The sequence below is a fragment of the Rubripirellula obstinata genome, assembly GCF_001642955.1.
Classification (GTDB): Bacteria; Planctomycetota; Planctomycetia; order Pirellulales; family Pirellulaceae; genus Rubripirellula; species Rubripirellula obstinata.
Genome location: NZ_LWSK01000002.1, coordinates 115,344 through 207,133, shown reverse-complemented (window position 1 = coordinate 207,133; position 91,790 = coordinate 115,344). Strand labels below are relative to the sequence as shown.

The window sequence follows — 91,790 nt, the reverse complement described above, 5'->3', positions numbered from 1 at the left end:
TCCGAACGCGCGGGGCGATGCCCAACGCGGCTAAACGAACTAACACGTTTTTTACGGGATCAAAACTCTTCACGGCGTTGGGCGATGCCCACGCGGCTAAACGATTTCCGGGACCACAACTCTTCAGGGCATTGCGTATGCCTCGGAGAGATCGCACACGTTTGTTGTGGAACCAGATTCTAAACGATGGCTACTCGGCCATCAGGCAATCGAGTTGTTCCAACGAGGATGCCCGAACAACCACAGTCATGTATCAGGCTGGATTCTTGCTTGGACCGGATGCCACTGCACATCCATTTCCAATCGTTGTATCGCTCGCTCCACCTTTGGAAAATCTGCTGCATTTCAGCATCACCTTGGATACTGGTACAGGGATTCCAGAGCAAGAAGCCTGAACGGATTCCTGCTTGATGCGCTAGGTTCAGCCATTCATCACACCAAGGACGACAGGAATGTTTGGTATGGTTGTCGTTGTCAGCGGCGTCGAATTCTGAACTGATCTTGGAATTGGCTAGGTCAATAAGATTCATGCCCATGGTGAAGCGTGATGGGTCAACGAAATCACCAATAGCTGAAAACACCGATCGTTGATGCAGTGAAGGATCTTCTAAAACAAGACTCAACGACGGATGGATTTTCTCTGAGTAGAGAATCCGTTGTACGAGATCGTTTGGAGATGATAGTCGGCGTGGTTGGAGCTCTGTGGCCTTCACCCGGCAGTCAAGCCAAAGGCATTCGTTTGGTTCTAGTTGATTGCAAAGTTTATCGATCAACTTGTTCTGACGAGGTTGCCTTAATCGTGCATCCAAATCCGTCACATAGAATCGCGTGATGCCTCGGTCACGATACCACTTGAACAGCGTTAATGGATTGCCGGGATCTTCGTTGCTCAACCTCACCAAGTCGTTTCGAGTTCCCTTTCCATCGCTGACGTGTACTGAAAGCCCGCCCAATAGATCAAGTCTTCCGATCAAGTGTTCCGAGTTGAACGAACTTGAATCGCATGGGCTGAACTTCTTCAAATTGACCAACCTTATTGAAATTAAGAGGAGTAGGGTCAGTAATGCACATCGCTAGCATTAGGTCATTCACGTCAGCGCGAGGTCCGAAACGCGTTCATTCGGATCCAGTTCGATTGATCCGAGAGTAGATGCCAAGACCTCGTGCAAATGCTAAACGCGTCTTGCCGTTAACGATCCCGCACCCAAGAAATAATTTTCCTTCGATTAATCTCAACGAGCGATCTTTCGATCCCCAAAACCCAGGAGAAACCAGAATCAAACTTCTGGGATGCGGCTCAGAAGATCGGATCAAATGGCCGTTGTTCAGCAGCCGAGCAAACTGTCCAGAAACAAGTTCCGTCTTTGGCGAAATCTTTTGTAGCTGGGCCCGCCAGGGTTCAGTCGGCTACATCTGCTAGTGGACTGAACCCTGGTGGACTGAACCCTGGCGGGCCCAGCTACGGGAAAACCGGGAAGTTATTTCGGGACAGTTCCTTAACGTTTGCCCCAGTCTCGTACGTTGGGCAGACTTCGGTAAAGCACGCAGTTATACAAACGCCTTGGTAACGTGTTTCGCATCGCTGAAAACAGGAACGCGTCGATGCTTCCGTAAACTCTCAAGGGCGGATCGTTTTGGCGGATCACTCGAACGATCTTTTTCGCGACTGAATCGGGTGTCGCGACGGCTCGTTTCATGGCCTTGGCGATGAAGCGTTCCATGTGATGGTAATGTTCGTGATAGGGATCGTCAGAATCGGCGGAAGACTTGGCGCTTAGGATCGTGTAGGGCACCTTCTCGAAAGCGTCGGATCGCATGAATCCAGGTTGGATCAAAGTGACTGCGACGTTCCAAGGCTTCAGCTCGTAGTAGAGTGATTCACTGGCTCCTTCCAATGCAAACTTGGATGCGGAGTAGACGGACATCGTCGGCATCGCCATCATCCCGCCCACCGAAGAGACATTGATGATCTTGCCGCGACGCTTCGCTCGCATTCCCGGCAAGACGCGACGTGCCAACTCGATCGGCGATCGAAAGTTGATGTTCATCTGGTGCAAACGTTCGGGTTCGGTCACGTGTTCCACGCAAGACCGATAAGCGACGCCGGCGTTGTTGACCAGAATATCCACGCCACCAAGTTCTGATTCGATTTCATCGACGATCGCATGACGCTGATCTGGGTTGGTGATATCGAGCGAACGAATCCAGGTGTTGTCGCTATCGTGAATCCCTTGGTCTCGAAATCGATCTATCGACGCTTCTCGAGCGGTGAGAACAAGATGCAGCGGGCGCTTCTGTTGTTCCAGGATTAGCCGACGTGCCAGCGCAAGACCTAAGCCGACCGAGGCGCCCGTCACCAACACGACTTGACGCTGATTCATAAACTAGCTCAAGAATACTCAAGCGGTTTTCGATTCCCGTTTTCGTGACGCGATCGATGTTTGGGTGACCGTGCATTGGCGGTCTCGGCACGATCATGCCGAAATTCAATATCGCGACAACTAATTCCACCCTGAAGACCAAGGATATATTCGTTTGTTTTTTCGCAATGCTCAAGCGTAAACCGCATACCTCCGCACGGTAGGTTTTTGGTTTGTGCTGCTGTTAAGAACAGTTTCCAGATGCCTTCGGGTGCGAAAGCACATTCATCACTATTCGTCGTTTCAAAAGCGATATGATTGTCGATCAATTGACTGTAGATTCGAAACCGGGGTCGATGGCCGACCCAGTTCACTGGTGTGTTGCTTTGGTTATCTATAATTCTGAACGTCTGTTCGCACTGGAGGCCTCGTTCAATTCTTAGCCAAGACGGTGGGCAGCCAGGACTTTCGACCAACGCTCGTGATTGAATTGTCATCTTGGACGTCGTTTTAAAATGGTTGGAAGATTAAGCATTGAATTAACGCCAAATGGTCGAGCGTACGTGGGTCGCCTTAGTAAACATCACGCACATAACGTTGATCGGCGGCGAGTTGTTTAACGAAAGCCTTAGCCTGTTCGCTCGTCATGCCTCCTTCGGTTTCCACGATGTCGGTCAGGGCACGGTCAACGTCGGCGGCCATTCGTGATGCATCACCGCAGACGTAAAAGTGGGCACCTTCTTGCAGGTACTTCCAAAGCTCCGCTGCATTCTCTCGCATGCGATCTTGGACGTAGACCTTTTGGTCACCATCGCGGCTAAATGCGGTATCCATTCGAGTCAGCAGTCCGTCGCTGACGTAACCACGCAGTTCGTCTTCATACAGAAAATCAAACGCTTCATGCTGGTCACCGAAGAACAACCAATTCTTACCAGGTGATTTCTTCGCTGATCGTTCCTGCAAGAATGCCATAAACGGCGCGATGCCGGTTCCCGGCCCAACCATGATCATCGGCTTGGTTTCGTCGGCGGGTACGGTAAACCCGCCATGATTGGGTTGCGTGAAGACTCGGATCTTTGCATTGGAATCCAAGCGGTCGGCCAACATGGTGCTGGCAACGCCTTTTCGAGTTCTTCCTTCGCGTTCAAAGACGACTTTCCCGACCGTCAAATGAACTTGTTCACCGACATGCTTCATGCTGGATGCGATCGAGTACAAACGCGGGTTTAGCGGTTCCAGTGTTTCCAAGAATTCGGTGCAGGTCAGCGATTTGCATTCGGCAACTTCTAGTACGTCCAACACATCAAAACCATCAGGCGTTCCTTCATCGAGCATCGTGCTTAGCATTGCTGACGCGGAATCATCTTCGACACGTGCGACCGCCAGTTCGATCAATTCGTCCGACGGATCTTTCAGGCAATAGTCTTCGCACAACGCATCGCGGAGTGTCTTTTGTTGTCCGGCGGGTGTTGTGACGGGTACGTTCGCATCGGCCCCGATTTGGTCGATGATTTGCGAGACAAGCTCGCCGCAGTTGGTCGGATAGATTCCAAGGGCGTCACCGACTTCGTACTTGATTCCTGAACCGGCCAAGTCGATTGCCACGTGGCGAGTGTCTTTGGCCGATCCTTCTTTGTTGAGCGGTCGTGATTCGATCAGCGGGGCAGGGTAGGGCGTTGATCGAGAGTATCCGGTTGCGACGGAACCATTGGTTGCAGACCCATTCGCTACTGCCTTCCCGTTGGTTGCTGGTTCGCCTTCCTCCTTCAACAGACGCTTAATCATCTGTTTGGTTTCTTTGCCACCGGGGCTGCACAGCGTCAAGTTACTTTCATCGCCCGACGCGATTGCTTCGGCGTAGGTTTGGCAAAGATAGCCGCACGAACCGCAGTCCAATTGAGCCATGGCCGCCATCAGTTTGCGCTCGGTGGGTTTGCCTTCCGCCAATTCCATGCGATCGACAATCGGCAGCGCCGAATCGTGCCAAGGGAAGTCTTCCTCTTCCTCAACTTCGACCGTTTCGGATGCAAATCCAGCCGCGGCCAAGGCGGCACCTGTTCCAGTGCTGGACTGGATGCCCGTCATGCCCGCAAAGAAGCCATTGAGCCAAGCGCGTTGCTCTTCATTAAACGGTGCTGATTCAGGTAGAAAGCTGCTCATAATTTTGGTCTGTTTAAAACGTGTTGAGGATTCAGGGCTTGACGCATTCGATGGCAATTAGGACACCGACATGACTGCCAGTGTTTTCAATTCCTCGTCGGAGCATCTTTTGGTGAATTCGATAAAGGTTTCATTATCGTTTCGTTGTTCCAAGTAGGAACCAACGATTGCCGCGACGGTCGTTGGTGCATTCACCGCCGTGACAAATTCGCAGGCCAGTCTTCCGATGCCTTGATTGCCACCCCATCCACCGCCAAGATGAATGTGGTAGCCGTCAACCATGTCGTCATCTTGTTCCACTTTGCAGCCGATCAATCCAATGTCGCCGATGTAGTGCTGAGCGCAACTGTGATGGCATCCGGTAACATGAATGTTGATCGGGCTATCGAGCGTGAACTGAGATTCCAGGTGCTTCGCAATTCGCATCGCGTCCGCCTTGGTGTCGCTGGCGGCGAATTTGCATCCCGCGCTGCCGGTACACGCGACCAATCCAGCACGGAAAGAACTGGCGTCGCATCCCAAGCCCATCGCTTCGATTCGCCTGCGAACCTCGTCAACATCTTCGTCGCGGATGTTGGGAATGATTAGGTTTTGCCAGACGGTGAAGCGGATTTCGCCGTTGCCAAGTTCATCGGCAATGTCCGAAAGTTGCCGAGCCTGATCGCTGGTGATGCGACCGACCGGCAAGACGACACCACAATACTGTTTACCTGCTTGTGCTTGGGTGTGGAAACCGACGTGAGCTAGCCGGTCTTCGTTATCGACTGAAACAATGCGATCTTCGCTGACTCGGCGAAGCGGTTTGCCAATTTCCTCTTCGACGGCGGCAATGAATTTGTCGAATCCCCAATCGTCCAGCACGTACTTCAGACGAGCTTTTTTGCGATCGGTTCGGTCACCCGATTTGACGAACACGCGAACGATCCCGCCTGCGACTTCGTAACAATCTTTGCCGTCAAGCAAGACGCCGGTGGGGCGAGCGAAATCCTTGTGGCCGGTGATCCCGCCAAGGGTCAATTGGAAGTACACGCCCGCCGGTAAATCATCGCTGGCGTGTTTGGGTGGCACCGTTACGGCGCGGAACCCGATGTCATTGGTGTCATCAAGCGAGGCGATGGATCCACCGCCATCAAAGGCGATGTTGAACTTCCTTGGCAAGCCATACATTTCACGATGATTCAAAATGTAGTGGTGCATTCGCTTTGCCATGGGAATCGTTTCAACCAATTCGGTTGTGTCGATTCCTGACAAGGCGCTGGCGGTGCAGTTGCGAATGTTGTCACCACCGCTGCCCAGGCTGACGACGTCCAGCTCGCGAATGCCGTAGAGGATATTCGCTGCTTGGTCAGCCGGGATTTCGCGGTACTGCAAGTTGGCTCGCGTGGTGACATCGATATATCCACCCGCAGAGACATCGGAAAGATCAGCCAAACCACGGAATTGCCAACCGTACAGAAGCCCGCCCGGGATCCGCATTCGGCACATGAACGAATCCTGCGCCGGTGCGACGTAGAACAGTCCGTGGAACTTGGTCAGGAAGACATCGGTTCCTTTGGGGAATTCACCCGCATCGGATCTGGCGGCGATTTCGTCCCACATATCCAACGGGTTTTTTTCTCGTTTGGCTTTCTCTTCGTTGCAAAGTTTTCCACCAGCCGATTCGGTGTCCGCCTGCGCCTGCAACGCAATGTTTTCAGGTCGAGTTGGAAACGCGGTTCCGTCAATCGTCGCTGGTCCATCGCCGATTTTTAGCGAGGTTCCATTTCCTGAATTGCCGCCCGAACCACTGATGATGGGCAGGTTGCTGACCGCGCGAGCGACATCGGTTCCGAACGCAAAGCCTGACAGATACTGTTTTTGTTCCTCGGTGAATGATTTTTCAGACATGGTGTTTTCCTTAGACCGCCTCGATTCGCACGGCAGAGTTTTTGTAGCTGGGTTGGCGGCTGTGCGGATCAAAGTGCGACAGCGTCAGTTGATTGGTCGCCTCATAGTGCATCGGCATGAACGCTTGTTTTGGCTTCACCGTTGGCACGACCATCGCGTTGGCAATCAGACTTCCGCGACGAGAGGTGACGCGAACTTGTTCACCGTTTTGGACGCCGATGCTGCGTGCGTCGTCAGGATGAATTTCAATGTAGGGTTCGTTGGGATACAGTTTGCGGAGGACCGGCGACTTTGAAGTTCGCGTTTGCGTATGCCATTGGCTAACAGCCCCGCGTCCGGTCAACAACATCGTCGGGTAGTCATCGCAAGTTGGTTCGGGCATCGGCGTGATGTCATCGATGATCAGTTTGGCTTTGCCGTCGTCGTGATGGAAAACACTGTCGCTGAACAGACGTCGTTGCTGATAGGGCTTGGCCCATTGCTTGGCGTCGGCCGACGTCCAGGGCCACTGGATTCCACCGCAATCGTCTAAATGCTCGTACCCATCAATGCCCGTGATGTCGGAAGGCTTGTCCTCGCTCAAACGTTGCATGATCCGAAATGCCGCTTCGGGATCAGTCCACTGCGAAAACATTTCTGCCACGCCCCAGTAATGTGCGACGGCGCGAAAGATGTTGAAATCTGATAGAGCTTCGCCGGGTGCCTTGGCAACTTTCTTTAGCAGGCTGTAGCGACGTTCGCTGTTGATGAACGTGCCTTCTTTTTCACCCCACGCGGCGGCCGGTAAAACCAAATCGGCATGGCGGGCTGTTTCGGTGCTGCTGTACATATCTTGCACGACCAAGAAATCAAGCTTGTCCAAAATCTCGCGTGCGTTGCTTTGATGAATCCAAGAATGAGCCGGGTTGGTGGCGATGACCCACAATCCCTTGATCTCGTCATTCTGAATCCCTTCCATGATCCGATCGTAGGACCAACCTGTTTCGGTCGGGATACTTTCAATATCGATGTCCAATTCGCATGCAACCTTTGCACGATCATCGGCATCTTCAAACCGGTGGTGTCCGATCAGGTTGGTGGTGTTGCTCCACAACCGCGAACCCATCGCGTTGCATTGACCGGTGATGCTGTTGGCACCGGTCCCCGGGCGTCCGATGTTGCCGGTGATCAACGCAATGTTGATAATTGCCTGGGCCGTGCGGGTTCCTTCATAGCTCTGATTGACGCCCATCGTCCACCAAAGCGATACGGCGTTTCCGGTTCCGATCGCTTCGGCTGCCTTGATGATCTGTTCTTCACTCACGCCCGAAATTTTGGCAACGCTTTCGGTATCGAACTTGGCGACATGTTCGCAAAGCTGTTCAAATCCGGTGGTACTGGCTTGCACAAACGAATCATCCACATAGCCGCGTCGGATGATCTCGCCGGTGATGGCATACAGCAAAGCCAGATCGCTCTTGGGACTTAGTTGTAAGTGCTGTGACGCGGCCATCGCTGTTTCGGTGCGACGAGGGTCTAGCACGATGATTTCAGGATTGTTTTTGTTTCGCAGCACTCGTTCCCACAGGATCGGATGTCCGATGCAGGGATTCGCGCCGACAAACACCATGCAGTCGCTCTGTTCAAAGTCGTCGTAGGTATAAGGAGGCGCATCAAAGCCGAATGATTCTTTGTAGGCTGTTACCGCAGTCGCCATGCACTGGCGAGTGTTTCCGTCACCGTGCACCATGCCCATCCCGAACTTCGCAAGCGCACCCAAGAACGCCATTTCTTCCGATGGAATTTGACCGGTGCTCAAGAAAGCCACTGATTGCTTGCCGTGTTCGGCTTGGATTGATTTGAATCGGTCCGTGAACAATCGCAGTGCATCGTCCCAGGTCGCCTTTGAAAATCCACCGTTGGGATTCTTGATCAGCGGATGCGTCGCGCGATCATCCGAATCGAGCACCCGCAACGCTTCCCAGCCCTTGGGACAGGCCATGCCAAGATTGACTGGATAATTTGTTTCAGGTGTCAGGCCAATCGCTTCGTCTTCGCGAAGATGAATCCGCAGACCACAACCGGTGCTGCAATAACCACAAACCGCAGTGGTGGTTGCATCAGGCGTCAATCCAGAATGAGTCATTCCCAGACCGTGCGATCCCGGTTGCAGAAGTAGTTCGCGGGTCATCTTTCCCGTGCGAGCTTGGATCAACTGCGGCAAGACTTTTCGATCCTCGATAGCTGCTGATTGCGTCAGAGAACCAGGCTTGGCTGATGTGGTTTCAATACTCATTTGAAAGTCCCCGGCATTCGGTCATAGACGACGCTGCTGAAGTACAGCCATCGTTCAGCAAGTTCGCTGGCCAGGAATACTGCGGCAGCAAAGATCGCGGCGACACCGGAGAGCGACGGTGACGCGGGCGCGATCGTTGCTGCCAACAGCAAGACGAAAATCCCAACTGCTCCGCTGATCGTGCGGATTTTTGCGAGTTCGGAAAGTTGGCTCTTCACTAGTCGATGACTACGCCGATCAAAGTCATCGGTGGACGATGAAACGCCAGAACCCAAATGGATTCGGTATTCCCACACCAGCTTGGCCACGGCAAAGGCCACCGAAATCAAACCCATGATCGCCGCTGATTTTCCATACCCAACGACTGCTGCAATTCCTGCAACGCCTGCGAGTCCAACGATGACACTGGTGCCTAGAAAGCGGACGAATGTGCGGCTGTGTCGCCACAGTTTCCGCCGAGTAACGATATAGATCATCGCACTGCTATACAGGCCAGCGATTCCGATCGGGATCGACAAGCCGAGTGCCGCTTTCGCCGCCCAGTCGGGCGTCCACGCTTGAATGATGTCCGGGACATATTCGGAAAACGTCGGCATCCACAACAGTACAACTGCCGCGGTCAGAACGCCCATGTATTTGCCCAGAATGATTGCTTCGCGACTGAGCCAACTGGTTTTGAGGCCAAGGAAAACACGCCAAGCACGCAGCGGTTGTCCCAAGTGAAGCGGCGCGATGTTTAATCCAATGCCGCCGACTAACAACGCGGCAGTGGCACTGATACGAGTGGCCATGATTGATGTTTCAACGCCAGCTAAAACTAACGCCGCCGACCAAAATCGTTCTGCGATAATGATTCCCACCGACGCCTGTGTTGCAACCAGCATCACGGCCAACGGCCAGTGGCTTTCAGCGACGTGATCGACTTTGGCGTCTTGCGGAACCGCCGATGCGATCTTTTCGCTTACACTGGAAACGTACTGAGTCGTCGGTTTGCTGATCGAAGAGAGCGGAGCGCCCGATGCAATTCGTTCGTCACTGGCGAATGTCATCCCTTGATCAACGATTGTGATCGCGATCGCTTCGTTGGGACACGCTTGCACGCACGCGGGAGCTTCACCCGCCGATAATCTCTGGTGACACATATCGCATTTGCGAACGATGCCCAGACGATCGCTGTACTTCGGTACTTCGTAGGGGCACATCATCGTGCAGTACTTGCAACCGATGCATTGGTCATCCAAATGGCGGACGATCCCGGTCACAGGATCCTTGTCATACGCTTTGACCGGACACCCATTCAGGCAACCTGGATCTTCGCAGTGGTGGCAGGCGGTGGTGACGTGTTGGATCGTTGGAAGCGAGTCGGTTTCGGCTTCCCCGATCGTAATCGTGCCGACTTTTCGCCATGACTCGTCTTCTTCTAATCCATTAAGTGTGTGACAAGCGACGACGCAGGCTTTGCATCCGCTGCACTTATCCAGATCGACTTGGAAAGCGAATTGTTGGCCAGGAGAGGGCGGTGATGCAGGTAACAGGTCGCGATAGTAGCGAGCTTGCGCCGGTTCGTTTTCGATGTTGCCCGCTTCATGCAGCACGCTGAATCGCTCCACCGCGGACAGCGATTGTTGCTCTCGCAGCAAGTCGCCGACCAAGTCGGGTGAGGGATCAGTGATGGGAAGCGTGGAAGACATGAAGTGATTGGGTTGAGTGAAAAGCTGAATAGGTCGATTTGGATTTTGATCAGAACAAGAAGGTCATCACGCTGGTCAACTTGTTGTCACGGTAGGCCGGTATCGCTAATCCGGCTGTGGGACCGGCACTTCCCATGTCGGATGAAAGGTTCTGCTGATTTCGACCAGCCAACAAAATTGCATCATTTTCGGTCGTCGTTGCGCCAGCGTGGACAGCGGCCAAACCGGGCAGACCGGTATCGGTTTCTAGCTTTGCATCGCGGCTGAGTTGGAAAGCGGGATCCAACCCTTGATAGGCTGCTCCTTCCAAAGTGAATCCATCATCGACCGCATTCCAAACTTCGTAGCCCTTGGCAATCGGCGTCGCTTCCGACGAAATTACGACTGCTACCGATTTCAATTTGTCGCCGCTGATGATCGGTAACCCGACCGCGGTTTGCAGCAGCCCGGCCGACGCGCCGGCTGCTCTCAGGAAACCGACGTGACTTGGCAAGTCATCGTGAATGACTGCTTGCTTGGATTCCCAAACTTGTCCTGGCAAACCATTGCCACGCTCGAATCGCACAAACGAACTCACGTTTGCGAACCGTTCCAAGTGAGCGAAGTAACCGCTTCGCAGTTTGACTTCTTCGTACGGATCAACTGGTTCCCAAATCTCGAACACGCCCGCGCCCACTGTCTTCGGCTTAATCGACATCACAACGATGCTGGCGATTCGTCCGGCTCGGTAAACAGGAATCGCAAGTGCCGATCCGATCTCGCCACTGCCGGTATCGCTAGGCGGCGTTAGCAATTCTGCCGTTCCGGTGGCCAAGGATTTAGCAGCGAGGTTGCTGAGTGAATCATGCTGGTCAACATCGATTCCGGCATCGCCAATGTCGTAAGTTCGCAATTCAGCAAGCAGTGAATCGTCGTTTAAGGTGGATGAGAGAGTTTCCATGATTGGTTAGGACGCTACCGCTTCCTCCTGTTTGGCTTCTTCTCGTTTTTGTGCATCTTCTTTCAGTTTTTTGTGATCTTGGTCCTCCAAAAACTGGATCATCTTGGCTCGTTCTTCGTAGTACTGCGGATGTTCCAGAACGTCTGCACGCAGTCGAGGTCTTTCAAACGGCACATCCAAAACCATGCCGACTTTTGCACTCGGTCCGTTGGTCATGATCACGACACGGTCGCTCATGAAGAGTGCTTCATCGACGTCATGAGTGATCATTAACGTCGTGACTTTGTCTCGCATCAGGATCTCAAGCAAAATTTCTTGCAACTCCATCCGAGTCAGCGAATCGAGCATTCCAAACGGTTCGTCAAGCAACAACATCTTGGGTTTCAATGCGAACGCTCGGGCGATACCGACGCGTTGCTGCATGCCTTGGCTCAAATCCTTCGCTCGCGTGTCCAACTTGGTACCCAAACCAACCAGCGTCAGGTAATAAGCTGCAATGTCACGTCGTTGTGCCTTGGTTCCATGCGGGTAAACCTGATTGACGCCCAGCATCACGTTTTCCATTGCCGTCATCCACGGCATCAAGCAAGGCGACTGGAAAACCACGCCGCGATCGGGGCCGGGGCCATCGATTTCGTGATTGGCGACGACGATGCCACCAGCGGTGATTGGATTCAGGCCGGCGACCATCGAAAGCACGGTAGACTTGCCGCATCCCGAGTGACCGAGCAAACAAACATATTCGCCTTTCTTCATGTTCAGGTTGAAGTCTTCGACAATCACGGCAGGCCCAGCGGGCGTGTCGTAGGTTTTGCCAAGACGGAACATTTCAACGTAACCGGCCATAGAAGAAGGTATTGGGTTTTAGGTGTTAGGGTTTAGGAAGTGGTGTAGGCCGTGTGGAGTGCAGCGACACACGGCAATTTCGCTACGTCGTTGAATTCAAAATCGCTTTTCTTGGCAGCGTCAAGCTTCTCGGCTGCAGGTCGGGTAGTTCGATTTGTGGTGATTGCGAAACCGCTGCTTCGTCATCGCGACTCTTTTGCCGCACCGCGACCAAGTAGTTGGTCACCGCGTTTCGAAGTCCCTTGAACTTGTCGTTGTGATTTAGCTCAGCAGCGATTCGCGGTCGATCAAGTTCGACGGTGAACGCGGGCCCCATCGAAGCCTTCGGTCCAGGGTTCAGCGGGACGATGCGATCGGCCACCAAGATCGCTTCGTCAACGTCGTTGGTGATCATCACGCAGGTCTGACGTTCCTCTTCCCAGATCTTCAAGATTTCATCCTGCAAAACGCTGCGAGTCATCGCATCAAGTGCTGACAGTGGCTCATCAAGCAGTAGGATTTTCGGTTTCATCGCCAACGTTCGAGCCAAGGAAACACGTTGCCGCATGCCGCCGGATAATTCGTGTGGACGACGATGGGCCGCGTGTGCGAGTCCAACCATTTCGATGAACTTTTCCACGTGGTCGCGTCGTTCTCCTTTGCCCCAAGTCTTAAAAACGCTGTTGACCGACAATGCGATATTGCCGCGAACGGTCAACCAAGGCAAAAGCGAGTAGTTCTGGAACACCAGGCCACGCTGAGGTCGGGGCCGATGATCGGTTGTCCGTTCATCAACAGGTCACCCGAGTCTGGTTTTTCCAAACCCGCCAACAACTTCATAAACGTCGATTTGCCGCTGCCAGAAAACCCGACCACGGCCAAGAACTCGCCCTCACGAACGTTCAAGTTGATATTCGTTAGCACTTCGTTACGAGTCACACCGCTACCGAAACCTTTGCAAACGCCCTGCATTGAAAGCACAGTATTTGGGCGAGCAACAGGAACCGGTGTTTCGATCTTTGGATCAGCTAGGACAGCGACACTCATAAAAAAACTCTAGCCAAACAGTGAACGATAAAAAGAAAAATGCCTTCCGTGGCCAAGCTCTTGCGAACTGATGCATCCAAGCGGTAAACGCCTCAAACTGATCCCCGCCCTACGCCGGTGCTGGGTTACCAAAGCTGACCAAATTGCGAAAGAAAATCATGATTCGATCGAGCACGAGACCGATCAAGCCGATGATGATCACGCTGAAAGCAATGCGTGCGAAGGAAATCTCGTTGTTGTTTTGGTATTCATCCCAGACAAACTTTCCTAAGCCTGGGTTTTGAGCCAGCATGTCTGCGGCGATCAAAACCATCCAACCGACGCCAAGGCTGATTCGCATTCCTGCAAACATCAACGGCAAGCTGGCCGGCAAGATGATCTTGCAAAGTTGTTGCATCGACGAAAGCTTCAGCACCTTCGCGACGTTCAAATAGTCTTTATCAACGCTAGCGACACCCAAGGTTGTATTGACCAAGGTTGGCCAAAGCGAACAGAGGCAGACTGTCAGCGCCGATGTCAAGAATGCGATCGGAAACCAGGGTTCGCCTTCGCTAGAAAACGAAAGGATCACCAACATCGCCAGCGGCAGCCACGCCAGCGGGCTGACGGGTTTGAAAATCTGGATCAGCGGCGTGATCGCTGCGTTGAACCATGGGCTCATACCACACAGGATGCCAACAGGGACAGCGATCACTGTGGCGATGATGAAACCAAACATCACCGTTTGTAGGCTGTTGAAAATTTGATCGACAAATGTTGGTGGGCTCGACGGTCGATAGTTAGCCGCCGACACGGCGCGTTTGCGGAGCTTCGTCGCATTGGCTAGCAGGATTTGCTTTTGCGAATCGCTTGCTTTTGCAGCCTGTTGCTCAGCCCGATTCGCATCGCGGACCAGCAGGATCGCTTCGGTTCGCTTTTCCTTGACTTTCAACGCGTCGGCTCGCTTCTGTTCAAAGTGTTCAGCGAACAGTTGCTTGCCTTCCCTGAATGTCTGCGACGGCCCGGGCAATGCGACACTGTTGGCGACCACGTACCGAGACGAGAACGACCAGAACGCAAGGAAAAGAGCGATGGCTGCCGCCGGTACAAGGATGTATTTCGCGATTCCCTTCAACTGTTCCTTAGGGTCTTCACCAGCCATCAAGCGAATGAAGGGTTCCAAGATTGGTAAGCCAGTTACCGTGCTGAAATGCAATGCGATGCGACGCCACTTCATAGTTCAATTCGTCCAAATTTGAGTTGTTTCAATTCATTCTTCGAGCGATCCACGACCGGATCGGGCATTGGATACCGGATCACAATACCCGACCCTTTACGGTCGCTTCGCAGTCACGTTTGACTGAGGCGGTCAGCCAAACGTAAAAGTCAAATTCCGTCATTCCATGCCCGGCAATCCATCGGATCGAAAGGCACCTTGTTGGTTCGTTGCTTTGTTAAATCATTGCTTGGCGAGTGACTCTGCATCCTTGTTGCCGATGTCGAAGCTGTTGATGTAACCGATGGGGTCTTTCGCGTCGTAGGTGTTGCCATCGATGAACGCTGACGAAGCTTCGCGGTAGCCGTCGTAGCTTGGCGACGGAATTTCATTCGGATCAAGCTTGCCTTCGGAGATCAGCATGTCGGCAGCTTGGCGATAGATTTCCGGCTTATAAATTTGCTTCGCCTTTTCGGCGTACCAGCTCGCCGGTTTGCTTTCGCTGATTTGTCCCCAACGTCGCATCTGGGTGAGAAACCAAACACAGTCGCTGTAGTGTGGATAGCTGGCGTAACCGTCAAAGAAAACGTTGAACTCGGGCATCTTGCGAACGTCTGTTTTCTGAAAAACAAAGGTGCCCGTCATGCTGTTGGCGATAACGTCTTCGTCCGCACCAACGTATGCAGAACTACTTAGGATTTTTGCTGCCTCGCGGCGGTTAAGGAATTCACCTTTCTCATCCTTCGCATCGAGCCATTGCCCGGCTCGTATCAGCGCCTTGACCACGGCTAAGTGGGTGTCAGGATTGGCTTCGGCCCAGTCTTCAGAAACCCCGAAAACCTTTTCGGGATTGTTGTTCCAGATGTCGTAGTTGGTCGTTACCGGAACGCCAATTCCAGTGGCGACGGCGACTTGGTTCCAAGGTTCCCCAACGCAGTAACCATAGATCGTTCCGCCTTCTAGCGTTTTTGGCATTTGTGGCGGTGGCGTGACACTGAGTTCGACATCCGCATCAATCACGCCCTTGGCATCTTCTTCACCGTCGTACATCCCAGGGTGAATTCCTGATGACGCCAACCAATATCGGATTTCGTAGTTGTGTGTGCTGACCGGAAACACCATGCCCATCGGGAACGGCTTACCAGTGGATTGCTTGTAGTCGCTGACAACGGGCTTCAAGCTGGTTGCCGGAATTGGATGCTTGGGCGTGGGGGATTTAAGGCTCTCGTCGTTCTCCTGCATCTTTGCCCACACATCGTTGCTGACCGTGATTCCATTTCCGTTGTAATCAAGACTGTATGCAGTCACGATCGGCGCACTTGCGCCGACGCCGATCGAAGCACCGATCGGCTGCCCCGCCAACATATGAGCTCCATCCAACTCTCCGCTGATCACCCTCGCTAAAAGGTCTCGCCAGTTCGATTGCGATTGCACCTCGACGTTTAGCCCCTCGTCCTCGAAGTATCCTTTCTCCTTTGCGATCGCTAGCGGTGCGCAGTCGGTTAGCTTGATAAAACCAAACTTCAAGTCTGGTTTTTCAATCTCCAGCATTGCCACTGCCACCGATTCACCTGCGGCAAGATCGTCACTGGAAGACTCCACATCATCCTCGGCCTCCAATTGCAATGCTGCGTTTTCTAGGTCTTCCAAAGTGATCTCATTGCTGCTGCATCCGACTTCCAAAGAGATGACCAGAAGAATCAAAATTGCGGGACTGAATCGCAGAAAGTGAAGTGCCGGAAAGCGCAGTGCCAGAAAACGAGAGGCCATTGGCATGGTGCGTTACCAAGAAAAGAGAAATGCGGCGTTAAGTACCGCGGGATGAGAAGCTGAATCTCCGACGGGTTGCTTGCGGGAAAGCCTGTTCGCTTGTTTCCGATGCACACTTCACGTCGTCGAATCGTCAAAGCACTCAATGTGCCAAACCCGTTGCATGAATCGGTGTTGAGAAATAGCGGCCCCAATGCGTACGGACACGCCCCCTGATGGAGCCGATTGTGACTTTATTGCGGAAGGAAGCGTCGCTTTTTGCTACCCAACGTCTTCATGCTTCGGAACCAATCTGCGGAAATCAGTAGCAGATGCCTGTTTTTGAGGCGGGCGACGGCTCGTTCAAACGCTTTCCGCAGATTCGCGACTGGCTTTTAGAGTCACAGTCGAAATGGTGGGTGCTGCGATGCGTGAAATTGAGCTCGTGGGCTTCTTGCCGTTTAGGAAGCATTCATCGCAATGGTGTACGGAAGATCCAGGCAGTGGAATGTTAGCTTTTACCGGTCATTCCGTTTTACTGGCCGCTTCGAGGATTCTGTAGTCAGAAGAGCAATGCACCGATAACCCCCTTTGGATGTCACCCGCTTTACCGGAATTGGGGGAGGTTCCAATGTTTGAAGAGATTGGTGCGGACGAAAGCTGAAGAGAAGGGCTGAAGAGCTTCGGCAGAAATCGATCAGAACCGCATCGCGTTTCATTTTAATCAAACTTTCGCCACTCCGATGAGGAAGGATCCTCTAAGTATGACCATCACCAAACACTCGCGGCGAAGAGTCCTTGCTCTGACGCTATTGACCGGTTTTTTTACCGGCGGAAACGCTTTTGCTGATACTCCTTTGGCTGACATCCAAGTCGTCGATCTACGGCCGGATGAAACGATTCAGCAAGCCAGCAACTACGCTCCCCTTCAAGACAGCTACCTAACGCCGGCTGAGAATGTGGTTGCAGCCGAAACCGTAACCGTAGAAGCCCCGGCTGCGATGCCGGAACCTGTCGTAGCATACGCGCCCGCTGAAATGCCCGCCGCGATGCAGCCTGAAATGCAGGCCGCAGTGCCATGTAGTCGCTGTAACAGCACCGATTCCAACAAAGAGAAAAAGGAAGCTGCAACCGCAAAGATGAAGGGCGCTTACAAGGGGCTCTTCTTTCTGAACGACTTCAGTTACTTGAATGACAACTTCTACGACGGGCCAGCCCAGCCCGGCGAATCATTCAAGGGATTGTACGGAGGAAAATTGGACATTGGTGGTGAAGCTCGGGTTCGCTATCACAGCGAGAACAACATGCGTGGGCTCGGCCTGACTGGAATCGATGACGAATTCTTTCTGACTCGATACCGCCTGTTCAGCAATCTTCGCATCAACGATTACTTCCGCGTTTACGGCGAATACTTGTACGCTGATTCCAGCTCTGGATCGAATGACGCGTTTCTGTTCCGTCCTATCGAAGTCAACCGTGGTGAAATCCAGAACTTGTTTCTGGAAACTCAATTGACCGAAAATCTTGCGGTTCGTGTCGGTCGCCAAGAACTGCTGTTCGGTGCACAACGATTGGTTTCGCCATTGGACTGGGCGAATACGCGTCGCACATTCCAAGGTGTCACCGGAACCTACCAGGGTGACCAATGGGCAGTCGATGGATTCTTTACCAATCCTGTGACACGATCCAATGCAACCCGCAGTAAAGTTGATGATGCCAACGAAGACATTGACTTCTTTGGCGTCTACGGAACCAACTCTCAAACAAGTCTCGGAAGTCTTGAGGCGTACTACATTGGTTTTGTCAACGACGTCGCCGACTTCGACTTCCACACCGTCGGTGCCAGGATTTCGGGTAAGTCGGACGGTGGAGTTCTTTACGACATTGAATCTGCATCCCAGTTTGGAACCAACAGCGATGGGACCGATCATGGTGCCGGGTTCATTGCAGCAGGTGTTGGTCGTCAACTGAATTTGGGCGATTGGAAGCCGACCGTTTGGGGTTGGTACGACTACGCTTCAGGAGCGGAAAATCCTCCGTTCGCTGCTGGCGATGATGGATTCAATCACTTGTTCCCATTGGCACACAAGTACAACGGATTGATGGACTTGTTTGGTCGTCGCAACTTGCACGACATCAATGTCCAATTCATCACTCCGTTCATCAGCCCCAAGGTCAAGCTGATCGTTTGGGCTCACCACTTCATGCTGGACGAAGCCACAACGCCGTACGGTGTCACCATGAATCCCTTCAACGCCGCCAATGCCGCAGGCGACCGGGAACTTGGTCAAGAAGTTGACGTTCTGTTCAACATCAATCTTGATGCACGCAACAGCATGCTGGTCGGTTACTCGCACTTCAACGCAGGCGAATACTACGAAACGACCGCCGGTGTCCCAACCGACGCCGACGCCGACTTCTTCTACATGCAGTACCAAACGCGATTTTAATCCAACCGTTTGTCAAGTCTGTTGAAACTCGAACGCCGCGATCAGTAATGGTCGCGGCGTTTTGCAATGGTCCATCGGTCTTTTCGGATAAGAGTCAAACCCAAAAACTTAAACTAAAACTTAAACTTAAACTTAAACTTAAACGTCTCATTCTGATCAACAATCAAGCTGGGGCAGCGGTTTAAGTTTAAGTTTGAGTTTAAGTTTGAGTTTAAGTTTGAGTTTGAGTTTAAGTTTGAGTTTAAGTTTGAGTTTAAGTTTGAGTTTAAGTTTGAGTTTAAGTTTGAGTTTAAGTTTGAGTTTAGGTTTTGTAGTCGTTGGGTTCTTCTCGGGTTCGTTGTCCGGCGACGCTTTTCGCGAGTGAGGTTAGCATTGCGACAATCTGGATGAGAAAGGATTTTCCGGGTTGTATTTCTTGACTTGAAAGCAGATTCATCGCCACCATGACATCTAAACACGCACCGCATTCTAGTGCAGATCCACGGGCAATGTCATAGAAACGGCCTTGGTCGTTTCCGCTCTGCTTGCCCGATCCTTCTGCTATGTTCAGAGGGATGGAAATAAACGCCCGTTTGAATTGGCTTTGAATCTCACCGACAATGCGGTCGTTCGATTCGCATAACGCCGCCGACCAAGCGACAAACTCAATCGAACGCTGGTAAACAGTCAGAGATTCGTGTGTGAGTTTTTTCATGTCATCAAACCCAAATTAAACTTAAACTTAAACTCGAACTTAAACTTAAACGTTTCTTAATTCGATCAACAATCAAGCCGAATCAGCGGTTTAAGTTTAAGTTCGAGTTTAAGTTCGAGTTTAAGTTTAAGTTGATTTTTCCATTGCTAGAAAGCTGATCTCCACATCTTGTCGATATAACGATTCATGCAATCAAGAAAACCGAGAGAGATACTACACTCGAAGCGTGGGAACTTGCAGTATCTCGAACATTGCCGTGTCCTGGTTAAGGAAGGGCGCGTCTTGTTCCTGAGGGCTGAGAAAGGGCAGAAAGAGAACGCCTATTGGAATATTCCCGTTGCTAACACCACCGCCGTGTTGCTGGGGACTGGGACATCGATCACGCAGGCAGCGGTGCGCATGATGGCCGAGGCTGGTGTCATGATCGGGTTCTGCGGTGGTGGAGGAACTCCGTTGATTTCATCCACCGAAGTCGAGTGGTTCTCGCCTCAATCCGAGTACCGACCAACCGAGTATGTTCAGGCATGGCTGAAGTTCTGGTTCGACGATCGTAAGCGTTTGCAGATTGCACGGTTCTTTCAATCAAAACGCATCGAGTTTTTAAAGGCCATTTGGGGCAAAGATTCGCGATTCAAAGAGTATGGGTTCGATGTCGAGGACATGAGGCTCGACCGCGCTTTCGCGGCCCACCAGCAGCACGCCAAGAACGCCGAGAATGTTACTCAGTTGTTGACAGCGGAAGGTCGATTGGCGAAGGAATTGTATAAGCACGCTGCCAACGCGACGGGCCAGCAAGGATTTGTTCGAGATCCCGATAAGACGGATCTTGCCAACCAGTTTCTTAGCCATGGGAACTACTTGGCCTATGGATCAGCGGCCACATGTTTGTGGTGCCTTGGTATCCCGCATGGTTTTGCTGTGATGCACGGCAAGACCCGCCGAGGCGCATTGGTGTTTGACGTCGCAGACTTGGTCAAGGATGCAATAATTCTGCCGCTGGCGTTCATCGCTTCCGCCGAAGGTTTGTTGGAACGTGAGTTTCGTGAAGAATGCTTAGAAGCGATGACGCGGCACCAATCGCTCGATTTCATGTTCGATGTCGTCAAGGCGGCTGCGCAGCGTGGTGATGCGATGCCGGGTGGCGAGGCGATGCCGTGATTGTGACGTTCGTTTCGGAATGCCAAAAGAAATCGTTGAAATTGACTCGGCAAGTGTTGGACGCTTACGCGCATCGAATTGGTCAGCGAACATGGCAAGCCGTAATGACCGAACAAGGTCTGCAGGCGGTTCGATCGCGGTTGTCCAAGACTGCCCGTAAAACGACGGCAGTCGCCTGTCACCGCATTCGCGGCACGCGGCGAACCGAACTGCTTTGGATCGTCGGTAATCGGGACCGGTTTGACACTCAGGGGAATGTGCCAGTCAATCGAACTGGGCGAGATCTATTGCGAGAACATGACGAGGACGATTGGCAGTACCTTTCGATGCTAAAGTCAATCGTTGCGATCGCTGGACTATTTCATGATTTTGGCAAAGCATGGGATCCTTTCCAAGCAATGCTAAAGAATCCACCTAAGCCCGGATCCGACAAGCGAGATCCGGTTCGTCACGAGTGGGTTTCGATGTTGTTGTTCTTGGCTTTCGTGGAAGGAAAAGATGACGCCCAATGGTTGATGGATTTGGCTCGATTGCGGGAAACGTCCGCAAAAGATCGAAAGAAGCAATCTCGCGTGATCCAGGACACGGCTAAGAACATTGCGCAGTCAAATACCTACCCATTTGACCTTGCACACTCAACGCTGACCAATTGGATTGCTTGGTTGATTCTCTCGCACCATCGTTTGCCACGATTAAATTTGGATGGGTTCGGCGAGTCGTGTGTCCGCGACGAGAGCAATCTGTTGGAGCAAATTGATGTGACGACTGGTTTCGAGAAAACACCAGAGTTCCCGTTGGACATTGCGAAGCACTGGAAGTTCAAGCACGAACTCCCTTGGATTTCTTCGGCCTGGTGTAAAGAGGCGTCGCGATGGGGGAGAAAACTGGGCGATGAGATACAGCATTTTGGGCGGACGAGGATCGACTCATTGGCTGAGTGTCAGCGATTGTTGTTAACGCTTTCACGAATGACGTTGATGCTCGGGGATCATCAGTATTCTTCTAAGCCCGAAAGCAAATCTTGGCCTGGTGATTGGCCACCCTTCGCAAACACGTACAGCCGAGATGCGAATGAATCACGTACTGGTCGTGTCATTTCAAAAAAGGGGGCGATGCGACAGCGGCTTGATGAGCACTTGGTTTATGTCACCGAAGCAGCAGTCAATGCCAGCCATTTACTGCCGAAGTTTGAAACGGAATTGCCAACCGCGCAAAATATTCGGCCGCTCCGCAAGCCATCTCCGGCTCCCTATCAATGGCAAAACAAAGCGGTCGATTCGCTACGTCGGTGGCAGCAAGATTACTCCATTGACGAAATGGGATTCTTTGCCGTCAACATGGCCAGCACCGGCAAAGGCAAGACGTTCGCCAATGCCAAGATCATGGACGCGATTAGTCCCCAGGGGCTGCGGTACTCTTTAGCCTTGGGGCTGCGGACGCTGACGCTACAGACTGGCGACGAGTATCGAGAGAAGTTGAGACTCGATCAAAACGAGCTCGCCATTTTGGTCGGATCAGCCGCCGTTCGTGCGTTGCATGCTCAGAGAGGTGAAGCCAATGTGGAGAACAACGGCAATGATGTCGCCAACGAAACTACCGGTTCCGAATCACACATCGACTTGAGTGCGGGATTCGAATTCGCCTACGACGATCTTATCCCCGACGATGCCATCAGCACAAAGCTGCCCGATGCCAAGAGTCGTCAATTGCTGAAAAGCCCGGTGCTGGTTTGCACGATCGACCACTTGATGCCAGCGGTGGAAAATACGCGGGGCGGCAGGCAGATTTTACCGATGCTGCGATTGTTGGCAGCGGACTTGGTGATCGACGAAGTGGACGATTTTGACCACTCCGACATGCCGGCGATCGCACGGTTGGTTCATTTGGCTGGGATGCTTGGCCGAAAAGTCATGATCTCCTCAGCCACGATTCCTCCCGCGATCTCGGAGGGATTATTTCACGCTTACGCGTCGGGCTGGGCACTGTTCGCCAAGTTTCGCAATCGGCAGGCAACGGTTGCTGGTTTCTGGGTAGACGAATATGTCGCGAAAACGGCACGTGTCGCCAATGACGATGAGTTCGCGGAACAGCATCGTGAGTTTGTTCAAAAGCGAGTGAAGAATCTGAATAAGGAAACCAAAATCGCTTGTCGAGCGGAGGTGCGACAGATCGCTGACCCGGTGCCGACCGAAGACCACACACTGCAACAGAACTGGTTTCGTCAAATGACTGCTGCAGCGATCGACTTGCATCGGCGGCATGCGTTGATCGACGGACAGACCGGCAAGCACGTTTCGGTCGGCGTGCTTCGATTGGCCAATGTGGAGCCGTGCATTGACTTAGCCAAACACCTGTTGACGTGCGAGCTACCCGATGACATTGAATTGCGGGCGATGACGTATCATGCCCGACAAGTATTGTTGTTGAGGTCGGAGCAGGAAAAACACCTTGATGCTGTCCTAAATCGAAAACAGGGTCGTTCACCGTTTGATCACCCGGTGATTCGATCGCATATCGACCGCAGCGATAAGCCGCATGTGATATTCGCGGTGGTCGCAAGTCCAGTCGCCGAAGTTGGTCGTGATCACGATTACGATTGGGCTGTGATTGAGCCATCATCGATGCGTTCGATCATCCAAATGGCTGGGCGTGTGAGACGACATAGGCTAACCAATGCAGAGAATCCGTCACCCAACATCATATTGCCGCAATTGAACTTTAAAGCGTTCACGACGACTGCTGAAATTGTTTTCCACCGACCTGGTTTTGAGGGTGGGCAATCCAATCGAGGCGGCGGATATCAATTGCTTACCAAACGCGTTGATGACCTTGTTGACACGACGAAGTTGGCAGAAAGGCTCGACGCGTCTAGCCGAATCGAATGCCCTGATGAATTGTTGCCGGAATCAAATTTGGTTCATTTGGAACATCGAGTCTTGCGGAACATTCTTACGCAGCCCGACTATCGGCCCGCATTTGTGCAAGGCTGGACACAGTGCGCGTACTACTTGACTGATCTTGCGCAGCCGGCATCTCGGTTTCGTCAATCAGAACAAGATTCCGCGTACAAATTGCACCTTGGCGAGACCGAGGATTTGGTTTTTCGGCATGTCGATCCTGACACTGGCAAATCAGACGGTCCGCTGGGAAAAACGGTCAGCAATCTAAGAATCGATGAACTGCCAGATTCTTGCCGTGACCGTTTGTGGCTGTCGCTCGACTACGCGCAGTTGATCGAGATCCAGCAGGAGAAATTGGACAAGGGCAGGCGGCAAACCTGCGAGTTTCTCGGAGAAATTCGTCTTCGAGACGACGAAGGAAATCGCGGATTCGTTTGGACGGGTGTGTCGGGGGCGAGAAGAGAGTAGCCGTTTCAGGTCGCAGGCTCGCAAATGAGAGCACGCAAGGGACCAATAAGCATCGCATAAAAACAAGTGCGACATTTTGGTAGTGGACGAGGTTACGTCAATTGTTGTTCACGCGATGCTACGAGGCTGGTTATTAGTGTGCGATTAGGGAAGATGAGTGTTCCAGATTCGGTAGTCATTGAACTGCGATGCTCGACCGCTTAGAAATGTTTTGTACGTAACAAAAACTGATCTACCGAACAGGCAGCTAACACTAATCACAGGGGGCTGAGATCAATGACTAATGAAATTGTTGCTTTTCTTGATGAACGCAAGCAGACGAAGCTGAAGAAGCCGGGCGGCAAGTCGGTTGAAGAAATTGAAAGCGATTTCCAAATTGCAAATTGGGTTGCCAGTGCTGCACGTCGCGCCGGACAACTCAGCATGGTTTCGCATCCGGGGAAATTCAGTCACCCCGACGCTAAGATCACGCCAGTCCTGTACGTCGGGCAAAGAGTACCGGACGGGTATGTCCGCAGTGGTAATGTTGCGGCACCCCATGATGTATTGGGCAATGCTGCCGCGCTTGATGTTTACGCATTTCTTTCTATCGTGCTTTCAGATGAGCGCAGCGTCCTGGATCATCTGGAATCAAACTCGGCAGTGCTGCGGGGCATGCTGGGCGTCGAACAAGATGTGTTCGATCAGTGGCGGCAAGGATTGCTGGAAATCAAGTCCAGCGACATCGTGCAGAAGACCGATGGCGGCGTCAAGCAAGTCTATTTTCCTGTGGGCGATGACTATCACCTGCTATCGGTTCTGACGCCTTCAGGATTGGTCACCGAGAATCGAAACCGCATTCGGGACATGAAGTTTTCTGAGGAAGCCAAAGCCGCGCGAGAGGCTCGTAAGAAAGGCGAAGCGTCAGAGACGGGATTGGATGATCTATTCGGATTGCTGACCGTCCGGTACGGAGGCACCCAGCCGCAGAACATCAGCAAACTTAATAGCAACAATGCCGGTGAAGCGTGGTTGCTCCCATCGCTGCCACCGACGCTAGCCCGAGATCATGTGCGTATTCCCAAACGTGATTTTTTTGAAACGCTTCGTTGGGACGACCAATTAAAGTTCATCTACACGGCGCTGCACCGAATCTTTCGCAGCGACTACACCAACATCAATATTCGCAAGGCTCGCCAGCAATGGTTCGAATCGATATTTGAATGGGTGTTTTGCCGCGCGGTCGTGTTGCAACAACTCGATCCAGGATGGAGCGACCATGAATCCGTTCGATTGCCAATCGCACAGAAATTGTGGCTTGATTCGGGCCGATTGGACCAAAGAGAGGACCATGATGATTGGCAGCAAGAGATTGCCGAGTCATTTTCCAAATGGACGGTGGTGACGTATCGCAAGCTACGCAAGAATCTCGGTGACGCGGCGGTGCTTGGTCAAACGGAAGAAACGGCGTTTGCGGAAGAACTGAAAGCATACGCCCGTCAAATGCCGGAGGACATACTATGAGTCAGTATCTAGTCATTCGCCGATTGCAGGTTCGTGGTGCCAATGCACTGTCGAGTCCACTGACATTCGGTTTTCCGGCCGTGACTGCGTTCTTGGGTTTCGGACACGCTCTGCAGCGTCATTTTAACGGCGGTGGACCCAGCGGCGATTTTCAAATCGACGGTGTCGGAATTGTCAGTCACCAATTCGAGATGCTCGATCATCAAGCCGGCTATTCCCGTACCCTGCAACTGACCGCCAATCCGCTCAATGAAAAAGGCCAGCGATCGTCCTTCATCGAAGAAGGACGCTGTCACATGACGGTTTCGTTGGTGCTGGAGGTCCGCGGGCTGACCCGAGGCCAACGCGATGCAGATCGTTTGGGCGATATTTTGTTTGCCAGAATGAAGCTGGCGGGCGGAGATCTATTGGTCAAGCCGAAACTGGAGTTCATCAGCGATGACCGAAGGTCGATTCGCTCGCTGATGCCCGGGTATGCATTGATGGATCGCCGCGATTGGATGATCGAGGCAGTGCAGGGCGGTGATGACGCGATGATGGCGCTGCATCGTCATTTACGGGTGCAACATCGTTCGACGATCGCGGAAGACGGTAAGGTTAGTTGGTCATCCCAGCGTCATCGACTGGGATGGGTCGTGCCGATCGCGACCGGTTTTCATGCGATCAATCCAGTCGGTCCTGCAGCCCAGGCACGCGACGCATCCACGCCTCATCGTTTTGCTGAAAGCATCGTCACGCTGGGCGAGTTCGTGATGGCGACTCGTATCCAACGCCTTTCCGAATTGATCTGGCGCTATCACCACGACGGCGACATCTATGCGTGTGTTCAAAATTCAAGTTCTCCCTCAGTCCCGGTAATCAACTAACCTTAAGGAAATCTAACATGGCTAAAAAAACGGTCTCGACGATTCCGTCAGTACTCGCCTTCGAGAAGAAACTTGTCCCATCGGATGGGCGCTTTTCGGGCATCGATTGGAATCAGCGACACGAGCAAGACGGAAAACCACTCACGCTGCAAGAAAAATCTGTTCGTGGCACGATTTCCAATCGTCTTTCAACGAAATTGGAAAGCGATCCCGCCAAGCTGGATGCGGAAGTTGAAAAGCCAAATTTGCAAACGGTCGATATTTGTTCGTTGCCCGCCGATTGCGACACGCTGAAGCTTCAGTTCACGCTAAAGGTGCTCAGCGGCGTCGAAGAACCTTCGGCATGCAATTTAGCGAGTTTCCAAACGACTTACCGTGATGCTGCGGCTGACTACATTCAAACCACTGGGTTTACGGAACTGGCACAGCGTTACGCAACTAACCTAGCCAATGGTCGCTTCTTGTGGAGAAATCGAGTCGGTGCCGAATCGATTGAAATCGTTGTCACGAAGATTGATGGTGATGATCGAAAGTCATCGACGTTCGACGCCAAAGAGATTGGCCTGGTCGGTTTCGATTCAACAGCGACATCCGAGTTGGCATCGATCATTGCTGCCAGTTTATGCGGCGAGCAAGAGTTTGCATTGTTCGATGTCGTTGCGTATTCAAGGCTTGGAAAGGGGCAAGAAGTCTACCCCAGCGAAGAATTGGTGACAGAGAAGGGCGACAAGAGCAAGGTGCTGTATTCGACCGATGGAGTGGCAGGGATGCACTCGCAGAAAATCGGCAACGCGATCCGCACGATTGACACATGGTATCAAGACGAACCGCTGCGCCCGATCGCGGTCGAAGCGTATGGCGCGGTGACCAACCTAGGCACCGCCTATCGCAAGCCGACCGAGAAGAATGACTTCTATACATTGTTCGATCAATTTGGCCAGGGTGGAAAGCTGGAACCTGACCAAGCTCACTATGTGATGGCGATGTTGGTTCGCGGTGGCGTGTTTGGCAAATCATCCAAGTAGAAAGATCGGTTCAATGAATCCAACCTATTACTATCAGGAAGTCACTTGCCTACCCGATCATGAAATCAGCATTGGCTTTGTATTGGGAAAAGTGATGGACGAAATCCATTTGGCATTGGTCGAGTCGGCTGCTGGAACGCAGGATTGTCGGATCGGATTGAGTTTTCCAGAGTACCGAGAAGCATCGCAAGAAGACGTGATGACCGACGCGTCCCAGAAAACCACCCATGATGAATTGCAAGGGCCTCCGATTGGCAGCAAGATTCGGGTGTTCGCGCGGAGTGACGATGATTTGTTGCAATTGAACTTGTCGAACCGTCTTTCGCGGCTGCTGGACTATGTTCATTTGACTTCGGTGCGAAAGCTGGAGCGAAAGATCAATCGCTATGCCGTTTACAAACGTTGCCAAACCAAGAGTTCGCGAGACCGATTGATTCGGCGTCAAATGAAGCGAAAAGGGCTTGATCAGGCCACGGCACAGGCCGAGTACGCAACGTTCAAACCACGGTATTCGCAATTGCCTTACGTCAACATGCGAAGTCACAGTACAGCCCAGCGATTTCGACTATACATCGAGCGCAGCATGGCCGAAGCTGGAGAGGATTGGTGCTTCAGTACCTACGGTTTAAGTGGAACGACGGCCGTTCCAGAGTTTTAACCCTTTTTCCTAAGAGTCGAGAAAACATCGTAAAAACATGCCTTCTTCGATCATTACCAAAAAAGGGTCGCACCACCCAAGTCGTGATCCACACCGCCTTTCACGTTGTTTCTACCCAGAGAAGGCGAGTTCGCTGCCGAGCAGGCAGCTTAGAAAGTTAACGCAATTACCGCGAAACAATCGAATGCGTTCGCTGCCGAGCAGGCAGCTTAGAAAGCAAAGCGCACAACGTGCTCCGGCAGCCATCGGTTCGCTGCCGAGCAGGCAGCTTAGAAATGTTCAGCCACCGCTATCTACGGCAATTGAGCGTTCGCTGCCGAGCAGGCAGCTTAGAAAACATCGCGATCGTTCGGTTCGCTGGTGTTGTTGTTCGCTGCCGAGCAGGCAGCTTAGAAACGATTCAGGCAGCGAATCAAGCTTCGCCAGTTGTTCGCTGCCGAGCAGGCAGCTTAGAAACCGTTCCAGTACGAAAGCAATAACACTGGCATGTTCGCTGCCGAGCAGGCAGCTTAGAAAAATCAGGCCGGACGCCACCTCCGGTACAACATTGTTCGCTGCCGAGCAGGCAGCTTAGAAAACCGACGGGAAATCTACGACAAGATTCAGCAAGTTCGCTGCCGAGCAGGCAGCTTAGAAAAGTTACCGGCGAGCAAGGATGGTTCTCGGTTGGTTCGCTGCCGAGCAGGCAGCTTAGAAAGATTTTTGCGTGCTTTCGCGCGACCCTCCGAGGTTCGCTGCCGAGCAGGCAGCTTAGAAATTGATAAAACCAACACGTCATTCCCTTTCGTTGTTCGCTGCCGAGCAGGCAGCTTAGAAAGTCGATGATGTCGCCGCTCAATTGGCGGAATACGTTCGCTGCCGAGCAGGCAGCTTAGAAAGCTGTTTGGTACTGCTAACAATGCAGGATCAATGTTCGCTGCCGAGCAGGCAGCTTAGAAATCACGGTCCGCAAAGTACTCCCAAGGCCCGTTGTTCGCTGCCGAGCAGGCAGCTTAGAAATCACGGTCCGCAAAGTACTCCCAAGGCCCGTTGTTCGCTGCCGAGCAGGCAGCTTAGAAATCGCGGTAGGTAAACGTGGCATTCGTCAAACGGTTCGCTGCCGAGCAGGCAGCTTAGAAAGCTGACAAAGGTACGCGTTCTAATGCGTGTCGTGTTCGCTGCCGAGCAGGCAGCTTAGAAACCCCATCATCACAAACATAGGATCCGCATGCGGTTCGCTGCCGAGCAGGCAGCTTAGAAAACCATCGTAGAGGCTACGTGAATGCGGAACTTGTTCGCTGCCGAGCAGGCAGCTTAGAAAGCTCGCTTGGTGTCCCGCCGGCGAATTTGACTGTTCGCTGCCGAGCAGGCAGCTTAGAAATGTATCGGCGGCTCGAAAAACTAGGTGTGCCTTGTTCGCTGCCGAGCAGGCAGCTTAGAAAATTGCTAAGGCAGCAAGTTGGGAAATCATGTCGTTCGCTGCCGAGCAGGCAGCTTAGAAAAAAGGACTGCGTCTGAATGTGGAGTTGCCATTGTTCGCTGCCGAGCAGGCAGCTTAGAAATACCTGAAGCTGCTCAAGGAAACCGAAGGCAAGTTCGCTGCCGAGCAGGCAGCTTAGAAAATGAATTGAAATCGGCAAGCGTGGCTAAGGCTGTTCGCTGCCGAGCAGGCAGCTTAGAAATTCTTTGGAGTGCGCGACAGACGAAAGTGCCGGTTCGCTGCCGAGCAGGCAGCTTAGAAAAACCCGCGCCATCGATCATCCGCGACACTGCACGTTCGCTGCCGAGCAGGCAGCTTAGAAATACAGCGGCGCACCGAACAGGGCTAGGCAAATGTTCGCTGCCGAGCAGGCAGCTTAGAAACGCCAGCCGATGCAAGGCTGACGGGCTCTATCGTTCGCTGCCGAGCAGGCAGCTTAGAAATACAACAATTCGCCGATGGCGGCACCCGCCAACGTTCGCTGCCGACCAGGCATAAACACGGCGGAGGGCCGCCATGCTACGTTCGCTGCCGAGCAAGCACGTCGGTCTTGCCACCTATAGTCTTGCCAAGTTTTGAGCATGTATCCCCCCGGCACCTTTTTTCCGACGCGTCGGAAGCCTGCGGCTCAGGGAACAACTAGATGGTTGATGATCTGACTCAACAATTTTCGGCGCATGCGTTGCGCAGTAAAAGTGAAAACGATGTTGCGCTGAATACCAGACTGAATGACGGCCGCGAATCATCGTTTTGCCCCTTCATCGTTTTGCCCAGAAAATCAGCGGACTAAGTAGCCCGCGAAAGGTCTTTGCTTCGGTCTGGCATGGGTAGCTGACAAGCATTAAAACCACTGCTTCGTTGGTGTCGTTTGCCGAGGGAGTAGGGAAATGTTGGGGAGTAGAGAAATGTCAGATTCTAAACCAAGAAAAGTGTTTTTTAGCCGGCAACTGCCTGGGGTGGCACTTGATCGATTGGCGGCGGAGGCCGATGTGACGATTTGGCCGAAGGCTGATGCGCCGACGCCGGATGAATTGTCCGACGTGGTTCGAGGTTGTGATGCGATCTTGACTCTGTTGAGCGATGCCGTGGACGGCCGCGTGATGGATGCTGCTGGTCCGCAGTTAAAGGTGATCAGCAACTATGCGGTGGGTTACAACAATATCGATTTGGCGGCCGCAAAGCAGAGAGGCATTCAGGTTGGCAACACACCCGATGTGTTGACCGATGCAACAGCCGACTTGGCCGCGACCTTAATGTTGGCCGCGTCTCGACGAGTTGCCGAAGCAGCCGATGACGTGACAAGTGGACGATGGCAGAATTGGGAACCGGCAGGGCTGCTCGGCGTCGAACCCAGTGGCAAGACGCTGGGGATTATCGGAATGGGCCGCATCGGAAAAGCATTGGCGAACCGTATGGTGGGCGGATGGAAAATGAATCTGATCTACACTTCCCGGCGCGATCAGACGGACGTCAACGAGTCGCTTTCTGGTCGTCGTGTCGAACTGGATGAACTGCTTCGCGAAAGTGACTTCATCTCAATCCACGTCGCCCTTTGCGAGGCAACCCGAAAACTAATTGACGCCGAAGCATTCGCGAAAATGAAATCTAATGTCGTGTTAGTCAACACGGCGCGCGGCGAGATCATTGACCAGGACGCATTGTTGGATGCATTGGACACATGCAAGATTTTCACGGCTGGCTTGGACGTCACAACGCCGGAACCATTACCCGCGTCGCATCCGCTGGTTCAGCATCAACGCTGTCTGATTCTGCCACACATCGGCAGCGCAACCACAACAGCACGCAGCGCAATGACAGAGATCGCGGTCGATAACATCATCGCCGGCATCCAAGGCAAATCGCTCAGATGCCCAGTAACGCTGTAAGCCGATACGAAATAGAAAGTTGGGCAAAACGATGGAGGGGCAAAACGATATTGTGATGAATACCCGGCCGCGAATCACGGCCGCGCACCATCGTTTTTCCCCTCCATCGTTTTGCCCGAAAAAATCAGCGTACAAAACAGCCGGGCGCTACTTTTTGATTGGCAACGTCGGTGTGATGTTATCCAAATCCGTCCATAGCGTTCCTTCGCCTGCATAGAACAGTTTCAAATCCAGATCCTTGGGCAACTGTTCCGCGAATTCCCATTTGTTGAACGCCGATGGTGACCCGAAGGCCTCGACCGCAAGACGGAACTTGTCCGCGGTGGCTTCTTGGCCGAGTTGATTGGCTTCCGCTTCGGCGCGTCCTAGCATGACCGTCTTTTTAGCATTCAAGTCAGCGGATTCACGATCGATCTTGGCGACCAATTGCTCGGTGGCGGCAGCGATTTCTCGTGCCTTCTTTTCGCCTTCGGCCATCACGCCGGCACGCAAACGGTCGGTATCGACGCGAACGCGTTCGGCTTCCAATTCGACTTTTGATTCAGCTTCACGCAAGTCCGCTTCGATACGTGCGGTCTTGGTTTCCTCATCACGCGTCAGCTTCATTTCGTCTGAAACGTATCCGGTTTGAATTGGCAAACGAACGGCTTGCGGGATGTAGATGTGCCGAACCAGTCCATACATCAGTGTGATATGCTTCGTGGCGAGGACTTCCTTGAACTCATCGCTGACGTCGGTTTGAAACGCTTCACGCGATTCGCCGATCAGCAATTCCACGGCCCCCATTTTCGATCCGTTGTTTCGACAGATCGATTCACTTTGCGGTTCGATTACTTTTTCTTCGACCGCGGGAATGTTTCCAAACGTGCGGACAATTTCTGAAGCGTCTTTGGGCATCACGCCCCAGATTGCACTGAAGTCCAACTGGATATCGAAACCATCGTTGCTGGGGAAGTTGATTCCCGTTTCGGCGACGGCCAGCGGTTCGCCCTGTTCATCGTGCCGTGGTTTTCCGTTGGCATCGATTTGTTCAGCGACCTGAATGCTGGTTTCGTTGAAGCCGATGTTGACGACGTCAACTTGTTGTTCTTTTGGATTGATCGGATACAAACCGGGCTGCAAGACTTTGTCTTGAATGCCTGGAAACAGGTTTAGCTTGGGGTTGTCGGTTTGCATGGTGACGACGCCGACGTAACCGGTCGGAATTTCGACCCAGCCGCCAACCTTTTCTTGCCGTCCAACTTTGACAGCTTCGCGACCGACAATGTTGAATTCAAACGCATACGGATTGGCTCGGTAACGGCCCGGGCCAAACACTTTGCGAAGGATCCCTTTGTGGACCGCGCGATCGGCACCATCCAGATCACCATCGACCAGGAATTTTCCTTGCGGCAGTGGTGAACCGACTTTGCTGGTGACGACGGCGATTTGTCCGGGCATGACTAGGAAGTCGGGCACGATCGTGCGTTCCCAGTAGATCGGATTATAGAAATGACGACCGGGGCCACGCATCTCTTCTTGAACGCCAACTTGACCATCTTTGGCCATCGATCCCGGCGGCGGACTCTCGCCACCCAGGACGATCCCGCCTTTGTAACGCAGTTGCAGCGAATGGCCGTCTGGCACATAGATGCGGCAAAAGAACCACTGGAAAACCATGAACGCCATCAGGCAGATCCAGAGCAAACTGAACACCAACCCGGCCATCGATTTATTACGTGAGATGCTCATTCGTTTTCTCCGGTTTCGGTCTTGCTGTTGGTTGTTTCAGTCGATGCTGTGGTGCTGTCCGCTGCTGTCTTGGGGTCAACATTGAATTCAGTAAAGATGTCCATCAGCGGACTGTCGGCGGTGTTGACCATCATTTGGCGGAACGCAGGTGCCATCTTCTTTAGCATCACCCAGCGAGCGTATTGATCGCCGTCGCCGTCGTAGGCTTCGACTGATTTTCGCCAGCCGGCGGCTTCGGCATCGTTTTGAAACTTGATGACTTCCGCGGCCGCTTCGCCGCGTGCGGTGATCGCACCGGCTTGATCTTCGGCCGCCATCAATTCAACCTCGGCAACCTTGCGACGTTGCTGAGCTTCGATGACGGCGACTTCTTGAGCCCGTTGTGCTTCGGTGGTCAGCTTGACGACCTCTTGATCAACAGCGACCAGCACTTGTTTTCGTTTCACCATTTCCTGTTCGATTTTTAACTGCTGTTCGCTGAGTTGTTGTTCGATTTGCTTGACGAATTGCTGAGCTTCCTGGGCGGCGATTTGACGTTGTCGAACCGGCGACGCGATTTGTTGTGGAGGTGAAATTCGAGTGATCAGTGCTTGAATGATTTCGATTCCTTGCCTTTGACAGGTCGCTTCGAGCGTGCGTTGGAAGTCGAGTTGGAATTCCAGTCGTTTTTCACCCAAGATGAAATCGCGTCCAGAATTGTCGCTGCCTCGAAGCCGGCAAAACGATCGAGCGTTGGGAAGGATGATCTTCGAGATGATCTCTTCTTCGACCACCGCATTGTTGGTTTCGTCATTGTCGGAATCGTTGTACGTCACAAACACTTCCGCGGCACGTTCTGGATCGACTCGGAATTCGATCCGCCCATCAAGTTTGACCCAGAAACCATCGCGGCTTGGGAAACCCATCCCGCCGCCTGTGGAAAGGTCGAACCGCTGGCTTCGGCAATCGACCAGTGAAATGCGTTTGACGTAGGGGTTGATGTAATAGACACCGGGATCGAGTGTTTGTTTCTGAACGCCTCTGCTGCCGTCTTCGACAATCAGTTGGTTGGGGTCATCCGCCATCGGTGCAGAGAGCATCGTGACGACGCCTTTGAAACCAGCGGGGATGACAATGGGTTTGTGCAGTTCAACCAGTTCGATGTAGTTGGTTCGATCGGGATCTGGAACCGTGCCGGCTTCGTAGGTGATCGCGTTGAGCGGGTAACGTCCGGGGCGAAGCACTTCGGCGAAGATTCCTTTTTGAGTCGTATCGTCGGCGATCAGGTTTCCGTAGCCAAGATTTTCGCCATACAGTCGGATGCGAACGCCAAGTCGGTTCTCAGGAACCTCGACTTGATCGACGATGTCCCAATCCCATTTCCACGGGTTATAGAAATATCGACCTTCGGCCAGCACCTTTTCTTGGATGCCTTTGTAGTTGCCGAATTCGGCTTCGGAGACGATTTCAATCTCGTTGGTCAGCTCGGCACCGGTCTTTTTGGTCAGCACGGCGATCTTGCGAGACGGAACTTCGATGCGACAAAACATGAACGCCCATATCGCTAATCCGATCACCACCGCTAAACCAACGAAGACGGCCGCGGCGATGCCACCCATTTTAGAGAGATATTTGCGGTAATCGCTGTCGGGTGGAAAAACAGTATTGTCAGGCATGGTGTCGCTTTACAAAGGAAAATCGTCGGTTCAGGTGACTGCCACCCAATAGACGAGGCCCCGAAGGTTAGCTCGCAGAGGCGCGCCGATCGGGGCAAAATGCAAAAGGATCTTAGAATTCTTGCAATAGGCTTGCCGGTCTTGGCCTTAGCAACTGTCCTGACACAAGTTCCGTGTTTGGCGAAGTCTTTCGTAGCTGGGAAGTTGTTTCGGGACCGTTGCTTACTTTGGACTCGGACAGGACGACAGCACTCTGTCTCTGTAGTCGAGCGTCGGGCCAATCGCCGGTCGTATTGTGGGGAGGATCTAGACAAAAAAATTGGCGTCAAAAAAATTGGGGGCTCGGTTTCTTGGTCGTTTGTTGTGCCTGTGAAGGGGTGAAAGCCGTTGTGTAATCTGGCCCCGTCGCTTTTGTAGGCCGGAACAAGCCGCTTCGGCGCAGTTCCGGCAATTGCATGGGACAACGTTGGATTGCCGAAACTTTCGTAGCTGATCCCGCCAGGGTTCAGTCGAATTCAAGCTGATGCAGAACTGAACCCTGGCGGGATCAGCTACGGGAAAACCGGGGAGTTGTTTTGGGACCGTTGCTTACTTTAGCCCCGGACGGGATGACAGCACTTTGTCTCTGTAGTCGGGCGTGGGGCCAGACGCCGGTCGTATTGTGGGGAGGATTTAGACAAAAAAATTGGCGACAAAAAAATTGGGTGCTCGGTTTCTTGGGCGTTTGTTGTGCCTGTGAAGGAGTGACGGCTGTTGTGCAATCTGGCCCCGTCGCTTTTGTAGGCCGGAACAAGCCGCTTCGGCGCAGTTCCGGCAATTGCATGGGACAGCGTTGGATTGCCGGAACTGCGCCGAAGCGGCTTGTTCCGGCCTACAGAAACTAGTGGTGACTGAACGCTGGCGCGATCAGCTACATTTCCCGGTCGAATTGCTCTATCCTGCACGCATGAATATCAATCAAGAATTAGCCGATCGCATCATGCGGTTGGTTGTCTCGCCCGAATACCGGCCCTGCAAACCAAAACAAATCGCAACCGATTTGAAGCTGAACGACGACGGCTACCGCGAGGTCCGTCGAGTTGTGAAGCAGTTGGTCAACGAAGGCCGGTTGGTGTACGGATCCAATCACTTGGTGTTTAGCGTCGGCAGTGTCGGCGGACCAAGCGATTCGATTCGTGGTACTTTTCGCCGAGCACTTGGCGGCAGCTTCGGATTTGTTCGCCCCAATCACGCCGAAGACGGTGGCGACATTCCCACCGATTACTTCGTACCGCCCGGCAAGACGATGGGGGCGCTGGAAGGCGATTTGGTCGAGATCAAAATCCAAGCCGGCCGGCGAGGCGACGATGAAGCCGTTGTCACCCAGGTCGTCCAGCGGGCACGTCGGCAGTTCACCGGCACTTTCAAAATGTCAGGCAAGAGTCCGGTCGTCTTTCTTGACGGCGTGCCTTACAAAAAACCAGTCTCGGTCGGCGACGTCCGCGGAATGCCACTGGAAAACGACGATAAGGTCTTTGTCGAACTGGTCGAGTATCCCGACGACGATGGAAACGGTGGCGAAGCCGTGATCCTGGAACGATTGGGCAGCAGCAAGAATCCAGCAATCGATACGCTGACCATCATGCGTCAGTACGCGCTGCCCGATGAATTCCCCGAAGCAGTCCTGAATGCATCGCGTGAACAATCCGATCAGTTCAGTGACGACGAAGTCCCGGCGGATCGCAAAGATTTGACCAAGTTGTTGACGATCACGATCGACCCGTTTGACGCGCGCGACTTTGACGACGCGATTTCGCTGGAACGCGAAAAAGGTCGATGGCGGTTGTGGGTTCACATCGCCGACGTCAGCCACTTTGTTCCGATCGGTGGAGCCATCGACGAGGAGGCGCGAGCACGAGCGACCAGCGTTTATCTGCCAGATCGAGTTGTCCCGATGATCCCCGAAATCATCAGCAACCACTTGGCGTCACTTCAGCCTGACAAAATGCGTTTGGTGAAAACGGTCGAGATCGAAATGCTTGACGACTTAACGGTCACGCATACCGAGGTTCACAACGCCGCGATCCACAGCGATTTGCGTTTGAATTACGAACAGGTCGATCAGTACTTGGCCAGCCCTGAAAAATATGTCGAAAAGTGGGGCAGTGAAGTATGCGATTTGCTTGGCCGGATGCATCAATTAGCGATGCAGATTCGCAAGTCACGATTCAAGGGTGGTTCGTTGTCGATGGACATGCCCGACATCAAGCTGGATCTTGATCGAGCGGGCAAGGTCAAAGGTGCTCGTCGTGTGGAACACACCGAAAGCCATCAGATCATCGAAGAGTTCATGCTGGCAGCCAACCAAGCGGTCGCGGCTTGGCTGGATGATATGAAGCTGAATTTTCTGCATCGCATCCATCCGCCACCTGAACGACGAAAGCTTCGTCAGTTGACGAACTTCGTCAAAGACATTGGCATCAAAATCGATTCGGTTGAAAGCAGATTCGAGATTCAGAAAGTGCTCGATACGGTTGCCGGAACACCTCTGGAAGACGCCGTGAACTTTGCCGTGCTGAAAAGCATGAACAAGGCCGTTTACGGTCCGCAGCCCGACGGGCACTACGCGTTGGACATGGAACATTACTGTCATTTCACTAGTCCGATTCGGCGCTATCCCGATTTAACGGTCCACCGCTTGGTTCAGAAACTGTTGGACGGCGAAAAGACGCCTGATGATTCGTTCGGCATGCTGCTGAAACTTGGTCATCATTGCAGCGATATGGAACGCAACGCGCAGAAGGCTGAGCGCGAGTTGATTGAGTTGAAGTTGTTGCATTTCTTGAGCAAGCATATTGGCGATACGATGGAGGCGGTTGTCAGCCGCGCGTTCGCCGACGGGTTGAACGCCCGCTGTGTTAAGCTGCCAGTGGATGGCTTTATCCCGGTCACCAGTTTGCCCGACGACAAGTATAAGTTTGAACGACGCGGAAACATGTTGGTCGGCTTCAAAGAGGGCAACCGCTATCGCCTAGGTGACCAATTGACGGTTAAAATTGCCAAGGTCGATTTGCAAGATCGGCAGTTGTATCTTGACGTGATCAAAAATCACACAGCGTCCAACGAGGTGTCCGGTTCGGGCAAGAAAGCGAAGCCAAAACCGAACTATAAGTCGAAGCGAAAGACCGAACGCCGCGAGAAAAAGAAGAAACGCAAACGTTAGGCGTCGCCCGAGCAGATTGGTTGGTGAGCCGCGATCGCGTGAGCGGCCGGGCATATCGCATTGCCCGGCCGCTTACGCGATCGCGGCTCACAAAGAGATTGCCATCTTCGATGCAAGTAGCGTGTTTTCTATTCTTAGATTTCCATTCCTCAAAAGGTGAACTCAATTGTCTGTTGTTGTTGGAATTGATGTTGGCGGGACCACCTGCACCATCGCGATCGGCGAGGCCGGGCGAAAGGTTCTTTGCATTTCAGATCAGTTTCCCACCCGTTCAGCCGAAGGCCCCGATGCGGCGATTGATGACATCGTTGCGCAGATCGTTGCGGAATTAGATTTGCTCGGTAAATCGCCTGCTGATGTCAGCGCGATCTCCCTTGCGACTCCAGGCCCAGCAACGATGGATGGTGTTTTGCTGAAGACGCCAAACCTGAATCCGCTGCTTTGGGATCAATGTCCGATTCGGTTGAAGCTGGAACAAGCGTTTGCCAAGATCGCTCAGCCAACACCAGTGGTTTACATTGGTGACGGACAGGCGGCAGCGGTTGGTGAGTATGCGATACGCACCGGGCATTTGAACTGGGCTGATTCACCAGTAGCCGACAAAACAGAGCAATTCGATACCTTGTTTATGATTGCCGTCGGAACGGGCCTTGGTGGAGGTGAAGTTCGGAAAGGGCATCCGGTTCAAGGAGGCAAGGGCAGGGCAGGGCACGCGGGACACATCTTGTTGCCAGTCGATGCGTTCCGATACTCGCATGATCGTGAACTAAAGGTTGGCAACACGTTCTGCGCCGCCGAGTCTGCGATTTCGTTGACGGCGCTGACGCACCAGTTGTCCTATCGCTTGACGCTTGATCAATGGAAAGATCATTCGCTTAACGCAATCGAAGGAACCGCGAAGGACAAGGCGAAGCAGTTGCGAGAGCTAGCCGGTGCGGGCGATGATTTGGCGTTAGAACTGATGGACGATCAGGCGAAAGCACTCGGGATTGTTTTGCTGAACGTTCAGTACATTGGTGACCACGATCGATTGGTCATTGGTGGCGGTGTGACTGAGATGGCAACTCAGGTTCGCGATCGATATTTGGCCAACGTGAAAGAGTCGTATCATGCTCATGCGTTGGACGGCTTTCGCGACTTCGATGCAATTTCGTTCTCAGTCTGCCGTGATGATGCGTCGGTGTTGGGCTCGCTCGCCTATGCCTACGGTGGCACGCTCTAAGAATTAACGTAGGCCGTAGCAAGCCATAGCGAGTTACGGCAATGTGCGCACCGCCGTAACTCGCTATGGCTCGCTACGGCCTACTTTCTGGTTCCCAGGCAACGCCCTGCGTGCCATCGGTGCGAACGCCTACCGCCTGGCAACTTTGATTCCGGTGACGATCAATCCGATGATGATTGCAACTAGGACTGCGATCACGGCGGGCAGCGGGACGAGAGGCAGAATCAGAATGGGCAAACCGATCGTAATCATGCCTCCGCCAATGAATGGCGACGACAACGGCGCGGCCAAGGCGTAGTCTTCCGCTGCGCCGGATTGCAATTCGGGATCAACCAGTTTCAGCAGCACAAAACCGGTTGCCGTGGTGCCGGTAGACATCCCATAGTTGATCAGTCCCAGCTCGAACCAGTGTTCGGTCGGCAAAATTCGTGGTGACAGCCAAGCCAAACAAAACGCAGTCCATAGGATCGCGGCCAAAACCAAGACCACTAAACCACTGAGTTGGCCGGAGACGACAGTGACGTTTAGCGATGCGATCGCTGCAACGATCAAGACGTCCATCGCCGATGATGTGATGCGATTGACTGTCATCGAATCAATCAGGTTTCCGGATCCGATTTTGGTTAAGCCAAGACGAACGGCCCAACCGCCAAAGAGCGTGTAGATGAATAGCGGAAAGCTGCCAACGATCGCCGACGCACTGGTTCGATCGGTCAAGTTTGAATCAGGTGAGCCCGACAAAAAGAAGTGTTCGATCAGTCCCGCCAAGGATCCGACCGACCATTGCAAACACCATCCCACCGCCATCGCCAGTGTCAGCCAGATCACCTGCAAAAGAAGCGGGTCGATGAGGTCCGGTTTAACAACGGCGGTTCCGATCGATGACTTCTCAATCGGCTCAGTGGACTGCGTTTTTGACGAAGCGGTGGAGCCCGAAGCCTCTTTCCTCGTCCAACCGCGACGGATGCCGACATTGACCCAGAACACTCCCGAGACAATTCCGTAGACCAGGCCCACGGTCGCCATCAAAACGCCCAGGTCCAAACCAGCATCCAGTTCGACTTGTTCGCTTGCGAAGACTTCGCCCATCGCCGCTGCGGTTCCGTGACCGCCGGCAAACCCGGTTTCAATTAGCATTCCGAATGCACTTGGAACGCCGAACATCGGTTGGATGATCAACCAAGTGGCCAGCAAACCAATCGCTGTCTGTCCCAGCACGATAATCCAAACCATCAATCCTTGACGTCCCGCACGGATGATCGAATCGGAGGCGGATGAAGATGGCCGGCCCAGCAACATGCCGGCGAACACGACAGCGATCAGCATTCCCGGCCAGGATTTCCACTCGGACGAGAGTTCAATCATCTGGTCAGATTCAAACGCAAACGTAGCAATCTGAATCGCAGCGAATCCAACGATGCCTGCGATGACCGAGGCGGGAATGAACAGCACCCCGAGCAACGGAATCAGCCGTCGGATCCCAACTGCGATCGCCAGCAAGATCGCGGTCAGGATGAATGCGAAAGTCATGTTGGTTTTAGTATGCGTGAGGGCACGCGGCTACATCACATAAAAAAACGCACCGCGTGGATTCACAAACGATGCGTCTGAAAAGTATTTAACAACCAACCACAAAGAGAATGCTAACGCGACCTGGATGTAGCTGGGCCCGCCAGGGTTCAGTCGAATTCAAGTTTATGCAAAACTGAACCCTGGCGGGATCAGCTACGGGAAAACCGGGGAGTTATTTTGGGACCGTTGCTTAGTTTAGACCCGGACGGGACGACAGCACTCTGTCTCTGTAGTCGAGCGTCGGGCCAAGCGCCGGTCGTGTTGTGGGGAGGATTTAGACAAAAAAATTGGCGTCAAAAAAATTGGGTGCTCGGTTTCTTGGTCGTTTGTTGTGCCTGTGATGGTTTGATGACGGCTGTGTAATCTGGCCCACGTCGCTTTTGTAGGCCGGAACAAGCCGCTTCGGCGCAGTTCCGGCAATTGCATGGGACAAAGTTGGATTGCCCAAACTTTCGTAGCTGATCCCGCCAGGGTTCAGTCGAATTCAAGTTTATGCAGAACTGAACCCTGGCGGGATCAGCTACATTGAACAACCTTGCTTTGCTTAATAGCAGAGCTTAACTGGGCAGGCGTTTTGAAACCGTCAAAGCTTACAGTTCTGACAGTGCTCGGTCGACGGCTGCTTGGTAGCGTGCGAGGTCAACGGATCCGAGTGCACCATCGACTTCATTAAAGTCGAAGTCATCGACGCCGCCGAAAAATTGAATCGATCGGCTACCGGCAGCCTGAATAAAGAACTCGCTGTCCAGGGTTGCCGCTTCGGGTGCCGAGGCTCCTTCGCGAACAATCACCATGACCGCTGTATCACCAAAGCTACTCAAAATCACTTCGCCAAAGACGACATCTTCAAAGCCTTCGCCGGCGATGAACATTTCCTGGTTGCCATTGGCGTCGAAGCTAACCGAACCACCTTCAAGACCGCCATTGGACATGCCAGCGACGGAACCATTTCGGCGAAGGTAATTGGATGACAACAGGTTGATCGTTTCCAAGCCTGTGTTTTGAGTTCCAGCGACGCTCAGACCTGGAATGGTCGGTGCCGTGCTTGAACTTGGATCGACGACAACGCTTGAGGTTGTGCTGCCCAGCGTACGGATGGTGTCGGGCAGGTCGTAGACGACGGTGTAGTTGCCTGGCGAGACGTCAGTAAACGCGTAGTCGCCGCTAAGCGAAGTCAGTGTGGAGGCAACCGTGGTTCCGGTGCTGGAAACAAGTCGCACTTGGATTCCGCCGATTCCAGCGTCAGGGCCGTTCTTGATACCGTCGCGAACCGGGTTGGACGTGCTCTCGACGTTATCGATAAACAGAGACCCGCTCAGTGTGACTGGAACGAAATCGGTCACGGTAACTGTCACAACGGCTGAATCCGTAGCACCATCGGAATCTTCGATGGTGTAATTGATCGTCGCTTCACCCGCAAAGCTGCCCGTGGAAGTAAAGGTCAGGGTGCCATCGGAGTTGATGTCAACCGTACCTTGCTCAGATGCCGCAGCGATCACGGTGAGCGATTGATCTTCGCCAGCCGGTCCGGCATTGTCATTGCCAAGCACATCGATCGTCGTTGCAACACCGCGAACCGCAGTTGCTGAATCGTTGTTTGCCACGGGAGCGTCATTGATTCCCGTGATTGTGATCGTTGCGGTTTGTGTAACGCTGCCACCATTGCCGTCGGTGATGTCGTAGGTCAGCGTGATGACTTCATTTTGATCGTCGGTCAGGCCGCTGTAGGCCGAAGGTGTCACGGTCAGGGTCGATCCGCTGACCGAAATGCCGCTTTGATCACCGGTGATGCTTGGTGTGCTGATTGAAAGCGGGTCGCCGTCCGGGTCGTTTGCTCCGGACAACAGATTCACTGTCGTGGCTGAATCATTTTCGGAAAACGTTTGAGCGATCGGAGCGGAAACGACTGGATCCTGATTCACAATGTCGGTGATACCGGTGATCGTGATCGTTGCCGTTTGAGCGGCGCTGCCACCGTTTCCGTCCAACACGTTGTAGTTGACCGTGATGGTCTGAGTTTCACCGTCGTTGAGTGAACCGTAAGCAGACGGTGTCAAAGTCAAAGTGGTACCACTGACCGAGACGCCGGATTGTGGATCGCCCGTGACGGTCGGTGCGCTGATTGACAGCGTGTCACCGTCGGGATCGCTGGCATTTTCTAGCAGGTCAATCGTCGATGGTGCTTGATCCTCATTGACCATTCGAGTGATCGCAGCACTGACAACCGGATCTTGGTTCGGGTCAACGTCGGTGACTCCGGTGATCGTAATGGTTGCCGTTTGAGCGACGCTGCCACCGTTTCCGTCCAGCACGTTGTAGCTGACGGTAACAACTTGGCTTTCGCCGTCATTCAAATCGCCGTACACCGATGGTGTCACGGTCAACGTTGTGCCGCTGATCGAGACTGCGGATTGAGGGTCATCGGTAACGACAGGTGTGCTGATCGAAAGCGTGTCGCCGTCGGGATCGCTTGCACCGGTCAACAAGTCAATCGTTGACGCTGCGTCATCTTCGCTGACCGTTTGAGTGATGGTCGCACTGACCACAGGATCTTGGTTTGGATCAACGTCGGTGATACCGGTGATCGTGATGGTTGCTGTTTGAGCGACGCTTCCGCCGTTCCCGTCCAGCACGTTGTACGCGACGGAAATGACTTGGCTTTCGCCATCATTCAACGCGCCGTACACAGAAGGCGTCACGTTCAACGTTGTGCCGCTAACTGAGACGCCGGATTGAGGGTCGCCCGTGATGGTCGGTGTGCTGATTGAAAGCGTGTCACTGTCGGGATCGCTTGCACCCATCAGAAGATCAACCGTGGTAGCGGCCTGGTCTTCGTTGAACGTTTGAGTGATCGGTGCGGCAACGACTGGATCTTGGTTTGGATCAACATCGGTGATTCCGGTGATCGTGATCGTTGCGGTTTGCGCGACCATTCCGCCTTCGCCGTCCAGCACGTTGTACGTCAGTGTGATGACTTCACTTTCACCATCGTTTAGAGCACCATAAGCACTCGGGTCCACATTCAGCGTGTTGCCGACGACTGAAACGCCAGCTTGATTGCCAGAAATCGCCGGTGTGCTGATTGAAAGCGTGTCGCCGTCGGGGTCGCTGGCACCGGTCAGCAGATCGACCATCATGACGGCTTGATCTTCATTGAACGTTTCCGTGATTGCAGCAGCAACAATCGGATCGCCATTCCCGCCGTTGGGATCAACGACATTCAGGGTAAAGGAACTAAGGACCGGATCGAATTCGATCTGATTGTCGGTCAGGATGGCTTCGTCGCCTTCTTCACCGTAGAGCAAAAAGTCATCGCCGCCGCCGGCCAGTCCTAACGAGAACGTCAGATTTTGAACGGCGCTGTTGATTCGAAGCGGGATGCTGAACGTATCAAAGGGTTCTTCAAAACCAGGAACGGCTCCCTCGATGCCTGCACCCGAAAGAGGTCCAACGGCCAAGAAGTTATCAAACAGACTTCCGCCGTTGCCATCGTCGGCAATGTAGGTACCCAAAGTGAGCGAGTTGTAAATCTCGCGACCAAACGGACTGGCTGCCGGAGCGGTTCGGCTGCGGGTGTCCAAGTTCAAACCAACGGCACTGCCGCGGATGTTGCCATTCTCATCCAATGGCGAAGTCGAAATCACTTCGGAGCGAACGGTGACGTCCATGTCGAACGAGACTTGCAGATCAGGAAGATCCTGGTTCGCTAGATCAAAGTCGTTGTAACGAATTCGGAACTGGAAGTTGGAATCGTTGGTGGGCGTTGGGGTGACTTGTCCGGGGAACCGACCTAGCGGTTCACCTTGCAACGGCGTGACAACAATGGTGTCCGGATCGTAATCGCCCAGCGTGACCACGGCGTTCTTGATCGCTTGGTCGAGATCAGACAATTCGTCCAATGTTAGGGTGACCTCTTCGGTTGAACCTTCAAGCGAGAATGTTGCCGTGCCCGACGTTGCACTTCGCAGGCTGCTTTCGATATTGATTTCGTCGGTGTCGGTAACGATCGGCGTCAGCACGTCAGCCTGGTCGACCAAAATGTCGGTCACGACTTGGAACGCACCAATGTCAGCACCGAAGGTTCGCTCATCGCTGTAGCTGACTTCAAGATAAAAGACGTCATCGGTGTTGATCGTGGCCGTGCGATCGGTCTCCGTCGTCAGGGCTGCGTCGTTGACGTCGCGAAGGTTCAAGAACAGTTGCACGCCCGCGCTAGCGGCTTCCCCACGTGACACTGCGTTGATCACCGAAAGCGCGTCACTGGCGGTAACCCAACCATCAGCATTGACGTCCATGTAACCGTCAACCTGTCCGGCTTCGGTGACCTCGATCCCGCCACTGTTGCTTCGTGAAATGGCATTGATCACTCGCAGCGCGTCGCTGGCGGTGATTTGCATGTTGTCATCAACGTCGGCTGGGTTCAGGTAATTGTGGGCCAGCAAAATGTCGCCAGCCAGCAATTCGCGCTTCTCCAAAGACTCACTGACCAAAGCCCGGCGATTCTTCGTTGGCGATGGACGTTGACCGCGTCGAAGCCGCTCTCGGGATGACGTGGTTCCGAAGCGACTAAGCAGTTGACGCAAGTTTCTCATCTTTTATCTCTGGAAGATGGTGTGATAGTGGGGGAAGTCGCACGCGATATTCGTATGCAGCGGGCAAAGTGGTCGTTCAGAGTTCTGTACTAAGGGCCGGGTAGATCGCCCATGCTACTTGCTTTGCCCTGTTTATCAACCGCTGGCTCAAATTCCCTAATCAGTCTCAGTTGAAAATGTTTGGATTCCCAAACCGTCGAAAGGTTCCTCAATTTGTCGGGAAACTCGATTATTGGAGGATTCCGACTCAGCCTCGATCTCGTTGTTTCTATCATCGGCCTGGGCAGCATCGATACTTTCGGCAGGGGCCAAGCCATCCCGATAAGCTCGATTACCGTCAAAGTTCAACATTGGCGGTTCGCCGTTGTCGTTTTGATCCAACTGAGCGTTTTGGTTTAACAGGGCGTTTTGATCCAACTGGATTTCCGGGGGCAGAAAGTTCGCCATTTGGCGCCCGGTCGTGGTCGCCACAGCCTCGGCTTCCGCGGATGGACCGGGACCAACGCCAAACGCAGGAGACATCTGTCCATCAGATTGCTGTCCAGCGATCCGATTGATGACCAGCAAGGCGTCCAGGGCCGAGACCATTCCGTCGTTACTGACATCGATGTCATCGCCACCGACTTCTGTGGGTGACAAAATACGGGTGTCATTCCTGCTGATGTCATTGATCACCAGCAACGCGTCGAGTGCATCGACGACACCGTCACGATTCGTGTCAGCCGGAAGATTCTCGTTGTGCCGCGGACTGTCGACTCGGGCTGCGGCTGAAACAATCATGTCACTCGATCCATTGCTCACTTCGATCAGCATCGAAGACTCTGGAAATTGGTGGATGACCAATTCGGGAACCACCTCGACTCGATACGAACCCTGCGGAAGATCCGTGACTCGCCACACTCCGCTGGCATCCGTAGCCACCGATCCGGCGTGACCAAATCGCAGACCGCTGATCGCGATCCCGGTCCCAGCGTGTCCGGTGACGCGAATCTCTGAAATGCGTCCCGAGGAATCGGTGATCTGGACCTCAATGCTTTCCTGCATTGCGATCGCTTCGCTGGTGGTTCGAGCAACCAAGTTTCCGATCGAATCAAAGGCTTCCAATCGAGCGAACGACGACGCATCCAAACCGATCGCATCGACGGAAACTTGTCCAACCGGTTGATCCAACGCTACTGCGAAAGAGACTTCCGCCGCGCCACCGCTGGTCCATCGCTCGGTATATCGTTGCTGCTGCAGATTGAAGGATTGAAAGACAGTCACGTTACCCGCGTCGGCTGATTCCAGTGACGCAATCTTGTTGTCAAAGACGGTGCCGACGGCTGACAGTGTTGCGTCTGTTTGAAATTCCGATAGATCACTCGGAAGATCGCCCGCGGGAAAATCCGCTGCCAATGAAGCACCTGCAAACAGAGGTGAACCGTCCGGGTTGCTGATGATCACGGTGCTTGCACCGAGGCTGGATTCATCCAGATCGCGCAAGCTGTCGGAATTCTGGTCAACAAACGCGATGCCCGAGACGCTGGTATTGCTGATTGCCGGCGAGGTTGTCGTGCCAGTGATCGTTGGGCTGACGACACCGACGGACTGATCGACGGCTCGCCAGTGGATTGTCGAAAAGTCTGACTCGGCAATTTCAATGGTCAGGTCAAAGTCAACCGTCGGCTGATCCGGCGACGCTGCTACCAACCACGGACCGTCATCGAGTCGGTATTGCAGTTCGCTGATCCGATTCAGCGTGATATCGCTTTGCGTTCCCCAAGAGTTTTGGTTGACCAGGGCGACTGCCGACGCGGTGCCTTTCAATCGATAGACCGATTCGATGGGATCAAAATAGCCAACGGCATCGAGTTCTAGCGGAACGTCGGCGACGTCAAAAATGCCATCGCCGTCGCTGTCTTGCCAGCCCACCATCGCCAGCGTCGTCGCGGGGCTGCGGTTCTGCTCAAACGCTTGTTGCAAACTGAATCCGCCCAGCATGATGCTGGGCTCGGGGACAAAGTTTGGATCTGGATTGTTCTGTAAACTGTTCAGGTTTTGAGTGTTGTAATAACCGCGGTGGGAATCCCAGGAAGCTCCACCGCTGTACTCATCACGGGCCCAAAAAATGTGTCCCATTTCGTGGGTGTACGTTGACGTCGGCCGCGTCGAAGGCGTGATGTAAAACAATCCGCCCGGATAGGCAAACGCGCCCGTGAATTCGCTGCCGCGTGGGAAGACTCCATCCAGGTCGTTCGACGAATCGAGCACGAAGATCGTGAACGCCCAATCGGTTTGATGCTTCAAACGTTGGTCGTGGTTGAACCGTTTGACACCATCTTCAATCGATGTGGCATCGCCGTAACCCTGTTCAGTCAAGAAATCACCGACGTAGCGATTGAATTGGCTGCTTGGACGGCTGATGGGTTCGTAAGGCGTTTCTACCGGATTCCGAGCGTAGAGATCATCGACGACGAAATCGAGCGTGTGAACGGTGCCGAGTTCATCAAGCGTATCGCTCCACCAATCGACGCTTTCATGCACCTTGTCCAAAATCTGATCGATTTCGTTCGCGTCCCAGTCTTCGGTGCTGGGATCGAGCGTCCCGTCGCTTTCAAAGAAAACGGGGGTAACCGCGACCGTCCCCAGCAAGAATTCGCCAGTGTCTTCGGGCGTGACGCCAATCGAATCCGCTGCCAGCAACCGCCGTGACTCCAGCGATTGCACGCTGAGTTTGCGTTTGGGTTTGCGCCCGGATTTCACGTTACGATTAGGCTTTCGCCGCATGCTGTCGAATTTGTTTTAGGAAATAAGTAAGCGAGAAACTCTCACCAACAGTTTGACCATCGGAACGATGTGTCTGTCCGCTCTGTCATCCCTGACAACTTCGCCAATCACGATCCAGTTGTTAAACGCCGCAAATCCGGAAATGTCACCGCAGTTTAGCCGGCCTCGCAAGATAGTCAGCCGAAAAAGCCGCGGAGCGGTGACAGCCCTTTGCCGGGTGCGTCAGCACCCGGCACCGTGCTTTCGTCCCTCCAGGACTGACGTTGTTGATCAAACGAACGCTGTCCCATTCTCAAAACGCTCTTAAAACGAAGCAAACACCTGATCGCGAACATCGGAACCTTCCAGCTCCGACGATCTTGCCGACGATGTGTCCTGGGCAAGTGAATCAACGATCGAGTCTAGCTTCACGGATTCGGCCGAATCAAACACGCTGGTCTTTTCAGCGACCGCTGGTTCGATCGAACTTGTTGTGGTTGTTTCCTGAGTTTCGGCGATCAACAAATCACCGATCCGAGTCGAACCGGACGCCATCACACCGCTGGCGACTGGTGCATATCCAATCGCGTCGGCATCCGAAACGGTTTGCGAAACGATCTGAACTTGTTCGCCCTCGGCTTGGGTTGCAAACACTTGTTCGCCATTGGCGTTGGACAATGTCCTGGCCAGGTAGTTGATAACGTTCAAGGCATCCAATGTGGTCACCACACCATCGCCATTGACATCGGGGAACGGTGGCAACCCGGTGGGCAGCACAGCGCTGTCCAATCGGATACTACTGCCACCATTTCGCGACAACGCATTGACCACGTTCAACGCATCCAACGGCGTCACCGAACCACTATCGTTGACATCATTTCGCAGATCCTGAGCCGGAACGTTGACATTATCCGTCTTGGTATTTTGGAAAGGGTTATTTGCGATCACGAATTGCACATCTTCGACTTCGCCAATTTGAAGCTGACCGCTTAGATCAACCGCGTCGCCGGTGGCAGTGACAGTTCCCACATTCTGTGCAGGTGTTAGTCGGAATCGAGCGTAAGTTTCGCCGGCCACCGCAGTCGCAGGTGCCGCAAGCAAGATGTTGTTGACGCCTGTTGCCAAGACCGCACGCCCCAAACCAGCGGACCCAAATCGTTGAACTTCGCTGGCTTCAAAAACGCCGTTTCGATTCCAATCGAACCAAGCATCCAGGAAGAACGGAGTGTTCTGGTCGTTGGTGATTTGGACCGTCAGGTTGGACGAGAAGCCAGACCTTACGTTGCCAATCGTGACGCCGTCATCATCGTCGCCGTTAGGCAATTTGGCATCAGAATCCGGGCTGACGTTTACTCCGATTGCGAAACCAGGATCGACCGCGTGACGTGGTCCGCCATCGACTGCCGACGAAAGGTACGGTGCTGGTGCATCGCCGTAATCGAATCCGCCACCGACAAAGATGGTTAGTTCGGTTCGGCCGCCGGCTTGATTGCTTTGCAACTGGTTACCGACTTCATCGGAAACCGTGACCGTGTCAACCGCACCGACTCCGTTTACGCCACCGGTTCCTTCCAAGAAAATGCGTCTGTCGGCAACCGAGGTTGCGACGCCGGGGATACCGGCACCGGTGATGGCATCAGAGATCACTTCAGCGATTTGCAGATCGGTCTGATCAATTCCAACCACAATCGGAACCGTGGCTGATTGGCCAGCAAAGCCAATTTGAGTCAACGTGCTATCGACCAGTTCAATCGAGTAGGTCGAATCGCCACCCAAAACAACGCGGCCGAAACCAGCATTTTCAGGAGCCAAACCAAGACCGGAACCACCGATCGCGTTGACCATTTGCAACGCCAATTGGTCCAGCGTGATTCCCACTGGCAATGCAATCGGCGTAGCACCCACATTTTCGAGAACGTTGTCGCTGTCGAATTCAAAGATTCTTTCAACCACGGTGCCGCGTCGGACGACAAACGATTGTCCATCGACCACCGAGGCGGCGACATCCGCACCTTCGGTCGGAATTTGAATGCCAAACCCTTGTTCGGTTCCGATGGCTCCGGAAATCACCAAACCAGTGCTAGCGGTGATCGATGACAACGGATTCGTACCTTGCAACTGGACGCTTAGTCCATCGGCAGTCGCAGTCAGATTCAAAATCGATGCATTGATTGCATCCGCAAGTGCAACCGCAAGCAGCGCGTCGTTGCCGGCCAAAGGCACGGTGACCGGTGTGTTGAGCGGGTCGAACAAACCGTCGTTATCAAGTTCAAAGATGACAGTGTTGGTGCCGTCAAAGGCTTCAAAGATGATGCCATCTGCCGCATCATCAGCCAACGTTTCTTCGTCAAAGTTCAACACGATTCCGGTTTCGTATTCAAACCGAGTCGTTTGGTTTTGCAGGTCCAGCAGGCTGAACACGTCGCCGTCGGTGTACTGATCACCATCGGTCGATTGAACAATCGCATCGCTGCCATCTAAGACTCGAATCACATAGGTTGAATCCTGTTCCCAAACGCCTGCGATCGGCGTCAAGCGGATCACGTTGGTGCTTGGGTTGTAACCGAATCGGTAATCGATTCCTTCGGTCAACGCGACATTGTCTCTTAGCAACAGCACCGAAGCACTGGAAACACTGCGGTCGTCGATACCGGTTCCCGGCACGACATCGGCGGGAGCCAAACCATCGATTAATTGGATGTCAAAGAATGATGGTGCCTGACCAAAGACACTGACCACGCCCGACTGGACATCAAGGTTGTCCGCCAACGGCGTCAACAAAACGATACGTGGTCCAACCAGGTCGCCACGATCCGATGCACCACGATCTTTAAAGACGCGTTCGCCCAGACCGCTTGGCGTTTCAACATTCGGATCATCGACGCGAAGTTGTCCGTTGACATCCAAGCGAGGTGCCAAGATCGGCGAAGGCGGAAGGCCCAGCGGATTCTTGACCGTGGTTAAACTGGCCCGGTCTTGAAGCGAATCAATCGAACTATCGATAATTTCAGAGCCGGCGGCCGGTGCAAACACCAGTTCCGACGCACCCACAAAGACAACTTCGGCATCCGACAATTCTTGTGCGAATTCACCAACCCCGACGCCATCGGGCACGTTGGTGGTGTTTCGGTAATAGGTGTTCGCACCCAAAATCGTCAGCGCGTTGTTGGCATCAACGGAGATGCCGGTCGCCGAATTAGAAATGATGTTGTTCAGCAACGCTGGTGCCGCATTGCCGACCAACTCGATTCCAATCCCGCCGGGATCAAAGGAATCTACCGAGACCGAGCTGATCGCGCCGACGGCGTCGATGTCAGCACCCAGTGTTGCACTGGTGTTGTCGCCTTGACGCAAATCGGTCAGACGCACGAATGCGAATTGGTCCTGAGTTCCAAATCCGAACGCGTCCAGATCAACGGTGTTGGTCAGCCCGCCAACGGTTCCCACGTTCTCAAAGAATTCCCCGTCGCGACTGATTTCGACCGAGACCGATTCCACGGCTCCGGTTTCAAAGACGATCAAATCGCCTCGTGAATCACCGCTGCCGGTCAGCAGGTTGTTGGTGAATTGGATCGTGACTGACCCGCCCAGTCCAAGTGACAACGTGCTGTCCCCATCGACCGGTTCGCCACCACGTCCAGGCAATTCAGGAGCACCCAAGATCGCAGCTTGATTTTGGAAGATCGTATTCGGCTCTGCACTACCAAGGTCAGGTTCGTAGGCGACGATGCTATCGGCAAACGAGATCAAACCTTGTTCAAACAAGACGCCTTGAATCGTCGCAGCCGGTGCTTCGGGGCCCGGGGTGATCGATCCGCCGATGATCGTGTTGTTGACGATTCGGTCAAACGCGATTGGATCGCTTTGCGTTTCGCCTGCTCCTAAACCAATGCCATTGATCTGCAAACCACCGGTTCCGTTGAAGGCGATGACGTTGCTTTGCACGATCACACCCGGCTTGATGCTTTCAGTATTTAGTTCCACCAAGTTGCGTGGGTAACGAACGACCGCTGGTCCCTCGGTTCCGGCAACAGTCGCCGTCAAACCATGATCCAATGCGATTCCGTATTCTGAATTGAATAAGAAGCGACTGTTTTCAACCATGATCACGCCTTGGACATCACGATCCGCGTTGTCGTCTCCACGCAGGTCATTGCGTCCCACGCCGGCAAGCGCGCCGCCGTCATTGTTGACAACAACATCAGCGAACAGATTGACGCGTGAAGTCGTGCCGCCATCGATACCGCTGACAGGCAATGCGGGAACGTTGATCACCGATTGAACTTCGGATCGTGAAATTGCCGCGATGATATTGGCGGCAACTTCCGCGGCGGTTTCGGGCCGAACAATCCCTGTTCCGGCAATCGGCAGATTGGTGATCGGATCAATGGATTCACTGCCTGGTTGAACGGTCGTTAGCGTGAACGGAACCTGAACGTTGCCCGGTGTCGCGCCGTCGGAATTTCCGTCTGAATCAAGTTGGTCGAATTCAAAAGTGACGGTGTTTCGGCCGTCAAAGATCTCGAACGTCGAACCATCGCGAATCTCACTCGCAGGCAATGCATCCAGGAACCGCGATTCTGACAAACGCGTGTTAGTGTCGAAGGTTCGGAACTGTGATCCCGCACCCGAGTTGACGTATTCGGACGCACCGCGAATTTCGACTTGGTAGCTGCCCGTATCCAATTGGCTGGTCGGGTTGGCGGGGTTGGGGAATTCGCTGCGCAGGTCGGTAATGAAGTCGCCGGGTGCGGCAGCGGATCCCGTCGCAATTTCGCCACGTTCGGCAAACCCGATGATGAAGTCGTCTAAGTAGACACCTTCAAATTCATTGTTTTCTGCACCGCCAACGGCACCTGATCCGAATTGATCGCCCGAACGTTGTGAACTGTTCACAAACGGTCCTGGATCATCAATGGTCAACGATGGAATCAAGACCGAACTGCCGTCGGTTGGCAAGACTTCGGTGATCCCGTTGGCAAAACGATCGGCCAAAACTTGTTGGACTTCCGCAGCGACTTGCGAAGCCGTCATCAAACGACTGATTGGAACCGAGATTCCAGCAACCGTGTTTTGACCAGAGATGGTAAACAGGTTGCCCGGTGTTGCCGAAACACTTTCAAGCCCCTGCAATTCGACAAGGTTTCCAACCGACTGAATGGCGACGTTGGAACCGATCGCGAAGGTTGCTTGGTAGGTGCCCGCGGTGTCGTCGGGAGTCGTTGCACTGTCAAACAGCGGGCTGTAAACCGCGTTGGCCAGTCCGCTGATACCGATGAAGTAGGTGCCGGTTTCGGCGATGTTAAACGACTTGGTGTTGTTCTCAGTCGGCTGAGCAAACAGCTCAACACCGCTGGCATCAAACAATCGGATCGCGACATCAAACGGAGTCGCAAATTGATTGACGCCCGTGACATCAACATCCAATGTGCTGAGTTCTTCTAGCTCGATTCGGAACAGGTCCACGTCATCAACGTTGGTCGCATTAACGGCGGCGGATGCCGGATTGTTAAAGTCACCGACGACGGAATCGTTGCCCAATTGGCCTTGCCCAACCAGCGTCACATTGCCACCAGAATAGGGCAGCGAGATCGCTTCAAACGTTCGGTCATCGCGTCCAACAATCGCTACCGGATCGCTGTCCTGACGCTCGCTGAAATTCAGGTTGTTGACGATCGTGTTTGGCGGCGGTGACAGACGGACCGCTTCGGTCACCAGTCCCGCAATTTCGGACGCCGTCAATTGCGAAACCGAAGTCGTCGATCCCGTGATCAATTCGATGCGATTTTCGGTTGTGATTCCCGTTCGGTTGCCGTCATCAAGAACATAGGTTTGACCATCGATGGTGATCGTGGCCAGAGCCGTTGGGTCGGCGTAGAGTGCCGACAATTGCGGGCCGCTAGGAACGCTGATCGCTGGTGACAGATCAATCGCAAAGGTCTCGCCACCAATGCGGAAGGTGTCGCCATCGACAAGCTGATCGCCGGCGGTGGTTCGCAAGCGGAGCGAACCGGTGTCGGTGGTGCCGGCGGTTGAGAATTCGATTCGCAGACTCAGTCCCGCTTGCCCGGCAAAGCTGCCAACGGGCACGCGTGCTTGACGCCATGAATCGGTGTTGTCAAAGAGTTGTTGGACATCGACATCGATGTCGTCGTCGTACTGGCCAACTGCTGCTGGGTCATCAAATTCATCGTCGAACAGTCCAACGCCGCGAGCGGTGTTGTTGCTGGCGACCAAGTGTTGGGCACCATCACTGGTGATGACATAGACCCGCAATGCGTCACGGTCGCCGCTGATCGAATCAGAACCGTCGGTTTCCAGGAAGTAGTTGAAGTACAACATCGGCTCATCATCGGCCGAGTAACCATCCAGACTGAACGCATTACTTTGAATGACGCCCTTGGCACCGCCCGGCAAGTTGTAAGTGTCTTCGACCGCCGCGCCATCTTGTCGAGGGTTCGCGACTGAACCGTCATTATTGAGGACAACAGGACGTTCAGCGGTCGGATACAGACCGTTGAACGCACCCGCTTCGTAGGTGAACGCTAAGCTAGATCCGCCCGGCGATGATCCGCGGGTGCCGTTGAAAATTTCATTGATACCGTGTCCTGGATCGGCACCGCGTTGGTTGGTGGTGTGCCAGAGGTTGAATCCAAGCGTGCTGAAGTCCAATCCGCGAGCACCTCCAACGCCGGTCGAAATCACGCTTCGTCCACCGGCAAAAATGTTCTGCAATTCACCAGCGGTGTTGAAAGCGTAAATGTCGCCAGCCGTGGTGATACCAAACAAGGTTTGCCGAAGTTCCCCGCCATTGAAACTGACGGGGCCACTTCGTAGACCGGAGAACGTGACGCCTGTTTGGCCGATTCGAATCAGGTCGGTCGCCGTTGCAACAGGCGTCCCAATTTGTCGTGCGCCCGACGTGGAAAGCTCGCCGCCAGCGATCACGTACAACCCACCGTTGGTGTCCAAAGCGTAGAGACTCTGGGCTCCGTTGGTTTCGGTCACCAACTCGATTCCAGTCACAATTCCGTCTTGACCCAAACCGCCGGCGACAAGAGCGCCGTTGGCCGAAATTGGTGCAGCGTCAAGGAAACCGCCCGTGATGTTAAGCGATCGTCCTGATGCAGTTGATGGAGTGATGGCGATGTTTGAACCGGCACCGAAGGCATCAGCAACCGCCAGCGAAATCCGCTGAGCCACCGTGGCCGCGGTGTCACCTGGGAATGCCAAGACGGTTTCATTAGTTCCAGTGCCTGCGTCGCCCGATTGTGTCAAAGCAGTCGTGTTAAGCGTGACCGCGTTACCACCAGGAAGCGATAATTGAGATCCGTCAGCGACAACCGAAATTCCAACTGAACGCATCGCGCCGGCCAGTCGCGATATCAGCGTTGCCGAGTTGGAGAACTCGGAAACGTTGACGGCGATCGCACCTGCGGAAACCGTACCGTCACCCAGTTGAGTAACGCCATCGCCGACGACGTTGATCGACGGGGCAACGGCTCCGTTGAACGTGACTTCGTCACCGATCGCTACCGCTTGCAATCCAGGGATGTTAGCGTTGATCTGATTCGCAAACGACGATGCGATCAGGTCAGCAGCGAGTGGTTGTCCAATTTCATTAAGCGTGACGATAGGAACACTGTTGAGTCCGACGACGTCGTCGCGAGTGAATTCAAACTGAACGATGTTGCCACCGTCTCCCACCAATTCGACGATCGTTCCATCCGCCAAGTTGCCGGCGGGTGCTGCTTGGGAAAGCTGCAATCGGGCACCTGTATTGAACTCAAAGACTTGAGTGTCAACGGTGACTTGATCGCCGTCGAAGACAGCAGTTCCGGATGTCGAAAGTGTGACGCCTGATTCAATCTCAAACGTGATCGTGTCGGTGCCGTCGGTCAGCGTGAAGGTGTCACCATCAACCAGCGAAGGCACTCGCACACCGGCGGCGTTGGTTTCCACTGGTGCGGTGATTCCAAGCTGCGACGAGATTCCGCCTTGGGGGGCAGTTTGAATCTGTCCAATTTCCCGAGGAATCGTTCCGGCACCCGTAAGAATACCGTTGACGAAGACAACGTCGTTGCCGCTCGCAACCCCGGTTTCCGGAATGAAATCGTACAAGATATTGGTGCTATAACGACCTACAACGCCATTAAAGTCGGCGGGCCGATTCGCAACAAAGAACCCGGACTCGCTTCCGCCAAAGGACGCAATCGTCGTTCCTTCGACATCAAGACCCACGTCGCCAACGGCCACAGATGGAACGCCTTCGTCGTCGAATGCTTGGCTAAACGTGTCAACGCCAGCACCCGGAAGTCCTAGCGGTGCGCTAAGTGCGGCGGTTCCCGTGTCAATTCGATAGTAAAACCAATTGTTGTCATCACGTACGCGGTTACCGAATCCGCTGTAAGCGAACAGTTCGCCATTGGCTCGGAAGGCAACTTCTTCAATTTCGTCGTCAAAGGTTCCGACCGTTCCGTAGTTTTGACCGGTGAATGGATTCACTAGCACCAAGCTGCTGCCGGTGTTGACGTACAGCAGCACGTCGTCGAGCGAATAGTCAATGATCGATTCATTGTCGAACAACAACGGCGTGGTGGGTAGCGTTGCCGTTCCGCCACCACTGAATCCAATGCGGTCTTCGGCAATGCGAGTGACCGAGTCGATCGGTTCTAGGCGAAGCAGCGGGTTGGCTGAATCGGCGTTGAAGAACTGGTCCAGCGGTGCTGGGACTTGTTGTTGGTTCGATACTGCAACGAAGTAGTTGCCTTCGCTAAGTTCGGCTGCACCGATGTACGGATCTTCGGGCGCGGCACTGCCACGGCTGAGGTCGTTGGTGTTGCTTGATGAAGCCAAGCCGGGCAAGTCGTCGGCGATGTTACTGTCACCGCCAACCAAGATCAGTTCGCCGGCTGCGTTAAAGACATAGATCGCCATGTCGGCCCGAGCAAAACCGGCGGCATAATCTAGGTCAAAGACGGTGGAGAAAAACAGTTCTGCATCACCGTCGAAACGCGTGATGTCTTCGTAGTTGACCGTGAACGAATACCAGTCCACGTCCGTCGCACTGTCCAGGCTGCCGGCGAACGACTTCGATGCGTTGTCGGTCTGCAACAAGTTTGAATTGGCGGCTGAATCATTCGCATTGCCAAAATCACCGAGTGGTTGGGCATTGGCAAGCGAGCCATTGTCACCGGGGACTTCGTACTCTTCACCAAGCAGTGGCGAGTGCAACGGTTGACCGATAATCTGCAGACCGTTGGTTGCGTAACGCACGTCGGCAAAATTGAACTGGGTGCCGGCTCGTTCGTCCACTTCTGATAGACGAATTTGCAATTGGTATTTGCCCTGGGACAAACCGTCGCCAACTTGGTTGGGATCGGTCAGTGTTGCAAAGTCCAGCGGATTGGTTGTGTTGCTGCTGCGAACGCGAACGTGATACAGATTGCGTGTTCCGTTTTCGCCTGGCAAGCGAACTCGTAGCCCCGCATCTTTGGGATTGCTGGAATAAGCGTCTTGGGTTTGCGAGCCCAGCGTCCGCTCGGTGACGGTGGCGGTCACGGCGGTGGTGCCAACGACGCCAACGGTGCTGACCAGAATGGTGGGAACCGTGCGGCCGACAAACGCGGCACCATCGAATCGCAATTGAATGACAAAGTCATCACCGAATCGGGAAATGATTCCGGGATTGCTCGCACTGAATTCTCGAGCCGATCGACGGTTCAGCGAAGCGGTAATGTCGCCGAGTTGGTCGGGGTACGCGGTTTCCAATGCGGTTTCGATTGCAAGAGCCGGGTCAACTAAGAATGCGGCCACGGGAATGTCGATCGTGTCTTCGCCAGCGATGCCAAGCGTGATCACTCCGGCGGTCGCGTCGACGATCGATTCACTGATCGTGATCTCTTGCGAATTGACTCGTTCGGTGACCACGGACATCGCTTGCGCGGCGTCGGGGTTGACGTTTGATGCGACAAACAAAGCAGCAGGATTGGTTTCGGCGAGCTGCGAATCATTGGACGATACGAGAACTCGACCGTTGGCGTCGATGAGTTCGACGACCGAATCGAGCTGGTTGCCGGTGCGGTCAATGTCGAGCCAAACTTCGGTGCCGCTTTGCCCAATGAATGAGTAAACATCGACGTCGCTGCGCTGGGTGATGGCACCATCGACGATGAAACCGAGCCGGCGATTCTCATCGCCCGCTTTTTCGCTAGGTGCAAGTTCACCAACGAACTGAGATTGGCTGGGGATTGAATTGTTGTCGATGAAAGCTGTGCGAACCGGTTCTGATTCAGCAACCGCAACCACATTACGGTCGTCGGCAGCTTCACGAACAACGATCCCGTTCCAAGCACCAGGTTGTGGCAACGCTGGTCCAACCGCCGCGTCGGTTGCTAGGACTTCCAGGAAGCTAGTCACGCGTGCGTTGGTCGCGGTCGGATCAACGACCCAGGAAAACGCGGTTGTCACATCGGCTGGACCAAAACTGATTCCAAAGTCGGCGTCGGTTTGCTGAGGCAAATCAACCAAGTCGATATCGCCGGGAACGCTAAAGGTTTGCGTGCCGTCAATGATCGCGGTTTCCAATTCATTGAACTGGTCTGCAGCCCAGCCTTCGTAGGTTGCGTTGGCGAGGTTCACGCCGTCGTCAATGTAAAAACCGCCTTGCGAAAATCCAACACGCGAAACTGAGTTGATCGTGAAAGCGCGGAAATCGGCTTCGCCCGGTGTGCCTCTGGTCACCAAAATGTCATCGACGGTTCCGACATCCTCATCCAAGTACGAAACAACACTAATGTCACCCAACGCAGCTTCGCCACCGTCAAGTTCAATCAAGCTGTTCAGTCGCGTCGTTCCATTGACGAACGATGACGTTGCGATCCAGGTCACTTCTCCGTTGGGACCGGTGAAGGTACCACGGCTTTCCACCATGTCGTTGGCAATCAACGTGGCTTCTTGCGTAATCGTCGTCGCAGCCAGGTTCACGACGCCGGTCGTCGTAGTCACGAACGTGGTGTACCGAGTCACAAAGTCTTCATCGATCAAAATTTGTGCAGTGGACGCCTCTTGGACCGTGACTCCGCTGTTGAGGACATCGTTGCCGTTTCCGATCAGCGTCGAGAAGAATCCTGGGATTTCTTGACTAACATCATTATCGATTAAGTTGCCCTGATCGACTTCGGGTCCAGTCGGCAAACGAACCAGACCGTCGTTGCGCTGTTCAGACAAATCGACGCCAATGATTCCGTCATTGTTGGTGTCAACCTGCGCGACACCGTCAAGCGTAAATCCGGCACCGGCTGAATCATCGGCAAGCGTCGTTAGAATGACGGGGAAATCTGGATGGCCAACGACCTGCAACGAGCCGCCGATGCGATCGGGGATGTCGCGGAATTGTTCGGTTGCCGAGACCAGTGAACCACCAACGACAATGCCAGCGGTCGAGGTTTCGGTGCTCTCGAATTTGACGACCAAACTGCCGCGAGCATCGCTTTGCAGTTTCAATCCGCCAAAGATGTGTTGGTTGGGGATTTCAATGGAATCGTTAACAACGTGAACGATATCGACATCGTCCCAAACGCCGGCGGTTGCCAATTGGCCGCCGCGAACGATCAAACCGTTGATTGCATTGCCTGACAAGATATTGTCTTCGATCAGCGGCCCCGAATTGCCGACCGTTGCGGAACGATCGATCATCCCGGTGCTGCGACCCGGATCAACGACTTCAATGCTGGAAAGCGAATTGATATCCAGTGACAGAGCAGCGCCTTCGCCACCAACGAAAGAGTTACCCGTGATCACGGGTGCGGCAGCACGAACAAAAATGGTGCCTGACGCGTTGTCACCGCGGCCGACTCGGTCACCAAACAAATCGCCACGGCCATCGGCATTTTGTTCCAGCACGCTGTTGGTCAACCGCAGCCGACCTTGATGAATTTCAATGGCGTTGAAGGAAGCAAACCCACCTTCGACTCGCGTTGTACCGCCGGCACCCGCGACGACCGCTTGGTCAATGCTGGCCGACGACGCGTGACCGATGTACAGACCGCCCCAATCGCCAGGATTCAATTCGCCTGATTCACCACGATCGTTTGTGTCAAAAGTTCCGCCGCCACCGTAGCGTTGATCTTCCAGCGAAGTGAAAACAATCGGCTGACTTGGCAACCCTTCGGCAATCAAGTTGGCACCAAAACGTGCCTCGATCCGAGCGCCGTCAATCTTGATGACCGTACCTGGATCGATCTTCAAACTGGCGTCCAACCGGCTGCGAAGGACGGTATCGTTGATCGACAACACGGTCGTTCCGGTTGCTTGGCGATCAGTAAACGACGTGCTGCTGGCGTTTAGCTGCGCAACCAATTGGAATTGGCCGGGCAATCCAGAGGTCGGGTCGATCGTGGCTCGGTACAACCGTCGCGAAACGAAGTCGTTTCCGGATGTGATCGCTGGCAATTGCTGCAACCGGATGCCACCGGTTTGCGTGGTCGTGACGCTGACGGTCGGTTGGCTGGCCGCGGATTCAATGCCGGATGAATTGACGTTGGTAATTCGGTACGTGTACCGACCGGGGGCGATGTTGCCATCAGCGTTGACTGGATCGGATTTCACCAACAAGGATGACGGAGCCGATGATTGCAAGATCGGGCCACCGGCGGTGCCTTCGATGATCAAGTTTTCGGCCAACACGTGAACGATGTCGGTATCGTCAAACCGAGCAGCGGTGCCGATCGTTTCCAACACGTCGCCCGTTCGTGTCACCACGCGAATGAACAATCCATTGATACTGTTATCAATGATCGTGTTGCCGGAAATGTCCGGGCCGACTCGGGTGTAATCCGGTGTAAACAGATTGCCGGACTGATAGAACGGATCGGTGAAGCGGGTTTCGGTGAAGGTGTCTGGCGTCGCCGCGATCGCTGCATCGGCGCTGTCGCGGATGCGTGAATTGATCACGGTGGCACGAGTAACCGCCATATCGACTGGGGAAACGACTACGGATCGTCCGCCGATCGAAACCGCACCACCGCCGTAGCGGATGTCGGCCATTTGAATGTGGTTTAGGAAGACGCCTTCGAGTTCGCGGTTGCGCCGTGATTCATCGGCAGCGTCCAAGTCGCCGCGGAAATCGATGCCGCCCCAATCACCAGGGCCCGGTTGGCGGATCACCTGTGACGAATTGCCCATGCCCAACGTTGTGTCGTTGATGCTGGTGAAGTAGACGCTGCCGGGAATGATATTGTTGGTCGCATCGCGAGCGGGTTGTCCGGTCGCAGTGATGATCGACGGAGTGCCTAAGACTTGCAGCGCCGAGTCGCTGGCGTCGATCAACGGCGAAACGCTGCCGACTCCGATTCGACTGCCGCTTAGTTTCAAGATGGCACCGGAATCGATGACCATTCGAACGCCCTGAGGCAAGTTCAATGAGGTTCCATCGACCAGTGCAGTTCCGTTGTTGGCAAAGCCAATTTGGTAGCTGAAGTTGTCGGTCACCGTTTCGACTCGGCCGTCGGTGCCCCCGTTACCGATCACTCGAACGGTGTCGCCAGGATCGGCGGCTGCGAGTGCCATGTCGATTTCGCGGAAGGGATTGCCAACGCTGCCAAGCGGTCCGCCGCCCGCGGGCGCGGCTTTGTCCACATAGATCGTGTTGTTGCTGTCGCTGGGGACAAACCAGAAATCAAAGACACCGCCGGGACGATTGTCGCCGTCGCCATCAAGTGCCACGCCGGTCGTGTCCAAAATTGCGTTAGTGATGCTGGGTTTGAAATCGATCGCCAGCTCGTAATCGCCTTCGGTCAAACCACCAAACCCAGATCCTTCGACGGCCGGATCGTAATTGGTGTTGCCGCGCGCACTGACACCGATGACATACGTTCCCGCTTCGACTTCCAGATCAATCAGCGAATCGTTGCTGAAGTAATCGTCGTTCTGAGCGATCTCTTCAAACGCGCCGTTTCCCGTGTCGCGATACAGTCGCAGGCTGGTGTCCAGCAGGCTGGCATCGGCTAATCGTTCGGCAATCGTCTCGATGGACAATTGGCCTCGCGAACCAAGCGTGAACCGATACAGATCAATGTCGGTGCTGTCGGGGCGGTACAGGAATTGTCCGTGCAGGATGTCCGCCAGCGCCGGGAAAGCGGGTTCGTTGTCCGTGCCCGGTGTGAAGATAAAGTCAGTGCTTTGCGTGACAGGTTGCGGCAGGTCATCAGCGTAGCCGTAGCCCAACAATTGCCCGACGACAAAGAACGCACCGCGGAAAAATTCGCCGCCGAATTGATCGTCGGTCGATTCGTCAAAGTCTTGGAAATCTAAAACGCCAAGGTCAGCGATCCCGTCGCCATCACGGTCACGAGTGACAACGGCGATGTCACCATCACCACTGGTGGCTCGTTCGTCACCGCCGTACAAATCGCCAACGGCGATCGAGATGAATGCGTCGCTGGTAGGAGCGCCTTCGACCTCGACGAAGCTGATGCCCAAGTACTCGCTGTACAGTTGCATGACTTCGCGAACACGTTCTCTTTGTTGTTCGCTGATCGTATTGAAATAAGTCCGGTCTTCCAGGATGCCCGGCGCGTTGGGGTCATCGCCCAACCATGATGGCGCAAAGTCATATTGAATGACGGAAATTCCATCGACGACATCGGCACCATTACGCACGTAATCCAGTGGCACGGTTCGTGTCAGTCGCGATGGATCGTCGGGACGAATGTTTCGGCTGCCCGGCAAGTCGGGGCCCGGCAGATCGAGTTCGAAAGGTTGGGTGTTAAAAATTTCGCTGGACAGGCGAGCCGACGAAGTGGTGGTCGCTCCGACAGACCACTGCGAGTTCAAATCAAACGCACTGTCAAACGTATCGCCTGGTTCGATAACGTTCGATGACGATACAGCGAGCGAGACTTCGGTGGGCTGAGCCGGCAGGCCTTCGCTAGTGCCGACTCGTAAACGGGCGGCCCCTTCAAGAAATTGACCGGCATTGTTTGGGTCAGGGATGCGTGACAAAGGACGACCGAAATCGAGCGTCGCAATGTTGGTCACATTGTTGTAGGAAACGCTGGCTGGGATGACCGGTTCATCGTCAACATTGGTCGCCGTGTCATTGGTGAAGATGAGTTGGTAGAAGCTGGGCGTTTGAGCCAAGCTAAGGTTCAAGTCGTCGTCGTTGAAGTGAACTTCGATTTTCCCGATCTCGGGACTGAGCGAACCGTTGGCTGAACGTCGAACGGGTTCGGGAACGACCGCGACGACCTTGGGCCCAAGGTTGATCTCAAATCGCTGCGTCAGATCGGTTCCGTCTTGAAAGAGTTCGCCATCGACGCCACGCAGTCCGCTAGCGGAACTGCCAAGGATGTCGATTTGGTAGGTGTCGTCAGGCAGTGGTTCAGCGAAACGGAACACGACTTCGCGCGGTGAATCACCCAGCCCAACAAAACCAGGATTGACCACAACGTCGGTCACGCCGCTAAGCGTCAAGGGAGCAAACGCAGTGGTCCCGCCACCGATGCGAACATTGATGTCGCCTTCTTGCACCGCCGTGGTGATCAGTGCTGCTGATTCAGGATTGTTGTTGATCGCGTTAACGAAGTCAGCCGCAGTCGATTCAGACCCGGGGGCACTGTTCAACTGAACCCGGATGGTTTGATCAGTCACGATGACCACCGGGTTGGCAGGTCCACCAAAGTTGCGACGTTCCAGTTCAACGATCGTGCCGCGTCCATCGACGCCCGGCAATTGAGAAACGATGCGAAGTCGGACCGCGCCGCCGGTGTTGAAATCAGTAACGGCTTCGGCCGCGTTGGCACCGATCAACGTTAGGTTCAAGTCGTCGGGGACTCGCGTTCCAATGTCGGTTTGCGATGAACCGCTGACCTGGACGGCTTCGACCAAACCGGCCGACGCCGGGTTGTTGGCGATTGCCGAAATCAGATCCAGGACGCGCGTCGGTTGGCCTGGGTTGTTGTTGACGTCGATCGAAACCGTTTTGCCGGTGACCGAAATTTGTGGCAGGCTGGAACCGGTTCGGAAGCTTGACGTAAAGTTCAACTCAACGTCGTTGCCAAGACTGCCGGTTTGAATCGATCTGAATTCGACCAGAATCGCGCCGCCGGTCCCCAAGTCCGATGTGGCCGTCGCTGATTCGAATACTCCGTCTTCGCCGGCTCGCGTGATCCGAATCCCTGAAAGCGACGATTCATCGATTTCGGTGTTGTCGTCGAAACGGAACACCAGTTCGTTGGGCGAGACGTTCAAAACTGTGCCATCGGCCAGCAACGAACCTTCGTTGGGCTGAATTCCGATCAAATCGGGCCCGGCAAGTAGCTGCCGTTGCTCGAGCGTTTCGCTCAAAAGTCGGCGATCCTTGCGACGACGCTTTCGTTTCAATCGGTCCGACAAGCCTCGGATAGAAGCTTTGCGTTGGGTCGGTTCGTTAGCACTGCGAAGACGCGAGTCTCGGAGAGTCATCAAGGATGCCTTAATATGAATCAGGTGCGTCGATTTACGCCTGGAAATGCCTTGCGTGAATCAGCGAACGGATCTGTCAGGGGTTTAGGTCGGGGAATCGTCGGGGAAAAGCCTGTGGGTTACATATGCGATTTGACGCATCTGTAGGTAGACCAGAACCAGCTTTGGAGTGTAGTTAGGGGGTCTGGGCAAGCAATGGAAATCGCGTGGGAGACGTGATCTAGCCTGTTTGTTGCCAAAACGACCATCGGAGGATGCCGATATTCGTTGCAATCGACCGGCCTTTGGTCAGCGTTTGGACGCCCGGCAAGCCTGGAAAGTTCCGGTATTGCGACGGCTGTGCCCTGATTGATACCGTCGGCTCGTCTAAATCAACGCGTACGCGGAAACCTCGCTCATGGCAAATCTGAAAGCTCAACTCACGATCTCGGCTGCAAGCCTGACGCTTTTGCTGTCGATGCCCGGCTGCCAATGGGCTGCTAGTGGACAAAACTCCACCGGCGCGAGGCTCTACGAACAGGGGCAGTATTCGGCGGCACTGCAGCGGTTCCAGAAGGTGATCGCATCGGATCCGACCAACGCGGACGGCTACTACAATTTGGCGGCGACGAATCATCGTCTGGGCAACCAACGCGGCGACAACCAGCAATTGACGCAGGCCGAGGCTTTGTACAACGAATGCTTGGACCACGACCCCAACCACGTCGAGTGCCATCGAGGGCTGGCGGTTTTGTTGGTGGACACCGGTCGTCCGGATCGAGCTTTCGCGTTGATGAAGAACTGGGCCGCCCAAAATCCAAACTTTGCCGAGCCGCGAATCGAGCTCGCTCGGTTGTACGAAGAGGTCAGCGACCCATCGACGGCGCTGAAGTATCTGGAAGATGCCGTCCAAAAAGATCCCAACAACAGCCGAGCTTGGTTGGCGTTGGGCCGACTTCGTGAACAGTCAGGCGACCTGAATCAGGCGCTGCAAAACTACCAGCGATCCTTGGCTTTGAACAACGGTCAGCCGATGGCGGTCGAGCGAGTGGCCGCACTGAGCCGACAAATCAGTGCCAATTTTGAGGCCACTTCTGCACGAAATGGCACCCAAATCGCCAGCCAAAGCGGCATGGTTCGGCAGTACTAGAAGAAGCTCTTAGCGATTAGCCGTTAGCGATTAGCTTTTCATTTGAGCGTGCTCGCTCGACCAGTTTGGTCCCATCGCTTATCTTTTGCGACTCAGCAAAACTGACTGTCACTGTCACCCTCCAAGCTAACAGCTAATCGCTAACAGCTAATCGCTAAAAGCTACCCCCATGAAATCGATGGACAAAATTGTGTCGCTGTGCAAGCGACGTGGCTTCCTGTTTCAATCCAGCGAAATCTATGGCGGGGTCCAAGGATTTTGGGACTACGGTCCGCTTGGCGTCGAACTGAAACGTAACTTGAAGGACGCTTGGTGGCACGACATGATCGCCGGCCACAACGAACTGATTCAACCTGCGACCGCGCCGACCACGTTCGAGATGGTTGGGTTGGATTGCACGATCATCATGCATCCACAAGTCTGGAAAAACAGCGGGCACTTCGATCTGTTTTGTGACCAAATGATCGATTGTCGCGAATCTAAAAAGCGGTATCGGTTCGATCAAGTTCGCGGTCGTTGGTGCGAAGCCAAAGACCAAAAAGTGTTTGTGACCACGCTGGCCGAACAAGAACAGGAAGCCGACGAAGTGCGTCGCCGGGCGATGAAGTTTTTCAAGTTCCGCCCCAAGGACGCAGATAAGCTAACCGTTAGCGACGAATCAATCACCCTGGACCAGTTGGACAACACGACCGATGTGTTGGGGCCGGACGCCAAGAAATTGGATTCGCTGACCGAGCCGCGTGAATTCAATTTGATGTTCAAAACCACTTTGGGTGCGTTGGGCGGCGAAGACGATGTGACGTTCCTGCGTCCCGAAACCGCGCAAGGCATCTTCGTCAACTTCAAAAATGTGGTTGACAGCAGCCGAGTGAAAATTCCGTTCGGCATCGGTCAAGTCGGCAAGAGTTTCCGCAACGAGATCACGCCGCGAAACTTTACCTTCCGATCGCGTGAATTCGAGCAAATGGAAATCGAGTTTTTCTGTCACCCGGATACATCGCAGGATTGGTATCGCTATTGGCGAGACCGTCGTCTGGCTTGGTACAAAAACCTGGGCTTGTCCGACGATTCGTTGATCATGCGAGAACATCACGCCGAGGAACTTGCTCATTACAGCGTCGGCACGGCGGACATCGAGTACGCATTCCCGTTCTTGCCCGAAGGCGAATATGGCGAACTCGAAGGCATCGCCCACCGAGGCGATTTTGACTTGCGATCGCACATGGAAGGCAAGCTGGATCCATCGACCAACCCGATGACGGTGGAACTCAATGAAAAGGGTAAACCAAAGTATCGTGGCAGCGGCAAAGACTTGTCCTACCGCGACGAACTGACCAACGAAAAGTTCACTCCGCATGTGATCGAGCCATCGGCCGGTGCCGACCGTGGTGTGTTGGCGTTTCTGTGTGAAGCGTACACCGAGGACGAAGCACCCGACGAAAATGGCAACATGCAAACTCGCACGGTCATGAAGTTGCACCCGAGACTCGCGCCGATCAAAGCGGCCATTTTTCCGCTGGTCAAAAAAGACGGCATGCCCGAAGTGGCGAAAGAGATCTACGGCACGTTGAAAGACAAGTTCAATGTCTTCTACGACGAAAAAGGTGCGGTCGGACGTCGCTACCGTCGCCAAGACGAAGCCGGCACACCGTACTGCATCACGGTCGATACGGACACGCTGAAGGACCAAACCGTGACCATCCGCGACCGCGACACGCTGGAACAAACCCGCGTGAAAATTGACGATTTGCTGGGTGATTTGGAAAGCCGAATCGGTTCGGCTTAGTGACGTAGGCCGGAACAAGCGCAGCGAAGTTCAGGCAATTGCATTGTACTACGTTGGGTTGCCGGAACTTCGCTGCGCTTGTTCCGGCCTACGACAAAGCCCCGCCCACTATCTCTGCTATCGACACCCGGCTAACAATAAAGCATGCCTAGTGATCCAAGTCGAAGCCGATTTACCGAGTACCGAGAAACCGTCCGCCAGCGGAATGCCAAGGGTGGCGATTCGAGGAATGCCAAAGGTGGCGACCCGAAAAATGGTCAATCTCCGCATGGTCGCGAGAAAAGCAATAAGAAGATCGGTGAACGCGATCGTGGGTTTTGGGAGCTGTTTCGGGCGTTCTGGAGCCTGACGGCTCCACATCGTGGACAAATTTTCGCGGCTCTGTTCTTTCTGACAATCGGCATCGCCCTACGGTTGGTGCCGCCGCTGGGCACCAAGTTGGCCATCGATTGTGCGCTGACCGATCCGCCAAAACCGCTGCCGGTCTGGCTGGAATCGCTGTCGTTGCCCGATTCGCGAATGGGGTTGCTGGTCGTGATCGCGGTGACCGTGATTGTCGTCACCGGGATTTCGACGATCGTCAACTTGGCGGGGCGGTGGAGTGCAACCAAGTCGGTCAATCAGACTCAGGTGTCGGTTCGCCGGCGAGTTTTTGAACATTCGATTCGACTGCCGCTGCACCAAGTCTACGGAATGAAAAGCGGTGGTGTCGCCAGTCTGATCCGTGAGGACGCTGGCGGTGTTGGCGAGCTGATTTTTAGCATGCTGTACAACCCGTGGCGGGCGATCGTGCAGTTCGTTGGCAGCTTGATCATTCTGATGCTGGTCGATTGGAAGTTGATGGTCGGCGGTTTGTTGTTGCTGCCGATCGTTTGGGTGACGCACCGAACTTGGATCAATCGAATTCGACCACTGTACCGCGACATTCGCAAACAGCGTCAACGGATTGATGCGGGGGCGACCGAAACGTTCGGCGGGATCCGTGTCGTGCGAACGTTTGGGCGAAGTCGAAATGAATCGTCGCGGTTTGTTCGCGAGGGTGATTTTCTGGTCCGCCAGCAATTGTTTACGTGGTGGTGGACTCGCATCATCGAAATGATTTGGGAGGTGATCATTCCACTCGCCTCGACCGGACTGCTGCTCTACGGCGGCTACCAGATTATTGAATCGCAACTAACGCTCGGTGACCTGATGATGTTCTTGGTCTACCTAACGATGCTGCTGGATCCTTTGGCAACGATGGCGGGCAGTGCCGTGACGTTTCAGAACAACCTGGCTGGTCTGGACCGCGTGCTTGATGTGTTGGAAGTCGAAGAGGAGTTGCCGTCGCGTAACGACCCAATTTCAATCGATCGATTCGATGTTCAAGGAGCGATGTCGATTCGCGATGTGTCGTTTGCTTATCCCGGCAGCGAGCAATCGGTTCTGTCGGATTTGTCGTTAGAAGTCAACGCGGGCGAAACGGTCGCGTTGGTTGGGCGTAGCGGGGCAGGGAAGACGACGCTGACGAATTTGATTTCGCGGTTTTATGATCCAAGTTCGGGCAGCATCACGTTGGATGGTCGTGACCTGCGAGACATCGAATTGGGCAGCTATCGCGGTCTGCTGGGGATGGTGGAACAGGATGTATTTTTGTTCGACGGAACGATTCGAGAAAACATCGGCTATTCGCGTCGGCATTGGACGGAGGCGGAGATGAAGGCCGCGGCCACCGCCGCTGCGGCTGATGAATTCATCGAGCGGATGCCTGACGGTTACGACACGCTAGTCGGTGAACGCGGCGTCAAACTTTCCGGGGGCCAACGTCAACGGTTGGCGATCGCCCGAGCCATCTTGGCGGACCCAAAGATTCTGATTCTGGATGAAGCAACCAGCAACTTGGACAGCGAAAGCGAGCGGTTGATCCAAAGCAGTTTGAAGGAACTCTTAACAAATCGAACGGCCTTTGTGATTGCCCACCGCCTCAGCACTATCACCGGAGCCGACAAGATCGTCGTGCTCGACGAGGGCAGGATCGTCGAAGTCGGCACGCACGAAGAATTACTGGCACGCGGCGGAAAGTATCGCGACATGGTGCATCTGCAAATGAGCGAACCCTAGTTCGTTTAACCGCGTGGGCATCGCCCCGCGCGTCCACGCGGAACGAACGCGCGGGGCGATGCCCACGCGGTTAAACTGTTTTGTAGCGGAATCATTTGCTAACGGCCTAGACAGCCAATGCGCCGTTTGTTTTGAATGTACATTGACGGCTTCCCGACTCATTACCTTTTCGTTCGACCTTTGTGGCTTCCATGAAACACTGTCTGGGTTGTTTTCTGTTGTTCTGCATTCTGTTCGCGTCCGCTGTCGTTGCCGAGGAAGGTGATTGGCCGCAGTGGCATGGGCCAGAGCGAGACGGGCATGCTGCTAAGCAAAATCTGCGGCAATCGTGGCCCAAGAAAGGGCCAAAGCTAAAGTGGACGTTCGACAAGGCCGAAGAAGGCTTTTCGACGATGGCGGTGGCCGATGGAAAGCTCTACACGATGGGTGCGGATGAAGACAATTGCTTTGTGATTTGCTTGAATTCAAAAGATGGGAAATTGATTTGGAAAACGCCCATCGCACGTGCCAGCAAACGACGTGACTACAACCAACAATGGGGCGAAGGGCCGCGGGGAACGCCGACGATCGATGGCGATGATGTTTACGCGATGACTGATTTGGGCGTCGTCGCTTCGCTGGATAAGGAATCAGGCGAAGTGTCGTGGTCGGTTGATTTGGTGGAAGTTTACGATAGCGAAATTCCGCGTTGGGGTTACAGTGAGTCGCCGCTAGTTGATGGCGATCGCGTCGTTGTTACACCTGGCGGTGAAAAGTTTATGGTCGCGCTGGATCGAGAATCTGGCGAAGAAGTTTGGCATAGCAAAGAGTTTTCGGAAGCGGCTCAGTACGTTTCGGCGGTCGTTGGCCAAGTGGGTGATTGCCGTTTTTATCTGACGGCGGCTCAGTCGGGATTGATCGCGTTTGACTGCGAAAGCGGTGACGTTGCGTTCTCCGATGACATGACTGGTAATGATGTCGCTGTCGTTTCGACACCGATTATCCACGACGATTTGGTTTACCACACCAGTGATTACGGTGCCGGAAACACGCTGTTGAAATTGACGCCAAAAGCGGACGGCGGAATCCGAGCCAAGCCGTTGTATCATTTAGCTGGTAAGACGATGCGGAATCACCACGGTGGAGTGGTCTTGGTCGACGGCGTGATCTACGGATTCACTAAAGTGGACGGCGGTGTTTGGATGGCGCAGGATCTGGAAACAGGCGAAACGCTGTGGCGAAATCGAGTTGGTCGTAACCGCAGCGGTTCGATCAGTTACGCCGATGGCCGACTGTATTGCTACAACGATACTGATGGAACGTGCTATTTGGTGGAACCCAGTCGTGAACAATGGGAACCGCGAGGCATGTTGACGTTGCCCCAGCAGACCAAGTTCGATCGCGATAAGGGAGCGATTTGGGCGACCCCAATCATCGCCGGTGGAACGCTGTTTTTACGTGATCAAGAATTGATCTTCGCGTTCGATGTTTCAAAGAAGTAGCGTTTGGATTCAAGCCAAATCAAGATTCGCGAAAGCGGACGTTGCTGGGGCGAAGATCCAGATAGTAGATTCCGATCGATTCCAAATCACTGACAGCCTCCAGCACGATCGGCCATTGGTCCGGTTCGAACAGTTCTTCACGTTCCCGGTAATAGTCGTCCATGACTTCGTCCGAAAAATCAGGTCGCCGGTCCAGATGAGCTTTGCCGAAATCGATCAGGTACGGTGGGGAAACGATATTCATCTCAACGATCATCAGCTCGTCGTCGTGGTTGACGAATCTGGGAATCGTAAAGTCACCGACTGAAATCCAATCGAGATCCATCAGCCGAAAATAACAATCTCGTTCGGTAAAGTAATTTCTTTCTCGGTAAAAGGACTTCACCGCCGTATCCCGACTGCTACGATACACAGAACCATCTTGTCCGAATCCCAATAGGTTTTCTTCCAACGAGATTCGATTCGATGCCGCGTATTCATTTGCTTTCTCTAACAAATCATTGCTGTCATCCATGATTCAGAAATCTCCTGAGCGATATTCCACAACGGTTGAAATGCAACTGATAGTTGATGGTAACAGCTTTGACGTAGCCCAGGTGGGTAATGGCAAAGCGGTTCTGCGTAATCCTGAAGAGATGCAGCCTTCGGAGGCCGTTTTGGTGATTACGATTGACGGGCAAGAAGAACACAGAGCGGTTCGTTTGCCGAACGGAATTTCAAAATCGCAGCCGGAAGTGGCTTACAAGGCGGTTTAAGAGGATTCTTACCGCTGATAGATCGGTAAGTAACCGCGATCCATTTGCAGCATGATCAGATTGCAAGCTGTCACATACACCGGATGGATTTGACCTTCCCATAAACCGTCGGGGCGTTGTTCGCTGACGATGCGATCGTAGATCCGATCTCGGAATGGTTTCCAAAGTTCATCACCTTGGCGATAGACGACTTGGCTGTAATACAGGTAGGTGTAATGCCAATGTCCAAAGGCTCGCGTGCCGTCGCTGATGTCGTGCAACGCATCCTTGGTGTACGTCAGCATCTCCGGGACATGCTCGCTGTCGTAATCGCCCGCGTTGTAGAGAGCCGCCAGTGCTGCCGCCGTGATCGCTGGCCGACTGCTGCCTTTTTGCCGACTGCTGTAACTGATTCCTCCATCAGGATTCTTGCAGCCGTAGATGTATTCCTTTGCCGAATCGATCACCTTGCCGCTGACCGGGATGCCGGCGTTGCGACAACCACGTAGACCTTGGACTTGAGTGATCGTCGTGGAGCCTTCGTCGAAGTCATTTCCTTCCTTCGCCGAAACGTATCCCCATCCGCCTGCAGCGGTTTGAGCGTTGCCGCTGAACTGGACGGCCTTGGTCAACACGTCGACCAATTCTTCGCGACGATCCAACAATCCTTCTTCGCCCAAAATCTGGGACAAAAACAGCATCGAAAAACCGTGACCGTAGGTGTAGCGTGAATCGGTTTGCGGGTCGCCGATCAAGCCGTTATCGCGCGACTTGCTGATCAAGTAATCCGACGCCCGCGCCAGAGCTTTCGCGTACGGGCCTTGGGTGGTCGTGCTGCCCGATGAAATCAGAGCGGTGCCAGCAAGGGCGGCCATCGCGGTTGGATAGACTTGCGTGTTCCAATGGCCGCGTGAGGACTGAGTGCGACCGAGCCAGTTGAGTCCTTTCTCGACTGCGTCGTTCCAGCGAGCCTTGCGGTCGTTGTCAGCCAGGGCCGATGACGAAGTCACTCCAGCAGCGGTTACTGCGGCAGCGGTTTTTAGCCATGTACGTCGATCGAGAGGATTCATGAACGTGAACTTAAAATGAATGATTATTCGTTTAGCCGCGTGGGCATCGCCCCGCGCGTCCGGGGCCGCGCAACTCGCGGGGCGATGCCCGCGCGGTTTAACGGTTGGATCGCACCGTCTATTGTATCAACCGTTGGCAAGTGATTTGTGTTGACCACGTTTCTGCTGACAAACGGGACAAAAGAATGTGCTTCGCTGGGATTGAACAATTCGGCTGATCGCTGCCAAGCCACATCGACTGCAAGTCGAATCGGCTCGATCGTACACGCGGTGATAGTTCTGGTAGCTGCCTTCACCGTTGATCGCATTGCGATAAGTGCCATCGGATAACGTGCTGCCCTCGTGCCGGATCGCTTCCAGCAACACTTCGCTGGTGCAGGCTTGAATTCGTTTCCATTGCGGGCCGGTCAGTTGGTCACAGCGCGTGCGTGGATCGATTCCGGCTAGGAACAGAATTTCGGCAGCGTACAAATTTCCAATGCCAGCAACGGCGGACTGGTCTAGCAGGGCAACCTTGATCGCTCGACGGCTTTTGCCCAATTTATCGCGTAGCTGATCGGCAGTGATGGACAGCGCGTCGACGCCTAGTTTGGCATCGACCACGGTCGCAATTTCGCTTTTCTTCAACAGCCGAACGGTGCCTAATCCACGTCGATCCCAGAACAACAATTGATGAGCCAATCCGTCAGACAGATTGAGTCGCAATCGCAGATGGTCGGTCGTTGGCGGATCGGACAACAGCACCAAACCAGTCATGCGTGGTTCCATCACGATCGTTTGTTCGTCTTCCAAAACAACCATCACTCGCTTGCCACGGCGGATCACGTCGGCAATACGTTGGTCACGAACACGGCGGTCGAAGGCGTCAATTCGCGGGGTAAACACAATCGGACGACGAGGGCAGGGCGGTCGCTCGGCGCTGCGGATCCGGCAACCGATGATCGGCAGCACACCGCGACGCATCGTTTCGACTTCGGGTAGTTCAGGCATTAGGTGATTGTTGGAACGATTTGGGTTTCGGGCAAGGTCGCGAAAGAAATGGCCCACGGATGGCTTTCGCAGACCCACGGATATTGCGCCCTGAACTACCCACAATATCCGTGGGGCTGCGAAAGCCATCCGTGGGCCAACTCATTTCCCAGCAGTCGATCTTCCAGCCAACGGACTGCACCGGTTAGATTACCGCTGAAAGCTCGTACTTCATAAAATGGACAATCAGTTGACTTCCTACCCACGCTCGCGAATCGTTCTGTTTTTGGTGCTGGCTATTCTGGGCGCGGCGGCTGATTTGTGGACCAAGGCTGTTATCTTTTCCGAGCGAGGTTTGCCGGGAATGAGTCCGCCTTATTGGTTGATCGACGAGATCTTTGGGATCCAAACGGCGGTCAACATTGGTGCGGTCTTTGGATTGGGGGCAGGGAAGGGGACTTTTTTTGCGATCTTTTCAATCGTTGCCGGGATTGGAATCGTCGTTTGGTTGTTCAAGTTTGGTGCCGCGGCGTCGCTTTGGTTGACGTGGGCACTGGGAATGATTTCGGGCGGAATTCTGGGCAACCTGTACGATCGCCTTGGAATGTGGTGGCAAGCCGGGTATCCGGTTGAGTGGAAAAGTGGCGTCCGTGACTGGATCTTGTTTCGCATCGAAGGGTTCCCGATGTTGGACCCCTGGCCTAACTTCAACATTGCCGATTCATTATTAGTCGTCGGCGCAGGCATGCTGATGATCCAATCGTTTTGGCTCGCCAAGGAACCTGAACCGGCGACCGATTCCTACTCGAATAACAACAAAGACAACGATGGCTGATCCAACGACTTGGAACACGATGCACGACCAGCGATGTGCAGCGATGATCGACATCGCGATGGCGGCTGGCAAACATACGCTGAAGTACTACCGGCATCCCGACCTAGAGTATGACGCCAAGAAAGACGACTCGCCCGTCACGATCGCTGACCGCGAAGCCGAACAATTGGTCCGCGACCTGATTGCAAAACAGTTTCCAAACGACACCGTGCAAGGCGAAGAGTTTGCTGAAGCGAAAGGTACCAGTGACTACCGCTGGATCGTTGATCCGATCGACGGAACCAAGTCGTTCATTTGCGGCGTTCCGTTGTACTCAACCTTGCTGGCGGTCGAATACCAAGGCGAACCACTGGGTGGAGTGATCTTTATTCCAGCGCTCGATGAAATCATTGTCGCCGTTGTCGGTCAAGGAAGTTGGACGAAAACGACAGGAACGGCTTGGCAGCCCGCCAGCGTCTCATCAAGGTCCGACATCAGCGAGGCGGTTTTTGTCACCAGCGAAGTCGATTCGTTCGACGACCGCGATGCTGCCGAAGCATACAAGCGTTTAGAAAAATCGGTTCGGATCACAAGGTCGTGGGGCGACGGTTACGGTTACTTGTTAGTCGCCACCGGACGCGCTGAAATGATGATTGACCCGATTTGCAATGCCTGGGACGTTGCCGCGATCGCTCCGATCGTTACCGAAGCTGGCGGGAAGTTCACCGATTGGAAAGGCGTCGAAACGACGCGAGGCGGTGATGGCGTCGGCACCAACGGAGTGCTGCACGATCAGGTGCTTGAGCTGTTGGCTTAGACCGTTTTGTTCGCGTGCCGTATTTCGCTCCACTCAATACGGCCTACTTCAATTACCCGACAGTGTCTGGAACCCTCGGATTCTTGCTCGCGGAGCCAAGCCCTGGGCGTCGATGGGTTTGTCCAGCGTGTAGGTGCCGATGTTGCCGGCTTTGTCCATCGCGTCGAGTCGCAAGTAGAACGCACGAGGCAGACCGGGATCGGCGGGCCAAACGTAGTCGCCGTCGTTGCGGAGTCCGCCTGCGATCGTGGTCCACGGTCCGTCCGCATTTTCGCTGAACGCCAACGTGATGGGACGCTCTTTCAAGTTGGCATCGATGCAGTCATATCGAATGACCAACGCACCGATGCGGTCGCCCTCGCCGTAACGGGCTCCGCTGATGCGAACTTCCGGTGCCTGTTTATCGACGACGACCACCATGTCGGGCAGGTCGCCGGCGAGCGGACGTGCGCTGGCCAGACCGCTGCGGCCGACGACGACGATGCGGTAGCTGAACACGCCTTCTTCGCGAGTTTCAATGTCGAAGGGACTTTGACGATCAGGGTCACGTCCCCACAGCTTCCAGGTCGCGCCTTCATCGACGCTGCCGTACAGTTCGATCGCTTCGACACCGCGTGCGTCAACGGCTTCGAGCACGTAGTCCAAGCTGAATCGTTCGCTGTCGCTGTAGCGAACCGGTACACGCGAAATCGCTGGCGTACTTGGCCGACGGACGATGGTGCGTTTGGGCTGGGACCCAGAGACTATTTCTTTTTTGAGGCCTGATTCTTTTTCGGGGGCCTGGCTTTTTTTAGACAAAGGCCGAAAGGCATCCTTCAATGTTCGCGGACGATACTTGTCCAGGTCCGCTGTCGGGTCGATCGATGGCGTCGGTGCTGGCAGGGTTTCCGGAGTAGTGTTGCCAGCGCTGGGTTTGGTTTTCGGTGCAGGTTTCTCTGGGCCGTTTAGTCCGAAGTTACTGATCTGGTCCGGCGTCGCGGGCGGTGGCAGGATGTTTTCCGGCGGGCGTGATGTTGCAACTTGTTCACCCGATGTTGCAAATTGACGTCGGTACGTCGGCGAGGGACGCGACCACGGGGCAAGCGTCGAATCGGCGTAGCGAGGCCCGGGCTGTGCCGTTGCGATCCGAGGTCGGCGGACCAATTGGTTCGCCACACCACGGTTGCCCGCCTTGTCGGTTGCCACCAATTGAACTGACAACTGATCCCAATCGCCGAGCGGTTGGAATTGAATTCGATTTCCGCTGGCGATTCGGCTAGCGTCCAGCGTCTTCCAATCTTTCATTTGGTCGGTGACGTATTGCAGCACGATGTCGTCGATCGGTGTGGCGTCGTCGATGTCGGCCAACACCTGGACTCTGCCGTCGCCGTCGCTTTCGGCGGAAAGCTGAATCGTGGGCACAGTCGTATCGACGAAGATTTTCCGTTGCGGTTGAATCTCATCGGTCGCCGGTCTTTGCCTGGCCGATGGATCAGACGCGTTGGTTGTCCAGGTCGCAAACCAGAATTCGCCGTCCGAATCAGCGGTGTATTCAAACTGCTGGGCACTGGAATTGCCTGATCGTTTTACTTCGATCCAATTCCATTGTGTCTCTGATCCAGTTTGGCTTTTTGATCCAGCCAGTGCCGCGAAAAGATGAACTTCGACCGGACCGGCAGCACTGGAATCGATCGTGAACGGGATCGAGAAAGACCTGGACCCTAGAATGAAACTGTCAGGGCTAGGCTTAGCAGCCTGGGATTTTCGAGCTGGCATCCTCGCCGCGACCGCTCTAGCCGAGGGCCCCGACGCCACACCGGGTGGCGTGATTCGTGAGCTGGCGGTTTGGAATTGGAAGTTTGCCGGCAACCGATCGCTTGCGCTGACAATTCCTATATCCTCACTCGTTGGCTGAACAGAAGCCTGAGCAGTTGTCTGAAAACCCGGCTGCACGACGCGTTTTCCGGCGTTTTGGTCGGGCTCGATCACCTCGACAGCACCCGCTTTGTCGATCAGCATAGGATTCAGTGTCACCGCGACGGCGATGACGACGACCAAGAACGTTTTGTATGTCGGCAACATCGTGATAGCGAACCCGACTTTAAAAGCGACGAACAGAACTTATTCAAACACAGACCTATTCAATCGGCTTCGGCAATTTTGGGTCTAAAAATGAAATCAAAATCATGAACGCAAGCATTTATCAGTACGACGTGATCGTGATCGGGGCCGGTCATGCCGGTACCGAAGCCGCTGCTGCGGCGGCTCGCGTCGGTGCCAAAACCGTGCTGCTGACGACCAATCTGGATACGGTCGGCCAGATGTCATGCAATCCGGCCATCGGTGGCGTCGCGAAGGGGCAAATTGTTCGCGAAGTCGACGCACTGGGCGGGTTGATGGGCGAGGCTATCGATGCCACCGCGATTCAATTCCGAATGCTCAATCGTCGCAAGGGACCAGCGATGCACAGCCCTCGGGCGCAGGCCGACAAAAAGGCCTATCAACAATTCATCAAGCATCGAATCGAACTGCAGCCGAACTTGGACCTACGTCAGGAAACGGTCGAAGACTTACTGATAGATGAATCAGGCGAGACACCCCAGGTCACCGGCGTGCGAGTTCGTGGTGACGCCGAGTATCTCGCACCGACGATCGTGTTGACGACCGGCACGTTCTTAAAAGCGATCATGCACACCGGCGAAGCACAAACCGCTGGCGGTCGCGGCGGTGAAGGAACCACGTCGGGAATCAGCGGAGCGTTGGCTCGGTTTGGTTTTGAAGTCGAGCGTTTCAAAACGGGAACGCCGCCACGTTTGAACGCGCGAACGATCGACTACAGCCAACTGGAAGAGCAACCCGGTGACGACGATCCGCAGGGTTTCTCGTACCTGACCGACAAAGTGATGCAAGAACAGATTCCCTGTCACATCACCTACACCAACGAAGCGGTCCACGATCTGATTCGTGCGAACTTGGATCGCGCACCCATGTATTCCGGTCAGATCAATTCGACGGGGCCGCGTTATTGTCCTTCGATCGAAGACAAAGTGGTTCGCTTTGCCGACAAGACAAAACATCAACTGTTCTTGGAACCCGAAGGGCACGAAACGCAAGAGGTCTACGTCAACGGAATCTCCACCAGTTTGCCGCGTGACGTTCAGGACCAAATGTTCAAACAGATTGCTGGTTTGGAAAACGCGTCGATCATGCGTTACGGGTACGCCGTCGAATACGATTTCTGTCCGCCGACACAATTGTGGCCGCACCTGGAATCAAAAAAGGTGTCAGGACTCTTTTTCGCCGGTCAGATCAATGGCACAACGGGTTACGAAGAGGCCGCCGGACAAGGATTGATCGCGGGGCTAAACGCGGCTCGCACCGTTGCCGGCCAATCGACCTGGGTGCCCACTCGCGATCAAGCCTACATCGGCGTGCTGGTCGATGACTTGGTGACCGCCGGAACGGACGAACCTTATCGCATGTTTACCAGCCGCGCCGAATATCGTTTGCTGCTGCGTCAAGACAATGCGGACCGTCGTTTGACCGCGGACGCCGACAGGTTGGGTTTGATCGGTGCGGATCGTCGGGATCGGTTCGCCGAAAAGATGCGGCAAGTCGATCGAGGAATCGAATTGTTAAAATCGGTTCGCATTAACAACACGCCCGGCGACGTTTACATGCGCCGCCCCGAAGTCGATTGGCAAACCATGTGCGGACACACGCCGGGACTGGATCAGATCGAAGCATCGGCGGCTCAGCAGTGTTTGTATGACTTGAAGTACCAGGGTTACGTCGATCGTCAAAAAGCGGAAGTCGAAAAGCAACATCGCTTGGCGGGAAAGCGAATTCCGCCGACCTTCAACTACGAGAAAATAAGCTCGCTGCGAACCGAGGCTCGCGAAAAACTCTGCAAAGTCCGACCGCTAAGCCTGGACCAAGCCAAACGAATCAGCGGCATCACACCGGCTGACTTGGCGTTGGTGCTGGCGCACTTGGAAGCCAAGTAGGCGCCGTGCTAGTTGCCGAAGTTTTCGCGGAAGTTGGCAAAGTCGGTAAGACCAATCATTCCATCGGAGTCGGCATCGATTTGATCGAGATAGTTTGCGTCACCCAATGAGTTTCCGAACGCTTGTCGAAAGGCTGCGAAGTCGGCCAAGTTCACACTGCCGCTTAGATCGAAGTCACCGTAAGCCCGATAGAAATTGTCCACTTGACCTGCCCCAAAGACAAAAACACCGCCTTCTTGCCCATCGGTGTCTCCGTCCATGTCAAGCGATGACAATTTTATCAGCTCGGGATCAATCGTTAGCCGGTAATCTCCGTCCAGCAATCCGCCGCCCTGATTGACGCTGGGTCCGGGGGCGAAGGTGACTTCGACGACGGTCTTGCCGCTGGTGTTGTCGATCACCGGTATGTCTTGAACGATTTGGCCACTGGTTTGATTGAAGAATTCAAATGCGTCGCCGGTGGTTAGGTCGATATCAACGACTTGATCAAACGTGATTCGAACTTCGTTGATCACTGAACGTCGATTATCGCCGTCATTAATAACGACGCTTTCAACCACAGGTGGCGCGAGGATTTGGATCACGTAATCCTCCACTTCGCCATCGGCTGCCAATCCGTTTGGGCCGAGTCCACCCTCGCTGCTAAGCCGAACGCGAGCATAGTTTTCGCCAACGGTTAGCGAGTTGGGCAAGAAGAAGTTTAAAGTTTGCATGCCGTTGTTGACGGTGACGTTCTGCAAGACATTCTCACCCGGATCTTCGAAATCTCCATCTCGGTTGAAGTCAATCCAGGCGTCTACTTTTGCCTCTTCGTCAATCGCGTTAGACACATCGATGTTGACAGCCGCCATCGATGCGTTGACTCCGATCGCACCAAACATGACACCGTCGTCGTTGTCGCTGGTTCCGTTTAGCGGTGCCCTGGCATCCTCATCAACGTCTCGCAACGTGCCAAGGATCGGTCCAACGGCAGCGTGCCGAGCACCATCGGATGCCAGTGTCGTGTCGTAGGAATCGGGGGCGTCACCGAAATCGGATGGCGGTTCAGCGACCGTGGTCAGGTCGTCGGCGTATAGATCGGCAAAGAAAGCCAGCTTGTTTGGATTGTTCTGTTCCATCCACTGTTCGACGTAGGCGGGCAACCGACCGGGGTGCTGTAGCATCGTGTAGGCGAAGATGGCGGTTTCAGCCATGTCTTCTTTGCCCGGAATCTCTCTCGCGTATTCGGTGATGAAGGCATTGTCGCCTTGCTGGGCCGACAACCATGCCGACGTGTTTAGATTGTTTGCATCCAACGCCGCGTGGACTGATTCGTGGAACACCGTTTCCTCTAAGTCATTGTTGCTGATGCGAGTGAGCATGTTTTGCGAATACAGCACGAAGAAATTTGCTTGGCTTTCCGCGAACGCGGTTTCGTTACCGACGTGAACAACAACATGGTTAAGATTCTCGCGCATCGATTCGGGCAACTTGCCAAGCGGGCCGCGAAGCAAGTTTGCGTAGGTCGCCGCGTTTTGTTGGCTGCCGAAATTAGGATGTAACCAGATTTGCACTTGGTTGCCGTCGCTGAACGTCGCTTCGAAGATGAAGGTGTTGTTGGCAAACAAACCAGTACCCGGTCGTCTGTCTGGCATTTCACGCCGGGCTCGCCCAAGGTAAGCCATCGACTCGAACGTGCTTGGATCGTCGGCGGTGATGAAGTCCAGGTTGGTCGAAACGATCGAGTTTCGGAACAGAGGTCGAGCCGGAGTTCCGCTGGAGGCTTGCGTAAACTGAACTTGGCCAGCAGTGTGATCGCTGGCGTCATTGCCGACCGAGCCGATGAGGCCAAAATCGTCGGTGTGAGCGGCGGAGCTACCGTGCAGCAAACGTCTCCCTTCGAGGGTCTCGAACCTCACCCGGCGGCGATTGGAAACGCTTGAATTGGAAGTCAATAAACCTGTTCTTAAATTCACGCGAAATCCCGCTAATACAGTCGGTTAAAAAACGTTGCTTGGATCTGATTACTCCTAGGAAGATTCACACATGACCTCGAAACTTTTTTCATTGAAACTGGATCTTTGCTTAGAGATTGATAGTGCCGAAGTTTGACTTGGATTTAGGCATACTGGTCGGAAGCCGTTAGGTCGCAAACTGATCGCTTTGGTTGGAATTAATTCTCAGCTTCTGGCCATCAGTCGCTTAAATCAATGATTCACTTGGACTTACGTCAAACGAATCGATCTTGACCGAATGGGGGAAAACGATAGAATCCGGCGAACAGGCAAGCTTGGAAAGGCAGAGAGGCTTGGAGCTTCTTGTCGCCTGCGGCCTTAACGCAGTTTGGCACGACGAAGTGCTAGTGCGTTGGGACGGCAAGTTTGTTAATGGAGGGCCATTGGTGAATTACCAAGTGTCCGCTTTGGATGGATTCCATCGGTTGGAATCGTCCCCTAGCTAGACGGTATCCCTCCGTTTCTAGATTTGGGGCCAAGGCATCGGTTCACATCGTGACGTCCCCGTCGTGTACTTAGCGACGTCCCGACAAGCAGGGAGGATGGTTCTGACATGACCACGAAAACGGTCTTTACGACAGGCGAAGCGGCCAAGATTTGCAAGGTCAGCCAACAAACAATCATTCGTTGTTTCGACAACGGATCGCTGAAAGGATTTCGCGTCCCCGGCAGCAAGTTCCGTCGAATTCCGCGTGAGCAGCTTTACATGTTCATGAAAGACAATGGAATTCCGACCGACGCTCTGGAAAGCGGCAAGAAGAAGCTTCTAATTGTCGATGACGACCAAGATTTGGTCGATCTGATCCAAGACGGTTTCCAGCGTGACGGGCGATTTGATATTCGCACCGCCAACAACGGATTCGATGCCGGAATGGGCGTCAAAGAGTTTCGGCCTGACCTGGTCGTGCTCGATGTCATGCTTCCCGATATCAACGGCAAAGAAGTCTGCCAACGCGTTCGCAACGATCCCACGATGGATACAGTGAAAATTCTGTGCATTTCCGGGATGGTCGAACACAACAAGGTGGACGCATTGAAAGCCGCCGGTGCCAATGACTTTATGCAAAAACCTTTTGCAATCGACGACTTGGTTCTGCGAGCTTATGACCTGCTAGAGATGGAACGCGGGGTCGTCAATTAAGGGCCCGATCGACCTTGTTAAGTTCGATCTTGTTCAGTGCGATCTTGTTCAGTCTTGTGACGTTGGCAGTTCGGTCGTCATTTGCAATTTGCCGGTCCCGAGGACGGAATCGATGAGGTGGCTTCCTTGTATCAGACGCGGGTCGGATCGTTGGTGGTTACCACGTTCGGCCATCGCGACCGATGTGATTGCAGCAATCATGTTGGGTCAAGGCAGTGATGTTGATCGGTTACGGCAACCGGTCATCACTGCATTGGAGTCCGATCCGGCTTTGCTTTTGTACTGCGCGCTCTGTTGCTCCGATGAAACCAGTAGTCAGTCATCGTTTACTGTTGCTGATCTAGCAGATTGGTTAATCGCGAAGGCGGTCCAGCGTTTTTCCAGCGGCGATGCGATGATGGGTTCGCCAAAATCGATCAATGAACATGATCAAAAAATCCAAAAGCTAAACGAACACTATCTGACGTTACCGATTTCCCGTTGGATGGACGATGCGGTTCTTTGGTTGGAAGCTTTCGGGCCAAAAGTCTCCGCTGCCTGGCAACAGCAATGGCCGACGGTCACAGCGCCCACCAACGGAATCGTCTCCGCTGATCAATCCACGACATCTGCGGATCCGCTTCAGCAACTAGCCCGGACGATGCAGCGGTTGAAGTCGATGGACAACGCGTTCGATGCACGGCTGAAAAAAAGTAAGCTTGGCGCGATCAAACAATTGGCTTACGGATTGAGTCACGAAATCAACAACCCGCTGGCGAACATTTCCACTCGCGCCCAGTCGTTGCAACGTGGCGAAGATGATCCCTCGAAAGTGGCAACGTTGCAGCGAATTATCGATCAGGTCTACCGCGCGCATGAAATGATTGCCGACCTGATGTTCTACGCCAATCCACCGCTTCCCGAACCGACACCTTCTCATTTAAATCCGCTGATCGAACAAGTCGCCGATTCGTTTCGCGAACAAGCCGAACGTCAATCGATTCGGTTGGAATTGAGCTTGCCCAAAGATTCTGCTGATCGCAACGTAGACGAGGGGATGTTAAGCGAAGCCGTTCGAGTCTTGATTCGAAACGCAATCGAAGCGATTGGTTGTCAGGGGACAGTTGTTGTGTCACTGGTCGAACAAGGCTCGATGACGCAAATTCACGTCGCCGACAGCGGTCCTGGCTTGTCCGCGGAAGCTCGCGAGCACGCGTTCGACCCGTACTTTTCCGGCCGCGAAGCTGGCCGAGGTTTAGGACTTGGCCTGTGCCGCGCCTACCGCATCGCTCAACTCCATCATGCCGAAATTTCGCTAGCCGGCGGCCCGGCCGGATGCGTGGCAACGATCACGCTTCGCGACGTTTAGGGATTAGGGATACTCAATTCGGTTAAAGAGCGGGTCCAGCTAGGACCTAAGCATGCCGACGGCCAGGCTCTGTTAGTCCCAAAGGGACGAAAGCTCGGTGCCGGGTGCGCAGCACCCGAAAACAATGCAACCAACAACCCTCTCAGCCTCGATCGATCGGCGGCAAAGCCGCCGATCGATCGAGGCTGAGATAAATAAACATGGGGCGGCATGAACCGGGTGCTGCGCACCCGGCAAAGAGCTGTCACCGCTCCGCGGCTAGATTAGCTGGTTTGCGCAGCATTGATAACGTTTCTAAGCTGGACGATCTGCAAAGCCAAGACTCCAACGACCGCGGTGAATCTTCCTAACGCCGTGAAGGGTCTCTGGACTGTTTAACCGCGTGGGCATCGCCCCACGCGTCCATGCGGGGCGAAACACGAGGGGCGAAACACGCGGGGCGATGCCCACGCGGCTAAACAAAACAATAGGTTTTCACTGGACCAAACTCTTCGTGGCGTTGGAATCTTCCCCGCCTAGCCGCATGCTGATCTCTGGTTGATAATCACTGCACTTGATCCGATTTTCGACTCTTGGACGACGTGTGCATGCTTGATTCTGTTTCTGAAATACTGCGGCTGCAATCCGCTGGCGAAGCCTCGGCGGTGGAGATTGCCTCTGCCGCTCTTGATCGCATTGAAACTGCCGATGGCACCATCAATGCCTTTACGCACCTGAATCGAGAATTGACGCTTGCTGCGGCGGCGGATGTCGATCGTCGTCGGTCGGCCGGGGAAACGCTGGGGCCGCTGGCCGGGGTTCCCGTCGCGGTCAAAGACGTGCTGTGTACTCACGATATGCCGACGACGTGTTCGTCAAAAATGCTGCATAATTTTCATCCGCCCTACGACAGCGGCGTGGTGGAGAAACTGCGTGCCGCCGATGCCGTCATCGTTGGCAAGACCAACATGGACGAGTTCGCGATGGGCGCTTCGACTGAAAACAGTGCCTTCGGCGTGACCAAGAATCCATGGGATACCACTCGCATCCCCGGCGGCAGCAGCGGTGGTGCGGCGGCTTGCGTGGCGGCCAGCATGGTGCCGATTAGTTTAGGTACCGACACTGGCGGATCAATTCGGCAACCAGCCGCGATGTGCGGCGTCACTGGTTTGAAACCGACTTACGGACGTGTCAGCCGCTACGGATTGATCGCCTTCGCCAGCAGTCTGGATCAAGTCGGCCCGATCGGATGGTCGGTCCAGGATATCGCGCCGTTGATGGAAACGATCGCAGGGCATGACAAACGAGATTCAACGTCGTTGAATTTGGATGTTGGTTCCTACGTCGATGCGATCAAAGGAACGGACTTGACGGGAATCAAGATTGGCATGCTCCGTGAATCCATGGAAGCCGAAGGCGTCGATCCGACGATCAAAGAGGCGGTCAAGGAAGCTGCCAAAGTATTCGAGAAAGCCGGCGCGGAACTGATCGACATCAATCTGCCGCACAGCGAATACTGGGTACCCACCTATTACGTGATTGCACCAAGCGAGGCCAGCAGCAACCTGTCACGGTACGACGGTGCTCACTACGGACACCGTGCGGCCGACATCGAAACCGGCGCGGAACTTGGGCCGCTGGTGACGACTTACTGCCGTAGTCGTGATGAAGGATTTGGTGCGGAAGTGAAACGTCGAATCATGCTTGGCACTTATGCACTCAGCGAAGGTTACGCCGATGATTACTACAACAAGGCGCTGAAAGTTCGACGGTTGATCAAGAGCGATTTTGATGCAGCGTTTTCGCAAGTGGATCTGTTGCTGGGGCCTGTCACGCCAACGGCCGCCTTCCCGTTGGGATCGAAAGTGGACGATCCCATTCAGATGTATCTATGTGATTTGTTCACGACCGGTGCAAACCTCGCTGGAATTCCAGCGTTGTCGCTGCCTGCCGGTAAAGACGCCGATGGATTGCCGATTGCGATTCAATTACAAGCACCGGCATTGGAAGAATCACGTTTGTTGTTTGCGGGGTCTGTTTTCCAATTGGTCACCGATCACCACACTGATCGACCAAATACTGAGCGACCTGATACAACGAAAGGAGTCCAGTCATGAGCGATGGTTACCCGACCAAGACTGTCATTGGATTGGAAGTCCACGTCCAATTGAAAACACAGACAAAACTGTTTTGCGGATGCAGCACCGAGTTTGGTGCCGAGCCCAACACGCAAGTATGCCCGGTTTGTTTGGGCTTGCCCGGTGCGCTTCCGGTCATGAACGAGGCCGCGATCGATTTGTCGGTCAAAGCGGGGTTGGCGATCGATTGCTCGATTCCGCCGATGACGAAGTGGGATCGCAAGCAATACTTCTATCCGGATTTGCCCAAGGGTTATCAGATCAGCCAATTCGACTTACCGATCTGCGCTGATGGTTTCATTGAAATCGATGATCCGGCAAGTCCTGGTCAGATTCGCAAGCTGGGAATCATCCGCGCCCACTTAGAAGAAGACGCGGGCAAGAGTATGCATGATGAGGCGGCAGGGAAGGGCGATACAAAAATTGACCTCAACCGGTGCGGCACGCCACTGTTGGAAATCGTCAGCCAGCCCGACATGCGGTCCAGCGATGAAGCGAAGGCGTACTTGAATGAACTAAAGCTTCGCATGACGCATCTGGGGATTTCCGATTGCGAAATGCAAGAAGGCAGTTTGCGAGTCGATGCAAACGTCAACCTGCATATCGACGTAGACGGCAAAAACGTTGCCACGCCCATCGTCGAAGTGAAGAACATGAACTCATTCCGCGCAGTCGAACGAGCGATCCAGTACGAGATCGATCGCCAGTACGACATCTGGGAAGAAACTGGAAAGACCATCAAGGACGAAGCCAAAACGACTCGTGGTTGGGACGATGAATCCGGGAAAACGTTTCTGCAACGCGAGAAAGAGGAAAGCGCGGACTACCGGTACTTTCCCGATCCCGATTTGTTGCCAATCCGATTGCCACGCGACCGCGTCGAATCGATCCGTGCTTCGCTGGGCGAAATGCCTGCTCAGATTCGCCAGCGGTTGCAGGGACAGTACGGCATCAAGCCCTATGACGCCGACGTGATTGTTAATCAAGGCGTGGCGATGATCACGTACTTTGAAACCGCCGCAACTAAATCGGACGATGGCAAGCGGACCAGCAGTTTCATTCAACAAGACGTGATGCGATTGATGAATGAACGGTCCATCAGCATCGAAGACTATCCCGTTGCCGCGGAATCGTTGGGTGATTTGCTCGGTCGTGTTGCCAAGGGCGAACTTGATAACGGACGTGCTCGTGACGTGCTTGCCCACATGATCGATAAGGGCGTGAGCGTCGATGATGCGATCAAAGATCTTGGGATCGAGTCGGTGGATAATAATGAAATCGAAGATCTTTGCCGCGAACTGCTCGCCGCCAACCCAGCGGTCGTTCAGGATTACAAAGATGGTAAAAAGCAAGCGGTCGGTTCGTTGATTGGGCAAGCTAAGAAGAAGAACGCCAATGCGAATCCGCAAGTGGTTCGGCAAACCTTGATTCAATTGATCGAACAGGAGTAGAGACCTGTGCCGAATTTTCTTCGTTTAATCGCGTGCCCATCGGGCCGCGCGTCTGCTGGGAAACGCGGGGTGATGCCCACGCGGCTTAACGAAGTTTTGAAAAACGATATCGGCTTCATTGCGATCTTGTTTTCTGTCGCCGCAATCGCAACCTGGCTGTTGCTAATGCCGATCGTTCCCGCGATCGCCAATGCAACGATGCATCGTTTTCATCTTCGAAGCGGATCGTTTATGCGATTCGCCGCACAGTTTCCAATCCCGGCAATGTACAACTTTGCCAATCGGACGGAGGTGAATGATGTGCCGCCTGGCTTCGTCGATTCCTTCTTCGGCAGTCTCGATGTCGATGATTCGTTTCGCTACATCAACCATTTTCCCGCTCGTGACGCCACGTTTTCAGTGGGCAGGTATGTGAATTTGCGAGATGGACGCGACCGCTGGTTTACGCTTGAATCCGACTACCGCGGCCAGCAATTGCGGACGCAATTGCATTTGAAGAATCGCGGCGAGCGAGATTTTGTGTTGCTGAGGCAACCTGAATCGTGATTGCATCGCCGAAGCTGAGCAGACGAGTTGATCTTGCCTACCGAATCGTACAGGTTTGCTTGCTGTTATCGTTGGTTTGGAAGTACGAGTTCTTTTATCAGTCGATCCAGGTGTATGGGTACATCACGATCGATGATGTTTTCTTCCCACGGATACTGCGATCCGATTCAGTACTCGTGGGCAGTTTTGCCGCCGTCGTTATTTCATCGCTACTATGTATTTTGATTCGCAACCGAGTCGTCCGGAATCTTGGCAGTTTTGTTTCGTTGTTCGGCTTAACGGTGTTGTGTCTTCATCAAGGCAGTTACAACGACGCCACGTTTACGACGGGTTGGTGGACGTCGCTTTGGTCGTGGTGGTTTGTCAGTCGGATGAACTGTGACGATGCGGAAGTCTTACTTCGCAAGGGTGCGTTCTTGGCCCGCTGTATGATTTCGATGATCTTGCTGGCCGGCGCGGTGGGGAAGTGGACACCAGAGTATTGGTCGGGCGAGGTGCTGCACGACATCTATTTTGTCGATCGCAATTTCTGGACCTTCAACTGGCTTCGCGATCGTTACGACGCCGAAGCCCTTCGCGAGATCGCGACGACCTACAGCCGATTCATCATCATCACCGAAACGATCTTCGGTTTAACGCTGTGGATGTTGCCGGCCCGCATCGCGGCAATTTTGGCCATCATCCTGTTAACCTCCATCGCACTGTTTTCAAACTTCTTGCTGTTTTCAGTGCTACTGAGTCTGATTGGATTGGCAGCCGTAGGTTTGTTTGCCAAGACGTAGGCCGTAGCGAGTGAAGCGAGTTACGGCATCGTAACTGCCAAATGCGTTTACAGCACGCCCTTGGTGCTAGGCACGGCGTCGCTGCGTGGATCACTTTCGGCGGCCATGCGAATCGCTCTTGCGACGGCCTTGAAGACGCACTCGGCAATGTGATGACCGTTGCGTCCGTGGTGCAGGACGACATGCAAGTTGCAGTTGGCGTTGGCAGCGAACGATTGCCAAAAGTGTTCGACTAATTCGCTGTCGAAGGTTCCGATTTTTGATGCAGCGATCGGTGCGTGATATTCAAACGCATAACGCCCGCCAAGATCGACTGCGGCGGTGACCAAGCATTCGTCCATTGGCAGCGTGAAGTGTCCGTAGCGGCGGATGCCGGCGCGATCGCCGAGTGCTTCGTGGACGCATTGGCCCAACGCGATGCCGATGTCTTCGGCGGTGTGGTGGTCATCGACGTGCAAATCGCCTTTGGCATCGACGTCCAAATTGATCAATGCGTGCTTGGCTAGCAGGTCTAGCATGTGGTCGAGGAAACCGATGCCGCTGGAACGGGTACCGCTGCCATCACCATCGAGATCGATGGATAGCTGAATGTCGGTTTCGCCGGTTTTGCGGTGAACGTTTGCAGTGCGGGTCATGAGAATCTTTCCAACATCATTAAACAGGCATCGATTTGGTCGTCGGTTCCTACGCTAATCCGTAGCCCGTCGCCCCAGTCGGGAAACGACATATATCGAACCAAGATTTGGTTCTTCTTGAGATATTCGTAACGACTTTGATGATTACCATCGGGGTGCTGGCACCAAACGAAGTTGGCGTGGGAGGGTGTTACCGCAAATCCCATCTCAGTCAAACGGGTTTCCATTCTCCCGCGGGTGGCGTTGAGCTTGGCGACAATGTCCGATAGCCAGTCCTGGCTGGACACCGCCGCGGTCGCAGCGGCGATGGAGATGGCGTCGCAATTGTAGCTGTCTTTGATCTTGGATAGTTCGGCGACGACGTGAGGTTGAGCGACGAGGAAGCCGAATCGCATGCCGGCTAATCCGTAAGACTTGCTGAGCGTTCGAGTCACCAGCACGCGTTCATTTTCCTGAACTAAGTCCAGGCAGTTTTCGTTTGCAAAATCGACGTACGCTTCATCGACGATCAGCGGGCAATCGAGTGAATCGGCGATCGATGCGACTTCGTTTTTGGGCACCAATGTTCCGCTGGGGCTGTTGGGGTTTGGGAGCAACACCAAACGCAAATCGTCTTCGTTTTCCCCAAACGCGGCTGGCAGTTTCCAGTCATTTTCAAAAGGTGTTTGTTGCCACGCGGCACCTTGGATGTCGGCGAGAGTTCGGTACAGGATGTAACTGGGGTAGGGCAGGCGTAGGTGCTGTCCCTCGCCGACAAAACCACGAACCAGGATTGTCAAGATTTCATCGCTGCCATTACCCGCTAGGATCCATTCAGGTCCGGGCAAGCCAAGTGCGTCTGCCGCGGCGCGGCGAAACGACGTCGCAACCGGATCGGGATATCGGTTCAGCGGCCCGCTGGCCGCTTCTTGAATTGCCTTGACGACTTCCGGTGCCGGTGGGTACGGATTTTCGTTCGTGTTTAGTTTGATCGTCTTGCCCGGTGCCGCCTGTTCGCCGGGGGCGTAGGGCTGCATGCGGGAAAGGGCAGGGCGGAAGAGGGATTCAATCATGGAGTTGGAAAATGGTCGGGGTTTGGGTTGACCGCTAGGTGGACAAAGCATAGCCATCGTACTGAGTACTGAGTACTGAGTACTGAGTACTGAGTACTGAGTACTGAGTACTGAGTACTGAGTACTGAGTACTGAGTACTGAGTACTGAGTACTGAGTACTGAGTACTGAGTACTGAGTACTGAGTACTTACGTCTTCTTGTCCTCTTGAAACATCTCTGGTCGCTTCTCTCCGGTAAACTTCTCGTACATCTCCCACACCTCGCTCGACCAGCTCTTGTACGGCGGTTTGATGTGCTTGACGCCTGACCCGTGCTTCTTCATCGATTTCATAAATGCGATCATCATTCTTCGGATCGACGTTCCTTCGTTGAACAATCGGCGATACGTCTCCGCATCGATGTACTCGCGGTCGTATGCTGCGACCAGGTGCGATTGTGTTTCCAGCAAACTGCCCATCGAATAGCCCAAAAACTGAATAAACTCACCTTGAGTTCCGCGACCAAAGCCTTCAGCGATATTTGCCATTGTTGATTCAGACGAGTCGTTGATTTGAGTGACTAGGCGACGGTCGGAGGCAAATGGTTTTTCCTTTGTCAGAAAGAATATCTCTTTCGACCAATCTCTCGCACGTTGCCAAAACAGTATCTCGGTGAATTTCTTAACACCGCTCATTCGCTCGTCCGAATCGAGACGCTTTTTGCGTGCGCGGTCAAACCTTCTTTTTCAGCAACGGCAATTACGTCAGGTGCGATGTTGGTCAGTGCGGTTTGGTCGAACTCCGTCACGCTACCGCTTCGCAGGAAACTGTTGCTGCACAACCCGGCTGCCCAGGTGCAGGTGCCGCCGGTTGGTAGAACGTGCGACGGACCGGCTGCGTAATCACCCAGTGCCACTGGCGTGTGGTGCCCCAGGAACGCAGCACCGCTGTTGTTGATCTTGGCCATTTGGTCTCGCGGGTTGGCCGTTTCAATTTGCAAATGTTCCGGTGCAAAACTATCGGTCAATTCGCAGGCGTGTTGTTCGTCGCGAACTAGGATCAACGCGCCGAAAGATTGGAGTGCATCGAGCGTCAATTCGCTGCGATCAAGCGATTGCAATTGTTTAACCAGTTCTTCGTAGACGCTTTCGATCAGACCTTCATCCCACGTGATCAGGATCGACGATCCGGGCGAGTGCTCGGCCTGAGCCAACAAGTCGGATGCGACGAATGCCGGGTTCGCGGTTTCGTCAGCGATCACGATCACTTCGCTGGGGCCAGCAAACGAATCGATATCAACGGTTCCGTAGACCCGTTTCTTTGCCAGAGCGACAAACAGGTTGCCCGGACCGACAATTTTATCGACGGCAGGAACATCGTCGCATCCGTAGGCCAGTGCCGCGACCGCTTGCGCACCGCCCATGCGATAGACCTCGGTGACGCCGAGTTCGTGACACGTCGCCAGCATGTCGGTGTTGTA

51 protein-coding genes, 1 pseudogene and 1 CRISPR repeat array (1 of these 53 only partly in view) are annotated in these 91,790 nt (G+C 54.0%); of the genes and pseudogenes, 24 read left to right on the top strand and 28 right to left on the bottom strand.

Features of this window, described 5'->3' with window-relative positions; translation table 11 throughout:
• Window positions 1-179: 179 nt before the first annotated feature.
• The 11 genes and pseudogenes from RC85_RS27375 to RC85_RS01525 all read right to left on the bottom strand — a co-directional run bounded on the left by RC85_RS27375 (window position 180) and on the right by RC85_RS01525 (window position 16,156).
• Entirely contained in the window at window positions 180-1,022 is an 843-nt protein-coding gene (locus RC85_RS27375; protein ID WP_162273157.1) for a beta/alpha barrel domain-containing protein, read from the bottom strand.
• A gap of 474 nt (window positions 1,023-1,496) precedes the next feature.
• On the bottom strand, window positions 1,497-2,381 hold the full coding sequence (locus RC85_RS01575; RefSeq protein WP_068258113.1) for an SDR family NAD(P)-dependent oxidoreductase: 885 nt from the start codon (window positions 2,379-2,381) through the stop codon (window positions 1,497-1,499).
• A gap of 552 nt (window positions 2,382-2,933) precedes the next feature.
• Window positions 2,934-4,520 carry a sulfite reductase subunit alpha gene (locus RC85_RS01565; protein WP_068258111.1) on the bottom strand — a complete coding sequence of 529 codons (1,587 nt, stop codon included), beginning with the start codon at window positions 4,518-4,520 and terminating at the stop codon, window positions 2,934-2,936.
• A 57-nt stretch (window positions 4,521-4,577) separates the two neighbouring features.
• The gene (locus tag RC85_RS01560) at window positions 4,578-6,407 is read right to left on the bottom strand and encodes a NirA family protein (protein WP_068258110.1); all 1,830 of its coding nucleotides are present in this window, start codon (window positions 6,405-6,407) and stop codon (window positions 4,578-4,580) included.
• Window positions 6,408-6,417: 10 nt separating this feature from the next.
• On the bottom strand, window positions 6,418-8,577 hold the full coding sequence (locus tag RC85_RS01555; RefSeq protein WP_235033501.1) for a molybdopterin oxidoreductase family protein: 2,160 nt from the start codon (window positions 8,575-8,577) through the stop codon (window positions 6,418-6,420).
• Window positions 8,578-8,678: 101 nt separating this feature from the next.
• Window positions 8,679-10,373: a DmsC/YnfH family molybdoenzyme membrane anchor subunit gene (locus RC85_RS01550; RefSeq protein WP_068258109.1), complete on the bottom strand. Its 1,695-nt coding sequence runs from the start codon at window positions 10,371-10,373 to the stop codon at window positions 8,679-8,681.
• Between the two features lie 49 nt (window positions 10,374-10,422).
• The gene (locus RC85_RS01545; protein WP_068258108.1) at window positions 10,423-11,313 is read right to left on the bottom strand and encodes a GAF domain-containing protein; all 891 of its coding nucleotides are present in this window, start codon (window positions 11,311-11,313) and stop codon (window positions 10,423-10,425) included.
• Between the two features lie 6 nt (window positions 11,314-11,319).
• Complete coding sequence (locus RC85_RS01540; RefSeq protein ID WP_068258107.1) at window positions 11,320-12,159, bottom strand: ABC transporter ATP-binding protein; 840 nt, start codon at window positions 12,157-12,159, stop codon at window positions 11,320-11,322.
• 82 nt (window positions 12,160-12,241) lie between these two features.
• Window positions 12,242-13,185 (bottom strand): annotated as a pseudogene (locus RC85_RS28955) (ABC transporter ATP-binding protein).
• A gap of 109 nt (window positions 13,186-13,294) precedes the next feature.
• Window positions 13,295-14,401: an ABC transporter permease gene (locus RC85_RS01530; RefSeq protein ID WP_068258106.1), complete on the bottom strand. Its 1,107-nt coding sequence runs from the start codon at window positions 14,399-14,401 to the stop codon at window positions 13,295-13,297.
• A gap of 222 nt (window positions 14,402-14,623) precedes the next feature.
• The gene (locus tag RC85_RS01525) at window positions 14,624-16,156 is read right to left on the bottom strand and encodes a CmpA/NrtA family ABC transporter substrate-binding protein (protein WP_084422259.1); all 1,533 of its coding nucleotides are present in this window, start codon (window positions 16,154-16,156) and stop codon (window positions 14,624-14,626) included.
• Between the two features lie 737 nt (window positions 16,157-16,893).
• Between RC85_RS01525 and RC85_RS01520 the strand changes: the two genes are divergently transcribed.
• Window positions 16,894-18,579, top strand: coding sequence for an alginate export family protein (locus RC85_RS01520; RefSeq protein ID WP_084422258.1), 1,686 nt, complete (start codon window positions 16,894-16,896; stop codon window positions 18,577-18,579).
• Between the two features lie 301 nt (window positions 18,580-18,880).
• Here the strand turns inward: RC85_RS01520 and RC85_RS01515 are convergent, their stop codons facing one another.
• Complete coding sequence (locus tag RC85_RS01515; protein WP_084422257.1) at window positions 18,881-19,273, bottom strand: four helix bundle protein; 393 nt, start codon at window positions 19,271-19,273, stop codon at window positions 18,881-18,883.
• A gap of 186 nt (window positions 19,274-19,459) precedes the next feature.
• On the opposite strand from RC85_RS01515, the gene cas1f reads away from it, so the two are divergent.
• From cas1f to RC85_RS01480, 7 genes are all read left to right on the top strand, one after another.
• Entirely contained in the window at window positions 19,460-20,431 is a 972-nt protein-coding gene (cas1f, locus tag RC85_RS01510) for a type I-F CRISPR-associated endonuclease Cas1f (protein WP_068258105.1), read from the top strand.
• The gene (gene cas3f / locus RC85_RS01505; RefSeq protein ID WP_068258104.1) at window positions 20,428-23,799 is read left to right on the top strand and encodes a type I-F CRISPR-associated helicase Cas3f; all 3,372 of its coding nucleotides are present in this window, start codon (window positions 20,428-20,430) and stop codon (window positions 23,797-23,799) included. Before cas1f ends, cas3f begins: the two co-directional genes overlap by 4 nt.
• A gap of 276 nt (window positions 23,800-24,075) precedes the next feature.
• Window positions 24,076-25,302, top strand: a complete 1,227-nt coding sequence (csy1, locus tag RC85_RS01500) for a type I-F CRISPR-associated protein Csy1 (protein WP_068258103.1) — start codon at window positions 24,076-24,078, stop codon at window positions 25,300-25,302.
• The gene (gene csy2, locus RC85_RS01495) at window positions 25,299-26,168 is read left to right on the top strand and encodes a type I-F CRISPR-associated protein Csy2 (RefSeq protein WP_068258102.1); all 870 of its coding nucleotides are present in this window, start codon (window positions 25,299-25,301) and stop codon (window positions 26,166-26,168) included. Before csy1 ends, csy2 begins: the two co-directional genes overlap by 4 nt.
• Window positions 26,169-26,185: 17 nt before the next feature.
• Window positions 26,186-27,193, top strand: a complete 1,008-nt coding sequence (csy3, locus tag RC85_RS01490) for a type I-F CRISPR-associated protein Csy3 (RefSeq protein WP_068258101.1) — start codon at window positions 26,186-26,188, stop codon at window positions 27,191-27,193.
• Window positions 27,194-27,206: 13 nt separating this feature from the next.
• The gene (gene cas6f, locus RC85_RS01485) at window positions 27,207-27,851 is read left to right on the top strand and encodes a type I-F CRISPR-associated endoribonuclease Cas6/Csy4 (RefSeq protein WP_068258100.1); all 645 of its coding nucleotides are present in this window, start codon (window positions 27,207-27,209) and stop codon (window positions 27,849-27,851) included.
• Window positions 27,852-27,979: 128 nt separating this feature from the next.
• A CRISPR array of direct repeats spans window positions 27,980-29,753; the repeat unit is 28 nt; unit sequence GTTCGCTGCCGAGCAGGCAGCTTAGAAA.
• A 462-nt stretch (window positions 29,754-30,215) separates the two neighbouring features.
• Window positions 30,216-31,196, top strand: coding sequence for a 2-hydroxyacid dehydrogenase (locus tag RC85_RS01480; protein ID WP_068258099.1), 981 nt, complete (start codon window positions 30,216-30,218; stop codon window positions 31,194-31,196).
• 147 nt (window positions 31,197-31,343) lie between these two features.
• Here the strand turns inward: RC85_RS01480 and RC85_RS01475 are convergent, their stop codons facing one another.
• Together RC85_RS01475 and RC85_RS01470 are read right to left on the bottom strand one after the other, a co-directional pair.
• A complete protein-coding gene (locus tag RC85_RS01475) occupies window positions 31,344-32,927 on the bottom strand; it encodes an SPFH domain-containing protein (protein WP_068258098.1) in 1,584 nt (527 codons plus the stop codon).
• Window positions 32,924-34,582 (bottom strand): SPFH domain-containing protein, encoded by a 1,659-nt coding sequence (locus RC85_RS01470; protein WP_068258097.1) that lies wholly within the window; start codon window positions 34,580-34,582, stop codon window positions 32,924-32,926. The genes RC85_RS01475 and RC85_RS01470 overlap by 4 nt, the downstream gene beginning before the upstream one ends.
• An 886-nt stretch (window positions 34,583-35,468) precedes the next feature.
• Between RC85_RS01470 and RC85_RS01465 the strand changes: the two genes are divergently transcribed.
• Both RC85_RS01465 and RC85_RS01460 read left to right on the top strand, forming a co-directional pair.
• Window positions 35,469-37,784 carry a ribonuclease R family protein gene (locus tag RC85_RS01465; protein WP_235033323.1) on the top strand — a complete coding sequence of 772 codons (2,316 nt, stop codon included), beginning with the start codon at window positions 35,469-35,471 and terminating at the stop codon, window positions 37,782-37,784.
• Between the two features lie 166 nt (window positions 37,785-37,950).
• Window positions 37,951-39,006, top strand: coding sequence for an ROK family protein (locus RC85_RS01460; RefSeq protein ID WP_068258096.1), 1,056 nt, complete (start codon window positions 37,951-37,953; stop codon window positions 39,004-39,006).
• Window positions 39,007-39,135: 129 nt separating this feature from the next.
• On the opposite strand, the gene RC85_RS01455 is transcribed toward RC85_RS01460, so the two are convergent.
• The 4 genes from RC85_RS01455 to RC85_RS01440 form a co-directional block, all read right to left on the bottom strand.
• Window positions 39,136-40,536: a sodium/glutamate symporter gene (locus RC85_RS01455; protein WP_068258095.1), complete on the bottom strand. Its 1,401-nt coding sequence runs from the start codon at window positions 40,534-40,536 to the stop codon at window positions 39,136-39,138.
• Window positions 40,537-41,168: 632 nt separating this feature from the next.
• Window positions 41,169-45,170 carry a cadherin-like domain-containing protein gene (locus RC85_RS01450; RefSeq protein ID WP_068258094.1) on the bottom strand — a complete coding sequence of 1,334 codons (4,002 nt, stop codon included), beginning with the start codon at window positions 45,168-45,170 and terminating at the stop codon, window positions 41,169-41,171.
• A 156-nt stretch (window positions 45,171-45,326) separates the two neighbouring features.
• Complete coding sequence (locus RC85_RS01445) at window positions 45,327-47,936, bottom strand: dockerin type I domain-containing protein (protein ID WP_149752818.1); 2,610 nt, start codon at window positions 47,934-47,936, stop codon at window positions 45,327-45,329.
• A 303-nt stretch (window positions 47,937-48,239) separates the two neighbouring features.
• On the bottom strand, window positions 48,240-64,379 hold the full coding sequence (locus RC85_RS01440) for a dockerin type I domain-containing protein (RefSeq protein ID WP_149752817.1): 16,140 nt from the start codon (window positions 64,377-64,379) through the stop codon (window positions 48,240-48,242).
• Between the two features lie 397 nt (window positions 64,380-64,776).
• On the opposite strand from RC85_RS01440, the gene RC85_RS01435 reads away from it, so the two are divergent.
• The 4 genes from RC85_RS01435 (at window position 64,777) to RC85_RS01420 (ending at window position 70,875) form a co-directional block, all read left to right on the top strand.
• On the top strand, window positions 64,777-65,508 hold the full coding sequence (locus RC85_RS01435) for a tetratricopeptide repeat protein (RefSeq protein ID WP_235033322.1): 732 nt from the start codon (window positions 64,777-64,779) through the stop codon (window positions 65,506-65,508).
• Window positions 65,509-65,686: 178 nt separating this feature from the next.
• The gene (locus RC85_RS01430) at window positions 65,687-67,294 is read left to right on the top strand and encodes a glycine--tRNA ligase (protein ID WP_068258091.1); all 1,608 of its coding nucleotides are present in this window, start codon (window positions 65,687-65,689) and stop codon (window positions 67,292-67,294) included.
• Window positions 67,295-67,438: 144 nt separating this feature from the next.
• Window positions 67,439-69,394: an ABC transporter ATP-binding protein gene (locus tag RC85_RS01425; protein ID WP_068258090.1), complete on the top strand. Its 1,956-nt coding sequence runs from the start codon at window positions 67,439-67,441 to the stop codon at window positions 69,392-69,394.
• 191 nt (window positions 69,395-69,585) lie between these two features.
• The gene (locus RC85_RS01420) at window positions 69,586-70,875 is read left to right on the top strand and encodes a PQQ-like beta-propeller repeat protein (RefSeq protein ID WP_068258089.1); all 1,290 of its coding nucleotides are present in this window, start codon (window positions 69,586-69,588) and stop codon (window positions 70,873-70,875) included.
• A 19-nt stretch (window positions 70,876-70,894) separates the two neighbouring features.
• Here the strand turns inward: RC85_RS01420 and RC85_RS01415 are convergent, their stop codons facing one another.
• Window positions 70,895-71,389 carry a hypothetical protein gene (locus RC85_RS01415; RefSeq protein WP_068258088.1) on the bottom strand — a complete coding sequence of 165 codons (495 nt, stop codon included), beginning with the start codon at window positions 71,387-71,389 and terminating at the stop codon, window positions 70,895-70,897.
• Here RC85_RS01415 and RC85_RS01410 point away from each other — a divergent pair.
• Window positions 71,388-71,630 carry a hypothetical protein gene (locus RC85_RS01410; RefSeq protein WP_068258087.1) on the top strand — a complete coding sequence of 81 codons (243 nt, stop codon included), beginning with the start codon at window positions 71,388-71,390 and terminating at the stop codon, window positions 71,628-71,630. The genes RC85_RS01415 and RC85_RS01410 overlap by 2 nt on opposite strands.
• A gap of 8 nt (window positions 71,631-71,638) precedes the next feature.
• Here the strand turns inward: RC85_RS01410 and RC85_RS01405 are convergent, their stop codons facing one another.
• Both RC85_RS01405 and mutM read right to left on the bottom strand, forming a co-directional pair.
• Window positions 71,639-72,679 (bottom strand): prenyltransferase/squalene oxidase repeat-containing protein, encoded by a 1,041-nt coding sequence (locus tag RC85_RS01405; RefSeq protein WP_068258086.1) that lies wholly within the window; start codon window positions 72,677-72,679, stop codon window positions 71,639-71,641.
• A gap of 126 nt (window positions 72,680-72,805) precedes the next feature.
• Window positions 72,806-73,669 (bottom strand): bifunctional DNA-formamidopyrimidine glycosylase/DNA-(apurinic or apyrimidinic site) lyase, encoded by an 864-nt coding sequence (gene mutM, locus RC85_RS01400; RefSeq protein WP_068258124.1) that lies wholly within the window; start codon window positions 73,667-73,669, stop codon window positions 72,806-72,808.
• A 217-nt stretch (window positions 73,670-73,886) separates the two neighbouring features.
• On the opposite strand from mutM, the gene RC85_RS01395 reads away from it, so the two are divergent.
• Window positions 73,887-74,483 (top strand): signal peptidase II, encoded by a 597-nt coding sequence (locus RC85_RS01395; RefSeq protein ID WP_068258085.1) that lies wholly within the window; start codon window positions 73,887-73,889, stop codon window positions 74,481-74,483.
• Window positions 74,476-75,279, top strand: a complete 804-nt coding sequence (hisN, locus tag RC85_RS01390; protein ID WP_068258084.1) for a histidinol-phosphatase — start codon at window positions 74,476-74,478, stop codon at window positions 75,277-75,279. The genes RC85_RS01395 and hisN overlap by 8 nt, the downstream gene beginning before the upstream one ends.
• Before the next feature lie 48 nt (window positions 75,280-75,327).
• On the opposite strand, the gene RC85_RS01385 is transcribed toward hisN, so the two are convergent.
• Window positions 75,328-77,340: a hypothetical protein gene (locus tag RC85_RS01385; RefSeq protein ID WP_068258083.1), complete on the bottom strand. Its 2,013-nt coding sequence runs from the start codon at window positions 77,338-77,340 to the stop codon at window positions 75,328-75,330.
• A 104-nt stretch (window positions 77,341-77,444) separates the two neighbouring features.
• Between RC85_RS01385 and mnmG the strand changes: the two genes are divergently transcribed.
• Window positions 77,445-79,265 carry a tRNA uridine-5-carboxymethylaminomethyl(34) synthesis enzyme MnmG gene (gene mnmG / locus RC85_RS01380; protein ID WP_068258082.1) on the top strand — a complete coding sequence of 607 codons (1,821 nt, stop codon included), beginning with the start codon at window positions 77,445-77,447 and terminating at the stop codon, window positions 79,263-79,265.
• An 8-nt stretch (window positions 79,266-79,273) separates the two neighbouring features.
• Here mnmG and RC85_RS01375 read toward each other — a convergent pair whose 3' ends face one another.
• Window positions 79,274-81,199 carry a GEVED domain-containing protein gene (locus tag RC85_RS01375; protein WP_157593857.1) on the bottom strand — a complete coding sequence of 642 codons (1,926 nt, stop codon included), beginning with the start codon at window positions 81,197-81,199 and terminating at the stop codon, window positions 79,274-79,276.
• 613 nt (window positions 81,200-81,812) lie between these two features.
• On the opposite strand from RC85_RS01375, the gene RC85_RS01365 reads away from it, so the two are divergent.
• Window positions 81,813-82,400 (top strand): response regulator, encoded by a 588-nt coding sequence (locus RC85_RS01365; protein ID WP_068258079.1) that lies wholly within the window; start codon window positions 81,813-81,815, stop codon window positions 82,398-82,400.
• A gap of 48 nt (window positions 82,401-82,448) precedes the next feature.
• Here the strand turns inward: RC85_RS01365 and RC85_RS27370 are convergent, their stop codons facing one another.
• Window positions 82,449-82,601 carry a hypothetical protein gene (locus RC85_RS27370; protein WP_162273156.1) on the bottom strand — a complete coding sequence of 51 codons (153 nt, stop codon included), beginning with the start codon at window positions 82,599-82,601 and terminating at the stop codon, window positions 82,449-82,451.
• Between RC85_RS27370 and RC85_RS01360 the strand changes: the two genes are divergently transcribed.
• The 5 genes from RC85_RS01360 to RC85_RS01340 all read left to right on the top strand — a co-directional run bounded on the left by RC85_RS01360 (window position 82,600) and on the right by RC85_RS01340 (window position 88,644).
• Window positions 82,600-83,748 carry a sensor histidine kinase gene (locus RC85_RS01360; RefSeq protein ID WP_068258078.1) on the top strand — a complete coding sequence of 383 codons (1,149 nt, stop codon included), beginning with the start codon at window positions 82,600-82,602 and terminating at the stop codon, window positions 83,746-83,748. The genes RC85_RS27370 and RC85_RS01360 overlap by 2 nt on opposite strands.
• Window positions 83,749-84,335: 587 nt before the next feature.
• Window positions 84,336-85,844 (top strand): Asp-tRNA(Asn)/Glu-tRNA(Gln) amidotransferase subunit GatA, encoded by a 1,509-nt coding sequence (gene gatA, locus RC85_RS01355; protein ID WP_068258077.1) that lies wholly within the window; start codon window positions 84,336-84,338, stop codon window positions 85,842-85,844.
• Entirely contained in the window at window positions 85,841-87,316 is a 1,476-nt protein-coding gene (gene gatB / locus RC85_RS01350; RefSeq protein WP_068258076.1) for an Asp-tRNA(Asn)/Glu-tRNA(Gln) amidotransferase subunit GatB, read from the top strand. Before gatA ends, gatB begins: the two co-directional genes overlap by 4 nt.
• A gap of 72 nt (window positions 87,317-87,388) precedes the next feature.
• Window positions 87,389-87,862: a hypothetical protein gene (locus RC85_RS01345; RefSeq protein WP_068258075.1), complete on the top strand. Its 474-nt coding sequence runs from the start codon at window positions 87,389-87,391 to the stop codon at window positions 87,860-87,862.
• Window positions 87,859-88,644: a hypothetical protein gene (locus RC85_RS01340; protein WP_068258074.1), complete on the top strand. Its 786-nt coding sequence runs from the start codon at window positions 87,859-87,861 to the stop codon at window positions 88,642-88,644. Before RC85_RS01345 ends, RC85_RS01340 begins: the two co-directional genes overlap by 4 nt.
• A 47-nt stretch (window positions 88,645-88,691) precedes the next feature.
• Here RC85_RS01340 and hisB read toward each other — a convergent pair whose 3' ends face one another.
• The 4 genes from hisB to hisD all read right to left on the bottom strand — a co-directional run.
• Window positions 88,692-89,279, bottom strand: coding sequence for an imidazoleglycerol-phosphate dehydratase HisB (hisB, locus tag RC85_RS01335; RefSeq protein ID WP_068258073.1), 588 nt, complete (start codon window positions 89,277-89,279; stop codon window positions 88,692-88,694).
• Window positions 89,276-90,331 carry a histidinol-phosphate transaminase gene (gene hisC, locus RC85_RS01330; RefSeq protein WP_084422254.1) on the bottom strand — a complete coding sequence of 352 codons (1,056 nt, stop codon included), beginning with the start codon at window positions 90,329-90,331 and terminating at the stop codon, window positions 89,276-89,278. The genes hisB and hisC overlap by 4 nt, the downstream gene beginning before the upstream one ends.
• Before the next feature lie 188 nt (window positions 90,332-90,519).
• On the bottom strand, window positions 90,520-91,005 hold the full coding sequence (locus RC85_RS01325; RefSeq protein WP_068258071.1) for a four helix bundle protein: 486 nt from the start codon (window positions 91,003-91,005) through the stop codon (window positions 90,520-90,522).
• Window positions 91,002-91,790: the 3' portion of a histidinol dehydrogenase gene (gene hisD, locus RC85_RS01320; protein WP_068258123.1), read on the bottom strand. 579 nt of this gene lie beyond the right edge of the window; the window shows 789 of its 1,368 coding nt (coding positions 580-1,368); the start codon falls outside the window, past its right edge; the stop codon is at window positions 91,002-91,004. Before hisD ends, RC85_RS01325 begins: the two co-directional genes overlap by 4 nt.

Excerpts from the sequence above, each read along its gene's own strand:
- RC85_RS01575 (WP_068258113.1), bottom strand. The coding sequence starts at position 2,381 with ATGAATCAGCGTCAAGTCGTGTTGGTGACGGGCGCCTCGGTCGGCTTA.
- RC85_RS01565 (WP_068258111.1), bottom strand. The coding sequence starts at position 4,520 with ATGAGCAGCTTTCTACCTGAATCAGCACCGTTTAATGAAGAGCAACGC.
- RC85_RS01560 (WP_068258110.1), bottom strand. The coding sequence starts at position 6,407 with ATGTCTGAAAAATCATTCACCGAGGAACAAAAACAGTATCTGTCAGGC.
- RC85_RS01555 (WP_235033501.1), bottom strand. The coding sequence starts at position 8,577 with ATGACCCGCGAACTACTTCTGCAACCGGGATCGCACGGTCTGGGAATG.
- RC85_RS01550 (WP_068258109.1), bottom strand. The coding sequence starts at position 10,373 with ATGTCTTCCACGCTTCCCATCACTGATCCCTCACCCGACTTGGTCGGC.
- RC85_RS01545 (WP_068258108.1), bottom strand. The coding sequence starts at position 11,313 with ATGGAAACTCTCTCATCCACCTTAAACGACGATTCACTGCTTGCTGAA.
- RC85_RS01540 (WP_068258107.1), bottom strand. The coding sequence starts at position 12,159 with ATGGCCGGTTACGTTGAAATGTTCCGTCTTGGCAAAACCTACGACACG.
- RC85_RS01530 (WP_068258106.1), bottom strand. The coding sequence starts at position 14,401 with ATGAAGTGGCGTCGCATCGCATTGCATTTCAGCACGGTAACTGGCTTA.
- RC85_RS01525 (WP_084422259.1), bottom strand. The coding sequence starts at position 16,156 with ATGCCAATGGCCTCTCGTTTTCTGGCACTGCGCTTTCCGGCACTTCAC.
- RC85_RS01520 (WP_084422258.1), top strand. The coding sequence starts at position 16,894 with ATGACCATCACCAAACACTCGCGGCGAAGAGTCCTTGCTCTGACGCTA.
- RC85_RS01515 (WP_084422257.1), bottom strand. The coding sequence starts at position 19,273 with ATGAAAAAACTCACACACGAATCTCTGACTGTTTACCAGCGTTCGATT.
- cas1f (WP_068258105.1), top strand. The coding sequence starts at position 19,460 with ATGCAATCAAGAAAACCGAGAGAGATACTACACTCGAAGCGTGGGAAC.
- csy1 (WP_068258103.1), top strand. The coding sequence starts at position 24,076 with ATGACTAATGAAATTGTTGCTTTTCTTGATGAACGCAAGCAGACGAAG.
- csy2 (WP_068258102.1), top strand. The coding sequence starts at position 25,299 with ATGAGTCAGTATCTAGTCATTCGCCGATTGCAGGTTCGTGGTGCCAAT.
- csy3 (WP_068258101.1), top strand. The coding sequence starts at position 26,186 with ATGGCTAAAAAAACGGTCTCGACGATTCCGTCAGTACTCGCCTTCGAG.
- cas6f (WP_068258100.1), top strand. The coding sequence starts at position 27,207 with ATGAATCCAACCTATTACTATCAGGAAGTCACTTGCCTACCCGATCAT.
- RC85_RS01480 (WP_068258099.1), top strand. The coding sequence starts at position 30,216 with ATGTCAGATTCTAAACCAAGAAAAGTGTTTTTTAGCCGGCAACTGCCT.
- RC85_RS01475 (WP_068258098.1), bottom strand. The coding sequence starts at position 32,927 with ATGAGCATCTCACGTAATAAATCGATGGCCGGGTTGGTGTTCAGTTTG.
- RC85_RS01470 (WP_068258097.1), bottom strand. The coding sequence starts at position 34,582 with ATGCCTGACAATACTGTTTTTCCACCCGACAGCGATTACCGCAAATAT.
- RC85_RS01455 (WP_068258095.1), bottom strand. The coding sequence starts at position 40,536 with ATGACTTTCGCATTCATCCTGACCGCGATCTTGCTGGCGATCGCAGTT.
- RC85_RS01450 (WP_068258094.1), bottom strand. The coding sequence starts at position 45,170 with ATGAGAAACTTGCGTCAACTGCTTAGTCGCTTCGGAACCACGTCATCC.
- RC85_RS01445 (WP_149752818.1), bottom strand. The coding sequence starts at position 47,936 with ATGCGGCGAAAGCCTAATCGTAACGTGAAATCCGGGCGCAAACCCAAA.
- RC85_RS01440 (WP_149752817.1), bottom strand. The coding sequence starts at position 64,379 with ATGACTCTCCGAGACTCGCGTCTTCGCAGTGCTAACGAACCGACCCAA.
- RC85_RS01435 (WP_235033322.1), top strand. The coding sequence starts at position 64,777 with ATGGCAAATCTGAAAGCTCAACTCACGATCTCGGCTGCAAGCCTGACG.
- RC85_RS01430 (WP_068258091.1), top strand. The coding sequence starts at position 65,687 with ATGGACAAAATTGTGTCGCTGTGCAAGCGACGTGGCTTCCTGTTTCAA.
- RC85_RS01425 (WP_068258090.1), top strand. The coding sequence starts at position 67,439 with ATGCCTAGTGATCCAAGTCGAAGCCGATTTACCGAGTACCGAGAAACC.
- RC85_RS01420 (WP_068258089.1), top strand. The coding sequence starts at position 69,586 with ATGAAACACTGTCTGGGTTGTTTTCTGTTGTTCTGCATTCTGTTCGCG.
- RC85_RS01410 (WP_068258087.1), top strand. The coding sequence starts at position 71,388 with ATGATTCAGAAATCTCCTGAGCGATATTCCACAACGGTTGAAATGCAA.
- RC85_RS01415 (WP_068258088.1), bottom strand. The coding sequence starts at position 71,389 with ATGGATGACAGCAATGATTTGTTAGAGAAAGCAAATGAATACGCGGCA.
- RC85_RS01405 (WP_068258086.1), bottom strand. The coding sequence starts at position 72,679 with ATGAATCCTCTCGATCGACGTACATGGCTAAAAACCGCTGCCGCAGTA.
- mutM (WP_068258124.1), bottom strand. The coding sequence starts at position 73,669 with ATGCCTGAACTACCCGAAGTCGAAACGATGCGTCGCGGTGTGCTGCCG.
- RC85_RS01395 (WP_068258085.1), top strand. The coding sequence starts at position 73,887 with ATGGACAATCAGTTGACTTCCTACCCACGCTCGCGAATCGTTCTGTTT.
- hisN (WP_068258084.1), top strand. The coding sequence starts at position 74,476 with ATGGCTGATCCAACGACTTGGAACACGATGCACGACCAGCGATGTGCA.
- RC85_RS01385 (WP_068258083.1), bottom strand. The coding sequence starts at position 77,340 with ATGTTGCCGACATACAAAACGTTCTTGGTCGTCGTCATCGCCGTCGCG.
- mnmG (WP_068258082.1), top strand. The coding sequence starts at position 77,445 with ATGAACGCAAGCATTTATCAGTACGACGTGATCGTGATCGGGGCCGGT.
- RC85_RS01365 (WP_068258079.1), top strand. The coding sequence starts at position 81,813 with ATGACCACGAAAACGGTCTTTACGACAGGCGAAGCGGCCAAGATTTGC.
- RC85_RS01360 (WP_068258078.1), top strand. The coding sequence starts at position 82,600 with ATGTTGGGTCAAGGCAGTGATGTTGATCGGTTACGGCAACCGGTCATC.
- RC85_RS27370 (WP_162273156.1), bottom strand. The coding sequence starts at position 82,601 with ATGATTGCTGCAATCACATCGGTCGCGATGGCCGAACGTGGTAACCAC.
- gatA (WP_068258077.1), top strand. The coding sequence starts at position 84,336 with ATGCTTGATTCTGTTTCTGAAATACTGCGGCTGCAATCCGCTGGCGAA.
- gatB (WP_068258076.1), top strand. The coding sequence starts at position 85,841 with ATGAGCGATGGTTACCCGACCAAGACTGTCATTGGATTGGAAGTCCAC.
- RC85_RS01345 (WP_068258075.1), top strand. The coding sequence starts at position 87,389 with ATGCCCACGCGGCTTAACGAAGTTTTGAAAAACGATATCGGCTTCATT.
- hisB (WP_068258073.1), bottom strand. The coding sequence starts at position 89,279 with ATGACCCGCACTGCAAACGTTCACCGCAAAACCGGCGAAACCGACATT.
- hisC (WP_084422254.1), bottom strand. The coding sequence starts at position 90,331 with ATGATTGAATCCCTCTTCCGCCCTGCCCTTTCCCGCATGCAGCCCTAC.
- RC85_RS01325 (WP_068258071.1), bottom strand. The coding sequence starts at position 91,005 with ATGAGCGGTGTTAAGAAATTCACCGAGATACTGTTTTGGCAACGTGCG.